Annotated in this window: 106 protein-coding genes and 1 tRNA gene (1 of these 107 running past the window's edge); 49 read left to right on the forward strand and 58 right to left on the reverse strand. The window is 60.7% G+C overall.

Going from position 1 to position 113351, the window contains the following annotated elements:
* Window positions 1–46 precede the first annotated feature (46 nt).
* The 8 genes from ACR0JN_RS00005 to ACR0JN_RS00040 all read right to left on the reverse strand — a co-directional run bounded on the left by ACR0JN_RS00005 (window position 47) and on the right by ACR0JN_RS00040 (window position 9008).
* The gene (locus ACR0JN_RS00005) at window positions 47–1258 is read right to left on the reverse strand and encodes a saccharopine dehydrogenase family protein (protein ID WP_480883257.1); all 1212 of its coding nucleotides are present in this window, start codon (window positions 1256–1258) and stop codon (window positions 47–49) included.
* A 14-nt stretch (window positions 1259–1272) separates the two neighbouring features.
* The gene (gene speA / locus ACR0JN_RS00010) at window positions 1273–3162 is read right to left on the reverse strand and encodes a biosynthetic arginine decarboxylase (RefSeq protein ID WP_480883259.1); all 1890 of its coding nucleotides are present in this window, start codon (window positions 3160–3162) and stop codon (window positions 1273–1275) included.
* Window positions 3163–3263: 101 nt separating this feature from the next.
* Window positions 3264–4349 (reverse strand): DUF1513 domain-containing protein, encoded by a 1086-nt coding sequence (locus ACR0JN_RS00015; protein WP_480883261.1) that lies wholly within the window; start codon window positions 4347–4349, stop codon window positions 3264–3266.
* Between the two features lie 3 nt (window positions 4350–4352).
* Window positions 4353–5363 carry an imelysin family protein gene (locus ACR0JN_RS00020; protein ID WP_480883263.1) on the reverse strand — a complete coding sequence of 337 codons (1011 nt, stop codon included), beginning with the start codon at window positions 5361–5363 and terminating at the stop codon, window positions 4353–4355.
* Window positions 5364–5366: 3 nt separating this feature from the next.
* Window positions 5367–6902: a di-heme oxidoreductase family protein gene (locus ACR0JN_RS00025; RefSeq protein ID WP_480883265.1), complete on the reverse strand. Its 1536-nt coding sequence runs from the start codon at window positions 6900–6902 to the stop codon at window positions 5367–5369.
* On the reverse strand, window positions 6874–7359 hold the full coding sequence (gene bfr / locus ACR0JN_RS00030; RefSeq protein WP_480818659.1) for a bacterioferritin: 486 nt from the start codon (window positions 7357–7359) through the stop codon (window positions 6874–6876). The genes ACR0JN_RS00025 and bfr overlap by 29 nt, the downstream gene beginning before the upstream one ends.
* Window positions 7307–7600, reverse strand: coding sequence for a (2Fe-2S)-binding protein (locus tag ACR0JN_RS00035; protein WP_480883267.1), 294 nt, complete (start codon window positions 7598–7600; stop codon window positions 7307–7309). Before ACR0JN_RS00035 ends, bfr begins: the two co-directional genes overlap by 53 nt.
* 136 nt (window positions 7601–7736) lie before the next feature.
* Complete coding sequence (locus ACR0JN_RS00040) at window positions 7737–9008, reverse strand: imelysin family protein (RefSeq protein WP_480883269.1); 1272 nt, start codon at window positions 9006–9008, stop codon at window positions 7737–7739.
* A 239-nt stretch (window positions 9009–9247) separates the two neighbouring features.
* On the opposite strand from ACR0JN_RS00040, the gene ACR0JN_RS00045 reads away from it, so the two are divergent.
* The 3 genes from ACR0JN_RS00045 (at window position 9248) to ACR0JN_RS00055 (ending at window position 12219) form a co-directional block, all read left to right on the forward strand.
* The gene (locus tag ACR0JN_RS00045; protein ID WP_480883271.1) at window positions 9248–9805 is read left to right on the forward strand and encodes a ZrgA family zinc uptake protein; all 558 of its coding nucleotides are present in this window, start codon (window positions 9248–9250) and stop codon (window positions 9803–9805) included.
* A 174-nt stretch (window positions 9806–9979) separates the two neighbouring features.
* Window positions 9980–11728 carry a tetratricopeptide repeat protein gene (locus ACR0JN_RS00050; protein ID WP_480818655.1) on the forward strand — a complete coding sequence of 583 codons (1749 nt, stop codon included), beginning with the start codon at window positions 9980–9982 and terminating at the stop codon, window positions 11726–11728.
* On the forward strand, window positions 11725–12219 hold the full coding sequence (locus ACR0JN_RS00055) for a GNAT family N-acetyltransferase (protein WP_480818654.1): 495 nt from the start codon (window positions 11725–11727) through the stop codon (window positions 12217–12219). Before ACR0JN_RS00050 ends, ACR0JN_RS00055 begins: the two co-directional genes overlap by 4 nt.
* Before the next feature lie 29 nt (window positions 12220–12248).
* On the opposite strand, the gene ACR0JN_RS00060 is transcribed toward ACR0JN_RS00055, so the two are convergent.
* The 11 genes from ACR0JN_RS00060 to ACR0JN_RS00110 form a co-directional block, all read right to left on the reverse strand.
* Window positions 12249–12773 carry a hypothetical protein gene (locus ACR0JN_RS00060; protein ID WP_480818653.1) on the reverse strand — a complete coding sequence of 175 codons (525 nt, stop codon included), beginning with the start codon at window positions 12771–12773 and terminating at the stop codon, window positions 12249–12251.
* 50 nt (window positions 12774–12823) lie between these two features.
* Window positions 12824–13483, reverse strand: a complete 660-nt coding sequence (locus tag ACR0JN_RS00065; protein WP_480818652.1) for a hypothetical protein — start codon at window positions 13481–13483, stop codon at window positions 12824–12826.
* A gap of 110 nt (window positions 13484–13593) precedes the next feature.
* Window positions 13594–14931, reverse strand: coding sequence for a gluzincin family metallopeptidase (locus ACR0JN_RS00070; protein ID WP_480883273.1), 1338 nt, complete (start codon window positions 14929–14931; stop codon window positions 13594–13596).
* A gap of 28 nt (window positions 14932–14959) precedes the next feature.
* Window positions 14960–16282, reverse strand: coding sequence for a TfuA-like protein (locus ACR0JN_RS00075; RefSeq protein WP_480883275.1), 1323 nt, complete (start codon window positions 16280–16282; stop codon window positions 14960–14962).
* A complete protein-coding gene (locus ACR0JN_RS00080; protein WP_480883277.1) occupies window positions 16279–17532 on the reverse strand; it encodes a YcaO-like family protein in 1254 nt (417 codons plus the stop codon). The genes ACR0JN_RS00075 and ACR0JN_RS00080 overlap by 4 nt, the downstream gene beginning before the upstream one ends.
* 87 nt (window positions 17533–17619) lie before the next feature.
* Complete coding sequence (locus ACR0JN_RS00085; RefSeq protein ID WP_480883279.1) at window positions 17620–18306, reverse strand: hypothetical protein; 687 nt, start codon at window positions 18304–18306, stop codon at window positions 17620–17622.
* Between the two features lie 541 nt (window positions 18307–18847).
* Window positions 18848–20218: an HlyD family type I secretion periplasmic adaptor subunit gene (locus ACR0JN_RS00090; protein ID WP_480883281.1), complete on the reverse strand. Its 1371-nt coding sequence runs from the start codon at window positions 20216–20218 to the stop codon at window positions 18848–18850.
* The gene (locus tag ACR0JN_RS00095; protein ID WP_480883283.1) at window positions 20215–21960 is read right to left on the reverse strand and encodes a type I secretion system permease/ATPase; all 1746 of its coding nucleotides are present in this window, start codon (window positions 21958–21960) and stop codon (window positions 20215–20217) included. The genes ACR0JN_RS00090 and ACR0JN_RS00095 overlap by 4 nt, the downstream gene beginning before the upstream one ends.
* Window positions 21961–22023: 63 nt before the next feature.
* The gene (locus ACR0JN_RS00100; RefSeq protein ID WP_480883285.1) at window positions 22024–25647 is read right to left on the reverse strand and encodes a beta strand repeat-containing protein; all 3624 of its coding nucleotides are present in this window, start codon (window positions 25645–25647) and stop codon (window positions 22024–22026) included.
* Between the two features lie 349 nt (window positions 25648–25996).
* Entirely contained in the window at window positions 25997–26971 is a 975-nt protein-coding gene (locus ACR0JN_RS00105; protein ID WP_480883287.1) for a LysR family transcriptional regulator, read from the reverse strand.
* Between the two features lie 124 nt (window positions 26972–27095).
* Window positions 27096–27170, reverse strand: a tRNA-Gln gene (locus tag ACR0JN_RS00110).
* A gap of 413 nt (window positions 27171–27583) precedes the next feature.
* Between ACR0JN_RS00110 and ACR0JN_RS00115 the strand changes: the two genes are divergently transcribed.
* Window positions 27584–28096 (forward strand): ferritin, encoded by a 513-nt coding sequence (locus tag ACR0JN_RS00115; RefSeq protein WP_480883288.1) that lies wholly within the window; start codon window positions 27584–27586, stop codon window positions 28094–28096.
* Window positions 28097–28109: 13 nt separating this feature from the next.
* On the opposite strand, the gene ACR0JN_RS00120 is transcribed toward ACR0JN_RS00115, so the two are convergent.
* Window positions 28110–28691 (reverse strand): SH3 domain-containing protein, encoded by a 582-nt coding sequence (locus ACR0JN_RS00120; RefSeq protein WP_480883290.1) that lies wholly within the window; start codon window positions 28689–28691, stop codon window positions 28110–28112.
* A 78-nt stretch (window positions 28692–28769) separates the two neighbouring features.
* On the opposite strand from ACR0JN_RS00120, the gene ACR0JN_RS00125 reads away from it, so the two are divergent.
* The 5 genes from ACR0JN_RS00125 (at window position 28770) to ACR0JN_RS00145 (ending at window position 35399) form a co-directional block, all read left to right on the forward strand.
* On the forward strand, window positions 28770–29756 hold the full coding sequence (locus tag ACR0JN_RS00125) for a 2-hydroxyacid dehydrogenase (RefSeq protein WP_480884342.1): 987 nt from the start codon (window positions 28770–28772) through the stop codon (window positions 29754–29756).
* Between the two features lie 35 nt (window positions 29757–29791).
* Entirely contained in the window at window positions 29792–30175 is a 384-nt protein-coding gene (locus tag ACR0JN_RS00130; protein WP_480883292.1) for a GFA family protein, read from the forward strand.
* 103 nt (window positions 30176–30278) lie between these two features.
* Window positions 30279–31676, forward strand: a complete 1398-nt coding sequence (locus ACR0JN_RS00135) for an FAD-binding oxidoreductase (protein WP_480883294.1) — start codon at window positions 30279–30281, stop codon at window positions 31674–31676.
* A gap of 87 nt (window positions 31677–31763) precedes the next feature.
* Window positions 31764–32747 carry a hypothetical protein gene (locus ACR0JN_RS00140; RefSeq protein WP_480883296.1) on the forward strand — a complete coding sequence of 328 codons (984 nt, stop codon included), beginning with the start codon at window positions 31764–31766 and terminating at the stop codon, window positions 32745–32747.
* A gap of 144 nt (window positions 32748–32891) precedes the next feature.
* Window positions 32892–35399, forward strand: a complete 2508-nt coding sequence (locus tag ACR0JN_RS00145; RefSeq protein ID WP_480883298.1) for a GcvT family protein — start codon at window positions 32892–32894, stop codon at window positions 35397–35399.
* 273 nt (window positions 35400–35672) lie between these two features.
* Here the strand turns inward: ACR0JN_RS00145 and ACR0JN_RS00150 are convergent, their stop codons facing one another.
* The 3 genes from ACR0JN_RS00150 to ACR0JN_RS00160 all read right to left on the reverse strand — a co-directional run bounded on the left by ACR0JN_RS00150 (window position 35673) and on the right by ACR0JN_RS00160 (window position 37804).
* Window positions 35673–36008: a carboxymuconolactone decarboxylase family protein gene (locus tag ACR0JN_RS00150; protein WP_480818636.1), complete on the reverse strand. Its 336-nt coding sequence runs from the start codon at window positions 36006–36008 to the stop codon at window positions 35673–35675.
* 72 nt (window positions 36009–36080) lie between these two features.
* A complete protein-coding gene (locus tag ACR0JN_RS00155; RefSeq protein WP_480883300.1) occupies window positions 36081–36734 on the reverse strand; it encodes a DUF938 domain-containing protein in 654 nt (217 codons plus the stop codon).
* Complete coding sequence (locus tag ACR0JN_RS00160; protein ID WP_480883302.1) at window positions 36731–37804, reverse strand: NAD(P)/FAD-dependent oxidoreductase; 1074 nt, start codon at window positions 37802–37804, stop codon at window positions 36731–36733. The genes ACR0JN_RS00155 and ACR0JN_RS00160 overlap by 4 nt, the downstream gene beginning before the upstream one ends.
* A gap of 199 nt (window positions 37805–38003) precedes the next feature.
* Between ACR0JN_RS00160 and ACR0JN_RS00165 the strand changes: the two genes are divergently transcribed.
* Together ACR0JN_RS00165 and ACR0JN_RS00170 are read left to right on the forward strand one after the other, a co-directional pair.
* On the forward strand, window positions 38004–38387 hold the full coding sequence (locus ACR0JN_RS00165; protein ID WP_480818665.1) for a hypothetical protein: 384 nt from the start codon (window positions 38004–38006) through the stop codon (window positions 38385–38387).
* A gap of 3 nt (window positions 38388–38390) precedes the next feature.
* Window positions 38391–39623, forward strand: a complete 1233-nt coding sequence (locus ACR0JN_RS00170) for an HlyD family secretion protein (protein ID WP_480883304.1) — start codon at window positions 38391–38393, stop codon at window positions 39621–39623.
* Window positions 39624–39885: 262 nt separating this feature from the next.
* On the opposite strand, the gene ACR0JN_RS00175 is transcribed toward ACR0JN_RS00170, so the two are convergent.
* The 8 genes from ACR0JN_RS00175 to xdhA all read right to left on the reverse strand — a co-directional run bounded on the left by ACR0JN_RS00175 (window position 39886) and on the right by xdhA (window position 50338).
* The gene (locus ACR0JN_RS00175; RefSeq protein WP_480883306.1) at window positions 39886–40554 is read right to left on the reverse strand and encodes a hypothetical protein; all 669 of its coding nucleotides are present in this window, start codon (window positions 40552–40554) and stop codon (window positions 39886–39888) included.
* 364 nt (window positions 40555–40918) lie between these two features.
* Window positions 40919–41992: a BMP family ABC transporter substrate-binding protein gene (locus ACR0JN_RS00180; protein ID WP_480818631.1), complete on the reverse strand. Its 1074-nt coding sequence runs from the start codon at window positions 41990–41992 to the stop codon at window positions 40919–40921.
* Between the two features lie 32 nt (window positions 41993–42024).
* The gene (locus ACR0JN_RS00185; protein WP_480883308.1) at window positions 42025–42945 is read right to left on the reverse strand and encodes an ABC transporter permease; all 921 of its coding nucleotides are present in this window, start codon (window positions 42943–42945) and stop codon (window positions 42025–42027) included.
* A gap of 1 nt (window position 42946) precedes the next feature.
* The gene (locus ACR0JN_RS00190) at window positions 42947–44029 is read right to left on the reverse strand and encodes an ABC transporter permease (protein WP_480883310.1); all 1083 of its coding nucleotides are present in this window, start codon (window positions 44027–44029) and stop codon (window positions 42947–42949) included.
* 63 nt (window positions 44030–44092) lie between these two features.
* Window positions 44093–45610, reverse strand: coding sequence for an ABC transporter ATP-binding protein (locus tag ACR0JN_RS00195; RefSeq protein ID WP_480883312.1), 1518 nt, complete (start codon window positions 45608–45610; stop codon window positions 44093–44095).
* Complete coding sequence (xdhC, locus tag ACR0JN_RS00200) at window positions 45607–46542, reverse strand: xanthine dehydrogenase accessory protein XdhC (RefSeq protein WP_480883314.1); 936 nt, start codon at window positions 46540–46542, stop codon at window positions 45607–45609. Before xdhC ends, ACR0JN_RS00195 begins: the two co-directional genes overlap by 4 nt.
* On the reverse strand, window positions 46527–48944 hold the full coding sequence (gene xdhB / locus ACR0JN_RS00205; protein ID WP_480883316.1) for a xanthine dehydrogenase molybdopterin binding subunit: 2418 nt from the start codon (window positions 48942–48944) through the stop codon (window positions 46527–46529). The genes xdhC and xdhB overlap by 16 nt, the downstream gene beginning before the upstream one ends.
* Window positions 48941–50338: a xanthine dehydrogenase small subunit gene (xdhA, locus tag ACR0JN_RS00210; protein WP_480883318.1), complete on the reverse strand. Its 1398-nt coding sequence runs from the start codon at window positions 50336–50338 to the stop codon at window positions 48941–48943. Before xdhA ends, xdhB begins: the two co-directional genes overlap by 4 nt.
* A gap of 342 nt (window positions 50339–50680) precedes the next feature.
* On the opposite strand from xdhA, the gene dnaE reads away from it, so the two are divergent.
* The 3 genes from dnaE (at window position 50681) to ACR0JN_RS00225 (ending at window position 54851) form a co-directional block, all read left to right on the forward strand.
* Window positions 50681–54181, forward strand: a complete 3501-nt coding sequence (gene dnaE, locus ACR0JN_RS00215; RefSeq protein ID WP_480883320.1) for a DNA polymerase III subunit alpha — start codon at window positions 50681–50683, stop codon at window positions 54179–54181.
* 86 nt (window positions 54182–54267) lie between these two features.
* The gene (locus tag ACR0JN_RS00220; RefSeq protein ID WP_480818623.1) at window positions 54268–54480 is read left to right on the forward strand and encodes a YMGG-like glycine zipper-containing protein; all 213 of its coding nucleotides are present in this window, start codon (window positions 54268–54270) and stop codon (window positions 54478–54480) included.
* Between the two features lie 8 nt (window positions 54481–54488).
* Window positions 54489–54851: a hypothetical protein gene (locus tag ACR0JN_RS00225; protein ID WP_480883322.1), complete on the forward strand. Its 363-nt coding sequence runs from the start codon at window positions 54489–54491 to the stop codon at window positions 54849–54851.
* Window positions 54852–54855: 4 nt separating this feature from the next.
* Here the strand turns inward: ACR0JN_RS00225 and ACR0JN_RS00230 are convergent, their stop codons facing one another.
* Window positions 54856–55050, reverse strand: a complete 195-nt coding sequence (locus ACR0JN_RS00230; protein WP_480883324.1) for a SlyX family protein — start codon at window positions 55048–55050, stop codon at window positions 54856–54858.
* Window positions 55051–55174: 124 nt separating this feature from the next.
* Between ACR0JN_RS00230 and hisS the strand changes: the two genes are divergently transcribed.
* Genes hisS through hisG form a run of 3 tightly spaced genes read left to right on the forward strand, consistent with a single transcriptional unit; the run spans window position 55175 to window position 58440 of the window.
* A complete protein-coding gene (hisS, locus tag ACR0JN_RS00235; protein WP_480883326.1) occupies window positions 55175–56662 on the forward strand; it encodes a histidine--tRNA ligase in 1488 nt (495 codons plus the stop codon).
* Window positions 56663–56665: 3 nt separating this feature from the next.
* Window positions 56666–57754, forward strand: a complete 1089-nt coding sequence (locus tag ACR0JN_RS00240) for an ATP phosphoribosyltransferase regulatory subunit (protein WP_480883328.1) — start codon at window positions 56666–56668, stop codon at window positions 57752–57754.
* Entirely contained in the window at window positions 57751–58440 is a 690-nt protein-coding gene (hisG, locus tag ACR0JN_RS00245; RefSeq protein WP_480883330.1) for an ATP phosphoribosyltransferase, read from the forward strand. Before ACR0JN_RS00240 ends, hisG begins: the two co-directional genes overlap by 4 nt.
* Here the strand turns inward: hisG and ACR0JN_RS00250 are convergent.
* Window positions 58437–58868, reverse strand: a complete 432-nt coding sequence (locus tag ACR0JN_RS00250) for a DUF1489 family protein (RefSeq protein ID WP_480883332.1) — start codon at window positions 58866–58868, stop codon at window positions 58437–58439. The genes hisG and ACR0JN_RS00250 overlap by 4 nt on opposite strands.
* 114 nt (window positions 58869–58982) lie before the next feature.
* Here ACR0JN_RS00250 and ACR0JN_RS00255 point away from each other — a divergent pair, with 114 nt between their 5' ends.
* The 6 genes from ACR0JN_RS00255 to ACR0JN_RS00280 all read left to right on the forward strand — a co-directional run bounded on the left by ACR0JN_RS00255 (window position 58983) and on the right by ACR0JN_RS00280 (window position 65828).
* Window positions 58983–61265: an adenosylcobalamin-dependent ribonucleoside-diphosphate reductase gene (locus ACR0JN_RS00255; RefSeq protein WP_480883334.1), complete on the forward strand. Its 2283-nt coding sequence runs from the start codon at window positions 58983–58985 to the stop codon at window positions 61263–61265.
* Window positions 61266–61450: 185 nt separating this feature from the next.
* Entirely contained in the window at window positions 61451–61897 is a 447-nt protein-coding gene (locus ACR0JN_RS00260) for a hypothetical protein (protein WP_480883336.1), read from the forward strand.
* A 255-nt stretch (window positions 61898–62152) separates the two neighbouring features.
* A complete protein-coding gene (rpsD, locus tag ACR0JN_RS00265; RefSeq protein ID WP_480816786.1) occupies window positions 62153–62773 on the forward strand; it encodes a 30S ribosomal protein S4 in 621 nt (206 codons plus the stop codon).
* Window positions 62774–62974: 201 nt separating this feature from the next.
* Window positions 62975–64060 (forward strand): histidinol-phosphate transaminase, encoded by a 1086-nt coding sequence (gene hisC / locus ACR0JN_RS00270; protein WP_480883338.1) that lies wholly within the window; start codon window positions 62975–62977, stop codon window positions 64058–64060.
* A complete protein-coding gene (locus ACR0JN_RS00275) occupies window positions 64057–64974 on the forward strand; it encodes a prephenate/arogenate dehydrogenase family protein (protein WP_480883340.1) in 918 nt (305 codons plus the stop codon). The genes hisC and ACR0JN_RS00275 overlap by 4 nt, the downstream gene beginning before the upstream one ends.
* The gene (locus tag ACR0JN_RS00280) at window positions 64974–65828 is read left to right on the forward strand and encodes an extensin-like domain-containing protein (RefSeq protein ID WP_480883342.1); all 855 of its coding nucleotides are present in this window, start codon (window positions 64974–64976) and stop codon (window positions 65826–65828) included. Before ACR0JN_RS00275 ends, ACR0JN_RS00280 begins: the two co-directional genes overlap by 1 nt.
* Here the strand turns inward: ACR0JN_RS00280 and ACR0JN_RS00285 are convergent.
* Window positions 65825–66826 carry a DUF2125 domain-containing protein gene (locus tag ACR0JN_RS00285; protein ID WP_480883344.1) on the reverse strand — a complete coding sequence of 334 codons (1002 nt, stop codon included), beginning with the start codon at window positions 66824–66826 and terminating at the stop codon, window positions 65825–65827. The two genes, ACR0JN_RS00280 and ACR0JN_RS00285, sit on opposite strands and share 4 nt — an antisense overlap.
* Before the next feature lie 67 nt (window positions 66827–66893).
* Between ACR0JN_RS00285 and ACR0JN_RS00290 the strand changes: the two genes are divergently transcribed.
* The 4 genes from ACR0JN_RS00290 (at window position 66894) to ACR0JN_RS00305 (ending at window position 71028) form a co-directional block, all read left to right on the forward strand.
* Complete coding sequence (locus tag ACR0JN_RS00290) at window positions 66894–67424, forward strand: gamma-glutamylcyclotransferase (RefSeq protein ID WP_480883346.1); 531 nt, start codon at window positions 66894–66896, stop codon at window positions 67422–67424.
* A gap of 69 nt (window positions 67425–67493) precedes the next feature.
* Window positions 67494–68675, forward strand: coding sequence for a biopolymer transporter ExbB (locus tag ACR0JN_RS00295; protein ID WP_480883348.1), 1182 nt, complete (start codon window positions 67494–67496; stop codon window positions 68673–68675).
* 3 nt (window positions 68676–68678) lie between these two features.
* A complete protein-coding gene (locus ACR0JN_RS00300; RefSeq protein WP_480883349.1) occupies window positions 68679–70421 on the forward strand; it encodes a peptidoglycan -binding protein in 1743 nt (580 codons plus the stop codon).
* A 4-nt stretch (window positions 70422–70425) separates the two neighbouring features.
* Window positions 70426–71028, forward strand: coding sequence for a histidine phosphatase family protein (locus ACR0JN_RS00305; RefSeq protein WP_480883351.1), 603 nt, complete (start codon window positions 70426–70428; stop codon window positions 71026–71028).
* 70 nt (window positions 71029–71098) lie between these two features.
* On the opposite strand, the gene clpA is transcribed toward ACR0JN_RS00305, so the two are convergent.
* Window positions 71099–73423: an ATP-dependent Clp protease ATP-binding subunit ClpA gene (gene clpA / locus ACR0JN_RS00310; RefSeq protein WP_480816776.1), complete on the reverse strand. Its 2325-nt coding sequence runs from the start codon at window positions 73421–73423 to the stop codon at window positions 71099–71101.
* A 174-nt stretch (window positions 73424–73597) separates the two neighbouring features.
* Complete coding sequence (gene gloB, locus ACR0JN_RS00315; protein ID WP_480883353.1) at window positions 73598–74365, reverse strand: hydroxyacylglutathione hydrolase; 768 nt, start codon at window positions 74363–74365, stop codon at window positions 73598–73600.
* 61 nt (window positions 74366–74426) lie between these two features.
* On the opposite strand from gloB, the gene ACR0JN_RS00320 reads away from it, so the two are divergent.
* From ACR0JN_RS00320 to ACR0JN_RS00350, 7 genes are all read left to right on the forward strand, one after another.
* Complete coding sequence (locus tag ACR0JN_RS00320) at window positions 74427–75161, forward strand: class I SAM-dependent methyltransferase (protein WP_480816774.1); 735 nt, start codon at window positions 74427–74429, stop codon at window positions 75159–75161.
* A 310-nt stretch (window positions 75162–75471) separates the two neighbouring features.
* A complete protein-coding gene (locus ACR0JN_RS00325) occupies window positions 75472–76032 on the forward strand; it encodes a F0F1 ATP synthase subunit delta (protein ID WP_480883355.1) in 561 nt (186 codons plus the stop codon).
* Complete coding sequence (gene atpA / locus ACR0JN_RS00330) at window positions 76033–77571, forward strand: F0F1 ATP synthase subunit alpha (protein WP_480816772.1); 1539 nt, start codon at window positions 76033–76035, stop codon at window positions 77569–77571.
* 12 nt (window positions 77572–77583) lie between these two features.
* Window positions 77584–78459 carry a F0F1 ATP synthase subunit gamma gene (locus tag ACR0JN_RS00335; protein WP_480883357.1) on the forward strand — a complete coding sequence of 292 codons (876 nt, stop codon included), beginning with the start codon at window positions 77584–77586 and terminating at the stop codon, window positions 78457–78459.
* Window positions 78460–78479: 20 nt separating this feature from the next.
* Complete coding sequence (atpD, locus tag ACR0JN_RS00340) at window positions 78480–79904, forward strand: F0F1 ATP synthase subunit beta (RefSeq protein ID WP_480883359.1); 1425 nt, start codon at window positions 78480–78482, stop codon at window positions 79902–79904.
* Between the two features lie 12 nt (window positions 79905–79916).
* Window positions 79917–80327: a F0F1 ATP synthase subunit epsilon gene (locus tag ACR0JN_RS00345; RefSeq protein ID WP_480883361.1), complete on the forward strand. Its 411-nt coding sequence runs from the start codon at window positions 79917–79919 to the stop codon at window positions 80325–80327.
* Window positions 80328–80442: 115 nt separating this feature from the next.
* Window positions 80443–80793 (forward strand): H-type lectin domain-containing protein, encoded by a 351-nt coding sequence (locus ACR0JN_RS00350; RefSeq protein WP_480883362.1) that lies wholly within the window; start codon window positions 80443–80445, stop codon window positions 80791–80793.
* 45 nt (window positions 80794–80838) lie between these two features.
* Here the strand turns inward: ACR0JN_RS00350 and ACR0JN_RS00355 are convergent, their stop codons facing one another.
* From ACR0JN_RS00355 to ACR0JN_RS00365, 3 genes are all read right to left on the reverse strand, one after another.
* Complete coding sequence (locus ACR0JN_RS00355) at window positions 80839–81528, reverse strand: hypothetical protein (RefSeq protein ID WP_480883364.1); 690 nt, start codon at window positions 81526–81528, stop codon at window positions 80839–80841.
* A gap of 255 nt (window positions 81529–81783) precedes the next feature.
* A complete protein-coding gene (gene rpiB, locus ACR0JN_RS00360) occupies window positions 81784–82233 on the reverse strand; it encodes a ribose 5-phosphate isomerase B (RefSeq protein WP_480883366.1) in 450 nt (149 codons plus the stop codon).
* A 56-nt stretch (window positions 82234–82289) separates the two neighbouring features.
* The gene (locus tag ACR0JN_RS00365; RefSeq protein WP_480816765.1) at window positions 82290–83309 is read right to left on the reverse strand and encodes a ribose-phosphate pyrophosphokinase; all 1020 of its coding nucleotides are present in this window, start codon (window positions 83307–83309) and stop codon (window positions 82290–82292) included.
* Window positions 83310–83417: 108 nt separating this feature from the next.
* Between ACR0JN_RS00365 and ACR0JN_RS00370 the strand changes: the two genes are divergently transcribed.
* Both ACR0JN_RS00370 and ACR0JN_RS00375 read left to right on the forward strand, forming a co-directional pair.
* The gene (locus ACR0JN_RS00370) at window positions 83418–84020 is read left to right on the forward strand and encodes a DsbA family protein (RefSeq protein ID WP_480883368.1); all 603 of its coding nucleotides are present in this window, start codon (window positions 83418–83420) and stop codon (window positions 84018–84020) included.
* Window positions 84017–84865: an alpha/beta fold hydrolase gene (locus tag ACR0JN_RS00375; protein WP_480883370.1), complete on the forward strand. Its 849-nt coding sequence runs from the start codon at window positions 84017–84019 to the stop codon at window positions 84863–84865. The genes ACR0JN_RS00370 and ACR0JN_RS00375 overlap by 4 nt, the downstream gene beginning before the upstream one ends.
* Here ACR0JN_RS00375 and ACR0JN_RS00380 read toward each other — a convergent pair.
* Genes ACR0JN_RS00380 through ACR0JN_RS00390 form a run of 3 tightly spaced genes read right to left on the reverse strand, consistent with a single transcriptional unit; the run spans window position 84822 to window position 87258 of the window.
* Window positions 84822–85856 (reverse strand): threonine aldolase family protein, encoded by a 1035-nt coding sequence (locus tag ACR0JN_RS00380; protein WP_480883372.1) that lies wholly within the window; start codon window positions 85854–85856, stop codon window positions 84822–84824. The genes ACR0JN_RS00375 and ACR0JN_RS00380 overlap by 44 nt on opposite strands.
* Window positions 85856–86329 (reverse strand): YcgN family cysteine cluster protein, encoded by a 474-nt coding sequence (locus ACR0JN_RS00385; protein WP_480883374.1) that lies wholly within the window; start codon window positions 86327–86329, stop codon window positions 85856–85858. The genes ACR0JN_RS00380 and ACR0JN_RS00385 overlap by 1 nt, the downstream gene beginning before the upstream one ends.
* Window positions 86326–87258: a bifunctional riboflavin kinase/FAD synthetase gene (locus tag ACR0JN_RS00390; RefSeq protein WP_480883376.1), complete on the reverse strand. Its 933-nt coding sequence runs from the start codon at window positions 87256–87258 to the stop codon at window positions 86326–86328. The genes ACR0JN_RS00385 and ACR0JN_RS00390 overlap by 4 nt, the downstream gene beginning before the upstream one ends.
* A gap of 115 nt (window positions 87259–87373) precedes the next feature.
* Between ACR0JN_RS00390 and ACR0JN_RS00395 the strand changes: the two genes are divergently transcribed.
* Window positions 87374–87982: a DJ-1/PfpI family protein gene (locus tag ACR0JN_RS00395; protein WP_480883378.1), complete on the forward strand. Its 609-nt coding sequence runs from the start codon at window positions 87374–87376 to the stop codon at window positions 87980–87982.
* Window positions 87983–88007: 25 nt separating this feature from the next.
* Here ACR0JN_RS00395 and ACR0JN_RS00400 read toward each other — a convergent pair whose 3' ends face one another.
* From ACR0JN_RS00400 to ACR0JN_RS00415, 4 genes are all read right to left on the reverse strand, one after another.
* On the reverse strand, window positions 88008–88451 hold the full coding sequence (locus ACR0JN_RS00400; RefSeq protein ID WP_480883380.1) for a MaoC family dehydratase: 444 nt from the start codon (window positions 88449–88451) through the stop codon (window positions 88008–88010).
* A gap of 100 nt (window positions 88452–88551) precedes the next feature.
* Window positions 88552–89427 carry a TIGR01459 family HAD-type hydrolase gene (locus tag ACR0JN_RS00405; protein ID WP_480883382.1) on the reverse strand — a complete coding sequence of 292 codons (876 nt, stop codon included), beginning with the start codon at window positions 89425–89427 and terminating at the stop codon, window positions 88552–88554.
* Window positions 89428–89654: 227 nt separating this feature from the next.
* Window positions 89655–90575: a manganese-dependent inorganic pyrophosphatase gene (locus ACR0JN_RS00410; RefSeq protein WP_480816756.1), complete on the reverse strand. Its 921-nt coding sequence runs from the start codon at window positions 90573–90575 to the stop codon at window positions 89655–89657.
* A gap of 110 nt (window positions 90576–90685) precedes the next feature.
* Window positions 90686–91666 carry a TraB/GumN family protein gene (locus ACR0JN_RS00415; RefSeq protein ID WP_480883384.1) on the reverse strand — a complete coding sequence of 327 codons (981 nt, stop codon included), beginning with the start codon at window positions 91664–91666 and terminating at the stop codon, window positions 90686–90688.
* A 118-nt stretch (window positions 91667–91784) separates the two neighbouring features.
* Between ACR0JN_RS00415 and ACR0JN_RS00420 the strand changes: the two genes are divergently transcribed.
* From ACR0JN_RS00420 to ACR0JN_RS00445, 6 genes are all read left to right on the forward strand, one after another.
* The gene (locus ACR0JN_RS00420) at window positions 91785–92459 is read left to right on the forward strand and encodes a DUF2161 domain-containing phosphodiesterase (RefSeq protein WP_480883386.1); all 675 of its coding nucleotides are present in this window, start codon (window positions 91785–91787) and stop codon (window positions 92457–92459) included.
* A 164-nt stretch (window positions 92460–92623) separates the two neighbouring features.
* A complete protein-coding gene (locus ACR0JN_RS00425; RefSeq protein WP_480612517.1) occupies window positions 92624–92911 on the forward strand; it encodes a co-chaperone GroES in 288 nt (95 codons plus the stop codon).
* A 54-nt stretch (window positions 92912–92965) separates the two neighbouring features.
* Window positions 92966–94609, forward strand: a complete 1644-nt coding sequence (gene groL / locus ACR0JN_RS00430; protein ID WP_480816753.1) for a chaperonin GroEL — start codon at window positions 92966–92968, stop codon at window positions 94607–94609.
* A gap of 243 nt (window positions 94610–94852) precedes the next feature.
* Window positions 94853–95695: a DMT family transporter gene (locus ACR0JN_RS00435; protein ID WP_480883388.1), complete on the forward strand. Its 843-nt coding sequence runs from the start codon at window positions 94853–94855 to the stop codon at window positions 95693–95695.
* Window positions 95696–95734: 39 nt separating this feature from the next.
* Entirely contained in the window at window positions 95735–96508 is a 774-nt protein-coding gene (locus ACR0JN_RS00440; RefSeq protein ID WP_480883390.1) for an alpha/beta fold hydrolase, read from the forward strand.
* Window positions 96505–97656 (forward strand): alpha-D-ribose 1-methylphosphonate 5-triphosphate diphosphatase, encoded by a 1152-nt coding sequence (locus ACR0JN_RS00445; protein WP_480883391.1) that lies wholly within the window; start codon window positions 96505–96507, stop codon window positions 97654–97656. The genes ACR0JN_RS00440 and ACR0JN_RS00445 overlap by 4 nt, the downstream gene beginning before the upstream one ends.
* Before the next feature lie 60 nt (window positions 97657–97716).
* Here the strand turns inward: ACR0JN_RS00445 and ACR0JN_RS00450 are convergent, their stop codons facing one another.
* The 4 genes from ACR0JN_RS00450 to ACR0JN_RS00465 all read right to left on the reverse strand — a co-directional run bounded on the left by ACR0JN_RS00450 (window position 97717) and on the right by ACR0JN_RS00465 (window position 100313).
* Window positions 97717–98784, reverse strand: a complete 1068-nt coding sequence (locus ACR0JN_RS00450; RefSeq protein ID WP_480883393.1) for a 5-(carboxyamino)imidazole ribonucleotide synthase — start codon at window positions 98782–98784, stop codon at window positions 97717–97719.
* A gap of 2 nt (window positions 98785–98786) precedes the next feature.
* Window positions 98787–99542 (reverse strand): NAD(P)-binding domain-containing protein, encoded by a 756-nt coding sequence (locus ACR0JN_RS00455; protein WP_480883395.1) that lies wholly within the window; start codon window positions 99540–99542, stop codon window positions 98787–98789.
* Window positions 99539–100024, reverse strand: a complete 486-nt coding sequence (purE, locus tag ACR0JN_RS00460; RefSeq protein ID WP_480883396.1) for a 5-(carboxyamino)imidazole ribonucleotide mutase — start codon at window positions 100022–100024, stop codon at window positions 99539–99541. Before purE ends, ACR0JN_RS00455 begins: the two co-directional genes overlap by 4 nt.
* 64 nt (window positions 100025–100088) lie before the next feature.
* Window positions 100089–100313, reverse strand: coding sequence for a YdcH family protein (locus ACR0JN_RS00465; RefSeq protein WP_010441787.1), 225 nt, complete (start codon window positions 100311–100313; stop codon window positions 100089–100091).
* A gap of 164 nt (window positions 100314–100477) precedes the next feature.
* Between ACR0JN_RS00465 and ACR0JN_RS00470 the strand changes: the two genes are divergently transcribed.
* The 4 genes from ACR0JN_RS00470 (at window position 100478) to ACR0JN_RS00485 (ending at window position 102971) form a co-directional block, all read left to right on the forward strand.
* A complete protein-coding gene (locus ACR0JN_RS00470; protein ID WP_058275530.1) occupies window positions 100478–100891 on the forward strand; it encodes an Hsp20 family protein in 414 nt (137 codons plus the stop codon).
* 5 nt (window positions 100892–100896) lie between these two features.
* Window positions 100897–101121 carry a DUF1150 family protein gene (locus tag ACR0JN_RS00475; RefSeq protein WP_480816746.1) on the forward strand — a complete coding sequence of 75 codons (225 nt, stop codon included), beginning with the start codon at window positions 100897–100899 and terminating at the stop codon, window positions 101119–101121.
* 105 nt (window positions 101122–101226) lie between these two features.
* Complete coding sequence (locus ACR0JN_RS00480; RefSeq protein WP_480883398.1) at window positions 101227–102114, forward strand: PhzF family phenazine biosynthesis protein; 888 nt, start codon at window positions 101227–101229, stop codon at window positions 102112–102114.
* Window positions 102111–102971 (forward strand): hypothetical protein, encoded by an 861-nt coding sequence (locus tag ACR0JN_RS00485; protein ID WP_480883400.1) that lies wholly within the window; start codon window positions 102111–102113, stop codon window positions 102969–102971. Before ACR0JN_RS00480 ends, ACR0JN_RS00485 begins: the two co-directional genes overlap by 4 nt.
* A gap of 67 nt (window positions 102972–103038) precedes the next feature.
* On the opposite strand, the gene ACR0JN_RS00490 is transcribed toward ACR0JN_RS00485, so the two are convergent.
* The 4 genes from ACR0JN_RS00490 to trxB all read right to left on the reverse strand — a co-directional run bounded on the left by ACR0JN_RS00490 (window position 103039) and on the right by trxB (window position 108118).
* Window positions 103039–104757, reverse strand: coding sequence for a bifunctional sulfate adenylyltransferase/adenylylsulfate kinase (locus tag ACR0JN_RS00490; RefSeq protein ID WP_480883402.1), 1719 nt, complete (start codon window positions 104755–104757; stop codon window positions 103039–103041).
* Window positions 104758–104953: 196 nt separating this feature from the next.
* Complete coding sequence (locus tag ACR0JN_RS00495) at window positions 104954–106645, reverse strand: adenylate/guanylate cyclase domain-containing protein (protein WP_480883403.1); 1692 nt, start codon at window positions 106643–106645, stop codon at window positions 104954–104956.
* A 63-nt stretch (window positions 106646–106708) separates the two neighbouring features.
* Window positions 106709–107173, reverse strand: coding sequence for an RES family NAD+ phosphorylase (locus ACR0JN_RS00500; RefSeq protein ID WP_480883404.1), 465 nt, complete (start codon window positions 107171–107173; stop codon window positions 106709–106711).
* A gap of 3 nt (window positions 107174–107176) precedes the next feature.
* Window positions 107177–108118 (reverse strand): thioredoxin-disulfide reductase, encoded by a 942-nt coding sequence (gene trxB, locus ACR0JN_RS00505; RefSeq protein WP_480816740.1) that lies wholly within the window; start codon window positions 108116–108118, stop codon window positions 107177–107179.
* A gap of 225 nt (window positions 108119–108343) precedes the next feature.
* On the opposite strand from trxB, the gene ACR0JN_RS00510 reads away from it, so the two are divergent.
* The gene (locus ACR0JN_RS00510) at window positions 108344–108844 is read left to right on the forward strand and encodes an Lrp/AsnC family transcriptional regulator (RefSeq protein ID WP_480816739.1); all 501 of its coding nucleotides are present in this window, start codon (window positions 108344–108346) and stop codon (window positions 108842–108844) included.
* Window positions 108845–108961: 117 nt separating this feature from the next.
* Here ACR0JN_RS00510 and ACR0JN_RS00515 read toward each other — a convergent pair whose 3' ends face one another.
* The 4 genes from ACR0JN_RS00515 to lgt all read right to left on the reverse strand — a co-directional run bounded on the left by ACR0JN_RS00515 (window position 108962) and on the right by lgt (window position 113180).
* Entirely contained in the window at window positions 108962–109744 is a 783-nt protein-coding gene (locus ACR0JN_RS00515; RefSeq protein ID WP_480816738.1) for a Hint domain-containing protein, read from the reverse strand.
* A gap of 729 nt (window positions 109745–110473) precedes the next feature.
* Entirely contained in the window at window positions 110474–111232 is a 759-nt protein-coding gene (gene pgeF, locus ACR0JN_RS00520) for a peptidoglycan editing factor PgeF (RefSeq protein ID WP_480883407.1), read from the reverse strand.
* On the reverse strand, window positions 111229–112296 hold the full coding sequence (locus ACR0JN_RS00525) for a class I SAM-dependent methyltransferase (RefSeq protein ID WP_480883408.1): 1068 nt from the start codon (window positions 112294–112296) through the stop codon (window positions 111229–111231). Before ACR0JN_RS00525 ends, pgeF begins: the two co-directional genes overlap by 4 nt.
* Window positions 112293–113180: a prolipoprotein diacylglyceryl transferase gene (gene lgt / locus ACR0JN_RS00530; RefSeq protein WP_480883410.1), complete on the reverse strand. Its 888-nt coding sequence runs from the start codon at window positions 113178–113180 to the stop codon at window positions 112293–112295. Before lgt ends, ACR0JN_RS00525 begins: the two co-directional genes overlap by 4 nt.
* Window positions 113181–113278: 98 nt before the next feature.
* Between lgt and ACR0JN_RS00535 the strand changes: the two genes are divergently transcribed.
* Window positions 113279–113351, forward strand: the start of a protein-coding gene (locus ACR0JN_RS00535) for an accessory factor UbiK family protein (protein ID WP_050604795.1). Its footprint extends 176 nt past the window's final position; only the first 73 of its 249 coding nucleotides appear in the window; the start codon lies at window positions 113279–113281; its stop codon lies beyond the right edge, outside the window.

The following is a 113351-nucleotide window of genomic DNA, read 5'->3' on the forward strand; positions in this document are numbered from 1 at the left end:
TGCCCCCGGACCCCCGGGATACTTTTAGCCAGATGAAGTTCTGGATCTAGAATTCTACGGGGCCGTCGAGTTCGTGGACCTGCCATGGCAGGCCATGGGTGTTCAGCATGTCCATGAAGTCGTCCGGGTCCAGCTGTTCCATGTTCCATACGCCCGGCTCGCGCCAGTTGCCTTTCAGGACCTGCGCGGCGCCGATCATGGCGGGGACGCCGGTGGTGTAGCTGACGGCCTGGCTGCCGACCTCGGCGTAGCAGTCTTCGTGGTCGCAGATGTTGTAGATGTAGTAGGTTTTTTCGCCCGAGCCGTCTTTGGCTTGCCCTGTGGCGATGTCGCCGATGCAGGCCTTGCCCTTGGTTTCTGCGCCCAGATCGCCGGGGTCGGGCAGCAGGGTTTTCAGGAATTGGATCGGGATGATCTCTTTGCCGTCATGCATCACCGGGTCGATGCGGGTCATGCCGACGTTTTCCAGCACCTTGGCGTGAGTGATGTAGGCATCGCCGAAGGTCATCCAGAAGCGGGCGCGCTCGATCTCGGGGAAGTGGGTGCTGAGGCTCTCCAGTTCCTCGTGATACATCAGGTACATATTCTTGGGTCCGATGGCGGGGAAGTCGAATTCGACCTTGTGGGTCATGGCCGGGCTGTGCTGCCATGCGCCGTTTTCCCAGTGACGGACCTCGGCCAGAACTTCGCGCAGGTTGATCTCGGGGTTGAAATTGGTGGCGAACTCCTGATCGTTGCTGCCGCCATTGGCGTCCAGCACGTCGATCTGGCGGATCGTGTCCAGCTTGTGTTTCTTGAGCCATTTGGCAAACACGCTGGTCACGCCCGGATCGAAGCCCGAGCCGAGGATGGCGGTCAGGCCGGCGGCCTTGAACCGCTCCTGATAGGCCCATTGCCAGCGGTATTCGAACTTGGCTTCGTCCTCGGGCTCATAATTCGCAGTGTCGAGGTAGTGAATACCGGCCTCGAGGCAGGCGTCCATCAGGACCAGATCCTGATAGGGCAGGGCGAGGTTGACGAGGATTTCAGCGCCGGTTTCCTTGATCAGCTTGACCGTGTCTTCGACCTTGTAGGCGTCCAGTTCGGCGGTCTTGATCTCGACACCGACGCGGTCCTTCACAGCGGCGGCGATGGCGTCGCATTTCGATTTCGTGCGGCTGGCCAGAGTGATCTCGGTGAAGATGTCCGAGTTCATCGCCATCTTGTGCACGGCTGCGTGGGATACGCCGCCAGCGCCGACAACCAGTGTTTTGCCCATGGTCTGTCTCCTTCTTATTCGTAATAGGTGTAGCCGTTGATGCTGTCGCGATAGGCGCTCATCAGGGTTTTGCGGTCCTTGGCTTGCAGAGTACCGGTCGAAATCGCCTCGTCCACCATCTTGCGGAAGGCGGCGACGCAGTCGGCGGGGTCAAACTCGACATAAGACAGGACTTGACTGATCGTGTCGCCCTCTTGCTCGTCCAGCAGGTCAAAGCCGCCATCGGCGCGCAGGTCGATGGTGACCACATTGGTGTCGCCAAACAGGTTGTGCAGATCGCCCAGCGTTTCCTGATAGGCACCGACGAAGAAGACGCCCATGAAATACTCGCCCTCGTCGGGCAGGGAGTGCACCGGCAGGCTGGGCGAGACGCCGTCGGCCAGAATGAACCGGTCGATCTTGCCGTCGCTGTCGCAGGTGATGTCGGACAGGACCGCGCGGCGGTCGGGCCGATCGTTCAGGCCCTGCAGGGGCACGATCGGGTGCAGCTGGTCGATGGCCCAGACATCAGGCAGCGACTGGAACAGCGAGAAATTGCAGTGGTAGATATCGGCCACTTTCTCAAGCTGATCGTCCACATCCGTGTCAAGATCGTCACTGGCCGCCAGCGCCTTCAGGCGGGCCATCAGCGACAGGTAGATGCGCTCGGCGCGGGCCATCTGGCGCAAATCGACATAGCCGCGGCGGAACAAGGCGCGGAGTTCGTTGCGATAGAAGGTGGCGTCGTTCCAGCATTCCTGCAGGCGGTCTTTGCTAAGGTAGCCGTGTACGGCGGCGAGGTCCGAGACCAGATGGTTGTCGTCAGGTTCCACATCCGGCGCGGTGGGCGCATCGTAGAGCGTGGTTTCCAGCACGTTGAACACCAGCATGGATGAGGTCGCCACTACGGCGCGGCCGCTTTCGGTGACCAATGTTGGGTGCGCAATCTCGGCCTCGTCCATGGCATAGGCGACAGTTTCCACGACGTTGGCGCAGTATTCTTCGACCGTGTAGTTGATCGAATTTTCAGCCGCCTTCTTTTCACCCGTATAGTCCACGCCCATACCGCCGCCGAGGTCAAGATGGGTCAGCGGCACGCCTTCACGCGTGAGTTCGGTGTAGTAGCGGCAGGCCTCACCAACGGCGCGGCGGACGTCGTTCACGTCCTGCACCTGGCTGCCCAGATGCGAGTGCTGCAGCTTGAGGCAATGCAACAGACCCGCCTCGCGCAGTTTGTCCACGGTGGCGACCAACTGATCGGTGTTCATGCCAAAGGCGGAGCGGTCGCCCGAGCTTTCTTCCCACTTACCGCTGATCTGGTTGGTCAGTTTCACTCGCACGCCGATCAGAGGTTCGATGTCGAGTTCCTTGTAGACCTCGATCACCGTATCCGCCTCTTTCGGGCTTTCCAGAACGATGACGGTATTGAACCCGATCTTGCGGGACAGGATCGCCAGTTGGATGAACTCGGCATCCTTGACGCCGTTGCAGACGATCAGAGCCTCAGGGGCCAGCCGGTGGGCCAGAGCCACGACCAGTTCGGGCTTTGATCCGGCCTCGAGGCCATAATTGTATTTCTTGCCGAACTCGACGATGCGGTCGACCACCTGCGCCTGCTGGTTCACCTTGATCGGAAACACACCGCGATAGGGGCCTTTGTAGCCCACCCGCGCGATGGCGTCGGCAAAGCTCTCGTTCAGATGCGCGATCTCATGTTCCAGATACGAACTGACGCGCAGCAACATCGGCGCCTTGATCCCACGGTCATCCAGATCGCTGAGGATACCGGGCAGGCTGATCGCGTCCGCCTCGGGCGCCATCGGATTGCGCAGACCGATCTCGCCTTGCTCCGTCACCTCGATGAGGCCTTTGCCCCATTTCTCAACCCCGTAGATGGAATGCGGTGCGTCGGGCGTCTGTTTCAATCAAGTCAGTCCTTAACCAAGGGGTGCCGGTTTCGCGCCCGCCAATACGGCAGCAGTTTGATTCTTCCAAGTGTAAACTATGTGACAGTGAAATCCGAGTTTTACGCAGGTTGGCGGATCGGGATCAGGTGGTTGTCCCACTGACACTTTGCGTGGGCCTGGATCGCGGGGCGCGTGTTCGTCACGGTGCCAAACAGTCCGGTTCCCGTGGTGAAGACCAACCCGTTTGCCCCGGAACCGAGGCCGCAGACATCCTGCAACGCGTACGCCGTTTGGAATGCGCGGCTGGCCACATCGAACGCGTGCAACGCATTGCCGCGTGGGCAGGTGATGGCGATTGTTTCGCCATCTTGGGAAAATGCGATGCTGCCCGCATAGCCTTGAAGCCCGCTCTGGTCCGCTTCGGGCGCGGCCAGCAAGACCGGGCTTTCGCTGCGACGATGCAGTCCCAGAAGCGGCGGGTGTTCTGCCGTACTGCCCTGCCATTGCATTGCGAACCCGACCAGCCCGTCGGGGCGCACCGCCAGATGGCGGATCGAGTTCTTGTGCAGCGAGCGTGGCAGCTCCACCTGTTCCAGAACGGTCCCGGACAGATCGACATAACTGAGGTTTGGGCGCATCGTTGGCAGGTTCAGCTTGGTTCGACCGCTGTCGGGGTGGGTCTCGATCCCGCCATTGGCGACCACCAGCGTCTGGCCATCGGGCATCAGGCAGACGTCATGGGGACCGATGCCGCCCGAGGAGACTTCGCCCAAACGTTCGAAATTGCCCGCGTCCCAGATGCTGATCAGGCCTTGCCCGGCTTCGTAGTCGTTTTCCGTTGCATAGAACCGGGACCCGTCCGCCGAGAAGGTGCCGTGGCCGTAGAAGTGCCGCCCTTTGGGGGCCTGAAGGCGGGCCAGTTCCGTGCCGTCGGCGCAGTCGATCACGACGGCATAAGTGCCGGGGCGGCGGGCGAAGGCGATGGCTAGGGCTCGGAAGGGGTGAGCGGCGGCGGCATGTCCGCGCGCGGGTAAGGGCAGGGCGAACAGGATATCCCCATGCTGGTCCAACCCCGCCAACCGGTATGTCCCGTCGGGGAACAGGGCCGCGGCCAAAAACGCGGGCGCACCAACGGAGGCCCAGCCCGATAAGGGCGTCAGGGTTGAGGCGGCGAGACCGGCCAGAAAGCTGCGGCGACTGGTCATAGGTCAGTCCCCGTCCAGCGAGTTGAAGCCCGCGCTGATCCCCAAGGCCGGGCCCAGCTCGGTTGCTGTAATCTCGCGGATATCGTTGATCGCCTGTTGCAGCGCTTCGATGCGAAAGCGACTTTGGGGCGAGGCGACCCCGGCCAAGGCAGGATCATCAATAGACCGGGCGCTGTCGATGGCGCGGGCAAACCCCGCATCCAGATCGGCTGCGATCTCTGGGTGGTCCACAGACAGTCGCGTGGCCAGATCGCGCAGCGCAATCAGGGACAACTCCACATGCCGCAGGGATCGTTCGGACCGTCGCGCTTCAGCCCGGTTGGGACGGGGGCGGTCGAAGGTTCCAAGCGGGCGGCCCAGACGTGTATCGGCGGTGAACTCAAGACCGGTGGACAGGGCCCGGAACAGTTCCTGCATCGCCTCGTCCTGTGTGCGATAGGGGCCGTCCTCGCCAGGTTGCATCAGGGTGGGCGCGTAGGATTGCCAATCCACGTGGATGTTACCTGCGTTGCGGTCGATATCAGTGGCAATGGCCTGGATCAGCGCGCAGCGATAGTCGGCGTCGCCCTGATCCGCAAAAGCCAGGTCGAACAGCATCCGTTCCAGTGCAAAGAATCCGCGCCCGGCGATGGAGGTCTGGGCGAACGCCTCGGGGTCTTCGACCGCCGTATCTTCGGCGGCGATAAGTTGAGACAGGGCTTTCGGCGTGAACCCCTTGGTGTCTGGCCAGAAGGCCAGTGCAAAGGCGCGGTCCTCGGCTTCGGTCGGGCCGAACCTGAGATGGCTGGCGGAAATCCAGGCATCAAAAGCGGTGCCGTAGGCGGCAAGGAGGGTGTCTGACCCGGCTGTGCAATCAGACTGCGACGCTGTCATCAGGGTTTCGGTCGCCTGCGCCAGATCGTCAAAGCGGGGCAGGATATGGGCCCCGGTCACGTCCTCAAGAACAGCCGCGCGATCCTGCGCCTGTGCCGCCAGCGGCAGGAACAGAGCAATGAGAAAGGTAGACAGACGCATAGTTTACAGGCTTTCCAGAAATCGGATCAGGGCATCCCGGTCGGCTTTGGGCATGGAGACGACCGTATCACGGGCAGGCTGGGCCTCACCCCCGTGCCACAGGATCGCTTCGAGCAGAGTGCGCGCCCTTCCGTCATGCAGAAACTGAGTGTGCCCCGAGACGCGTTCGGTCAGGCCAACACCCCAGAGCGGCGGCGTGCGCCATTCCTGGCCGGTTGCGCGGGCCTCGGGGCGGTTGTCGGCCAGACCCTCACCCATGTCATGCAGCAGCAGATCGGTATAGGGCCAGATCAGTTGGAAACTGTGCTCGGGCCGATCCTCCATGCGGTGGGTGACATGGGAGGGCGTGTGACACGCGGCGCAGCCGGTTGTGTGAAAGACTTCTTTGCCCCGCAGCACCTGCGGGTCGCCTACATCGCGGCGACCGGGGACGCCCAGATTGCGGCTGTAGAAGGCGACAAGGTCCATGCCGGTCTGATCGATCTCGAACGCGCGCACGTCGTTGTCCCCATGGGGGGCTTGCAGGCAATTGACCTGCGCATCGGTGCAATCCCCATGCGGTGCCGGGTAGAGCGGGCTGGAGATGCCGATATCCCCGGCAAAAGCCGCCGACGATTGCTCCATGATGGTCGGCATACCCGCCTTGTGGCCGAACCGGCCCATCATCGGCGCGCCGTGTTCAATCGACCATACGATATTGGCCCGCCCCGAGATGCCATCGCCGTCCGCATCATCGGGGTCGGCTCGGGCCAGCAGGTCCTGGACCGGGATCGCCTCTAGCAGACCAAGCCCGATCATCTGCGGTGCAACACGCGGGCTGAGCATCGCGTCCGGGTGCAGCGGCCCGTAGCCCAGGTCAGCCGCTTCGTAAGTCGGGCGACGCAGGGATGCGGTTTCGCCGTCGGAGAGTGCGACCAGTATTTCTTCGTAGGTGATGTCCAGCCGGTATTCCGCCGGGTGCCCGGCCAGCGCGAAATCCTGCATCTGGCCGCCATAGTTTGGCTCGGGCAGGGTGGCGATATAATCCGCGATGTCGGCGTAGCCATCCTCGGGCGCGCCAGGGATGGACACCCTTAAAAACATTGAAACCGCGTTATCGTCCGGCCCGTTCGGGGTGTGGCCGCGCCCGTCTTTGATGTGGCATCGCTGGCAGGACCGCGCATTGTACAAAGGGCCCAACCCGTCCGAGGCCAATGTCGAGGACGGGGACGACACCCAGATTTTCTTGAACAACCCGTTGCCGACTTTGAAATCCAGTTCCTGCTCGAAACTCAGAATGCCCGAGGGCTGCGAGAATGCATCTGCATCATTGCGCACGCGGACGGTTGCGGCCCCGGCGGACAGCTCTTCGAATGGTTGCGGTGCATAGAAGTCCTGCGGTGGCGCGGTCACAGCGGCGATGCGGGCGCGTTCGTCTTCGGTGCGGGGAAGAGGGTTCAGGTGCAGGTCCTGCAGCTCGGCTGACAGGGTGGGGGTGGCCACAAACGCGGCCACCGTCAGGGCGAAGAACCTATTCTTCCCCGTCCATTTTCGATGCATTGAGTTGCGCATAATTGGCTTCGCCAATCCTTTCATACAGGTCGAGCTGCGTTTCGAGGAAGTCGATATGGTCCTCTTCATCGGACATCAACTGTTCAAACAGGCCCATCGAGACGAAATCACCCGCCTCGCGGCAATACTCGCGGGCTTCCTTGTACAGCGCGCGGGCGTCGATCTCGGCGGCCAGATCGCATTCCAGTGTTTCTTTTGGGGTTTGGCCGATGCGCAGCGGATCCAGTTTCTGCAGGTTGGGATGGCCTTCCAGAAAGATGATCCGTTCGATCAGCTTGTCCGCGTGCTCCATCTCTTCGATGGATTCCTCGCGGCTTTTCTTTGCCATGTGGCCGAGGCCCCAATCCTCTTGCAGGCGGTAGTGCAGCCAGTACTGGCTGACCGCAGTCAGTTCATGCCGCAGAGATTTGTTGAGGTATTCGATGACCTTCGGATCGCCCTTCATCTGACTTCTCCTGTGTTACTCCGGCACGTAAGGCCCGGAGTTGCATTGGGACTTCCAGATTATCGGAAGACCGCATTGTGTCTAGAAAAAGAGGCATGCACCCGCCGCAATCCGCTGATTTTCCAAGGGCATGGTATATCTTGCCGGGGGTGATCACCGCATGCGGGTCCGCAGCCCGCATCCAGTCGATCGCCGCGCGAATTTCGTGGTCCGAGATGTGTGTGCAGTGGCAGACAATCATGGTTTTGACTGGTGTTTTTGTTTTCTTAGTTATTTTGTAGGGTATCTATCCCGGATGCGGTTTGCGATGCAACTTCTCAGGGTTAGTAAAGCCAGAGGCATGTTGTCGCGCACGCCTCTGGCCCGGGGGTCAGAGCCTACTGGAAGACCGCGTTCGGGTTGTCCAGGCTGTCAGAGCCTTCGAATTCGAGCTGATCCAGTTCCAGTGCCGTCACAATCCGCTCGATGGTCTTGGTCTGGTCAATCAGGCCGTTGACGCCGCCCATGATCAGCAACTCGCCGCCCTCGTTGCCGCGTTCCAGCATCTGGTCATAGGCAAACCCGGCTTCGGCAGTGGATTTGATACGGCCCAGAGCCTGCATCGTGTTGGCCAGCTTGACCTTCATTTCCGCGTCCAGCGCCGGGTCCGTTGAGATGACCAGATCGGCCAGCGATGCGCCGGAAACCGGGGTTCCGTCGATGCGGGTATAGCTGCCCAGATACACGTTCTGGATGCCCAACCCGTCGTAGTAATGGCTGTTATGGGTGTTGTCCGAGAAGCAGTCATGCTCTTCCTCGGGGTCGTTTAGCATCAGGCCAAGACGCATCCGCTCACCGGCCTGTTCGCCATAGGACAAAGATCCCATGCCGGTCAGGATGGCGCTGACCCCTGCATCCTCGTTCTCGGTCAGGGCCGCGCGGGCTGCGCCGCCTTGTATCCACTGGTCGGCCATCCATTCCAGATCGCTGACCAGCAGGTCGGTGGCGGCGCTCAGATACTGCGCGCGGCGGTCGCAATTGCCGCCAGTGCAGGCATCACCCGACGCATAGTCGCTGGCCGGGCGGTTGCCCGCACCCGCGCCGTGGCCGTTCATGTCCTGACCCCACAGCAGGAATTCGATAGCGTGGTAGCCGGTGGCGACATTGGCCTCGATCCCGTCGGCCTCGTGCAGGGTGTCGCTCAGCAGTTCGGGGGTGATTTCGCTGGCGTCGATAGTATTGCCCGATAGCTCAAAGCTGGGGTTGGCAATGACGTTCAAAACAGCGAACTCGTTTTCGTCGGTCGCACCGCCATAGGCCGCATCGACATAGTCGATCAGGCCTTCATCCAGCGGCCATGCGTTCACCTTGCCTTCCCAGTCATCGACGATGGCGTTGCCAAAACGGTAAACCTCGGTCTGCTGATAGGGTACACGCGCAGCAACCCAGGCGGCGCGGGCGGTGTTGAGCGTGGCGTCCGACGGGTCGGCGATCAGGGCGTTGACAGCGGCCTGCAGGGATTGGGCGGCGATCAGGCTGTCTTCGAACTTGGCTTCGGCGATATTGGCATAAGTCTCAAGCACATCGGACTTCGCTGGGGCATCGGCGGCGAGGGCCGAGTTGGCAATGCACATGGTCAGCGTACTGGCGGCGGTAAAGAGCTTGGTCATGGAACGCAGGTCTTTCTTGTCAGGATGGGGGCTTAGCCCAGGATTTTGATTTGACAGATAACTGAGTGATTTACTCACCTATGTCAACCTGAGTTTTATTGTCGGAAATTCCGATGTTCTCAGACCCGCGAGATTTGGCTAGGCAAATTCTGCCGATACCGGGCAGATGGGTAAAGTTGCATGACTGCCGAATCGGCATAGACTGATAACGATGATTCGTCTTTTGTGGTGACTGGTTAATGAGGAAAGTGTTTCTTGCTTTGGCCCTGTGCGCTTCGGCGCATGCCGTTCAGGCCACGCAAACGGAACCCCAGCATCGACACGGGACCGGCACGCTTCATATCGCCTTTTCCGGGGCTGAATATGCATTGTCGCTGGTTGCTCCGGGATTTGATGTCGTTGGATTTGAACATGCCGCCGCCAATGATGACGACCGCGCGTCGGTTGCAGTTGCCATCTCGGACCTTTCGAAACCGCTTGAGCTGTTCCTTGCCCCTGCCGAGGCCGGGTGCTTTGCCATGTCCGCGAATGTGACCTTGGTCGCTGACAGCGTGGCCAGCGATGAGGTATCACCCACCCAACAGAGTGATCCGGAAGCTGCGGCTCATTCGGAATTTCAGGCAGACTACGTGATTCAATGTCAGGATATCGGCGCGCTGGACACTATTGAGTTTGCTTATTTTGATCGATTTGAACGTGCGGAAAAACTGGATGTTAGGGTGGAACTGGCTGGCGATGAACAAAGCTTCGAAATGACACGGGAACGGCGGCTATTGGACGTAGAAGCACTGCGCTGAACATGCTTAGACGGCTGACCTTTTGGGTTGTAAACTAAGCAAAAAAACCCTGTTTCGAACCAAAGCGTAACGTCGGCTCGATCCGCTAAAGTAAATAGTTCGCAAGCCCGGCCAGACATGTTAGCGTCTGGGCCGACGGCAAAACCCGGTCTTAATTTGAGACGAGACGGCGATATGGTTGGTGAAGGTACAAAAACGGTAACGGCGTTGTTCGCGGATATTTGTGGTTATACGACCATTATCGAACGCGACGAAGCCAGGGCCGTCCGGCGCACCCAGCGCGCGATCGAACTGATCTCATCCCTGATTGTGGATTACGGTGGGTCGGTCGAACATATCGCCGGCGACGGTGTGCTGGCCTTTTTCGAAAGCGCCGATGACGCTTTGAATCTGGCGGTGTCGGTTCAGCGGGAAATGAGCAATGACAGCGTCTGGAACTGCGGAGAGTCCCCGATTGCCTTTCGCATCGGTTTGAGTTTCGGCGATCTTCTGCAGACCCGCAACGGATTGCTGGGCCATCAGTTGAACATCGCGGCGCGCCTGCAAAGTCTAGCACCGCCGGGCGGCATTCTGATCAGTGAAGATGTGAAGGCGCAGATCAACGACAGTTCGGATGTTCGGTTGCGCCCGCTGGGTAAAAAGAAGCTGAAGAACCTCAAGCAATTCGTGAATGTTTTCGAGGTCGCGCTGGACGTTCCTGCCACGTCCTCAGGCATTCAGTTGCGGGAATGGGAAAGAAACTCACCGCCGCCCTCGCCGAACTCGGTTGCCGTTCTGGATCTTCAAAACACCTCGGGTGACACCGCGAATATCCATCTCTGTTCGGGTATTACGGCAGATATCATCTCGAACCTGACGCGGTTTCATGACCTGCACGTCATTGCGCATCGGTCTTCGTCTATGTTCGACCAGTCCGCCCAGACCACATCCGAAATCGCCGAAAGCCTGGGCGTCACCTATCTGATCGCTGGCAGCCTGTTGCGCAGTGACCGGCGGATCATGGTGCATGTCGAACTTTTGGACGCCACCACGGGCCAGTCGCTGTGGGGTGAGCGGTTCGATGGTGTGATCGAAGACGTGTTCTCGATCCGCACGGAACTGACCTCGCTTATCGCCGCGCGCCTGTCGCAGGAGGTCACAAGCGCCGAGATACGTCGCTCGGTCAGTGCGGGTGAGGATCAGTTGCAGGCCTATGGTCTGTTGCTGCGTGGCCGGTCGGTCTATGGCCGACCGTCGCGTTTGAACAACGTGCATGCGCGCGGGCTGTTCGAACAGGCGCGCAAGGCCGACCCGACCTTTTCCCGCAGCTATGTCGGTATTTCCCGAACCTTGAACGACGCGTGGCGTTTTCATTGGATTGATCCGCCTGACGCCGCCCTTCGGGACGCGCTGGCTCAGGCGGAGCGCGCCGTGAAGCTGGACCAGACTGATGCAAGGGGGCACGCCGCCGTGGGCAGTGCGCTGATCTACCTGCGCGAATACGACCAGTCCCTTGGAGCCTACGAGCGCGCCATCAAGTTGAACCCGAACGATGCCGATGTGCTTGCGGAAATGGGGCATTCGGTCTGCGTCTGCGGCAATCCGGACCGAGCGATTGAACTGATCAAAAAGGCAATGTCGCTGAACCCGCATTACCCGGACTGGTATCTGTGGCATTTGGGCGAAGCGCATTTCGACAAATCCGACTATGCCGAGGCGATCCGTATCCTCAGCCAAATGAGCGACCGGACCGAGGCACATCGGATGCTGACCGCAAGCTATGCCTTGATGGGCGAGAACCAGCTTGCGATACGCTCGGCCCGCGAATTGCTGGCCAGTCACCCCGAATTCTCACTCGATCACTGGAGCAAGGTCCCGCCGGACAAAAATCCCGAACCCAGAGAACGTCTTATGGCCGGGCTGAAATTGGCGGGGCTGAAATGAAAACACCTTTTCAAGCCGAGCCCTTTTCGGTGGCGCTCAACAGCCGCGCGGCCTGCGTTGATCTGCGCCCGGGCGCTTTGGCCGACCGCGCCTTTTGTCATCAGTTGTATCTGGCCTGCATGAAGCCGCTGCTGACCGAGTTGGGGGCGTGGGATGCCAAACGGGTCGATGCGACGTTCGACCGTTATTTCGACGCCGAGGAAATCAGCGTCGCCCGTCTGGATTGCAAGGATATCGGGTATTTGCAGGTCACGATTGCAGACGGCGCGATGCATCTGGATCAATTCCACCTGTTGGCACAGTATCACCGCCGCGGCATCGGCACCCGTCTGCTGCGCAATGTAATCGCCGAAGCCCGGACGCGTGCGCTACCGCTTCGACTGGATTTGATCCGTGGAAACCCTGCGCGCAGTCTTTACACGCGCGAAGGGTTTAAGATCACCCATTCGGATGAGACGAAGCATTATATGACTTTGAGTCACGACCTGTGAGGGTGACTAAAGAGAACCGACCGCGCCCGTCAGAAGGGCGGTCTATTCGAGATTTTGAAGAAAACCGCTTTCTTTGAATCTGGCTTGCCGTTAACGGTCTGCGTGATCTCAAGCTTTAGTTCGCTGTTATCGGTTGCGCCGGTGTCGCTTTTGACCGCTTGTATGTTGCCAATCGTCTCAACCGTGACAATCAGTTGTCCGTCGTCAATCAGTTTGGGATCAATAGTGACCGTGGCCCCGGAGAAATCGGAGTTGTCTTTTCTCAGAATCTTTCCGGTGGTGGTGGAGTCCTCCCTTTGAAAGGCACCTTTGACTGTGTAGTCCCGCACGGTTGCAATTTTCTGGGGGTCGGGTTCGTTTGGGTCGATTATGGAAACCAGACGTTCCAGATTGGGTGGCCGCCGCCGTTTGACTGTCACCGGTTGCAGATTGCGTGAAATCTGCCTGAGGAACATTTCAATGTTTTGAAAAACCTTAACATCCTGAGAGCTTTCCGCTTCCGACGCTGTTTCAGTTGCGCCAGAATCAGGGGTCGGTACGTCAGTATCGGTCATAATAAATCCAACCTGTTTAGGAAGTTGAAAAATCTAGCTGGTCATCAAGTTCAGTCGCTGTTTCCGCCGTAGGCCTTGCCGCCGCTATAAGCTTTGCCGCCGCTATAGGCTTTACCGCCGCTATACGCTTTGCCGCCGCTATAGGCCTTACCACCGCTATATGCTTTGCCGCCGCTATAGGCCTTGCCGCCGCTATACGCCGAGGCCGGATCGTTTACTTCCGCAGCGAGCAGAATATCTTCAAGCGGGCCCGCGCTTGGATCAAGGCGGATAGAATAGTCGCCTTTGTCGAAAGCCCAAGCTCTCATGTCATCCGCGAAGGTCCAGCCTCGGGCATCGACACCGGTTCGGTCCACAGGGCCCGAGGTGCGTGCAAAACGGGTTGCTGCGTCGCCTTCGGGGCCTTCGACAAGCGTTCCCTTGCCGTGCACCAGGAAAATCTGGGGACGCGCAAGCTCATAAAGGTGCGACTCGTAGCTGTAGCAGTAAATCCGCGCAAATCGCGCAAGCCGCTTGTCCTGCCCGTGATAGCGGAACAACTGTTGGGCCAGAAAACTGTTCCCGCCCAGAAGTGGCGGCTTGCCCTCTTCGTCCAGATCGTCAGGGTGTTGATCGTCATCCAGAGGCTGCTCGGCTATCTTGAACTCAAGGTCCGTAACAACCCGGCCGAACAGGACGACTTTGGAAAGACTAAGTAAGCTCTCGGTCATTGTGATAACCCCCCATTATCAATTTGAAAAAATGTTAACCTTGGTAACAGTGGCGACAGCCTGAGGCAGTTTCGATTCAGAAACAAGGTTTTTCCTGCATTTTCGCCCCTTTAGCCACCGCGCGCCAGCATGTAACGGGTTCGGTAGGGTGTGCATTTATGTGGGCGAAATGACGTATTTTCAGGGACATAGGTTCGGTCGGAAAAGGCGTGGCTTTCTTCGTCGGGCGGCGTCTGCCTTGGGCCAGCAGAAACGATACCGATTCCGCGTCGGGCCATGTTCACTTCGATGATTCGGCCAAAACGCCCCCCCGTCAGCGTTTCATCCGCCCCGGTCATGACGTGCCGGAAATCCGCATAAGTCGGGACGCCAGGCAGGCGTACCCATGTCAGGGCCAGAACGTGCCCCAGATAGTCCCGCGCGCGGTCCAGAGCCTCGGCAAACCCCTCGGGCGATTTGGCATAGCTGGCGTCGAACATCGGCTGCAGGATCTCGTGGTAGTTGGGATCATCCTCAAGCCGGTCCGACAGATCTTCAAGCTCTTCGGCCATCAGACCGGCGGCCAGCAATTCCTCGTGAAACACATCGACGAGAATGTCGAAGAACGCTGCCGTCAAGGGTTGGGACAGGTCATGTTCGCTGGTCCAGCCCTGCTCGAACTGCCACATGTTGGAATCGTTCGACACCAGACGCAGTTGTTCGAAATCCGAAACCTCGGCAAAGCGATTGAGTTGGTTGAAGGAGTAGAGGTTGCCTTTGCTCTTCTCCAAAAGATCGTCTCGCGCGGATTCGAAATGCATCAGCGCGATCAGAGACACCATGTCTGCCGCAGATTCGTGGAACCCGAACTGTTCGCCATCCATATCCGAGGTGTCGGGCATACCCACGGCGCTGTAGACGATCAGGTGCCCAAGCTCATGCGCGATCACATCGAAGCTGAGCGCGAAATCCATAAAGTCGCCATTCTCGCGCGTGTAGGACCCAAGCTCGATCGAGCCGTACCCGGCATAGGCATTGTCGAGCCCCTTGAGGAGAACGATTTCCAACTGGTCGTATTCCGCGCGGAAATGAAACGGGATTTGGCCACCGAAATACTCTTCCCAGATGTCCAGTGTGAAGCGGACGCTGCCAAAGGCATGGGCCTGTTCGAATTCGCGTGTTTGAAAGTCAATGTGATCGAAATGCCCCTGCGCGTCCGGCAGGGCGGGCGGATGTGATTGGCCGTCCCATGGGGGTTTGTAATGATCCGGCAGCCCGTTGGGGCCGGGGTAGAAGCCATAGGGCAGTTGCTTGTCGATCGGATAAACGGCGTAGAGCCGGTCATCCGTCGGGCCCGGCCCAACGGAACCCGCGGGCGAGGACACCCAGACCGTTTCAGCAAACCGCCCCTCTTGCGTGGTGGGCAGTTGCGGGAACAGCAGGAAACGCGTGCCGGGATGGTGATCCATTCAATTCAGCCCTTCAATAAAACGCGTGCTAAAAATCCTTTGGCGCGGATGTGCTGTCGTCAGTATCTCCGGTTTTGCGCAATTTACGAAACAGAAATTCATCGGCGATCAGTCGGTGCAGTGTTTCAACATCCGGCAGGGCCAGTGCTTTTGCCAGTATTTGAGGCTGTTCCGGGTCGAACGCCGCGCGGGTTTCACGGATGAACCAGTCCAGCAGCATGGCGGGGCCGGGCGCGCTCGCGTGCGTCGATTGATCGGATGCCAAAACCTCGCGTTTTGCCTCAGCGCGCTTTGACAACGCCGCAAATTGGCCTGCGCGTTTTAATTCGTCGATCAGCGCGTCGTCCAGCGCGGTGCCTGCGGCCTCTTCTGCCGCATCCAGTGCGCTGTCGGTGGCCAGCAGCCGTTCCAGCCCGTCCGAGGTTAGCGCGTTGTCCGCCATCCAGCTTTCCAACGCTGAGAGCGAAAACAACCCCTGTTCCCGGCGCAGTTTGGTGAGCATAGCGGACATATCGCCGCCCGACGTGGACACGGCAGTCGTCCCGTCCGAGGCCAGCACCCGCGCCAGCGCCCGACGGCGCATGTTTGCGAACCTGTCCGGGGATAGGCGCAGTTCATCCAGAACGCCGGTGTGATCAGTGTGGGTTTCTTCGCGCCATTGCAGCGCTTTGTCCCACATCACGGTCCATTGCATGTGACAATTGGGCTCGCTGACCGCGTCGGCCTGTGTCATCGCCCGCAACATCTCGAACGCGTCGCGTTTCTTTTGGTCGATCTTGTTGTCGGCCAGCCATGTGGACAGGCGCTCGGCTTGGCCGTTTTGGGCGGCGCGGTCCAGCAGGTTTGCCCAGGTCCGGTTCGGAAAATGCAGGGCTTTGCAGTCATCGGTCAGCATCCTACCGACCTCGGGCGACAGAACACCATCTTCGACGGCCTTGGCGAGTGTCAGCCGGATGTTTACCATCGGCTCGGACAAAGGCTGGTATCCAAGTTCGGCTGGGCCGTGAACAAGGGCGACCTCGTCATCGTCTTCCAACTCGCCCTCGGCATAGGCCGAGAATATCTCACCCACGCCGATCATGCCGAACTGATACAGCTCGGCGGCGCGCAACGCGCCGATACTGGCCGCGCCGAAAACGGTGACGCCCTGATCAATCGCCCAGAGGACCTCTTTGTGCCAGACCGAGGGCTGGCCCTCGAAATAGCCGTCGATGATGCCGATCCGGGTGAAGCCACGCTTGACCGCCGCGATCACGTCGCCCATCGCGGCGGGTGGCAGGACCTCGGCATCAGACACCGCTTTGATCTCATTGGCGGACAGGGTGGGGCCAGAGAACACACAGGCGGTCATGCCGATTGCCCCCGTTGGGCCAACGACCGGCGGCCCGGCGTGTAATCGGGGTGGTCATCGGGGCCTTCGAGCCCAGGCATCACGATACGCACCACGCCCAGGCCAAACTCGGGTTTGCTTAGGTCCACGCAGGCGACGCGGTCCAAACCGGCGCCCGAGAGTTGGGCCAGCATGGTCTCAAGGTCCGCGTCCAGCGTGTTGTTCTGCCAGCTTGCAACGGAGCCCAGATCGCGTGGCGCTCTGGTCGGCAGGCTTATCAGCCATTCGGCCCTGTCCCGCTTGGCCTGCTGACTGTCCTGGCCGTATTCGTCAGGCAGTAGATCGTCGCGCGCCCCGGCAATGTAGTTGCAGCGCACCTGAACCGCCTCGGTGATTGCGCGCGCCATTGCGACATCGGCAGAGGTATGGCATCCCGCGCCCGCACCCGAATGCCCGTTGCGGCGCTCAGCATCCACGATCAGGCAGTAAAAGGCCGGAAGCCCTACATCGCTGGTGATGTCCCAGACCGCGACTTTGAAGTTTGCGTCGTGCAGCTTGGCAAGTAGAACACGACAGGCCAGGTTCTCAACGCTGTTCAGATCCACCCGCGTTGACGCAATGTCGGCATCGGACAACTGGTTCCACAGCGTCATCGCGTCCCGTTCGACAACTTCCGCGATGCCGTGAATGATGGCCTCGGCCGTGCTGTTGCCCGAGGCGAGGCCATTGGACGAGGCCACAAGGCATCCGGTCGCCGCCTTGGTCGGGACGGTGTAATTGGTGTGCACAACCTCGAAAGGCATCCAGACTGGGGTTTGGCGGAACAGGTCCGTGCCCTCGATCCAGAGCACCTGTTTTTCCGGGTCATGCCGCGTGTCCCGCAGTTGCGGCAGGGTTGAGGGTGAAACGACCTGAAATTGCGCCTGCATCTCGCGCTCGGATGCAAGGCGCAGGGGGTGGTCGATGTTTTCGGCATGGTGGCTTTCGATGGCCTCCATGATCCCCGAGGCTTTTGCGGCATCAAGATCAAGGCCCTTTCCCTGCGAGACCGACAGCGACCGGGCATTGGGGCGGCTGACGGAGACGACCGGGATTCCGATGCGATCAAGGCCGGTGATATTGGCAACCCGCGTGATCCCGGCCTGCGCCAGAAGCGGCATCAGGCCGGCCACCGTCTGCGCTGGCGGGCGAATTCTGTGCGTCCCCACCGAATAGCCCTTGCGCTGCTCCGGTTCGCGGGTCGTACTGCCGTCGGTCTTTGCGTGGTCCATTCTTTGCCCTGAAATGACTGGAATAAAAGTCGTAGCCCGAAACCGGATTTGCGTCACATGACTGAATTTCTGCGATAAAACCCAGGACTAATCAATGAATTCTATCCGCTCGAAGCACGGGTTTGGGGCTGGGTCATCTGGCGAACGCAACTCTTCATGATGCGCGCTCCATAGCGGGAAATCGCCGTATTTGGACACGGTCCATTCACACATATTGGCCAGAAACATGTAGTCGGTCGAACCAATTGACCACCCTTCATCCACTTCGGCCTCAAAATCAGGCCAAAGGAATTCCCGCATGAAATAGATCGCCTGAAGAGTGATTTCGGGAAACCGGTTGTATACCTCTTCGGGATAGCATTGTTCGCGCTCAACGCAGTTTGCAATCGTTGTAATTCTGGGCAGCACAACCAGCATCTCGCGATCGACATCGGCCTCGCGCCAGAACTTGACGTAGCGCTCGTCCGCGCTGAGGTAGGCGTTCTCGGGGTCTTCGTAGAATTCATAAACCGCCTCGAGCACGGTTGTCAGCGCGTCCGAGAATTTCGGATCGTAGACCCGGTCCACCTCGGTGACGCTGCGTTCGAATTTCTCGTCCCATTCCTCGACGATGTAAATAAATACGCCAAGGCCGAAGGACAGCGTGACAGACACTGCCGAAAGGATCATCGAGTACAGCGACATCCTGCGTTCGCCCCGTTTCCACTCGGCCTCCGCCCTGTTTGCGTCAGGTGGATTGGCCATGGCATTGCTGCCGTTTTCAGTCACGCTCATCTCAAAACCCCCATAGCTGCTGCAAATAAGGGTCGATCATACACGCAGAACCGGGTTTTCGTCGCGGTCTGTGTCGATTTTCCCGAAGAACGGCGTTTGGGTCGGGGTCTCATGAACGTTCTGGCCCCTCGGGTTTGCGCAATTGTTCACCTGCTGTTCTTTGTTGAGCGTGCTGCCTGTCCTGCAGTTACTTTTGATGCCGGATGATCGCACGGATCGGTTGATCACCATTCAAAGACGGTTTTTCTACTGCTTCGGTCATCCGGGGCCCCTTGGCGTCTTAGTCTGATCCGTCAGCGGGACAATGCGGTCGAGGCGTATGACGGGCTGGTGCCGCTGCTGCCCGATGACTGGGGCAGAGCGGATATTGATGGCCATCATCCGCTTGGCAAAAGGCTGTGCCATCCGACCGAGCCGCTCTGTTCTTTGTGCCCGTTGCGCGATCTCTGCGCGTATGGTCAAGCCAAGCCCGACCAGCCCGCTTGTACCGAAAATGCGGCCGGAGAGCGTTTGATAAAGCCCGCGCTCCGGCCACGTAACGCTATTCAATGAACGTGCGGGCGATCCGGTCGCGTAGGGGCTGCGCCAGATAGCTCAGCGCCGTGCGCTCGCCAGTGTTCACGAACAGATCCGCAGGCATGCCGGGCACCAGCTCCAGCGTATCGACGCGGTCTGACTGGCTTTGATCCAGCTTCACCTGTGCCAGATAATAGGGCTGCCCGGTGCGGTCGTCCTCAAGACTGTCGGCTGAGATATCGGTGATCTTGCCGGTGGCCTCGGGCACCTCGCCTTGGTCGAAGGCGGACAGGCGCACGCGGGTGGACTGGCCGACATAGAGCTTTTCGATATCGGCAGTGTTCACCCGCGCCTCAACGATCAGAGGCTGATCGGCAGGTACGATGTCCAGAATGGGCTCGCCGGGCCGGACGACCCCGCCCGAGGTGAAGACCGTCAGGCCTACGACCCGCCCGCTGACCGGAGCCGTGACCGCAACGCGCTTGCGCCGTTCGGCGGCACCGACATATTGCGGCTCGAGCGTGGCCAGCAGCGCCTCGACCTGCGCCAGTTCGGTCGAAACCGCCTCAGCTCGCTGGGTCCGCTGGCCGATGCTGGCCAGTTGCAATTCGCTGATCTGGTTGCGGGCCTGCGCCTCTTGCGTGGTGAGCGACGCATCGACGCCGATCAGACGTTCGATCTCGACCCGGCGGCTGTTGACGCGGTTGGCGGCGACTAGCCCCTTGGCCTGCAGGGTTTCGAGATTGCCAAGCTCTTCGCGGGTGATATCCATCTGGCGCGAATTGGCCTGCCGCTGGGCCTGCAGCCCGCTGATCTGGTCCCGCAGGTTGGCGATCTGCTGATCCAGCAGGTTTTGTTCCGCCGCGCGCGTCCGGATTTCGGCGTCGAATAGCAGCTTCTGCGTCAGGTACGCATCGGTCCAGTCGCGGCTGTCCATATCGACGCGCATCATCCCGGCGACATCCGCATGCTCGAACCGATCTTGCTCGCGAATTTGCGCGACAAGTCGGGCGCGGCGGACGGTCAACTCGCCCAACTGGCTTTTGATCACGTCCAGATTGACATCCAGATCGGTGCTGTCGAGTTCGACCAGGGTCTGCCCGGCCTCGACCAGATCGCCGTCTGCAACCAGTATGCTCCGCACGATGCCACCATCCAGATGCTCGACCGTCTTGCGATTACCCTCGACCACGAAAGAGGCGGGGGCAACGACGGCCCCGTCCAGCTTTGAGGTGGCGGCCCAGTAGACCGAGCCTCCGACAAAGCCGGTCACGATCAGTAGGCCGAGGATTACGAAACCCCTGATGCCCGAACCGGGGACTTTCTGTTCAACTCGGTTGAAATCCTCCAGACGCAGAACGCTCTGATCGGGTGCGTTGTAAACTGCAGGTGTCATTGGGCTGCTCCTTTCTGAGCGGGCGGCTGCGCATCGCGCGCCGCGATCTGAGGGTTCTTCTGCGGCGGCAGACCGGTCTGCCGGGGGCGCAGCATGTCTTCTTTCTTGCCAAAGCCGGTCTGCATGCCCTTGTTCAGCGTCAGGACCTTGTTCACGGCCTCAAGCGTGCTGGGGCGATGGGTCATGACAAAGGTGATCGCCCCGCGCTTACTGGCACCATGGATGGCGTTGCGCAGCGCCAGTTCGCCTTGCGCATCGAGGTCCGAGTTCGGCTCGTCCAGCACCAGAATGAAGGGATCCTTGTACAGCGCACGGGCCAGAGCGATACGTTGGCGCTGACCGCCGGACAGGTGAAACCCGTCGCCCAGCTGGGTGTCATAGCCATCGGGCAGGTTGCTGATCAGGCCGTGCACATCGGCGGCCACGGCGGCCTCGAACACCTTGGCGTCGTCGACCGAGGTCGAAAAGCGGGCGATGTTTTCGCGGATGGTGCCGTCGAACAGTTGCACGTCCTGCGGCAGATAGCCGATCATATGGCCCAGATCCTGCGGGTCCCATTTGGCCATGGGCGTGCCGTCCAGACGGATTGCCCCGCGCTGCGGCGTCCAAATACCGGCCAGCATCTTGGCCAGCGTGGTTTTGCCCGAGCCGCTATGGCCGATGACGGCAACCACATCACCGGCAGACAGGGCAAACTCGATCCCGCCAATGGTCGCGTTGCGCGCCAGCGGTGGCCCGGCCTGCGTGATCACCGTGTTGATCGAGAATTGCGGACGCGGCAGCGCCAGACGTTTGGGCTGCACCGGGAACGCCTCATCCAGCGCCCGCAGGTTCTTGTAAGACCCGCGCGCTGCCAGAAAACCGCGCCATTGGCCGATCAGCTGATCAATCGGGGCCAGCGCGCGGGCCAGCACGATGGTGGCCGCGATCATCACCCCCGCGGTGGCCTGACCGGTGATGGCCAGCGCCGCGCCCAGACCCAGCATACCTGACTGCAGCGCCATGCGGATCGTCTTGGACAAAACCGAGAAACTGGCGATGCGGTCGGCCACGCGGGTTTTCAGCGTATGGGCATCCTGTTGCAGAGCTGTCCAGCGACGGGCGAGATCACCATTCATCCCCATGGCGTGGACAAGCTCTGCATTTTGCTCACTTGCGGTGAACAAAGCGTCGGACCTGCTGCGCGCGCGGGATGCGTCCTGCATCACCTCAGCCGAGCGCGAATTGTTAATCAGGGCCAGAATTGTAAGGGTCAGCGCTCCGGCAAGGCCAAGCGCGCCCAGATAGGGGTGCAGCATGTAAAGGACCGCCAGATAGATCGGAATCCACGGCGCATCGAAGAACGCGATCAGCGTGGGTCCCGAGATGAAGTCGCGCAGACCGGTGATATCTGCGGCCGGGTTGTCTGTTGCCGTCGATTTGCCCTGTACCCGACGACGGATCGAGGCCTGCAGCAGCGGCGCGCCGATCTTCAGCTCGAACCGCGCGCCCAGCCGGTTCAGGATGCGCACCCGCATCAGGTCCAACAGGCCGGTGACGATGAACACACCCCCCAGCAGCAGGGTCAGGGCGATCAGGGTGTCCATGTTCTGGCTGGTCAGCACACGGTCATAGACCTGCAGCATGTAAAGCGGACCGGCGAGCATAAGAAGGTTGAGAACAAGGCTGAAAAAGCCGATTGCGAAAAAGCCGCCCCGCAGCGAGGCCCAGGCTGTTTTGACGGATGATTTTTTCTGAAACATGACGGTGATCTCTTTTCAGGTTGAATGGGTGGCGACCTGTGCCGCCACCCTTTGGCTTTTTGATCAGGCGACGAAGTCGTCGTCTGTCAGGTCGCTGGCGTTGACGCCTTCCAGCCGGACCGAGTTGTCCGAGGCGAAAGACAGAACCACGTCACCGCCGTCCTGTGCGACATTCAGCGGACCTTCGAAGTCGCCAAAGTCCAGCTGGTCGAACCCGGCCTGGAAGTCCTGAATGACGTCGTTGCCAAAATCGCCCTCGAACACGAAGGTGTCGTTGCCTGCGCCACCGATCAGGATGTCATCGCCACCCTCACCGTTCAGCACATCGTCACCCGCCTGACCGTTCAGGGTGTTCGACCCCGAGTTGCCCGACAGAATGTCGTTGCCACCATTCGGGCTGCCTGCGTTGTTCGAGCCATTGATGTTCTCGAACCCGAAGACCTGATCCAGCGTGGCCCCATCCGGCGCGTTGACCTGTGCAACACCGTTGCCGTCCTCATCGAGGTCCAGCACAACGCCCGGCCCCGCGGTGAACAGCGCGGTATCGATGCCTTCGCCACCGATGATGATGTCGGCCCCGCCGAACGAGTGGATCGCATCGTTACCGGCACCGCCGTCGAGGATATTGAACTCGTTGTTACCAAGCAGCAGGTCATTGCCGCTGGTGCCGATGACATTCTCGAAGTCGTCGATTTCAGCAACGATCACACCGTTCTGGATGATGGCACCGTCCTGCGGACCTTCGTCCCCATTGCCAGCCGGGTTCGGGGCAGGACCGCTGAGGTCCAGATCAACGGTGACACCGTTGAAGCCCGACACGTCGATGGTGTCGCTGTCATCCGAGCCCACAACCCGCTCGATCGAGCTGAGGATGTCGGTCTCGATCTGGTTGTCGATGACGTCCGCTCCGACAACACCCGTGCCGCCTGTGGCATCGGTGTCCAGCGTCGCACCGGCATCGACCAGCGTGTCCTGAACCACCGGGCCGTTCTGACCGGCAGGTGCGTTATGCAGGTGGATGGCCGAGACAACACCCGGGATCGGGGTCAGCAGATCGGCTTCGTTCAGGCCAGTGACGCTGAGTTCACTGGAATAGGTGACCTCACCGGTCTCCAGGTTCTGAACAACAACCGCCGTCGCAAAACCGGTCGCTTCGCTGTCGGATAGGGGCCCGGGTTCCTGCGCCGCATCCAGCGGGCCGCTCAGGGTGATGGTGCGAATGCCATCCACGGTTTCGTCGCTGTCGACCAGCAACTGACCGCGAATTTCACCACCCGGGAAGTCGGCTGTGTGGATGTTGAAGTACAGGTTCTCGGCAGCAGCCTGTTCGACAAACGCCGCACCGTCTGCAATGGCCGATCCGAACTGACCGGGCGCGGTCACCGCCTGATTGACGACGCTGACGTTGAACCCGGTATCGCGGGTTGCGGTACCGTTGCCATTGGCATCCAGATTGACGGTGACCGCTACATCCAGATCCGAGAAATCGGCGGTGTCGAACCCTTCACCCCCTTCGATGAAATCATTACCAAGTCCACCGACGATCACGTTGTCACCGTCGCCAGTGATCAGAACGTCATCCCCTGCTCCGCCGTTGACGACACCGTTGATCTGACCGAGGTCCACAACGATGTCGTCTCCGGCACCCAGCAACACGTTACCATTTACCACACCTTCGTTATCGTTAACGAATGTCACTGAGCCTGCCTCGGTCGCGTCAATCGCGTTGACCTGACCCGAGATTTCACCTTCGTTGATGATGGCACCCAGCAGGTTCAGACCACCATCGATGCGGATACCCGCTGCGGCATCGCTGTCTTCCGACCCGGCGATCACACCGCTGTTCTGGACCAGACCGGCAAAGCTGGCGTCTTCGACATTGCTGAACAGGCGCAGGCCGTCGCCAACCTGATTGCCTTCGGTCGCATCGCCTTGGCCCTGGAAGGTGCCTTCGTTGAAGATCGCAGCCGAAACCACATCTCCGTCCACATCACCGGTTTGCAGCGAGACAGCCGAGCCATTGAACCCTTCGCCCGCATCCACCAGACCGGTGTTGGTGAAGGTATAGTTGTCGGCAGTGCCGTCGGCATAAACCGTGCCGTTGCGCTGATTGCCGGTGCCCAGAATGTCGCCTTCGTTGCGCACCTCCAGACCGTCACCATCGATGTTCAGCGCGCGGCTGTCCGAGAGAATGGTGCCGGTGTTCAGGAACGACCCGCCCGAGTGGTCACCGGTTCCGAAATAGACACCGTTCTGAATGCCCTCGATCAGGCCCGCATTGGTCAGCGTTCCCTGGAAGTTCACACCGTTGACGACACGCAGACCGGCAACCGTGCCATTGGCCCCTTCAGACGAAATGGTACCCGTGTTGGTGATCGTGGCGTCAGTCGTGCCCGAGTTGCCCACGTTGCCGATGCGCACGCCGTCACCAGCCAGACCCAGCGCAGCGCCCGCGTTGCCGCGACCCTGAATGATGCCGTCATTGTCCAGCGTGAAGGTGTTCGCACCGTCCTCGGCTCCACCGATTTCAACGCCGAAACCCGAGCCCTGATTGTGCTCGCCCGCGTCGATCAGACCGTTGGACAGATTGCTGACCGAGAAGTCATCCGCAGTGCCATCGGCGTAGACCGTGCCATTGCGCTGATCGCCAGTGCCCAGAACGTCGCCCCCGTTGACCAGGTTCACGCCGGTGCCGTCGATATTCACCGCGCGGCTGTCGGACTGGATGGTGCCAAAGTTCAGCACGTCCAGATCATGCTCGGCCTCACCAATATACAGGCCATTGCGCACCCCCTCGATCACACCGGTCGAGGTGTTCAGGATACGACCCTCAGCCGCAGCACCGTCAGCGATACGGATACCGCCTGCGGTGCCCTGATCGCTTTCGGATGAAATCAACCCGCTGTTGACGATATCGGTTTCTGAGATCGTACCCTCGGCCCCGTTGTTGATGCGGATGCCGTCACCGGCACCCGGCGTGTTCGAGGCCTCTTGCCCGCGGCCCTGAATGGTCGCGCCGAAGCCGTTGAACAGGGTGTTGGATACCCGGTCGCCGACCTCATCCCCGACCTGAAGCGAAATACCGGCTCCGTTGTTGCCTTCGCCTGCGTCGATGGTGCCGCCCGAGAAGTTCGAGATGCTGACATCTTCGGCGGTCGAGTTGGTGTAGATCGTGCCGTTGCGCTGATCGCCGGTGCCGACGATGTCACCAAAGTTGCGAACGCTGACACCTTCGCCCTGAATATCCACCGCTCGGCTGTCAGACGAAATGACGCCGCCCCGGAAGTTGTCCAGCGTGCCCGAGCTGCCCGCGCCCGCAAACTGAACGCCGTTAAACTCGCCCGCGATCTCGCCAAAGTTGCGGATATCGGCGCTGCCGGAAACCTGAATGCCGGCGGCCAGCGCGTCGGGGCCCGAATTCGCCTCGATGCTGCCCGAGCGGAAGTTGAAGACCTGTGCATTCTCACCTTCGACGGCCACGGCAGCGGCGGCGTTGTTGGTGGTGATCTGACCAAAATTCAGAAGGCGAGCAAAGTCATTGTCCAGCACAAAGGCCGGGGTATTGTCGACCACGGTGTTTTGAAAAAAACCGTTGGACAGTGTTTGTCCATCGCGGACGGTTTCCTGCGCCAGTGACGATGTCGTCAGCAATCTGGAGCGTAAACTTGCGAGAAATTCGGATAGCATCGGGTGTCTCCCTGCTTGAGTTAATTTCAGGCGGAGGTCGAACCGGCTGGCCGTCTTTCCGCTGTCTCAACAGGTGAGGAGGGCGCGGGTTATTGGAAATTTTTCCTTTGAATGGGGGGCATAACCAACGCAAATACTCACGTAATTCGCGAGGTTATGAGGGGTAATTTTATTGCGATTATAATAACTTAGGATTTTGGGCTTGTGGTGCCGGATCTATTCACTGACGCGTCTTCACAAAAAAGTATGGAATTTCGACCGTATTCAGCCCCTCGGGGATCGGCCAAATTCGGGTCGCTGTCGGAAAGGGAACGAAGCCACGCGGGCAGAGGTTGCCTGAGGCTGTTTCTCAGCCGTCCGTCGAAACGGGTGTCTTCACAAGGCGTGTATTGCGCGACGCAACGGTGCCTCGCGGGGGCGTGGCGCAGATATGATTGCTCATCGCCTCGATGATTTCGGGATTGGGATATTGCGGTCGGGTGATCGCCCCAAGTTCCCGCATATTGCCCTTGTCATCGAAGGGAATAAAGCACAGCCCGAACCCGTCGCGCTTGAACTGTTCCGCCGCGATGGCATTCACCATGGTGCAGGCATCGCTTTCCGCCACGTATCTGCACACGGTTTCGAACCGTGCGGTCGTAACGTCAATGCCGGTTTCCTCGGCCCCTGTGCTGGGCGGTTCGGGCAGGTCGCGCTCCAGATCGTAACCGAAGGATATCGGGAACCGGATCAACTGCGCCGCCGGGACCTCATGCGCCCAGATGCTGGATTTCCGGCTCAGCGGATGATCGGCGCGGACACCCAGAAACAGCGGTTCCAACCACAAAGAGGTAAAATCCAGCGGCTGCTTGGACCCGCCATAGATACTGTCAAAGCTCTTGCGCGCGATAAAGGCCATATCGACCGCGCGATCCTCGACCATCTTGGCCAACGCGACGGGATATTCCTCGACAATGATGATCTTGCGGTCGGCAACCACCTTGGTGAACAGCTCGCGAAAGTACGAGGACAGATAGGCAGCCAGAGTCGGCGTCATACCCAACCGGATCGGAGGCAGTTCGGTGGTCTGATGACGCTGCGCGAGATCGCCAATCGTATCGACAATCTCAACGATTTGCGCGGCGTGGGTGATCAGTTCCTGCCCGAAAGCGGTCAGGGAAACACCGTCTTTCCCGCGTTCAAAAATCGAAACCCCCAGTTCCGCTTCAAGCTTTTTGATCTGGTTCGAGAGGGCGGGTTGACTGACGGCAACATCCTGAGATGCGCGCGTGAAGTTCCGGTGGGCAGCGACAGCAAGGACGTATTGAAGGTCTCTTAGGTTCATTTTCAGGCTATGTTCGAATGGTGACGTGCCAAACGTGCGCCCTTGCCGAGCATTAGGCAATGCGCGGCGTCCCATGTCTCGCGTTCGTGAAACATCGTGTGTTTGCGGCGATATCGGGAAAAGATGGCTGGGGTGGTAGGATTCGAACCTACGATACACGGTACCAAAAACCGCTGCCTTACCACTTGGCTACACCCCAACGGTGAGCGGCTGTCTACGATTGTTGTTGGCAGGGTTCAAGGGCTTTTTGGGGAAAAATCTCAGGCTGCTTCGGATTTGTTTTGGTCGTCAGCCTGATGGAGACATAAGGGCCGTGCGACGGCGAAGCTGACGCCGGCTGTTGTAGGATTTTTCCTTGTAAGCGCAGTGCGCGCTGCGGACGCATTCCAAGCGTCAAAGGCGGGAACCAACACTGCGACCGAAATTTCCGTAGCAGGGACCAGCCCGGCGAATTGTCAGGGGGCGGACCAATGCCATGCTGGTCATGCGTTGCCTTTCGCATGCACTAAGCGGTTATCAACATATTGAAAAATAGAACGCTTTCATTGCACCTATCCGCCAAAGCCCTTAGATTTCCGCCAACGAAACCAAATGTTGCTTTGGGAGCTGCCGATGAAACTCAACCCCGAACTGGCCGAGGCCCTGAATCGTCAGATCAATAGTGAGCTTTCAGCCTCTCACGCGTATTTGGCAATGGCGGCCTATTTTGAAACCCAGGATTTGCCCGGCTTTGGCCAATGGTTCCGTGCCCAGTCGGCCGAGGAGGTGACGCACGCGATGCGTCTGTTCGACTTTATGGCAAAGCGCGGGGGGCGAATCGAAATGGCGGGAATCGATCAGCCAAAGTCTGACTTTGCCTCTCCGGCGGATGCGTTGGAAACCGCGCTGAGTAATGAGGAAGCGGTGACTGCCCAGATCAACGCGCTGTTCGCATTGGCCCACGAGGTCAAGGATTACGGCACGCAGAATATGCTCAACTGGTTCGTGGAAGAACAGACCGAGGAAGAGGATTTGTTTGGCCAGATCCTCGACCGGACCAAGGCCGCAAACGATGATCGCTGGAACCTGCTGCTGTTGGATCAGGAAATGGGCGCGCGGGGCGCTGAACCCCCCGCTGAGGCCTAGCTTGAAACCCCGGCTACTCGCGGATTTCCGATGGATCGACGCCCCAAAGGTTCGATTTCAGCGTCCAGCCGCGATAGCCGCCCGCTGATATTTTGCACCAGTCCAACGAGCAGGTGCCCAGACGCGCCACCACTCCGGTTTCGAAATGCGCATTGACGGGCGAGGCCGGATCGGGCCGGGCGTAGACCGGCAGCATCTCGGATTCGATCAACACTGTGCGAACGCCTGACAGAAGGGCGTAGTGTACCCACCCTCCGGCACCGTCGCGGTCCTGAACCTTGCGCCAGTTGCCATATTCCGCCGTGATCTGCAGTGGCATACCGCGCCGCTTGAACACCCAGTCGATTCGATGTGTCAGCGACGGGCCCCGGCGCACGTTTCCTTCAGCCGCTTTCATCGAGACATAGCGGGGCAGCGGCAGGTTGGTCACCGGGCCGCGCTTGTCCTGTGCCGCGACCGCAACCGGCCCCTGCGCGAACAGGAACGCGGTTAGGATCGCCAAACAAAGGCGCTTTACCGGTAAAAGACCACTCACTGACTGTCTGCTCTTGTGCCTGTTGATCTGCTTGCGAAAAAAGGTCGTCTCAATGCCCATGGGGTTCTTGTGCCCCGCCTTATCCTGCGCCACGATGCCATGGCGCGCGAAGGTTTGCAAAGCAGTGGGAGGGCAGAGGTGCCAAGAGAACGTCTGAGTGTTGTCGTTACGCGACGGTTGCCCGAGGCGGTGGAAACCCGGTTGAGCGAGCTGTTCGATGTTCGTTTGCGCACGGATGATACCCCGATGACCCGCGATGAACTGGTCGCTGCGGTCAAGGAAGCCGACGTGCTGGTGCCCACAGTCACGGATACGATTGATGGTGGTCTGCTGGGGCAGGCAGGCGAAAAGCTGCGGCTGATCGCCAACTATGGCGCAGGTGTTGACAATATTGATGTGGCGACCGCGCGGCAGCGCGGTGTGCTGGTGTCCAACACGCCGGGTGTTCTGACCGACGACACCGCCGATATGACGATGGCGCTGATCCTGGCCGTCACCCGCCGCATCCCCGAGGGGCTGGGCGTAATGCAAAAGGGGGACTGGGCTGGCTGGGCCCCCACCGCCTATTTGGGCGGCCGGATCGGCGGTCGCCGGTTGGGCATTCTTGGCATGGGTCGCATCGGGCAGGCGGTTGCACGCCGGGCTGCGGCGTTCGGGATGCAGGTGCATTACCACAACCGCCGCAGACTGCGTCCCGAGACCGAGCAGGAGCTGGAAGCGACCTATTGGGAAAGCCTAGACCAGATGGTGGCGCGGATGGATGTGATCTCGGTCAATTGCCCGTCGACGCCGTCGACTTTCCATCTGATGAATGCCCGGCGGCTGAAGCTGATGAAGCCGTCGGCGGTGATCGTGAATACCTCGCGCGGGGAAGTGGTGGATGAAAACGCGCTGACGCGGCTGATCCGGTCCGGTGACATCGCCGGGGCGGGGCTGGATGTCTATGAGAACGGCATCAACGTCAATCCGCGCCTGCGGAACCTGCCGAATGTAGTGCTGCTGCCCCATATGGGCTCGGCGACTTTGGAGGGGCGGATCGAGATGGGCGAGAAGGTGATCATCAACATCAAGACCTTCGAGGATGGCCACAGGCCGCCCGATCAAGTTGTTCCTGCGATGTTGTAGGCCGATCGCCACTGCCTTGGCTACAAGGGGGCGCTATGGCGAGCTATGAGGGTGGATGCCGCTGCGGTGCCGTGCGACTGTCAGCCGCCGGGCTGCCCCTGCGGGTTGGGATGTGCCATTGCCTCGACTGCCGCAAGCATCATGGCGCTTTGTTTTACGCCGCCGCCGTTTTTCCGAAGGATAAGGTGACCGTCTTGGGTGAGACGCGCAGCTACGCCGGGCGGTTCTTTTGCCCCACATGTGGGTCGCCTGTGTTCGCGCGCTCGGGGGATGAGGTCGAGGTGCATCTTGGCACATTAGACAAGCCAAACCAGTTGCAGCCGACCTACGAAAGCTGGGTAATCCGGCGTGAGGCGTGGTTACCGGAATTTAGTGGATTGAAGCGGTATCAAACGGACCGCGACGCGGAAGATGATTAGAGCACATGGGCGCAGGGAAGCGGCTTTCATGTTGCTCTGATCCGGCGCGCCTTATAGCCATGTAGGAAACGACCCGCCAACCGAGTGGGCCGGGGAGGAGACGATGGTCAAGGCAACCGACTTGCCGCGCAACGACGCCGGGATTGAAACCGCGATCGGCATTCTTAAGCAACGGTTCGGCGACCGGCTGCAAACCGGCGAAGCGATCCGCGAGCAGCATAGCCATACCACCACCTGGATTCCCAACCAAAGCCCGGACGCCGTGGTGTTTCCGCATTCGACGGAAGAGGTCGCCGAGATCGTCAAAACCTGCGCCGCGCATAAAGTGCCGGTGATCCCGTTCGGGACCGGCACCTCGCTGGAGGGGCATGTGAATGCGCCTGCGGGTGGGGTCTCGGTGGACCTGACGCAGATGAACCGGGTGCTGGCGGTGCATGCCGAAGACCTGGATTGTGTGGTGCAACCGGGTGTGACGCGGCAGGACCTGAATACCCATCTGCGCGATCAGGGTCTGTTCTTTCCGATTGATCCGGGGGCCAATGCCTCGCTGGGCGGCATGGCGGCCACGCGCGCCTCGGGGACCAACGCGGTGCGATACGGCACGATGAAGGACAATGTGCTGAGCCTTGAGGCCGTCATGCCCGACGGGCAGATCATCCGTACCGGCAACCGCGCGCGCAAATCCTCGGCGGGGTACGATCTGGCGCGCCTGCTGATCGGGGCCGAGGGCACGCTGGGGATCATCACCGAACTGACCCTGCGCCTGCATGGAATCCCCGAGGCGATCAGTTCCGCCCGCTGTTCCTTCCCGACCGTCGATGCCGCTTGCCGGGCGGTGATGATGACGATCCAGTACGGCATTCCGGTGGCGCGGATCGAATTGCTGGACCAGCTCTCGGTTCAGGCTGCCAACGCCTATTCCGGCCTGACCCTGCCCGAAACGCCCCTGTTGTTGCTTGAATTCCATGGCTCGGACGCCGGTGCGGCAGAACAGGCGGAAACCTTCGGGCGGATCGCAGGCGAGTTCGGCGGCACCGATTTCGCGGCGACCTCGACCACCGAAGAACGCAACAAGCTTTGGCAGGCGCGCCACGATATGTACTGGGCCTGCCTGCAGTTGCGCCCCGGTACGCAGGGGGTCTCGACCGATGTCTGCGTCCCGATCTCACGTCTGGCCGAGGCGGTGGGGGCCGCACAGGACAAGGCCGCCGCGCTGGGCCTGATCGCCCCGATGGTGGGGCATGTGGGGGATGGCAACTTTCACACCCTGCCTCTGATCGATATGGAGAACGCGGATGAGATCGCGCGGGCCGACGAATTTGTCGGATGGCTCAACGATCTGGCCATCTCGATGGAGGGCACCTGCACGGGCGAGCACGGGATCGGGCAGGGCAAACGCCCCTATCTGATCATGGAGCTCGGGGCCGCCACGCACTACATGGCCGCAATCAAAGCAGCGCTGGACCCGGACAACATCATGAATCCGGGCAAGATTCTTTAGCGGACCCTTCCAACACAAGTCAGCATTTGGCCCTGAAATCGTCCAGTTTTTCTGGTGAATCCAACCGGAACTGGAAGGGATGATGTCATGAGCGCCAAGTATCTTGCTGGATTCGCCGTTGTCTGCGGCCTTGTCGTGGGCGGGCTGGATTACATGCAGCAGGTCAAAAAGGTCGAAGGCGGGTTGAGTGTGCAAGACTATGTCGCATCGGTCCCTTCCCGCATCGGGTTCTCCGGTCCAGTCGCGGCGGCTGAGACTCTGGCATTTCTGCCCGAAGCCCCCGAAGGCTGGTCGCGCAGCGCTCCATCGGCAGGGGCTGGTGCCTCGGTCTGGGGCGACCTCGACCGTCAGCAGGACGCGGTCGGATGGGTCTACAACAACGGCACGGATGTCATCTGGCTGGAGGCCGCACGCCCCGAGTTGCAGAAAACCAAAGGTGTCATGGCCGGAATGGCCGAGATTTCGGAAGGCAAGGTTGCACGCCAGCCGGACTATCTGGGCTACGCGGTCGTGGGCGGAATTGGTTTTGGCCAGTTGCAGGAGCCCACCCAGACGGCCTTCCGCACATTCGACGGCTGGGTCGGATTCGACGACGAAATCCGGGTGCGCGTCCGCGCCGCCGCGTCGGATGAGGCTATTTTTGCCCTTCTCGAAGGCCTCGATTTCGACGGGCTGAACAACGCGCTTGAACACCCCGTCCCGACCATCGGGCAGGCGGTGCAGATCGCACCAGCGCAGCAACCGGACGTCGCCTCGCAGATGATCGCCTTGCGCCGGGCGATGATTCAGGCCCGCGCCGATCTGGCGATCAAACAGACCCTGAACTCGGAAGACCATATCGCGCTGATCAACAGCTTCGTCGAAGGTATAGCGCCCGGTGCCACGCTTGACGCAACCGGGGGAGAGGTGCCGGATTACGAGACCATCCTGCAGACGACGTATCGCAACGCACTGGCCCTGATCATCACGCAGTCGAGCGCGGAAACGGCCACCGATGCGGGTGCGTCAGGCCCATCCAAACTGACCTGCGCCAAGACCGGGATCAGCACGCGCTGCCGCTCGGGCGGCTGAACCAGCCACAGAAACCGGCGGATTCGCGACCTGCATCCCGCGTGCGGGTCGTTTTTTTCATATCACTGGTCGGATGAATGTCGCGTTTGCGCCCCGAAGTGCGCCATATGGTGTCAACTTAATTCAAGGGGGAGACACCCGGCTATGAAAACCCAAGTCAAAGCACTGGTCGTTGGCGGCGGCGCCGTTGGGACCTCGATTGCCTATCACCTGGCCAAGGCGGGCTGGGACGATGTGATGCTGATCGAACGGGATGAGCTGACCTCGGGCTCCACCTGGCATGCAGCGGGCCTGTTGCCGCTGTTCAACATGTCCTACGCGACGACCCACATCCACAAGTATTCGGTCGACTTCTACAAGACGCTTGAGGAAGAAACCGGCCTGAATGCGGGCTTCGCCGTCGTTGGCAATCTGCGCATGGCGCAGACGCAAGAGCGTATGGATGAATACATGCTCTATGCCTCGACCGCCGAGACCTGTGACGTTGCCTACGAATGGCTGACCCCCGAGCAGATCAAGGAACGCTGGCCGCTGATCGAAACCTCGGACCTGAAAGGCGCGATCTACCATACTGAGGATGGCTACATTAACCCGGCCGATGTGACCCAGGCGATGGCCAAAGGGGCCCGCCAGCGCGGTGTCGAGATCGTCCGCAAGATGCAGGCCGATGCTTTCCATTGGACCGGGACCCATTGGGAAGTGACCTGCACCAAGATGGTCGAAAAGGGCGGGAACCTTGTCGAGAGCGACGAACAGGTGGTGATCACCGCCGAGCATGTTGTGACCGCATCAGGCAACCACGCACAGCGCACCGCCAAGATGCTGGGCATCAAGATGCCCGCGATCCCAGTCGAACACACATTCATCGTGATGGACAAGGACCCAGAGCTGGTCAAATGGCGCGAAGCGGGCAACCCCGAGCACCCGGTTGTTAGGGATGCGGACAATGAATCCTATGCGCGCGAAGAACGCGGCGGCTGGATTCTGGGTATTTATGAACACGGTGCGCCTGCGCGGTTCGAACATGGCGTGCCGGACAGCTTCCGCGCCGACCTGTTTCCGCTGGATCTGGACCGCATTGCAGATCAGTACATGGCGATGGCCGAGCGCGTGCCCTCCTGCGCCGAATCCGGCCTTAAGGACGATTTCAACGGACCGATCTGCTATACGCCTGATGGCAACCCGCTGGTTGGCCCGGCTCCGGGCCTGCGCAATATGTGGCTGGCCGAAGGGTTTTCGTTCGGGATCACCGCTGCGGGCGGCACCGGTTATTATCTGGCGCAGATGATGGTCGATGGCGAAGCCGAGATCGATATGGCCTCGCTGGATCCCAAGCGGTATTCGTCGAACTGGATGACCACCGAGTTCGCGGCGCGCAAGAACGAAGAATGCTATGAGCATGTCTACATCCTGCACCACCCCGACGAAGAACGTGAAGCCTGCCGTCCGCTGCGCACCGTTCCGGCCTATGACCGTCAGAAAGCGCGCGGGGCTCAGTTCGGCTGGGTCAATGGCTGGGAACGTCCCAACTACTTTGGTCCGGTCGATGCACCCGCAAACTTCGACCGCGACGCCCGCTCGTTCCGCCGTGGCGGCTGGTGGCAGTACGCCGTCGAAGAAGCCAAGGCGATCCGCGAAGGCGTTGGTCTGATCGACGCGTCGGCCTTTACCAAGCATGTCGTCAAAGGCCCCGGTGCCACCCAGTTCCTGGATTGGTTCACCTGCAACAAGCTGCCCAAGATCGGTCGTATCAACCTGACCTACGCACTGACCTCGCATGGCACCACCCGCACCGAATACACCATCGTCCGCAACGGCGAGAACAACTATTACATCGTCTCCGCCGGTGCCTGGACCGAGTACGACGCGGATTACCTGCGCAAGGCGGCCGAGGACAAGATGGAGGAGTTCGGTTATATCGAGATCCAGGACGTAACCACGCAGTGGGGCGTCTTCGCCATCGCCGGACCCAAGTCGCGCGACGTTCTGAAAGAGGTCATCAAGGACGCCGACCCGGACACCGCGCTGTCCAACAAGCGCTTCCCGTGGCTCTCGGCCCGTCAGATCGAGCTGGGCATGTGCCCGGTCAACGCGATCCGCGTGGCCTATACCGGAGAGCTGGGCTGGGAACTGCATCACCCGATCGAGATGCAGAACTACCTGTTCGACCTGCTGGAAAAAGCCGGTGAGAAACACGGTATGAAGCTCGTCGGCGCGCGGGCTCAGAACTGGCTGCGTCAGGAGAAATCATATCGCGCCTTCGGCACTGAATTAGGTCGCGATGCGACCCCGCTTGAGGCTGACCTGCCGCGCTTTGTCGACCTCTCCAAGGATTTCCATGGCAAGGCCAAGCTGGAAGAGACTGGCGTTCGTGTCAAATGTTGCACCCTGCTGATCGACGGCCCGGATGATGCCGATCCGTGGGGCCGCGAGGCGCTGTATACACCCGAAGGCGAGCGCGTGGGTCGTCTGACTTCGGGCGGGTACTCGGTGGCGTTCGAGAAATCCATTGGTATGGGCTATGTGAAACCCGAACTGGCGGTCGAAGGCACCAAGCTGCAGGTCAAGATTCAGGATAAGCTGTGGGATGCGGTTGTGACCTGCGACAGCCCCTACGATCCGAAGAACGAGGTCATCCGCAAGGACGGTTAACTTCGATCAGGCCGGGGCGGCGCGCCAGGCATGCGCCGCCTATGGCGGCACATGCCTCCGGAGGAGGTATTTATAAACAGAAGAAGCGGGGGCTGGGGATATGATCCAGCCCCCCTGCTTTTGGCAAGGGGGGCCTTCTCCTGTTACGGCCATCGGCGCCTCCGCCTGTACCGCATGGGCATCGTGCTACGAAGAAGGTTAAGAAACTGTTTCTTCTTCTGTTCAAAAATACCTCCGCCGGAGGCAAGCCTGCGTGAGCAGGCTTTCAAGGGTTCAGGCGCTGAACTCGTCGAAACACTCCAGTGCCTTGGCGGCATACATCATCGAGGGACCCCCGCCCATCTGGATGGCCATGGCCAGCACATCCGAGACCTCGTCCCGGGTGGCTCCGGCCTTGACCAGCGCTTCGGTGTGCAGCGTGATGCAGGGCTCGCACCGGATGGCGATGGACATGCCTAGGGCGATGTATTCTTTTGTCTTGTAGTCCAGCGTCCCGCCTTCTTTGACCGACTTTCCCAGCGCGCCAAAGGCGCGGGTGGTATCGGGAAGCGCGCCGTTGAGGTTGCGCAGCCCCTTGCGGGTATTCTTCAGAGCGTCCTGCCAGGTCATGGTCCTGTCCCTTTCAATACATATCGTTAATTGCATATGATGGAGGGGGCGCTGAATCGGCTTTGATCTCGATCAGGTGCCGGGTCGTTTCGCGATAAAGGCCAGATTATTCGCGGGCATCTCGGCGATTTCGACAAGCTCAAGGCCGCTATCTCGCAGCAGCGCATGCATGTAGGTGTCGTCCTTGTAGCCGATCTCAGGGTCCTGCTGGATCAGGGCTTCGTGAAAGCGCTGATCACCGTCACTGGTCAGGCGCCCCGCGCGTTTGAACGGGCCGTACAGAACCAGCCGCCCGTCCGGGTTCAGGGCCTGTGCGGCTTCGTGGACCAGAACCTCTGCTTCGGGCCATGAAATCAGGTGGAGCAGGTTGATTAGGACGATCAGGTCCTGCCTTTCGAACAGGGCGGACCAGCCGGTGGATACAGCGTTCAGTTTCACCGCCTTGGCGACGTTGGGCAGCCCCGACGAATAGGCATCAATGCTGGCTCGGCGTTCGGGGTCAATCTCAGTCGGCTGCCAGGAGAGACCCGGCAATCGCCGGGCAAAGGCGGCGACGTGTTGGCCGGTTCCGCTGGCGATTTCGAGCGCCTTGCTGGCGGTGGGAGCGGTCCTTTCCAACAAGTCGCAGAGCGCGTCACAGTTCCGCGTGGCGGCGGGCGCGATCAGACGCGCGCCTTCTGCCTGAACGGTGCTGCTGGAGCGGGAAGGCAGGGGTCGCCTTTTCATGCCCGCAACCTGTCCGGGCGCAACGCGGAAACCACGTTGGGGGCCAGCCCCGTCGTACGCCCGGTAACCAGTGCGGCCACCAACGCCGAGGCTGCCGGGGCAGTCTGAAACCCGTACCCGCCTTGTCCTGCCGACCAGATGAATGTGGGCTCAGCCGGGTCGGGCCCGAGCACCAGCGTCCCATCCGGGGCAAAGCTGCGCAGACCGGCCCAGTTCGCCTCAACGCGCGTTACCGGTTCGGTAACGATGTCTTCGTATCGGGCCAGACCCTCGGCCAGAACCATATCGTCGGCATAAGCGTCGTGGGGTGGCACGGGATGCGCCTCGGACGGGGACACCAGCAGCTTTCCAGCGTCCGGTTTCGCATACCATGCCTCGCCCGCGCCCAGCATCATCGGCCATTTGGTCGTGTCGTGCCCGCCCGGAGCCGGGATGCGTGCCATGGACCGGCGGCGCGGTGTGATCCCGATGGGTTGGATGCCCGCCATTGTGGCGATCTCGTCGACCCACGCTCCGGCGGCGTTGATCAGGTATCGGGCCTCATAGGTCTCATCCGCTTCGATCAGCCACTGCGCGGTCTTGCTTATCGCGCCGACCTTGCGCTTGGTCAGAACCTGACCACCGTTGCGGCGGATGGTGCGGGCGAAATCCTGCAGCAGCCGGTCGGTGTCGATGTCAAAGGCCGCCTCACTGACGGCGGCATATCCAAGCCGTTCAGGGTGCAGGATCGGAACCCGATCAATAGCGTGATCGGTCGGGATATCTTGCAGGTTCAGGTCGGCGCAGTCTTTCGCGAAGACCTCGGCCTGTTCTTTAAAGCCTACCAGCATCAGCCCGCGCGGACTGAGATAGCCGCCGTTTTCTGACCTCAGATATTCCGCACCCGCCTTGCTCAGTTCTACCACCGATGCCGGACCATAGTTTTTCTCAAACAGCGCCGCAGACCGGCCCGAGGCGTGATAGCCAAGCGCGTTTTCCGCCTCGAGCACGGCCACGTGGCCATGATCCGACAGGCGCGCACCTGCGCTTAGCCCCGCGATGCCGCCGCCAATGACAAGAAAATCAATCATGGCGTTCCGTGCCGTTGGTGGGTTGTGCCCCGGCAAAAACGGATGAGAAATGGAAAAACATCGGGACCGCGTAACGTTATTGAAGGTTCTGACAAGCCTGCGCCAAACTATAAGCAGGCTTGAATTTGTCTATCAACCCATCCAAACATGGACGCATCATAAGCAGGAGGGCAGGGTGAGCACCGCAGATTTACACCCGATGGCCACAGGACATATTCCGTCCTATGTGACCCAGGCGGACGGAAGTGATTTTCTTTTTACATTCATGCTCATATTCACGGTCATCGTGATCGTGCTGATCGGGGTGGGGTACTTCACCCTGCATTCGATCCCGGAAAAGATCGCGCATGAATCCAACCACCCTCAGTTCCAACTGGTCGGGATATTGGCGCTTTTGGCCCTGTTCACCCATAATGGCCTGTTCTGGGTTGCGGCCATTCTGGTGGCCGGGTTCCAGTTTCCTGACTTTGCCGCCCCATTGCGGGGCATAGCCGACGCGATCCGATCTTTGGGACCGCAACGAGAGGCACAGCCGCCTGCGGATTTGCCCGACCCCGAACCCACCGCGCCGCAGGAGCACTAAGACATGCTTGAAACACTGATGTGCGCGCTGGTTACCGTGCTGCCAGACTACCTGTTCCGCCGCTTCGTTCAGGGCAAGCGGATCGGGCATGAAATCACCTTGTTTACAATGTGGTACGAACTGCGGTGGGGTCTGACGACCTGTGCCATTCTGGCGCTGACCGTGATCACCACGCTGTTCTATTTCCACCCCTCCAGCAGCACGGCTGCCTCCTATTTCCGGACCGTGACGATTCTGCCCCAACTGGGCGGACGGGTGTCCGAGGTGTATGTCCGCAACAACGAACTGGTCACCGCAGGCCAGCCGATTTTCCGGATCGAGGACTTCAGCCAGACCGCTCAGGTCGAGGCCGCGCATGCCCAGATTGCACAGGTTCAGGCCTCGCTAAAAGTGGCTGAGACCGATTTGGCCGAGGCCGATGCCGGGATCGCCGGGGCCCGTGCGGCGCTGGATCAGTCGCTTGAGGACCTTGAACGCAACACCACTCTGCGCGACGAAGGGTCCAGCGCGGTGCGTCTGGCCGAGATCGAGCGGCTGGAAAACCTTGTTGAAGAGCGCGAGGCGCAGGTGGTTGCGGCCCAATCGCAGCGGGCCGCCGTTGTCCAGCAGATCGAGGAGTTGATCCCCGCCCAACTGGCCAGCGCGAACGCGCAACTGGACGCCGCCCTGACCGAGTTGGACAAGACCGTGATCAATGCCGGTGTGACGGGCCGGGTCGAACAGTTCGGCCTGCAGGTGGGCGACTATGTCAGCCCGCTGCTGCGCCCGGCGGGTATTCTGGTGCCCTCGAACCTGGGCCGCGACCGGTTCCAGGCGGCGTTCAACCAACTGTCCGCGCAGGTCATCAAACCCGGCATGATCGGAGAGCTGGGGTGCATGACCAAGCCCTTCACCGTGATCCCGATGGTCGTGGTCGAGGTGCAGGACGTGATCCCCTCGGGCCAGTTCCGGCCCTCGGACGAATTGCGCGATGTGCAGAACAACACGGTTCCGGGCTCGATCCTTGTCTATATGGAGCCGCTCTATAAAGGCATGGCCGACAAGGTCCCGCCGGGCAGCAACTGTCTGGCGAATGTCTACACCGACAACCACGAACGGCTCGAGCACGAAGACCTGGGCTTCTGGGAAAGCACGTTCCTGCACGTGGTCGATACCATCGGCGTGGTCCACGCGGCGGGCCTGCGCCTGCGCCTGATCCTGATGCCGGTGAATACGCTGGTGCTGAGCGGGCATTGAGGCTGCAATACGCCATCAAGCGGTGGGTCGTGCCCACGGCTTGATGGCTACCCACCCCATACCCCTTAGAGAGGAGCCTGCCGTCGCGTGTTAGGCTCGGGCGCGGGTCGTCTCGTTCGGACCTTGACGGTTCGTGCGCGGCGCGGCGGCAAAAGGCCGGATCGCGCGGCGTGCTGTTGAGCTCACAAACCTGACGCAGGGACTGTGTTTCAGGCGCTGCCAGAATTTGCCCATCCGGGCGGTTTGGTTGTGGAGGTCTAGATTATTGCGCCAGTTTGAATTCCACAAGATCATCCAGCTTGCATCCATGGTTCAACAGTGCCTCCGTCAGAAGAAACGGAAGTTGACGCAGTGCCGGAAAATGCTCGCACATGTCATCCAGCGCGTTACTTTGCGCGATTGTCCTGAGTTGTTGCAGGTCAACTTGCTTTACCTTGAAGCCCAAAAAGTTGTGCAGGTGCCAAGCGGCCAGACGATCAGTAGCAAGCGGTTCGCCGTCCGCCCCTCTTTCTTTCCCTGAAAAAGGTGCTCGCGTCGTTTCTGCGACCACAACGAATTGATCTCTGCCTTGTTGGTGGACCGAGATCCGGCATGCCGTGACTTGGCACTGCTGAGGAACCTTGGATCGCTGAAATCTCTCGCGCAGGATCAGTTTACCTTCAACGAGAATAAACTGCCTCGGTTCCTGCGATGTTGAGGCAGTTTGATACAGTTTGAATGGGACGCGGCGCAGCAAGTCACCGTAGAGTTCAAGTAGCGGCTTTATCTGGTTCTTTTTGGCCAGTCTTTCACCGTTTTTCCATTTGCTGACCTGACTTTGACTTGTGCGGCACAGGCGGCGGATCTGGTCCTGCGTCATGCCGTCGTTCAGCGCAATTCGGATCAAGTCCTTGGTCTGAGGAAATAGTTCTTGTTCTTTTTTGGTGCTCATCACTCAACCTTAAATGGGCCGGGCGCACAAAAGCGCCCGCCGGTGCTTCATGATTTCTTGGAATTGGTCGATTTGCGGTTTGGATTCATCTGCGCACCCCGGTTCCCCTGATTTTTTGCATGCGTTTTGTTTTGCCCCGGATTGCCCTTGTTCGCGTTCTTCATGTCAGCGTTGTGGTTTGGTTTTTTCATGTCATTCTCCTTTTGATCTGACATGAACTTTTTAGGTTCGGCAATATCGTCTCTGTAAGGGTTGCAAATGGAATAGTTCGGAATATCCCGGAATATCTGACATTTCGCAGTTTTTGGGGACAAGAAAAAAGCCCGCCGATGTGGCGGGCTTTCCTTCAGGACAATGGCGCAACTTACTGCGGAATCTCGCCTTCCAGCCCTTCGACATAGAAGTTCATGCCTGCAAGTGTGCCGTCATCAGCGGTTTCACCTTCACCCAGCCAGTCGCTGCCGTCCTGCTTTTTCAGCGGACCGGTGAAGGGGTGGTACTCGCCCGCAGCCATGGCCGCCTTCATGGCCAGGGCCTCTTCTTTCACGTCCGCCGGAACGCGGTCGGAAATCTCACCGATTTCAACCATGCCTTCGCGAATACCGTCCCAGGTGTTCACGGTCTCCCAAGAGCCATCCATGACCGCCTGAGTGCGCGCGATGTAGTAGGGGGCCCAGTTGTCGATGATCGATGACACACGCGGGAAGGGGGCGTATTCGCTCATGTCCGAGGCCTGACCGAAGGTGACAACGTTGCCCGCCTCCTGCGCGGCCGCCTGCGGCGCGGTCGAGTCGGTGTGCTGCAGGATCACGTCCGCGCCCTGTTCGATCAGAACGGTCGCGGCGTCGGCTTCTTTCGCCGGATCGAACCAGGTGTAGGCCCAGACGATCTTGAACTCGACATCCGGGTTCACCTTCTTGGCGTGGATATAGGCCGAGTTGATGCCACGGATCACTTCGGGGATCGGGTAGGACCCGATATAGCCGATGATGTTCGATTCCGTCATCTTACCGGCGATGTGGCCCTGAACGGCGCGACCTTCGTAGAAACGGGCCGAATAGACCGACACGTTCGGCGCGGTCTTATACCCGGTTGCGTGTTCGAACTTCACGTTCGGGAACTTCTTGGCCACGTTGATGGTCGGGTCCATGTATCCGAACGAGGTGGTGAAGATCAGATCAGCCCCTTCCAGCGCCATCTGAGTCATGACACGCTCAGCATCCGGGCCTTCGGGCACGGATTCGACAAAGACGGTTTCGACCTTGTCGCCGAACTCTTCCTCGACGGCCAGACGGCCCTTGTTGTGCTCATAGGTCCAGCCGCCGTCGCCCACCGGGCCGACATAGACGAAACCGACCTTGGTCTTGTCCTCGGCCATGGCCCCCGAGGCCAGCCCCAGCGCCATTGCAGCGCTCGTCAATAGAGTGGTGAATTTCATGTAGTTACTCCCCAAGTTGGTTCAGTTGGCCCCTAGTGCGAGGCATGGAAGGTCCGGCCCAATGCGGCAGGTGCGCTGCTCTTGTCGGCCGAAAGGATCACGAGCACAAGGATCGTGATGATGTAGGGCGACATTGCCAGATACTCGACTGGAATGGCAACGCCCGCCGCCTGCAAATTAAGCTGCAATACGGTGATGCCGCCGAACAAATAGGCACCCAGCAAGGCCCGCCATGGTTTCCAGCTGGCGAACACCACCAGCGCCAGCGCGATCCAGCCCACACCGGCGGTCATGCCCTCGGTCCATTGGGGCACGCGGATCAGGCTGATATACGCGCCGCCCATACCCGCGCTGGCCCCGCCAAACAGGATCGCCATGATGCGGATTTTGATCACTTTGTAGCCCAACGCATGCGCCGCATCGTGGTTTTCGCCAACCGCGCGCAGGATCAGGCCGACGCGGGTGTATTTCAGCGTGGCCCAGACCGCCGCCGTCAGCGCGATCCCGACATATAGGATCGGGTCATGCTGAAACAGGATCGGGCCGATCACCGGAATGTCGCTGATCACGGGGATGTGGATTTCACCCATATCGGGCGGTTTTACCCCCACATAGCTCTGCCCCATCAGCGCGCTGAACCCCAGACCAAACAGCGTCAGGGCGAGACCACTGGCGACCTGATTGGCCAGCGCCACCTGCGTCAGCAGCACGAACAACAGCGACAGCACCGCGCCGCCAACGGCCGCCGCGATAAAGCCCAGCCAGGGGGAGCCGGTCTCAACCGAGATCGCAAAGCCGCTGATTGCGCCCACGATCATCATCCCCTCGACGCCGAGGTTCAGAACGCCTGCTTTCTCGACGACCAGTTCTCCGATCGCGGCCAGCAGCAGGGGGGTTGCGGCCACCATCAGCGAGGCGACCAGAAGGACGGGGTTAATTTCACCAAGGTCCATGTCACGCTACCTCGCTACGGGCCGCACGGATGCGGTAGTTTGTCAGAAGATCGAAGGCCAGCAGGAAGAACAAAAGCATCCCCTGGAACACCTGAATGGCGGCGGCAGGCAAGCCCAGTTGCGACTGGGCGATTTCCCCGCCAATGTAGGTCAACGCCATCAGGCCACCGGCCAGCAGGATGCCCACGGGATGCAGGCGGCCCAGAAAGGCCACGATAATCGCGGTAAAGCCGTAGCCCACGTTAAAATCGATGCTGACCACGCCCGAGGGGCCAGACACTTCGAACATCCCCGCAAGCCCGGCCAGCGCGCCAGACAGGCCCAGACAGAACAGGATCAGCCGCGCCGGGTTCACACCGGCAAACTTGGCGGCACGCGGCGCTTCACCCGTCAGGCGGATATGAAAGCCCAGCATATGCCGGTTCAGCAGGACATAGGCAAAGATCACAGCGATCAGAGCCGTCACGACGCCCCAATGCATCCCAGACCCAGCAATCAGCTCGGCATTATGCGCGCTGTCATAGGATTGCAGGTTGCGCGAGCCGGGAAAACCAAAGCCCTCGGGGTTTTTCAATAACCCCAGCGACACCGAGGCCAGCATCTGCTCGGCCACATAGACCAGCATCAGCGATACAAGGATTTCATTGGTCCCAAACCGCACCTTCAGGAAGGCGGGGATCATCGCCCACAGCCAACCGCCAAAGGCTCCGGCAATCACCATGATCGGAAAGATGTACCACGCGTCCAGCGGGTAGAAGGCCAGACCCGCACCGGCACCAAAAATGGCACCCATGATGTACTGTCCCTCGGCTCCGATGTTCCAGATACCGGCGCGAAAACCCAGCGACAAACCAATGGCGATCAACACCAGCGGCGCGCCTTTCACCAGCAATTGCGGGCGGTAGTAAAAGGAAAACTCACCGAACAGAGGTTCCCAGAAAATCGTGCCAATGGCCTCGACCGGGTTCTTGCCCAGAACGGCGAACAAAATGCCGCCAAACACCATCGTCGCGATCACCGCGACCAGAGGGGTGGCATAAGACCACGCCTTGGACGGCTGAGGCCGCTTCTCCAACACAATCATCTGCTCACATCCCTCATGTCTTCTTCTCGTTCAAAATACGGCCGCCGGAGGCGGTTCAACGCGTCACACATGCGCCACCTCCATCCCATGGGCACCACCCATCATCAGACCGATCTCATCCACGGTCAGACCCGTGGTGTCGCGTGGCGCGCTCAACCGCCCTTCGTTGAGGGCCGCAAAGCTGTCCGAGATTTCCATCAACTCATCGAGGTCCTGCGAAATACAGATCACCGCAGTTCCCTTGGCAGCCAGGTCCAAAATGGCCTGCCGGATTGAGGCCGCAGCCGCCGCGTCCACGCCCCAGGTTGGCTGGTTCACCACCAGCACATCTGGGTTCTGCAGCACTTCGCGACCGATCACGAATTTCTGCAGGTTCCCGCCCGACAGCGAGCGCGCTGCGTTCTCAGGCCCCGGCGTCCGGACGTCAAAAGCGCTGATGATCTTCTCAGCAAAACTCTTGGTTTCGGCCCATTTCAGGAATCCGTTGCTTTCCAGCCCTTCGCGAACCGATCCGGTCAGCAGGGCGTTTTCGGTCAGGCTCATATCCGGCGCGGCAGCGTGGCCCAGCCGTTCCTCAGGTGCGGTCAACACGCCCAGCTTGCGGCGCGAAGTGGGTCCGAGTTTCCCGATCGGCTGGCCGTTGAACTTGATCGCATCGGCAGCCGTCGTGATTTCTCCGGACAACACGCCCAACAATTCGTCCTGCCCGTTCCCGGCGACGCCACCGATGCCCAGAACCTCTCCTTTCCGGACCGTCATGTGGACGTTCTTGAGGGCCGTCCCGAATTCGGATGGTGAGGGCACCGACAATCCGCTGACATCCAGCGCGATCTCACCGAATTCACGGCCCGAGCGTTCAGGCGTCTGCAGGGTCGATCCCACCATCATCTCGGCCATATCTCGCGCCGAGGTCTCGGCCGGAACACATTCGCCCACATTCTTGCCCAGACGCAGGATCGTGGCGTGATCGCACAGCGTCCGAATCTCTTCCAGCTTGTGCGAAATATAGAGGATCGAGGTGCCTTCGGATCGCAATTTGTTCAGCGTCTCGAACAGGATATCAACCTCCTGAGGTGTCAGAACGCTGGTTGGTTCATCCATGATCAACAGCTTCGGGTCCTGCAGCAGGCAGCGAATGATCTCGACTCGCTGGCGCTCGCCCGCAGACAGATCGCCAACCGTGCGATAGGGGTCCAGCGGCAGGCCATAGGTTTCCGACACTTCCCGGATACGCGAGGCCAGATCACCCATCGGGGGCGGGTTTTCCATTCCCAAAGCGATGTTCTCGGCGACGTTCAACGCGTCAAACAGCGAGAAATGCTGAAAAACCATCGCAATCCCGTCACCACGCGCAGCGCGCGGTTCAGGCGGGGCAAAAGGCTGGCCGCGCAGCAGCATCGTGCCGCTGTCGGGTTTGACCAGCCCATAGATCATCTTCACCAGCGTGGATTTACCCGCGCCGTTTTCGCCCAGCAGGGCGTGTACCTCGCCTTCACCGATGTCGAAAGACACCTGATCATTGGCCACGACGCCGGGATAGGCCTTGGTCAGCCCTTGAAGGCTCAAAAGTGGAGTGGTCACGCGCTCAGGTCCTTCTTCAACTCGGTCTGCCGGGCCGGGCGCAGAAGCTGCGCGGCGACGCCGACGGCGATCATTTGTGGGTGCTTGCCCAGACCGGGATCGCCGATCGGGCAGGTGATCCGGCTGATCCGCTCAGGCGAGTGCCCAAGGGCCGCCAGCCGCGACCGGAATCGCGCCCATTTCGTAGCCGAGCCAATCAGCCCCGCAAAGCGGAAATCATGCGAAAGCAGCCGGTTACACAGCTCAAGGTCCAGATTGTGCGAATAGGTCAGCACCAGATGCTCGGCATCATGCGGGGCGTGGCGGACCAGTTCCGCCGGTTTTGCCGCCGGAAGGACTGTTACATCTACCGGAACATCCTTCGGAAACCGCTCGGGGCTCGTATCCACCCATGTGATGGCCAGATCGGGCAGGGGTGACAGAACATCGACCAGCCCCCGGCCCACATGCCCCGCGCCCCAGATCCAGAGGTTGCGCGCAGGCTTGTGCACCGGTTCCACCATCCAGCCATCGACCAACTGCGGTTCAGGCGCGATTCCCTGACCGCGCGCTGCCGCCAGCAGGCGTTTGACCGACAGGGGCATATCCCCATCTGTCGCCGAACGCGCAATCATCGTGTCGTCCAGTGCATTCAGGGTATCGAGGTCATAGACCTCGCTCAGCAAAGACACCGCCCCGCCGCAGCATTGCCCCATTTCGGGGCCAAGTGCGTGATGAGTCAGGCGGGCGGGGTCGGTCTGTGACCGCGCTGTCTGCGCCGCCCGAAATTCCAGTGTACCGCCGCCGATAGTGCCGCTTTGGCCATCTTTCCAAACCAGCATCGCAGCGCCAACTTCGCGGGGGGACGATCCCTTGATTCCGGCGATAACCACCCGGACTACGCGCCCGTGGGTCTTGACCGCCTCCCTCAAAGCCTCTAGGTCAAATCCCATGAGATGCCTCCCTTCATCCTTTGGACGCCGCGCCAGACCTCTTCAGCCGTGGCAGGAGCATCCAGCGCCGGGTAGGCAGTGCCGCAGGTGGCGATCGCATTCGACAAAGCCAACCACGCCGATATGCCCAGCATGAAGGGCGGCTCGCCCACTGCTTTCGAGCGATAGATCGTATCCTCGCGGTTCTCGCCGTCCCAGAGCGCGACGTTGAAGATGTCGGGCCGGTCCGAGCAGGCGGGGATCTTGTAGGTCGAAGGCGCGTGCGTGCGCAGGTTGCCCTTGTCGTCCCAGACCAGCTCCTCGGTTGTCAGCCAGCCCGCGCCTTGCACGTAACCGCCTTCGACCTGCCCGATATCCAGCGCCGGGTTCAGCGATGCGCCTGCGTCATGCAGGATGTCGGTGCGCAGGATGCGGTTTTCACCCGTCAGCGTGTCCACGGCGACCTCGGTGACCGAGGCACCATAGGCGAAGTAGAAGAAAGGGCGGCCCCGACCTGCGATGCGGTCCCATTCGATCTTGGGGGTCTTGTAGAAGCCTGTCGCTGACAGGCTAATGCGGCCCTGATAGGCCAGTGCTGCGGCCTCTGCGAAGCTGTAACGTTCCGCGCCTACCGAAACATGGCCATCGGAGAAGGTGATCGTAGACGGATTGGCCTGATGGCGCTCGGCCAGATAGTCCGCCATTCGATCGCGGATCGTATCGCAGGCCGCCTTTACGGCCATGCCGTTCAGGTCACTTCCGGATGACGCAGCCGTGGCCGAGGTGTTCGGCACCTTGGCCGTATCCGTTGCGGTGATCTTCACCATCTCCAGCGGGATGCCAAAACGCGACGCGGCCACCTGCGCGACTTTCTGGAACAGGCCTTGTCCCATCTCGGTGCCGCCATGGTTCAGGTGGACCGAGCCGTCCTGATAGACATGCACCAGAGCGCCCGCCTGATTGAGGTGGGTCAGCGTAAAGGAAATCCCGAATTTGACGGGGGAGAAAGCGATGCCCTTCTTGATCACGCTGTTCTCGGCATTCCACTTCGCGATGGCGGCTTTCCGTGCGGCATAGTCGCTGGATGTCAGCAGCGCTTGGGTCATGCCGTGCAGCTCGAAATCGCTGACCTCCATACCGTAAGGCGTCGTGTTGCCGCCTTGGGGTAGAGGGCGCACGGGCGCGTCGCCCATCTCAACTGCGCCGCGGCTTGTCAGGTCTTCATGTGGGTCGGGATGACCTAGTGGTTCCTCGTGCAGCGGCTGATCAGCCACTTTATGCGCGGGCTCGTAGTAATTGCGGCGGCGCAGTTCGACGGGGTCCAGCCCAAGCGCGTGCGCGGCGTGGTCCATCACGCGTTCGATGCCGACCATGCCCTGAGGGCCGCCGAACCCGCGATAGGCGGTGGCGGATTGGGTGTTGGTCTTCAGCCGGTGGCTCTCGATCCGCGCGTTGGGCAGCAGATAGGCGTTGTCCGAATGCAGCATCGCGCGGTCGGCGACGGGTAGGGACAGGTCCTGCGCCCAGCCGCAGATCGCGTAGTGCAGGAAGGAAACACCCCGAATATGTCCATGTTCATCAAACCCGGCCTTGTAGGCGATGCGGAAAGCATGGCGCTTGCCGGTAATGATCATGTCGTCATCGCGGTCATAGCGCATCTTGCAGGCTTTGCCGGTGGCGCGGGCAGCAATGGCGCAGGCAACGGCCAAAGCGTTGCCCTGACTTTCTTTGCCGCCAAAACCGCCACCCATGCGGCGGGTTTCGACGCGCACGGCGTGCATGGGAACGCCCAACGCATCGGCCACTTTGTGCTGTATCTCGGTCGGGTGCTGCGTCGAGCTGTGCACCAGCATATCCGCGCCTTCGTTCGGCACGGCCAGAGCGGCCTGACCTTCCAGATAGAAATGTTCCTGCCCACCCAGTTCGAACGAGCCTTCGATCACGTGGGGCGCGCTGGCGATGGCCGCTTCGGCATCGCCCTTGGCATAGATGCGGGGGCCGTCTTCGAACCGGCTGTCGGCGGCCAAAGCGTCTTCGACCGTCAGGATCGGTGTCTCTTCGGCATAGTCGATTCTACCCAGCCGCGCGGCCTTGCGGGCGGCCAGATGGCTGGTGGCGATGACCAGAAACACGGGCTGGCCGATGTAATGAACGGTTCCGTCCGACAGCAGCGGTTCATCATGGATGGACGGGGAGACGTCATTGGCAAAGGGCAGGTCGTCTGCCGTCATCACCATCACCACGCCATCGGCGGCTTTGACCGCTGACAAGTCCATCGCGCTGATCTTGCCCTTGGCAATCGGGCTGAGGCCGAATGCGAGATGCAGAGACCCCTTTGGCGTCGGGATGTCATCCACATAACGCGCCGTGCCGGACACATGCAGCGGAGCGGCATCGTGGGGGAGGGGTTTGGACACGCTCATGCCGACACCTCCAATACGTTGGTGACTTCGCCCTGATCTTCGAGGAAATAGCGTTCCAACATCGCTTTGGCCGTTTCCAGACGATAGGTGGCCGAGGCGCGCATGTCCGTGAGTGGAGTGTAGTCGTCGGCAAAGGCGGGTAGCGCGGCGTCGATTGTCTCGCGCGTCCAGGGTTTGCCGATCAGTGCGGCCTCGACGTTGGTTGCCCGTTTCGGAATGCCCGCCATGCCGCCAAACGCGATGCGCGCCTGTGTGACGGTGCCGTCCGAGACGGTGATGTTGAAGCAGCCGCAGACGGCTGAGATGTCCTGATCAAACCGCTTGCTGAGCTTGTAGACCTTGAGCCGGTCGGGCTGGCGGGGGAAGCTGACGGCCTCGACGAATTCACCGGGCGTGCGGTCCTGTTTGCCGTAGCCGATGAAGAAGTCTTGCAACGGGATCGCCCGGCGGGCATCGCCCTTGCGCAGATGCAGGGTTGCACCTAGCGCGATCAGCGCGGGCGGGTTGTCCCCGATGGGTGAGCCGTTGGCGATGTTGCCGCCCACGGTGGCCGCGTGGCGCACCTGAACGCTGGCATAACGGCGGATCATCTCGGCGTAAGAAGGATGCAGGTCCGCCAGCGCTGCGCCCATGCGGTTCATGTCGACCATTGCGCCAAAGCGGATTTCGGTGTCGGTGATGGTGATGTCCTTGAGGTCGTCGCAGCGGCTGAGGAAGATCACCGGGTCGAGGTCGCGCAGTTGCTTGGTGACCCAGAGGCCGACATCCGTCGCTCCGGCGATCAGGGTGGCGTCGGGGTGTTCGGCATAAAGTGCGGCAAGTTCGTCGACGGTTTCGGGCAGGAAGGGGGGCTCTGCCCCCCGGCCTGCGGCCTCCCCCCGAGGTATTTTTGAACAAGAGAAGGATTGGTCGTTGGTGACCCATTTCGGGATGGGGTGGGGTTCGGCAGCTTTGGCGGCGCGGGTGATGGGGGCGTAGCCGGTGCAGCGACACAGGTTGCCGGCAAGCTGGGTGTCGTGATCGGTTGCGCCATTGGCGTGGCCTGCGACCATCGACATCACGAAGCCGGGGGTGCAGAAGCCGCATTGCGAGCCGTGCAGGTCGACCATCGCCTGTTGCACCGGGTGTGGTTCCTGATCGGGGCCGCTTGCGCCCTCGACCGTGCGGACCGCTTTGCCGTGCAGTTGAGGCAAGAACAGGATGCAGGAATTCAGCGCTTTGGCCGTGCCGTCTTCGGTGACCATGATCGTGCAGGCCCCGCAATCGCCTTCGTTGCAGCCTTCCTTGGTACCGGTCAGGCCGCGATCTTCGCGCAGCCAGTCCAGCAGGGTGGCCGTCGGATCGACATCCGCCAGCTCCACTGTCTCTCCGTTCAGAAGAAACGTGATATTCATTCGAGAAACCCGTCGCGTTACCCTGTTGCGCCCGTTGGGCCCTCCTTCGATGCGACGTAGAAAGAGTGGCGGGCGGAGTGCTTGCCGGTTGATGTTAGAAACAGCGCGGCTGATCTGGCAAGAAAAACTGCCTGCGCGATGTATCATTAGACCTTGTTGGGGGTGATGTTCTGTGTGTGTGGAACTTTTAGCGGCTTGAAACTAAAGCGCTTTTTTATCTACGCGCTCAGTGTCCCCCGAAGCACCTTCTGAAAAAGCCGAATAATCATAGGTGATTTTTTAGGCATCCCAAGGCATCGGTTCCCGCTTTTGCAGCGCCGCTGGCTGGGATAGCGTGGGGGTATGAGCAGTACTCCTCGATTCATTCACCTCCGCGTTCACACCGAATTTTCATTGCTGGAAGGCGCTGTGCGGCTGAAAAAGCTGCCGGGGCTTTGCGAGAAGGCAGAGATGCCCGCAGTTGCAGTGACGGACACCAATTCGATGTTCTCGGCGCTGGAATTTTCGGTGACCGCCAGCGGGGCCGGTATCCAGCCGATCATGGGCTGTCAGGTTGATTTGGCGTTTGTGCAGGCGCAGCCGGGGGAAAAGCCCAAAGTGCCCGCTCCGTTGGTGCTGCTGGCGCAGTCCGAGGTTGGGTATGAGAACCTGATGAAGCTGAGCACCTGTCTGTACGTGGACAAGGACGGGCAGTTGCCGCAGGTCACGTTGGACGAGTTGGCTGAGCGGTCGGACGGTTTGATCTGCCTGACCGGTGGGCCGGACGGGCCGGTGGGGATGTTGCTGCAACAAGGACAGCGTCCGGCGGCGGAGGCTTTGGTGGATCGTCTGGCGGGGATGTTCCCGGATCGTCTGTATATCGAGTTGCAGCGTCACCCCGGCGAGGACGGGCAGCCCGAGGCCGAACGTCTGACCGAGCGCGGGCATGTTGAATTGGCTTATGCCAAGAACCTGCCTCTGGTTGCCACAAACGATGTCTACTTCCCGACCTCGGATATGTATGAGGCACATGACGCGCTGATCTGCATCGCCGAGGGGGCTTATGTGGATCAGCAGGACGACCGTCGCCGTCTGACCGCGCAACACTATTTCAAGTCGCAGCAAGAGATGGTGACGCTGTTCGCTGATCTGCCCGAGGCCGTCGAAAATACGGTTGAGATCGCGCGCCGATGCGCCTTTATGGCGTATCGCCGCGATCCGATCCTGCCGAAATTCGCCGACGATGAAGTCGCCGAGCTGCGCCGCATCGCCAATGACGGCCTACAGAAGCGTCTGGCTGTGATCCCCCATGCGGTGACACCCGAGGAATATCAGGAACGGCTGGATTTCGAGCTGGGTATCATCGAGGGCATGGGGTTTCCCGGCTACTTCCTGATCGTTGCGGATTTTATCCAATGGGCCAAGGATCACGACATTCCGGTGGGGCCGGGGCGGGGCTCGGGTGCGGGCTCGCTGGTGGCTTATGCGCTGACGATCACCGACCTTGACCCGCTGCGCTATTCGCTGCTGTTCGAACGGTTTCTGAACCCCGAGCGGGTCTCGATGCCCGATTTCGATATCGACTTCTGCATGGATCGCCGCGAAGAGGTGATCCGCTATGTTCAGCAGAAATATGGGCGCGATAAGGTGGGGCAGATCATCACCTTCGGTGCGTTGCTGTCAAAAGCCGCCGTGCGCGATATCGGGCGGGTTTTGCAGATGCCATACGGGCAGGTGGATCGTCTGTCCAAGATGATCCCGGTTGAGGGGGTCAAACCTGTCTCCATCGAAAAGGCGCTGAAAGACGAGCCGCGCCTGCGCGAAGAGGCGCGGAACGAAGAGGTTGTGGACCGGTTGCTGAACTATGGCCAGCAGGTCGAAGGATTGTTGCGAAACGCATCGACCCATGCGGCGGGGGTTGTGATTGGCGACCGGCCTCTGGACGCGCTCGTCCCAATCTATCAGGATCCGCGCTCGGATATGCCTGCGACCCAGTTCAATATGAAATGGGTCGAACAGGCCGGGTTGGTGAAATTCGACTTTCTGGGCCTGAAGACGCTGACCGTGATTCAGAACGCGATGGACCTGATCTTCAAATCCGGTCGGTCCTTGCACGTGGCCGCTGACGGTACCGAACTTTATGAACCCGCCGACGGGGCCGAGAACCAGATCAACGCCATCCCGCTGGATGACGAGGCGACGTACAAACTCTATTCAGCCGCCAAGACAGTGGCGGTGTTTCAGGTGGAATCCTCGGGCATGATGGATGCGCTCAAGCGGATGAAGCCGGACTGTATCGAAGATATCATCGCTCTTGTGGCCCTCTATCGTCCCGGCCCGATGGAGAACATCCCCAAGTTCTGCGAGGTCAAGAACAAGCTGAGCCAACGCGACACACTGCACCCGTCCATCGACCATATTCTGGACGAAACCCAAGGCATCATCGTTTATCAGGAACAGGTGATGCAGATCGCGCAGGAAATGGCGGGTTACAGCCTTGGCGGCGCGGACCTGCTGCGCCGCGCGATGGGTAAGAAAATTCAAGAGGCGATGGATGCCGAGCGGCCCAAATTCCTCAAAGGTGCTGCCGAGAACGATGTGGACGAGGCCAAGGCGACCGAGGTCTGGAACCTGCTGGATAAGTTCGCCAACTACGGCTTCAACAAATCCCACGCGGCGGCCTACGCGGTGGTCAGCTATCAGACCGGCTGGTTGAAGGCGAACCATCCGGTCGAGTTCATGGCCGGCGTGATGAACTGCGATATCCACCTGACCGACAAGCTGGCGGTCTATTTCGAAGAGGTCCGCAAGGGGTTGGAGTTGCCCTACGTCCCGCCTTGCGTAAACCGGTCTCAGGCGACCTTCGACGTGGTAGATCAGCATCTGGTCTACGCGCTGGGCGCGTTGAAAAACGTGGGCGTCGAGGCGATGAACCTTGTGGTCGCAGGCCGCGCGGATAAGCCTTTTGTTAACCTGTTCGATTTCGCCCGCCGGGTCGATCTGAAGAAAGTTGGCAAGCGCCCGTTGGAGATGCTGGCGCGGGCCGGGGCCTTTGACGAGCTCGACAAGAACCGCCGTCGGGTGTTCGAAAGCCTCGACCCGCTGGTGCAGTATTCGGCGGCGATTCATGACCAGAAGAACTCGAACCAGGTGTCTCTGTTTGGCGAGGCGGGTGATGACCTGCCCGAACCGCGCCTGTCGCCCTCGCCCGACTGGCTGCCTGCGGAACGGCTGAGCGAAGAGTTCAAGGCCATCGGCTTTTATCTCTCCGGCCACCCGCTGGACGACTACATGCCCGCGCTGAAACGCAAGCAGGTGCTGACGCTGGATGAGGTGACGGAAAAGGCCCGCTCGGGCCCGCTGATTGCCAAGATGGCGGGCGTTGTCGCCGGTCGGCAGGAGCGGAAATCGGCGCGCGGCAACCGCTTTGCCTTTGCGCAACTGTCGGACCCGACAGGGGCCTATGAGGTTACGCTGTTCTCGGAAACGCTCGAGAAAAGCCGTGAATTTCTGGAAACCGGTGCGCAAGTGGTGTTGACTGCCGAGGCAACAATGGAGGCGGATCAGCTCAAGCTGCTGGGCCGATCTGTCGGGCCAGTGGATTCGGTCGTGGCCGAGGCCGGAGCGACTGGCTTACGCATCTTTCTGGACGAAGCGCAGGCGCTGCCCACCGTTGCCAAGGTTCTGGCAGATGCGGCGGAGGCGGCCAAGAACGCCTCGCGCGGGCCGATTCAGTTGCTGCTGATTGCACCGGGCCTGCCCGGTGAGGTCGAGATGGATCTGGGCCACGACTTCCCGATCAACCCGCAGATCAAGGGGGCGATCAAATCTCTGGAAGGTGTGATCTCGGTCGAGGAAATCTGACGCCGGGCTTTGTTGCCAGACGGTTAGCACCCCGCTAGGCTGGGTGCAGACGGATTGATTGGGCATAGCCACGGGAGGGTGTTCACATGACGATTTCAGGTCTCGGGTTCAGAACGGTTGCGATGGCGGCTGTCGCGTCGCTTGCTTTGGCATCGGCCGGTTTGGCGGATGACAAAAAGAAGAAAAACACCATCGAAGGCGCTTTGATCGGCGCTGGTGTCGGTGCCCTGATCGGCGACGGCAAGGGCGCGGCCATCGGCGGCGTGGCCGGGGCGATTATCGGACATAACTGGAAGTGAGCGCGATGATGAATGCACTACGACCCGTATTCGCTGCCCTGTGCGTATCCCTGCCGGGTTCGGTCCTGGCCGACGAGGCCGCCGAACAAATGGTTCAGGACGCTTTGCCCGTGATGCACTACACATGCGCCTCGATTGCAGAAGAGGCGGATGGGGATGAGGCCTTTGTGGTGGAGGTTGTCGGAAAGATGACCGCACTGTCGCTGTATAACCGACAGATCAATATCGAAGATCACGCGACCACGGACGAGGAAAAAGCCCAACTCCGCGAAGCCTTCATCGCCGCTTTGTCCGAGGGCTGCGCGGCGGACAAGGATGCCCTTTTGGGTGGCGTGGTCGATGACGCGGTGAAATCGACGCTGGGGTTGTAAGCGCTCAGTAATGCGGCGGGCGTTCGTCGCCGTAGACGATCCCGCCTGATCCTTCCTGTGACCGTTCGGCCTCACGCTGAAACAGCATCTCGACCCGGCGGGTCAGGCGGTCGATCTCGTTCTGTTGCCGGGTGACGATCGTGTTCAGGTCCTCGACGGTGCGGGTCAGGTGGGCGATCTGTTCTTCCAGATGCTGCATGGGGCACTCCTTTGCGGGTGGTCATACCGGCGCGCGCCGGGCAAGGCCAGTGAAACCCTGCCTTGCCCCGATGCAGGCCATGGGATAGACCGCGCGCGGAAGATGACCGCGAAGGACGCCCCACATGGCCAAGCCCAAGAAACAGCCCCGCCCCAAGGCCGTCACGCCGAAAGGCTTCCGCGACTATTTCGGTCAGGAAGTATCGCAGCGCACCGAGATGCTGCGGACAATTGCGGGCGTCTATCATCGCTATGGGTTCGACGCTTTGGAGAGCAGCGCGGTCGAGACGGTCGAGGCGCTGGGCAAGTTCCTGCCCGATGTGGATCGCCCCAACGAGGGCGTCTTTGCGTGGCAGGAGTTTGACGAGGGTGGCAACGGCGATTGGATGGCTTTGCGCTATGACCTGACCGCGCCGCTGGCCCGCGTCTATGCGCAGCACCGCAACGACCTGCCAACGCCCTATCGCCGCTATGCGATGGGTCCGGTCTGGCGCAACGAAAAGCCCGGGCCGGGGCGGTATCGTCAGTTTTATCAGTGTGATGCGGATACGGTCGGCACGGCCTCGATGGCTGCGGATGCCGAGATCTGCGCGATGCTGTCGGACACGCTTGAGACCGTGGGCATCCCGCGCGGCGATTATCTGGTGCGGGTCAATAACCGCAAGGTTCTGAATGGCGTGCTTGAGGCGATGGGGCTGGGCGAAGACGCCGCCGCCCGCGACAATGTCCTGCGCACCATCGACAAGTTCGACAAGGTGGGCGAGGCCGGGGTGCGAGAGTTGCTGACCAAGGGCCGTCTGGACGCCTCGGGCGCGTTCATTGACGGTGTGGGCCTCAGCGACGATCAGGCCGAGCCGGTGATTGCTTTCCTGACCTCCAAGGCTGCGGATACCGCTGGAACGCTGTCCAACCTGCGTGCTGCGGTGGGCGACAGCAAGATCGGCGCGGATGGCATTGCCGAGCTGGAACAGATCGGTGCTCTGCTGGATGCTGGCGGCTATGGCGCGGATCGGATCGAGATTGACCCCTCGGTCGTGCGTGGCCTCGGCTACTACACCGGGCCGGTTTATGAGGCCGAGCTGACCTTTGAGATTTTCGACGAAAAAGGCCGCAAGCGGCAGTTCGGATCGGTCTCGGGCGGCGGGCGCTATGACGATCTGGTCAAGCGGTTCACCGGGCAGGAAGTCCCCGCGACCGGCATCTCAATTGGCGTCGACCGCCTGCTGGCCGCCTTGCGTGAGAAGGGCCGGATAACCTCGCAAGCGACAGGCCCCGTCGTTGTGACCGTCATGGACCGAGACCGGATGGCCGACTATCAGGCCATGGTTGCCGAACTGCGCAACGCGGGTATCCGGGCCGAGGTCTATCTGGGCAACCCGAAGAACTTCGGCAATCAGCTGAAATACGCGGACAAGCGGAATTCTCCGATTGCGGTGATCGAAGGCGGCGACGAAAAAGCCAATGGGATCGTGCAGATCAAGGACCTGATCCTTGGCGCCAAGATCGCCGAAAGCGCGACGCTGGAGGAATGGAAAGAGCGCCCCAGCCAGTTCGAAGTGCCGCGCGGTGACCTGGTCGCCAAGGTGCGTGAAATTCTGGACAGTCAGGACTGACCTATGCCCAACCGTTCCCAGATACAGGCTCGCGCCGCGATGATGCGTGTCCGGTTCGAGGCGGCGGGGGCGCAGGTGGTCGACACGCCTCTGCTGCAACCTGCAGGCACCCTGCTGGACCTCTACGGCGAGGATATCCGTGCCCGCGCCTACGTGACCTCGGACGCGCTGCGGGGCGAGCAGATGTTGCGCCCCGACTTCACCCTGCCCGTGGTGCAGATGCACATGCGCGAGGGGGCCGAGCCCGCGCGCTACACCTATTCGGGTGAAGTGTTCCGGCGGCAGGAGCATGATCCGGATCGCTCGAACGAGTACATTCAGGTCGGATACGAGGTCTTTGACCGCGACGATCCCGCCGGGGCGGATGCCGAGGTCTTCTCGCTTTTCGCGCTGCAACTGCGTGGCCTGCCACTGCGGGCCGCGACCGGCGATATTGGCATTCTGACGGCGGCGGTGGCGGGCCTGAACACGACCGAACGCCGCAAGGCCGCGCTGATGCGGCACCTGTGGCGTCCGCGCCGGTTCCGGCTGCTGCTGGATCGTTTCGCGGGGCGCAAAACGGCCCCGGAGGGGCGCGATGCCCTGCTGGACGCCGCCGACCCGATGGCCTTCGATTTCCCAATGATCGGCAAACGTCGCACGCCCGAGATCGCAGCGCGGATCGAGGCGTTGCGCGAAGACCGCGACACGCCAGCGATTTCCGACAACGAACTGGCGGGGCTCGAAACGCTGCTGAACGTGCGCGAAACTATGCCCTTCGCGCTGGAGCACCTGCGGGACGTGGCCGTGGACCTGCCCCAGATCACCCCGGCGCTGGACCGGCTCGAGGCACGGATTGCCGCTTTGCAGGCGCGCGGTGTCGATGTGGACCGTCTGGATTTCGAAGCCTCTTACGGCCGCACCTCGATGGAATATTATGATGGCTTCGTGTTTGGTTTTTACGCCGAGCGCCGCCCCGATCTGCCGCCCATTGCCACCGGCGGGCGCTATGACGCGCTGACCCGGCAGTTGGGCGAGGGCGCCGAGATTCCCGCTATCGGTGGTGTGATCCGCCCGGATCTGATGCTCGAGATCGAGGAGGACGCGCTATGAGCCTGAAACTGGGCGTGCCCTCAAAAGGCCGATTGATGGAGAAGACTTTCGCCTGGTTCGAAAAGCGCGGCATCACCCTGTCGCGCAGCGGATCGGACCGGGAATATTCGGGCCGGGTCGAGGGAATCGACGGCGTTTCGCTGATCCTGCTGTCCGCCGGGGAAATCCCGCGCGAACTGGCAGCGGGGCGTATTCATCTGGGCGTGACCGGCATTGATCTGGTGCACGAAAAACTGCCGCGCTGGGAGCAGCAGGTCGAAGAAATCTCGCAGCTTGGGTTTGGCAAGGCCGACCTAATCATCGCTGCGCCCGCCTGCTGGGTCGATGTGGATACGCTGGACGATCTGGATGCGGCGGCAGCAGCCTTTCGCAAAACCCACGGTCACCGCTTGCGGATCGCCACCAAATATCACCGGCTGGTGCGCGAGTTCCTGGCCGATGCGGGCGTCGCCGATTACACTCTGGTCGACAGTCAGGGCGCGACTGAAGGCACCGTGATGAACGAAACCGCCGAGGCGATTGCCGACATCACCTCGACCGGAGAAACCCTGCGCGCGAACCACCTGAAAATATTGTCGGACGGGCTGATCCTGCAATCGCAGGCAACGCTGTGGCGCAGTAGGGTGGCGAAATGTGATCCGGCTGATAAAGCGGTTCTGAACCAGTTGCTGGATCGGTTGAGTTAAAGCACCCCGATCTCGGCCAGCGCGCGGTTGAGATCGTCGGGCAGGGCGTCGTCCTGTTCGCGGGTTTTCGGTAGGTCGGCAGGCGTATCCTCGGGCTTTAGATAGCGCCAACCCTGAAACGGGCGTTTCAGGGCGTTCTGGGTCCGGTGAACTTCGGGGTCCAGCACGATGGCGCAGCGGCGGATGCCGTCCTCGCCGCGTACTTCGTCCAGCCGCAGGATGCGCTGGCGGCATTGTACGACACCCTTGATGACCCAGTAGATCGACCCGCCGTTCAGAATCTCGGCCTCGCGCTTGGGCCACATGCGGGTGACGTGGCGCGGGCAGCCGTCCTCGTACAGCGGCTTGCGGCTGTCCTGCCACGCGATCAGCGTCTCGACGCTTTCTGAACCGACCGACAGTTTGATGAGGTTTATGTACTTATCCACAGCTTTCCCACAGAGTCGTCCATCGACTATCTAGTCATTGTAGCTCATGCGAGATTGTCATCAAGGTATTGTGGGTGTTAGCCTGTATCCCTTCGTCAGCACAGGGAATCACCAATGAGCCGCTTTGCCGCCCCCATCGCCGAGCAGATCTGGGACATGAAATACCGTTTCAAACAGGCGGATGGCACGCCCATCGACCAGACGGTCGAGGATAGCTGGCGGCGCATTGCCCGCGATCTGGCGCGGGTTGAGGATGATCCGGCCCATTGGGAAGAAAAGTTCTATGCGGCGCTGGAAGATTTCAAATACCTGCCAGCCGGGCGCATCACCGCAGGCGCAGGCACCGCGCGTCAGGTGACCCTGTTCAACTGTTTCGTCATGGGCACCGTGCCCGACAGCATGGGCGGCATCTTCGACATGCTGAAAGAGGCCGCTTTGACGATGCAGCAGGGCGGCGGGATCGGCTATGATTTCTCGACCATCCGACCGCGGGGCGCGGATGTGAAAGGTGTGGCGGCGGATGCCTCGGGGCCGTTGTCGTTCATGGATGTATGGGACGCGATGTGCCGCACGATCATGTCCGCGGGCTCGCGCCGGGGGGCGATGATGGCGACCATGCGGTGCGATCACCCGGATATCGAACAGTTCATCACCGCCAAATCCGACCCGGCCCGCTTGCGCATGTTCAACATGTCGGTGCTGGTGACCGATCCGTTCATGGAGGCCGTCAAGGCCGATGGCCCGTGGGATTTGGTGTTTGGCGACAAGGTCTATCACACCGTTCAGGCTCGGGATCTGTGGAACAAGATCATGCAGGCCACCTATGACTATGCCGAACCGGGCGTGATCTTCATCGACAGGATCAATGCGGCCAACAACCTGAGCTATGTCGAGACCATCGCGGCCACGAACCCCTGTGGCGAGCAGCCTCTGCCGCCTTACGGTGCCTGCTTGCTGGGCTCGATCAACCTGGCGCGTCTGGTGGCCGAACCGTTCGAGGACGCCGCGCATCTGGATGAGGCAGCGCTGCAGGAATTGGTCGCAACCTCGGTGCGGATGATGGACAACGTGGTGGACGCGTCGAAATTCCCGCTGGCCGAGCAGGAAGCCGAAGCGCAGGACAAGCGTCGCATCGGGCTGGGCGTGACCGGCTTGGCGGATGCGCTGCTGATGCTGGGCCTGCGCTATGGGTCCGACGAGGCGGCGCGTCAGACCGAGCGCTGGTTGCACAGTATCGCCCGCGCCGCCTATCTGGCCTCGGTGCAATTGGCGAAGGAGAAGGGGGCGTTTCCCTTGTTCGACGCCGAGAAATATCTGGCCAGTGGCACCATGCAGCAGATGGATGACGATGTGCGCGATGCGATCCGCGAACATGGTATCCGCAACGCGCTGCTGACCTCGATTGCGCCGACGGGGACGATTTCCCTGTATGCAGGCAACGTGTCTTCGGGGATCGAGCCGGTCTTTGCCTATGCCTATACGCGCAAGGTTTTGCAAAAGGATGGCTCGCGCACCGAGGAAGAGGTCGTGGATTATGCCGTGCAGATGTGGCGCGACAAGTTCGGCGACACAGAGTTGCCGGACTATTTCGTCAATGCGCAAACGCTGTCCCCCTCTGACCATGTGAAGATGCAGGCGGCGGCGCAGAAATGGATCGACAGCTCGATTTCCAAGACGATCAACTGCCCCGAGGATATCAGCTTTGACGCCTTCAAGGATGTCTACATGCAGGCCTGGGATCAGGGCTGCAAGGGCTGCACCACATACCGTCCCAACGATGTAACCGGCTCGGTCCTGACAGTCTCGGAAAGCGACGATAAGGCACCGGGCGAAAGCGCTGATGCCCCGCATCAGGTCGATGGCGGTGAGGTTGTCTACATGTCCGAGCCGCTGGACCGCCCGCAGGCGCTTGAGGGCTCGACCTACAAGCTGAAATGGCCCGACAGCGAGCACGCCATCTATCTGACGATCAACGATATCGTCCACGGAGGTCGCCGTCGCCCGTTCGAGGTGTTCATCAACTCAAAAAACATGGAGCACTACGCGTGGACTCTGGCGCTGACCCGGATGATCTCGGCCGTGTTCCGTCGGGGCGGGGATGTTTCTTTCGTCGTGGAAGAACTGAAAGCCGTGTTCGATCCGCGCGGCGGGGCCTGGGTGAAGGGCAAGTATATCCCCTCGATCCTGGCCGCGATTGGCGGCGTGATCGAGCAGCATATGATCAGCATCGGCTTTCTGGAAGGTGAGGGCATGGGCCTGAAATCCGACCCGCAGGCGCAGGTGGTCAACATGGACGCCCCGCGCGGCAAGGCGTGCCCGTCCTGCGGCCAGTTTGACATGGTGATGATTGAGGGCTGCATGACCTGCCGCAGTTGTGGGCATTCGAAATGCGGCTAGGGCGGTAGCTCAAAAAACAGGCGAAGGACCAGTTTTCAACGCGTTAGTCTTAGACCGGTCCAGCCTTCTGATTCACTTCTGCAACATTCATCTGATTGCTGCATTTCGGTCTCTTTTCCGCCGGAATCGGGACTGATAGTAGAATGTGAGTAAGTGGTGGGCAGTCAAAAGGTGCGAGCAGGCAAATGAGAACCGGATCAAACGGTCGTATAGCCATTTCTTGGAAACAAACGGAACTTGACGGGCTCGAGGCTGCGCCTCTGGCCTTTATGGCCGTTGGTGCTGCGTGGTCGTGGCGAGGGCAGGCGGTGGCGTTGGCTGCTGCTTGTAGCCAGAACCTTGAGCAGGCGGGGACAGCCGGCGGCGTTGTGGCCCGGACCAGCGGCGAAGTGCTGGGGGGCCGTGAACCCTCGGGACAGATTGTCGGGACCGTTACCCTGTCAAACGGGGCGCAGCGATTCAGCGCGGATCTGATTGCGGACGCGGACGGCGGCGATCCGGTTTTGGTTTTCGAAGGAACCTGCCCGCCGCGGCATCAGGATTTCTGGATTAGCGAGATCACCGAAATTGCGGCCGGGCAAAACCCCGCTATGGAAAGCCGGTCTACAGTCATCGCCTTTCCGGCTCAGTAACGACCACTTAGGCGGGATGTGAATAGGGGGCGCTGGCCGCGCCGCTTGTTTCTCATAAAAATATGCCGTTGTCCGGCGCGGCCTGTTGACTCTGCACAATCGGCGGATATAAGCGCGGCTTCATTGGTGTTGGTGGCCCCCGCAAGGGGATGCCTGTCATGGGGGAAACCTCAAGAGGACAACGCCCTTCATAGTAGGCGCTAACCTACTCCCTTAGCAGGGGAGCGCCTTCGACCACAACGAAGGAGATCAGCCGTGACCAAACGCACGTCTGCCAAGTACAAAATTGACCGCCGGATGGGCGAAAACATCTGGGGTCGTCCGAAATCCCCGATCAACCGTCGTGAATATGGCCCCGGCCAGCACGGCCAGCGCCGCAAGGGCAAATTGTCGGACTTTGGTCTGCAGTTGCGCGCCAAGCAGAAGCTGAAAGGCTACTATGGCGATCTGACCGAGAAGCAGTTCCGCCGCATCTATGCCGAAGCCGAGCGTGTCAAAGGCGACACCGGTGAAAACCTGATCGGTCTGCTGGAGCGCCGTCTGGACGCCGTCGTTTACCGCGCCAAGTTCGTGCCGACCGTCTTTGCAGCACGTCAATTCGTGAACCACGGCCACGTCAAAGTGAACGGCAAGCGGGTCAACATCCCCAGCTACCGCGTCAAAGAAGGCGACGTGATCGAAGTGCGTGACAAGTCCAAGCAACTGGCCGTTGTTCTGGAAGCTGTTGGCCTGGCCGAGCGTGATGTGCCGGATTACATCGACGCCGATCACTCCAAAATGACTGCCACTTTCGTGCGCGCACCGGGCTTGGGCGATGTGCCTTACCCGGTGATGATGGAGCCGAACCTGGTCGTCGAATTCTACGCGAAGAACTAATCTTCGCCGACGTTTCGAATTTGGAAAGGCCGCGCCATTCGGGTGCGGCCTTTTCCTTTTGCGGTGCGGGTCAGGCCGCGGGCGATGCCCGGGAAACCATTCCGAACCCGGCAACGTCCTGCTTCAAAACGGCATGACGGAATTGCCGCTTTTCTCAAGGCGTTGAGGCGGGTATGAGGGGCGCAATCAACGGAGCCTTTCATGACCAAGATCACCCCACAACCCGGCATTATGGATATCGCGCTGTATCAGGGCGGCCAGTCGAAGGTGGCGGGGGTGGAGCATGTGATCAAGCTCAGCTCGAACGAAAACCCGTTTGGTCCCAGCCCCAAGGCGATTGAGGCGGCGCGTGAAAGCGCGGCCACCCTGCATCGCTATCCCGGCACTGACCATGCCAGCCTGCGCGCGGCGATTGGGGCGCGGCACGGGCTTGATCCCGCACGGATCGTCTGCGGCGTCGGCAGTGACGAGGTGCTGCAATTCATTGCTCAGGCTTATGCCGGGCCGGGGGATGAGGTCATCTACACCGAGCACGGATTTTCCATGTACCCGATCATCGCGCGGATGGCCGGGGCTACGCCGGTCATGGTGGCCGAACGCGACCGCAAGGTCGATGTGGACGCCATCCTGAACGCGGTGACAGGCAAGACACGGATCGTGTTTGTCACCAACCCGGGCAACCCGACCTCGACAATGATCTCGGATGCGGAATTGGAGCGTTTGGCTCAAGGCTTGCCGGACACAACCCTGATGGTTCTAGACGGTGCTTACGCCGAATTCGTGGATGGGTTCGATGGCGGCGCGGCTCTGGTCGACCGGCATGAGAACGTCATCATGACCCGGACATTCTCGAAAGTGTACGGTCTGGGCGGCATGCGGGTTGGCTGGGGCTATGCCCAACAGCCGATCATCGACGTGCTGAACCGCGTGCGCCAGCCGTTCAACTTGTCGCTGACCGCTCTGGCAGCGGCTGAAGCAGCGGTGAACGATGTCGAGTTTCTGTCCTTTTGCCAGTCCGAGAACGCCCGCCTGCGGGCTTGGCTGGCCGAGGAACTGGCGAAAATCGGCGTACCCTCGGATGCGTCCTGCACCAATTTCATCCTCGCGCGGTTTGCCGATCAGGCCGAGGCCGAGGCCTGCGATGATTACCTGAAAACCCAGGGTTTGATTGTGCGCCGGGTTGCGGGCTACAACCTGCCGAATGCCCTGCGGATCACCGTGGGCGATGAAGAGGCCTGCCGCCGAGTGGTTGCGGCCATAACCACGTTCAAAGGGGGCGCTGCATGAGCCAGATTTACGACCGCGTGGCGCTGATCGGGCTGGGCCTGATCGCCTCGTCCATGTTCTGGGCCATCAAACGCGCCGGTCTGGCGGGCGAGGTCACCGGCTATGCCCGGTCTCAGGCCACACGCGACACCGCCCGCCGCATCGGGTTGTGCGACAGGGTCTGCGATACGGTTCAAGAGGCGGTCGACGGGGCCGATCTGGTTGTGCTGTGTGTTCCGGTCGGCGCGATGGGCGCGGTCGCCAGCCAGATTTCGGCGGCGCTGAAGCCCGGCGCGACGGTCACGGATGTGGGTTCGGTCAAGCGGCATGTTATTCAGGACGTCTCTCCACATATTCCCGAGGGTGTGCATTTCATCCCCGCGCACCCGCTGGCGGGGACCGAGCATTCGGGGCCGGAGTCCGGTTTTGCCGAACTGTTCGACAACCGCTGGTGCCTGCTGGTCCCGGTCGAAGGCTCGGACCCCGAGGCCGTTTCTCGCCTGCGCGCGCTGTGGGAAGGGATGGGGTCTTATGTCGATGAGATGGACGCGGATCACCACGATCTGGTTCTGGCCGTGACCTCTCATGCGCCGCACCTGATCGCTTATACGATGGTTGGCGTGGCCGATGATCTGCGCCGGGTGACGGATACCGAGGTGATCAAATATTCGGCCGCCGGTTTTCGTGATTTCACCCGGATCGCTGCATCTGACCCGACCATGTGGCGCGACGTGTTTCTGACCAACAAAGACGCGACGCTGGAAATCCTCGGGCGCTTTACTGAGGAACTTTTTGCCCTGCAGCGCGCCATTCGAACAGGTGACGGCGACCATCTTTTCGACTATTTCACCCGTACTCGCGCCATCCGGCGCGGCATCATCGACGCGGGGCAGGATACGGATGCCCCCGATTTCGGACGGGGGAAATCAAGCTGATGACAGGGCTTTGGGGGCGGTTTCTGATCGGTTTGGCGGTGTTTTACGCCGCAACGGGTCAGGCCGCGCCTCTGGAAGAGTCTTTGATCCCCGCTGCGCGTCCAGTTGATTATTCGGATTTGGCGCTGGCTTCGGCAGCGCTTCCCACGGCAGAACCGCCGGCGATCACCGCAAAGATCAGACCAGAAACGCGCCCGGATTCACCGCAAATCCAGGCCGTTGCCGCGCGCCCGGCAGATTTGCCGTTGCTCGGCCCTGATACCTCTTTGATGCCTTACATGCGGCCCAAATCGCTGGAGCAGCAGGTGCTGTTCAAGAAACGCAAACTGCGCAAGGGGTCGGTTTGCGGGGATATTGATATTCAGGGCAAGCCGGTCGGCAAAGTGCCGGGGCGGATCAAGGCGTGCGGGGTCAAGGATGCGGTGCAGATCACCTCGGTCTCAGGCGTTCAACTCAGCCGCCCTTCGACGATGGATTGCGGCACCGCCATTGCGCTAAACAAATGGGTCGACAAAACGGTCAAACCGACCTTCAAACGGCGTGGGCCAGTGGTACAGCTACAGGTGGCGGCGCACTACGCCTGCCGGACCCGCAACAACCGCAAGGGCGCGCGGGTGTCGGAACATGGCAAGGGCCGCGCCATCGATATCTCGGGCTTCGTGATGGCGGACGGAGAGGTTGTCACCGTCTATGACGGCTGGCGCAAGAACCCTTCGCAAAAGCAACTCAAGAAGATCTGGCGCGGGGCCTGCGGGCCGTTCGGCACGGTGCTGGGCCCCAATTCGGATCGGTATCACCGCGACCATTTCCATCTGGATACGGCGCGCTACCGCACCGGACCTTACTGCCGCTAACGCAGGATCAGGCGCGGGGCAGGGCCCAAGGGGATCGGACCCAAAGCCACGAATCCATCGCGGAAATTCAGCTGCACGTCCAATGCGTTCGGGTTGCCGCCAAGACCTGCCAGAAAGTTCAGCGCCGTTGTCACAGGGTCTACCGCCTGATCCGGCAAAGCGCCCGCCGCGTTGGCCATTGCGATCATGTCCCGCCAGTTTTCGGCCTTTACCGCGATCTCGCCGGTCGGGATGCCCTGTGCATCAACGTCCAGATGGCCCGTCGCAAACAGGCGCAACTCGCCCCATTTGACCTCGGCCAGTTTCAGGTCGATGGCGACCGGCTGCGGGCGACCCTGTTCCAGCGCGCTGCGGTCCCAGGGCTTGTCGAAGGTTGCGAGCATATCCAGTTCCAGCGCCTCGAACGCCTGCGGCAGGGTCGTGGCCGAGCGCATCAGCCTGCGCAAATCCTCGCCGGGCGCGAAGCCGTCCATTTCGGCGGTGATGGCATAGGCCTCGGGCTGGGCCGTCTGCTCCATCACCAGGCCAAAGGTTTCACCGGCTGCGACGGGGCCGGTTTCTTCGGTGACGGACCAAGGGCCAGCGGTTAGGGCCAATTTCTCCACAACCAGCGCGACACCGGGCTGCAGTTGCAACTCGGCGGTCAGGTCGTTCGCCGTAATCGTCGCGGTTTGGTCGAAGTACGACAGCCGCTGGGGCGTGTCGGCAAAGCGTAACACCTGCCGCCCGGGCCAGATGGCGGGGCTTTGGAACTCGATCCAGTCTGCGCTCCACGCGGTGCCGGTGACCGGGTCCGCAAGAGCCGGGTTGTTCAGGCGAGTCGTGTGATGCGTGGGATACCCGGCGGTGGCGACGTCTGAGAAATCGGCCTGCCAGCCCTGCGCCTGCTGCTGGTCGAACCATCCGGTGATGGCATTGCGCAGCCCGTATCCGGCGATGAACCAGTAAGCGCTCCATGCGACGGCTGCAAAAATGAACACGCGTATCAGTCGGCGCATGAGGAATGGCCCTTTTTCCTGCCCTGAAATTGATGTTTATAGGCCCAAACGGGCAAGGACCAGTGCAATGACGATGTGGGTTTTCGGATATGGATCGCTGCTGTGGAATCCGGGTTTCCCGGTGGCGCGCAGCGAACACGCGACACTGCACGGATACGCGCGGTCCTTCTGCATGAGTTCCATCCACCATCGCGGGACCGAGGAAAATCCGGGCCTCGTGCTGGCGCTGGACGAGCAGGCAGATGCCCATTGCACCGGCCTGGCGCTGGCGGTCGAGGCCGGGCATGAGGACCGGACCCTGCAGGAACTGCGCGAGCGCGAACTGATCTCGTCGGCCTATGTCGAGAAGATGCTGGATGTGGAGTTGACCAACGGTGAGGTGGTGAATGCGGTGACCTATGTCATCGACGCGGACCATGTGCAGTATTGCGGTGGTATACCGCTGGAAGAGCAGGCCCAGATCATCGCCCATGCGGTGGGCGGGCGCGGGCCGAACACCGAATATCTGTACAATACCGCCGAACATCTGGCCGAGATCGGGCTGCGCGATCCCGATCTTGAGTGGTTGTCGCAACGGGTGCGGACCCTTACCGCATAAACCCTTGGCGTCACCGGCGGAACTTCGCTAGATTCGGGCCAGAGCAGGCAAGTACCGGGAACCACGCGCATGGCGCAGGCACGACAGGGCGTAAGACCCCATTTCTCGCATCCCATTCGTCAGATTGTGATGATGTTGGTCGCAATTGGCCTTGCAGGGCTTGGGGTGTTCATGGCGCTTCCCTACGTGCTGCCGGTATTCTATGCCAACCCGTATCTGAACGGTTTCATCCTGCTGGTCTTCGTCATTGGCGTGTTCGCCTGTTTCTATCAGGTCGGGCAACTGATCGGCTCGGTCCGCTGGATCGAGGCCTTCGTCGGCGGAGTGGTGCGCGAAGACGCCCGCACGCCGCAGCTATTGGCGCCCTTGGCCTCGCTGCTGCGCGAACGGGGCGCGCGGTCGCAGATCAGCAGCACCTCGACGCGGTCCATTCTGGATTCTGTCGCGGAACGGGTCGAGGAAGAGCGTGAGATCACGCGCTACATCACCAATGTCCTGATTTATCTGGGCCTTTTGGGTACATTCTTCGGTCTGGCCACCACGGTCCCGGCCATTGTCGACACGATCCGCAGCCTGAACCCGCAGGAGGGCGAGGAAGGTCTGGCCGTCTTCAACCGCCTGATGACGGGGCTTGAGGCGCAGTTGCAGGGCATGGGCGTTGCGTTCGGCTCGTCTCTGCTCGGGCTTGCGGGCTCGCTGATCGTGGGCCTGTTGGAGCTGTTCGCCGGGCATGGCCAGAACCGCTTCTACCGCGAGCTTGAGGAATGGCTGTCCTCGATCACCCGCGTCGGCTTTGCCGGTGTTGAGGATGGCGCAGGGCCCGAACTTGAGGTTCTGACCCCGGTTCTTGACGCGATGTCGGAACAGATGAATGCGTTGCAGGACTTGTTTTCGGCGCAGGAACTGGACCGGGCCGAGGTCTCGGCCAAGCTGGGTCAGTTGGTTGATGTGATCGGCCAGATGAACACACGGCAGTCGGAGACCGAAGATGTTACCGCTGCGCTGGAGCGGGTGGCCTTGGGACAGGACGCTCTGCTGGATCACATGCGCGATCACGGCGCAGGCGAAGGGATTGATGCCGAAAGCCGCATGCGCCTGCGCTCGATGGACGTGCAACTGCTGCGCATCCTCGAAGAAATCTCGGCCGGTCGGCAGGAGAGCATGAACGAATTCCGCAAGGATATCGAATTGCTGGTCAAGGCGCTGACGCTGCCGCGTGGCGCCGTGCGCAGTACGCCGGACGGAGAATAACTCATGGCCCTGTCCCGCCGCACAGGTCAACGGTTCCAGGGCTCGGTCTGGCCCGGATTCGTGGATGCGATGACTGGGCTGCTGATGGTGCTGACCTTCGTGCTGACCATCTTCATGGTGATCCAGTTTGTGCTGCGCGAAACCATCTCGGGGCAGGAGGATGAACTGACCACCCTTGCCGATGAGATTACCGCCCTTGCCGGGGCGCTGGGGCTGGAAGAACGGGAAAACAGCCGGTTGCAGGCGCGGCTTGGCGCGCTGAACACCACCCTGTCGCAGGCCGAAGACGATCTGGCACAGGCGCAGGCGCTGATTTCTTCGTTGACGGTCGAACGGGACCGTCAGGCCGCCGCGTTGGATCAGGCCCAAACCCGCATCACCGATTTCGAAGCGCAAGTGGCCGCTTTGTTGGCCGATCAGGAACGGGCTTTGGGTGACATTGCCGCTTTGGAGACCCAGCGGGAACAGCTACTGACCGAGCAGGAAGCGCTGAACTTGGCCCTTGCGCAAAGTCGCGATGAAATTGATGCACAAGCCGAGGCTGCCCGTCTGGCCGCCGCCCGCCGCGAGGCGCTGGAAGCCTTGGTGGCCGATCTGGAACAAAGCGGTGAAGATCGCGCCGCGCAGATCGCCGATTTGGAACAACAGCTAACGGATGAAGAGGCCGCACGGCTGGCCGAAGCCGCCGCCGCCGAAAACCTGCGCAACCGCCTGCAGGACGCGGATGCGGAACTGACCGCGATGACGCTGGCCTTGGAAGCGCAGCGGCAAGAGGCTGAAGATACGTTAACCCTGCTGGCCGCTGCGCAGGCCGCGAAGGCCGAGTTGGAACGGCAGTTCGGGGAGTTGAACGCCGAAGAATTGAAGGCGCAACTGCAGGCCGCGCTAGAAGCTCAGTCGCAGGCTCAGGCCGAGGCGGACGCGCAAACGGCGCTGGCCGCGCAACGCGATGCACTGCTGGCTGTTGCGCGCGACACGTTGTCCGATGAGAAAGCGATTTCAGAGGAAGCGCAGCGTGAGGCCGCGCTTTTGAACCAACAGGTCGCGGCCCTGCGCGGTCAGTTGGGATCGTTGCAAGCGCTTCTGGATGATTTCGAAGAACGCAATGCCGCCGCCGAGGTGCAGATCCAGACCTTGGGTCAGGACCTGAATGCCGCGCTGGCCCGTGCCGCCTCGGAAGAGCGCCGCCGCCGCCTGCTGGAAGAGGCCGAGCGCAAGCGGCTGGAGGCCGAGGCCGAAGCGCTGGTCGGTCAAAATCAGGAACTGACGGCGCAGGCCGAGGATCTGCAGCGCTACCGGTCGGAATTCTTCGGCAGGCTCCGCGATGTTCTGGGCGATCAGGAGGGCGTGCGGATCGAAGGCGACCGGTTCGTGTTTTCGTCCGAGGTGCTGTTTGCCACCGGCTCGGCGATCCTGTCCCCCGAGGGCCGGCAGGAGGTCGCCAAGGTCGCCGATATCCTCCGCACCGTGGCGGCAGAAATTCCGCCCGGCCTGAACTGGGTTATCCGGGTCGACGGGCATACCGACAACGTGCCGCTGGCCGGATCGGGGCGCTACAGGGACAACTGGGAACTCAGCCAAGGCCGCGCCCTGTCGGTGGTACGCTACATGGTCGATGCGCTGGGCATTCCTCCAAACCGCCTTGCGGCGAACGGGTTCGGAGAATTCCAGCCGGTCAATCCCGCAGACACGCCCGAGGCGCGGGCGCAGAATCGACGGATTGAGTTGAAACTGACGGAAAGATAGGGTTGTGGCGGCGGATCAGCGCGTCGTTCGGTATCTCAGCCATCCGCAGGTGCGGATTGATCAGTCCGTTGACATACCGAACTGGTCGCTGAACGAAACCGGCAGGTCTCGTGTTGCATTTCTCTCGCAAAACCTGGGCGCGCTAGAAGGGACAACGCGGATCATCAGCAGCGCCGAGACAAAGGCCGTCGAAACAGCTGCTCCGCTGGCTGATGCATTGGGGGTAGAGTTCGAAATCCGCCTGGACATGCATGAAAATGACCGCAGCGCGACGGGCTTTCTGCCGCCGGATGAGTTGGAAACTGTGGCCGATCAGTTCTTTGCCAATCCCGATGACAGCATACGCGGCTGGGAAACGGCCTCCGACGCGCAGGCGCGCATCGTGCGGGCGGTGTCAGAGTGCCTGTCGCAGCCGGGGCAGGGGGACGTTTTGTTTGTGGGCCATGGCGGCGTTGGGACGTTGCTGTTCTGCGCTTTGGCCGGTGTGCCGATTGACAGGAAACATGATCAGGGTCCCGGAGGCGGCGGTAACTGGTTTCAGTTCAGAGCGCAGGACAGGAAGCCATTACACGGCTGGCGGCCAATGGAGGACTTGGCAGCACGCTAACCGTCAGCATCCTGAAAAAAAAAGCCCGCTGGTTACACAGCGGGCTTTCAATGTCAGTACCGGGGTAACCCTAGTCCGCGGTCAGAAGCGGAGGTTTGTCACCCGGAATACGCCGCTGGTCCGGGCCCAGAATCTCCAGATTCAACTCGCCTTTCTTGACCGAGACACGCACCACACCGCCCTTGGCCAGTTTGCCAAACAGCAACTCTTCGGCCAGCGGCTTTTTGATGTGTTCCTGAATGACGCGGCCCAGCGGACGGGCACCCATCTTGTCGTCATAGCCCTTGTCCGCCAGCCATTCGGCGGCTTTCGGGGTCAGATCGATGGTCACACCGCGATCCAGCAGTTGCGCCTCAAGCTGCAGGACGAATTTCTCGACCACTTGCAGGATGACCTCTTTCGGCAGCGGCGCGAACGAGATCACCGCGTCCAGACGGTTGCGGAATTCCGGCGTGAACATGCGTTCAATCGCGGCGGTATCCTCGCCCTCGCGACGGTCGCGACCGAAGCCGATGGCGGCCTTGGCCTGTTCCTGCGCGCCTGCGTTCGAGGTCATGATCAGCACAACGTTGCGGAAGTTCACCGTGCGACCGTTGTGATCGGTCAGCTCACCATGGTCCATCACCTGCAGCAGGATGTTGAACACGTCCGGGTGGGCTTTCTCGATCTCGTCCAGCAGCAGCACACAATGCGGGTGCTGGTCGACACCGTCGGTTAACAAACCGCCCTGATCGAACCCGACATAGCCCGGAGGCGCGCCGATCAGACGCGAAACCGCATGCTTCTCCATGTACTCTGACATATCGAAGCGCAGCAGTTCCACACCCAGGGTATCGGCCAGTTGCTTTGCCACTTCGGTCTTGCCCACACCGGTGGGGCCGGCGAACAAGTAGTTGCCGATGGGCTTTTCGGGCTCACGCAGACCAGCCCGCGCCAGCTTGATTGCGCTCGACAGCGCCTCGATCGCCAGATCCTGACCGAACACCACCCGTTTCAGCGAGGCTTCGAGGTCTTTCAGAACCTCGGCATCGTCCTTGGTGACGTTCTTGGGTGGAATGCGGGCGATCTTAGCGACCACGGCCTCAATCTCTTTCACGCCGATGGTCTTGCGGCGTTTACTTTCCGCGACCAGATGTTGAGCCGCACCAGCCTCATCAATCACGTCGATGGCCTTGTCAGGCAGCTTGCGGTCGTTGATGTAGCGGGCCGACAGTTCCACGGCGGTTTTGATCGCGTCTGCGGTATACTTGATCTCGTGATGCTCTTCGAAATAGGGCTTGAGGCCGCGCAGAATCTTCACGCTGTCCTCGACCGAAGGCTCGTTCACGTCGATCTTCTGGAACCGGCGGCTCAGCGCGCGGTCTTTTTCAAAGTGCTGGCGGAATTCCTTATATGTGGTCGAGCCCATCGTGCGCAGCTTGCCACCCTGCAGGGCAGGTTTCAGCAGGTTCGATGCGTCCATGGCCCCGCCGGATGTCGCGCCAGCACCGATCACAGTGTGAATCTCGTCAATGAACAGCACTGCGTCGGGGTGATCTTCCAACTCGGTCACGACGGCTTTCAGGCGTTCTTCGAAATCGCCGCGATAGCGGGTTCCGGCCAGAAGCGCGCCCATATCCAGTGAGTAAATCGTCGTATGGGCCAGTACATCCGGGGCCTCACCGGCCACGATCTTATGGGCCAGACCTTCGGCAATGGCGGTTTTGCCCACGCCCGGATCGCCCACCAGCAGCGGGTTGTTCTTGCGGCGGCGGCACAGGACCTGAATGCAACGCTCAACCTCATCGGCGCGGCCGATCAGCGGGTCAACGTCGCCCGCGCGGGATTTTGCGTTCAGGTCGATGCAGTACTTGCCGAGCGCGCTTTCCTTTTGCTCGCCTTCGCCCGTGCTGGCCTGAACCTCTTCTTCCACCTGATCGGCACCCGAGACCGAGCGATTTTCGCCATAAGCCGGGTCCTTGGCCACGCCATGGGCGATGAAATTCACTGCGTCATAGCGGGTCATGTCCTGTTCCTGCAGGAAATAAGCGGCATTGCTTTCGCGTTCGGCGAAGATGGCAACCAGCACGTTTGCCCCGGTCACTTCGGTCCGGCCCGAGCTTTGCACATGGATCGCGGCGCGTTGAATGACCCGCTGGAAGGCGGCTGTGGGCACCGCTTCGGAGCCGTCGATATCGGTGACCAGATTTGACAGGTCTTCGTCAATGAACTCGACAAGCGTGCTGCGCAATTCGTCCAGATCGACACTGCAGGCTTTCATGACCCGGATCGCGTCGGGTTCTTCCAGCAGCGCCAGCAGCAGATGTTCCAGCGTCGCGAATTCATGTCGCCGTTCATTCGCAGCCGCCAGGGCCGCGTGGATGGCTTGTTCCAGTGTGCTCGAGAATGAAGGCACGCGGGTGCTCCTCTGTCTTGGGTCAGAAGGGGGCGGGTTTTTGGCCGGAACCCCATCCCAACCATGTCCTCATACTATTAGAGTTTGGTTGATCGTGGCGCGGCTTCAAGGGTTTTCTTCCTCTTGACAGTCTAATTTCCTGTGACCGTGACCGTGAAGAGGGGCATTTGTGCATTAAAACCGGTCCTTTCGCGCTCGAATTTCCGCAAAAACTGACGCAGGGTCAGAATTTTCCATCCCCAGATGCGCCTGAATCGCCAAGTCTTTTGCGCGCAAAAACGGGTTCGTGGCCTTTTCCAACGCCAGAGAGGACGGAACCGTGGGCTCTCCGGCTGCACGGGCGCGCGCAATATCATCAATGCGTTTCTGCAGCGCGGCGTTGTCGGGGTCGACTGTGATGGCAAATTTGCCGTTGGATTGTGTGTATTCGTGACCAGAACACACGATTGTTTCGTCTGGCAGGGCAGCGAGCTTGCCGAGCGAGGCCCACATTTGCGGCGCGGTACCCTCGAACAAGCGGCCGCAACCCAAGGCCATCAGGCTATCAGCGGTGAAAACGGCAGCGCTTTTGGGCATGTAATATGCCACGTGACCGACCGTGTGGCCCGAAACATCCAGCACCCCGACCGGCTCGCCCCCGATTTCGAATGTATCGCCCTCACTCACCTGCTGATCCAGCGGCGGCAGGCGGTGGGCATCAGCGGCGGCACCGATCACCTTGGCCGATTGCTTTTCCAAAATCCCTGCAAGACCGTCCACGTGATCCCAATGGTGATGAGTCAAAAGCATGTGCGACAGCCTCCAGCCGCGCCTGTCCAGTTCGGCCAGAATCGGCCCCGCCTCGGGCGCGTCGATCAGTGCGGTGTCGCCGCTGGCGGCATCATGCGCCAGAAAGGCGTAATTATCGCTGAGACAGGGGATAGTGACGATCTCAAGAGGCATGGCCTTTTGCCCTTTCGTTGCTAGACTGCGCCCAGCTAAGCCGATTGACCGGGTGTCCGCAATGCATCTTGATGTGCAGGATCTGAGGAATTTTTACTACCGCAGCACATTGGGTCGTGCGGCGCAGGCGGCGATCCGCGGTCGGCTGGTCAAGCTGTGGCCCGAGGCCAAGGGCCAGACCGTTGCGGGCTTTGGCTTTGCTGTGCCGTTGCTGCGGCCCTATCTGGCAGATGCACGGCGGGTCATTGGGCTGATGCCGGGGCCACAGGGTGTGATGCCGTGGCCCGCAGGCATGCCCAACGTATCTGTGCTGACCGAGGAGACGCGCTGGCCCATTGAAACCGGCCATGTGGACAAGCTGGTGGTGATGCATGGGCTGGAAACCTCGGGGCGGCCCAGCCAGTTGCTGGACGAATGCTGGCGCGTGCTGGGGCCGGGGGGCAGGGCGCTGTTTGTGGTGCCAAACCGTGCGGGCCTGTGGTCGCGGACAGACCGGACGCCGTTTGGCTTCGGTCGCCCCTATTCCGCGTCTCAGTTGGAAAACCAGCTTAGGGCGCATCACTTCCTGCCCGAAACCCATTGTTCCGCCCTGTACCTGCCGCCATCCTTCCGCCGTTTCTGGCTGAAATCCAGTGGTCTGATCGAGAAAACGGGACAGAAGTTGCCAACGATCATGGCGGGCGGCGTGCTAATGGTCGAGGTCAGCAAACACATCCGCCCGCCCAGCGGCAGTGTTACAAAAGATACCCAGCGTCGCCCGATCAAGGCACTAGATGGGGTGCTGAAGCCCGCGTGAAGCTTTCGTAGATTTTCACCGCCTTTGACGGAAAAAATGCGGGAAAACGGTCGCAGGAATCGCAAAAACCTACACTTCGGTAACATTTTTCGCGCCCGCCAAGCGGATAAAAGGGTCGCACCCTTGCTAACCATCTGAAATCAAACATTTTGTGGATAACGTTTCCACCGTGATAATATATTGCTAGCTGGGTTCGGCTCTGCTACATCCCCGGTGATTTTGATCCCCGCCCTTTCAGGACGGGGTTTCCTCACGCCCCGGGTAGCGGCCGCTACACACTTTCGGGGCCTCAAATATCGGAAGGGTGGACGTGTCCGAACCAGCTTCGATTTCCACTGGCATTGCGGAACGCTATGCCACAGCGATCTTCGAGATCGCCAAAGAGAATAAAGACCTTGCAGGTCTGGAATCCGGCATCAACGATCTTGCGGCAGCCCTGGGTGACAGCGCCGAACTGCGCGACCTGATCGCCTCGCCTTTGGTTTCGCGCGCCGAACAGGAAGGCGCGATCACCGCAATTGCTGACTCGATGGGCCTGAACCCGATCCTGCGCAACACGCTGGGGCTGATGGCACAGAAGCGCCGTCTGTTTGTGGTTCCGCAACTGGTGCAGGTTCTGCGCGACATGCTGGCCGAAGAGCGTGGCGAAGTGACCGCCGATGTCGCCTCGGCCAAGGCGCTGACCAAGACTCAACTGGATAAACTGTCCAAAACGCTGTCCGAGCGTGTGGGCAAGACCGTGACAATCAATGCGACCGTTGATGAAAGCCTCATCGGCGGTCTTGTCGTTAAAGTGGGCTCGAAAATGATCGATAGCTCGATCCGTTCGAAGCTGAACTCCCTACAGAATGCAATGAAAGAGGTCGGATAAATGGGAATCCAAGCTGCAGAGATTTCTGCAATCCTGAAGGACCAGATCAAGAATTTTGGTCAGGAAGCCGAAGTGGCCGAAATCGGCCGCGTGCTGAGCGTCGGTGACGGGATTGCCCGTGTATACGGCCTGGACAACGTGCAAGCCGGTGAGATGGTCGAATTCCCCGGCGGCATCATGGGCATGGCGCTGAACCTGGAAAGCGACAACGTCGGTGTCGTTATCTTCGGCTCCGACCGTGACATCAAAGAAGGTGACACCGTCAAGCGCACCAACTCCATCGTGGACGTTCCGATCGGGGATGAGCTGCTGGGCCGCGTTGTTGACGGTCTGGGCAACCCGCTGGACGGCAAAGGCCCGATCAATGCGTCCAAGCGTGGCGTTGCAGATGTCAAAGCGCCGGGTATCATCCCGCGTAAATCGGTGCACGAGCCGATGGCAACCGGCCTGAAATCGGTTGACGCGATGATCCCGATTGGCCGTGGCCAGCGGGAACTGATCATTGGTGACCGTCAGACCGGCAAGACCGCCGTTGCTCTGGACACTATCCTGAACCAGAAAGTCTATAACGACGCAGCAGGCGACGACGAGTCGAAGAAACTGTACTGCGTTTACGTCGCGATTGGTCAGAAACGTTCGACCGTTGCGCAGCTGGTGAAAAAGCTGGAAGAGTCCGGCGCGATTGATTACTCGATCGTTGTGGCCGCAACCGCGTCCGACCCGGCGCCGATGCAGTTCCTGGCACCATATGCCGCAACCGCCATGGCCGAATACTTCCGCGACAATGGCCGCCACGCGCTGATCATCTATGATGACCTGTCGAAACAGGCCGTGTCCTATCGTCAGATGTCGCTGCTGCTGCGCCGTCCGCCCGGACGTGAAGCCTATCCGGGCGACGTTTTCTACCTCCACTCGCGCCTGCTGGAACGTTCGGCGAAGCTGAACGAAGATTTCGGTGCAGGCTCGCTGACCGCTCTGCCGGTTATCGAAACCCAAGGTGGTGATGTTTCGGCCTTTATTCCGACCAACGTGATCTCGATCACCGACGGTCAGATCTTCCTTGAAACCGAACTGTTCTATCAGGGCATCCGTCCTGCTGTGAACACCGGTCTGTCGGTTTCGCGTGTGGGCTCTTCGGCTCAGACCGATGCGATGAAATCGGTTGCTGGTCCGGTGAAACTGGAGCTGGCTCAGTACCGCGAAATGGCGGCCTTTGCGCAGTTCGGTTCCGACCTCGACGCCGCGACCCAGCAGTTGCTGAACCGTGGTGCGCGCCTGACCGAACTGATGAAACAGCCGCAGTATTCGCCGCTGACCAACGCGGAAATCGTCTGCGTCATCTTTGCGGGCACCAACGGTTACCTCGACAAGATCGACGTATCTGACGTTGGCCGCTATGAGGCCGGCCTGCTGGCGCATCTGCGCGGCAAACATGCCGACCTGCTTCAGTGGATCACCGACGAAGACCCGAAGGTCAAAGGTGACGCGTCCGACAAGATCAAGGCAGCGATCGACGAATACGCCGCGACCTTCGCTTGATAGGGGGTTCCGATGCCTAGTCTGAAGGACCTTAAAAACAGGATCGAGTCGGTCAAATCGACCCGCAAGATCACCAAGGCCATGCAGATGGTCGCGGCTGCAAAACTGCGCCGTGCCCAGGAATCTGCCGAAGCCTCGCGCCCCTATGCCGAGCGGTTCAATGCCGTGATGGCGGGGCTGGCGGCATCGGTCGGGGGCAGCGACAGCGCCCCCAAACTGCTCCGGGGTACGGGCAGTGATGATGTCCATCTGCTGGTTGTCATGACAGCTGAGCGCGGCCTGTGCGGCGGCTTCAACGCGAACATCGCCAAGCTTGCCCGCGCCAAAGCGGAAGAGCTGCGCGGCAAAGGCAAGACGGTCAAGGTTCTGACCGTTGGTAAAAAGGGTCGCGACGCCCTGAAGCGCGACTTTGCCGATCTGTTCGTTGGGCATATTGACCTGAGCGAGGTCAAGCGTCTGGGCTATTCCAACGCGCAAGACATCGCCAAGGACGTCCTGTCGCGCTTTGACGGGGGTGAGTTCGACGTTGCTACGATCTTCTATTCGAAGTTCGTCAACGTCGTGACCCAGATCCCGACGGCACAGCAGGTTATCCCCGCCTCGTTCGAGGAAACCGAGGGTGACGACAGCGGTGCCATTTTCGACTACGAGCCCAGCGAAGAGGCCATTCTGGCCGACCTGCTGCCCAAGGGGGTTGCGACTGCGATCTTCTCGGCTCTGCTCGAAAACGGAGCGTCTGAACAGGGTGCACGGATGTCTGCAATGGACAACGCGACACGCAACGCGGGTGAAATGATCGACAAGCTGACGATCCAGTTCAACCGCTCGCGTCAGGCCGTGATCACCAACGAGCTGATTGAAATTATTTCCGGCGCCGAAGCGCTGTAGAGACATACCGGAGACGAAACATGGCGAATGCAAAAGGCAAAGTCACACAGATCATCGGGGCCGTCGTCGACGTGCACTTCGAAGATCAGCTGCCTGAAATTCTGAACGCGCTGGAAACCACCAACAACGGCAAGCGCCTGGTGTTGGAAGTTGCTCAGCACCTGGGTGAAAACACCGTCCGTACCATCGCGATGGACGCGACCGAAGGTCTGGTCCGCGGCGAAGCCGTGACCGACACCGGCGCACCGATCTCGGTTCCGGTTGGCAACGCCACCTTGGGCCGCATCCTGAACGTTGTGGGTGAGCCGATCGACGAAAAGGGCCCGGTTGAAGCAACCGAGACCCGCGCCATCCACCAGCCCGCGCCCGAGTTCGACGAACAGTCGACCGAGTCGGAAATTCTGGTGACCGGCATCAAGGTTGTTGACCTGCTGGCCCCCTACGCCAAAGGCGGTAAGATTGGCCTGTTCGGCGGTGCCGGCGTTGGCAAAACCGTTCTCATCATGGAACTGATCAACAACATCGCAAAAGTGCACTCGGGCTTCTCGGTGTTCGCGGGTGTTGGTGAACGGACCCGTGAAGGCAACGACCTGTACTGGGAAATGATCGAATCGAACGTGATCAAGCCCGACAACCTGTCGGACTCGCAGGTTGCACTGGTTTACGGTCAGATGAACGAACCTCCGGGAGCGCGTGCGCGTGTTGCTCTGACAGGTCTGACCCTGGCCGAGCAGTTCCGCGACCAGTCCGGTACCGACGTTCTGTTCTTCGTCGACAACATCTTCCGCTTCACGCAGGCGGGTTCCGAGGTTTCGGCTCTGCTGGGTCGTATTCCTTCTGCTGTGGGCTACCAGCCGACGCTGGCCACCGACATGGGCGCGCTGCAGGAACGCATCACCTCGACCAAAGCCGGTTCGATCACCTCGGTGCAGGCGATTTATGTTCCTGCGGACGACCTGACCGACCCTGCGCCTGCGACCTCGTTTGCGCACCTCGATGCGACCACCGTTCTGAACCGTGCGATCTCGGAAAAGGGTATCTACCCCGCCGTGGACCCGCTCGACTCGACCTCGCGTCTGCTTGACCCGGCGATTGTTGGCGAAGAGCACTACAAGGTTGCGACCGATGTTCAGCAGATCCTCCAGCGCTACAAGTCGCTGCAGGACATCATCGCCATCCTCGGCATGGACGAACTGTCGGAAGAAGACAAACTGACCGTGGCCCGTGCCCGTAAGATCGAACGCTTCCTGTCGCAGCCGTTCGACGTGGCCGAGGTCTTCACCGGTAGCCCTGGCGTTCAGGTTCCTCTGGATGTCACCATCTCGTCGTTCAAGGCCGTTGTGGCTGGCGAATACGACCACCTGCCCGAGGCGGCCTTCCTGATGGTTGGCGGCATCGAAGAAGTGATCGCCAAAGCCGAGAAGATGGCCGCAGAAGCCGCCTAAGGAGTATCCCTGATGGCAAACACGATGCAATTCGACCTCGTCAGCCCCGAGCGGAGCCTTGCTTCGCTTGAGGCCACCGCGGTCCAGATTCCCGGCGCGGACGGGGACATGACGGCAATGCCCGACCATGCCCCCACCATCACCACGCTGCGCCCCGGTCTGCTGAAGGTTGAGGCACCCGAAGGGTCCAGCGAATACCTGGTCACCGGCGGGTTTGCGCAGATCAACGGCGACAGCCTGTCGGTTCTGGCCGAAAAGGCCATTCCGGTTGGTGAAGTGACCCGGTCGCATCTGGATGACATGATCGCCGAAGCCCGCGCCTCGCACGAGGCCGCAAAGGCCGGTGACGATCAGACGATTGTCGACGACGCCGCCAAGCTGCTGGCCGATATGGAAGCCCTTGGAACGCATATGAGCCTGTAAGGTTCTGAAAGCGTTGAAAATATGAGCGGCCTCGCGATTGCGGGGCCGTTTTTTTGTCGTGCTTTTGCCGGGGGTTCGCGGTAAGTTTCGGGAATTCAATAATAATGATCGCGAAATGAAGAAGTTTCAGACCCATCCCATCGGTATTGATCAGGGCGAAGAAGTGTTGTTTTCCGAGTTTGCCGATGGTGGCGAGATGTGGACCGGAGACGGCCCCCGAGAACGCCGCACCGCGATCCGCTTCTCCGAGCCGTTCCGCTCGGCCCCCGTGGTCCAGATCGGCGTGTCGCTATGGGATGTGGACACATCCTCGGCCCTGCGCGCCGAAGTTCAGGCCGAAGATATCACCCCCAAAGGCTTCAACGCCGTGTTCCGAACCTGGTCCGACACCCGCATCGCCCGCATCCGCGTCACCTGGATGGCAATCGGAGAGGTGGCGCATGCGGATGACTGGGATATTTCGTAGAGCGCACCTGTTCCCGACCTTTGCCCCCTTGCTTCAATGACGAGCTTATTGAAGAGCAGGCAGGAAAGGTTCCAGTTCGCTGAGGCCGACGCCTGAAATACGTAAGGCGGAAAAGGCAATCAAGGCACCAAACAGGAAGTAAAGCGGCACGCGACCAAGCGCATATCCGCGGAGAAATATTCCGACGAAACCTATGAGCGTTGTGACAAAAATCAGAAGAAGCAATATCAGAGAGGCATTGCGAAAAAAGTGACGCGCGACTTCCGTATCGATGGGTGCGACCATCGCCGAAAGGAACAGGGCAACGCAGGCTCCAACTCCAAATGTGAAACCAAGCGATGAGGCGACGAACCGCGCTTTTCCCGATGCCTTTCGACGTGCTTGTTCAGCGGAAGTTGCGCCAGGAGCCCCAAAGCTTTTGCGCCGTCGGCGTGACGCGAACAATCCGCGCACAACTACAATAATCCCGATGCAAAAAACCGCCAGCCCGGCAAGGCTGTATCCGACAGCCGTTTCTATCCCGCTTCCGTCTCGGATGGCTTCGTAGTTTTCATTTGTATTCTTCAGAACCTTTCCGCCAACGCTCAGAAAGAGGGCTCCGATAATCAGCTTTGGCAAACCCGATTTGGAAGTTCGGGTCGGACCCGCATTGGGGCCGCTTGAGTGGGCAGGCTGCAGTTGCGGAGATTTGGCATTAAGACGCCGAATGCGATCTTCAAAACTTGCGTTGGACATAGGGTGAAAATTCCTGATTTCGAATTTGCTTTCCGCTGTCACAGTGAACCGGGATTGTGGTGACAATTGGTCGGATCACGACGCCGTCGGCAACAATCCGTGATCCGGACCGACAGCCGACTATCCGCGCTGAGATCACAGGTATGAAACGGACTAAAGGCCATTTAGGCGCGCGCAGAAAACCACCTAAGGAACGGGCGTTATCCGTGTCTGCAGGCGCAAAGACGCGCCACGACTGGCGTCATTTCGGGGGGGCTAGCCGTCCAACCCCTCAATCATACCCACCCGCGTGGCGTGGCGACCGCCTTCAAACTCGGAGCTCAGAAATGCGTCGACGATGTCCAGTGCCTGTCCTTCGCCGACGACCCGTGCGCCGATGGACAGCATGTTGGCGTCGTTATGTGCGCGGATCATGCGGGCCGAGAAAGCGTCCGAACAGACGCCGCAGCGGATGCCAGGCACTTTGTTTGCGGCCATCATGATGCCTTGCCCGGTGCCGCACAGCACGATGCCCAGCTGACAATCGCCCGAGGCGACGGCCTGCGCTGCGGCCTTGCCGTGCTTGGGGTAATGCGTACTTTCGGGGGTTGTAGGGCCGATATCCACGACCTCCCAGCCTTTGGCGGCGACGTGGTCGGCGACCGCCTGCCGCAACGCGATGGCGGCGTGGTCACTGGAAAGAACGATGCGGTTTGCGGCAGTCATAGCGGCGTCATCCTGTCGTTGAATGTGTCCGGGGCAATAGGCGCACCGTCCAGACCTCAGTCCATATGATAGAGGGACTCGTAAATCGGTTTCAGGGTTTCGTCCTCGAACAGGGACGACACACTGGTTCCGTTCCAGATGTTCAGGATCGCCTGCGTAAACATCGGTGCGGTGGGTACGATGCGGATATTGGCGGCGCTTGCGACCTCGGGGGTGGGCTGGATCGTATCTGACAAAACCAGAGATTTCATGACAGAACCGGTGACGCGTTCAACTGCAGGGCCGCTCATGACGCCGTGCGTGATATAGGAATGCACCTCTTTTGCGCCGTTATCCATCAGGACTTGTGCTGCTTTGCAGAGCGTTCCGGCGGTGTCGCAGATGTCGTCGATGATCAGGCAGATTTTGTCTTTTACGTCGCCAATAACCGTCATCTCGGCCACTTCACCGGCTTTCTCACGGCGCTTGTCCACGATCGAGAGCGGGGCGTTGATACGCTTGGCCAGTTCGCGCGCGCGGGCCACACCGCCCACATCCGGCGAGACGACCATGATCTCATCCATCCGGCCTTTGAACTGGTTCTGCACGTCCAGCGCAAAGATCGGCGACGCATAGAGGTTGTCGACCGGCATATCGAAGAAGCCCTGAATCTGCGCCGCGTGCAGGTCCATGGTCAGGATACGCTCGATCCCCGCTCCGGTCAGCATGTTGGCGACCAGCTTGGCCGAAATCGGCGTGCGGGCCTTGGTGCGACGGTCCTGACGGGCATAGCCGAAATAGGGAATGACAGCGGTGATCCGCTGGGCCGACGACCGGCGCAGCGCGTCGGCGATGATCAGCAGCTCCATCAGGTTGTCATTGGCCGGGTTCGAGGTCGGCTGGATGATGAACATATCCTCGCCGCGGACATTCTCGAAAACCTCGACGAAAATCTCGCCATCATTGAAGCGTTCGACGCGGGCATCGACCAGACCCTGGTTGACGCCGCGATGCAGGCTCATGCGGCGGGCGATGGTTTCGGCAAGCGGAAGATTGGCGTTCCCAGCGATCAGCTTGGGTTCGTGAAGTGTCGGCATCGGCTGAAGGTCCCCGGGCAGCAATGGCAATGTGACAGATTCGTGATGTTGACACCGCTTAGCATGGCCTTACCGTTCCGCAAAGATAACGCAGCGGAGAAAGTGAAGATGGCCCAGATTGACTACTATTTTGCGACAATTTCGCCGTACACCTACCTGGCGGGCACACGGCTTGAGGAAGTAGCGGCGAAGCACGGGGCCACGATCAAATACAAGCCGCTGGATATTATCGCCCTGTTTGGGCGGACCGGCGGCACTGCGCCGAAGGACCGGCACATCTCGCGCGTCGAATACCGCGCGCAGGAGTTGCTGCGGCAGTCGCGCGGTTTGGGCATGGCGTTCAACCTGCAGCCCGCGCATTGGCCGACCAATGCGGCCCCGTCCTCTTACGCGATCATAGCCGCGACCAAGGATGGATCGGGTGACATCGGTAAGCTGTGCTATTCGATCCTGCGCGCCTGCTGGGCCGAGGAAAAAGACGTGGCGCAGGATGATGTGATCCGCGATTGCCTGTCGCAGGCTGGGTTTGATCCGGCGCTTGCAAACAGCGGCCTGTTGGTCGGGGCCGAGACTTATGCCGCCAATCTGGAGGAGGCGGTCGAGCGCGGCGTGTTCGGCGCGCCCTTCTACATCACGCCCGACGATCAGCGATTCTGGGGGCAGGACAGGCTGGATGAACTGGACCGGCATCTGGCTGAGATGAAGGGGTGACGACCGACCCGGCGACCCCGTCCGTATATGTAAGGAAGATGGGAGAGGGCGCGCGACATGCCCTCGCCCTACATTGCACTCTGGCGCATTCCGGCGCGTGGTCGGGCATGTCACAGGCGCTTGGCGATGCCACACTGGTCGCCCCGGATATGCTCTCGCATGGCCGCAGCCCGGATTGGGACGGTCACAGCGATTACTTCGACGCGGTTACGGCCCATGCCAAGGACCAGCTGATCGCACCGATGGACATCATCGGTCATTCCTTCGGCGCGATGATCGCTCTGCGCCTGTGCATCGAATGCCCTGAACGGGTGCGCAGCGCGGTGTTGATAGAGCCGGTGTTCTTTGCGGTCGCCCGGCATGACGCCCCCGAGTTGTTCGCCCGACACGAACGGGACGCGCAGCCGGTAGACGACGCGTTCGCGGCCGGAGATACCGCCATGGCCGCCCGGCTGTTCAACCGGATGTGGGGGGCATCCTCGGGTCCGAAATGGCCGGACCTGCCGGACCGCACCCGCGCGGCGATGATCCGGGGGATCGATGTGGTTCCGGCAGTCCACGGCGCATTGTTTGACGATGCTGCGCAGTTGCTTGACACGGCCAGACTTGGTCGCGCCTCGATGCCGGTTCTGTTGTTGGCGGGCACGGACACGCACCCGGTTCTTCCGGCTATCTGCGAAGGTCTGAGAACGCGGCTGCCCTCAGCCACCAGCGCGATTGTCGACGGGGCGGGGCATATGCTGCCGATCACGCACCCCCGCGAAACTGCCGCGCTGGTTCAGGACTTCTGGCGCAGCCTCCCTACAGAAGGGCCAGAAACCGGTCGATCTGATCCGCTTCAATAGACCAGTCGCAGACCAGCCTGCAGGCGAGGTCTTCTGCCTCGTCTTCGCCCTCCAACTCATCGCCCCACAGGTGATAGACCGCCCCCGCCTCGTGCAATTGCCGGTGCTTGGCGCGCGGGAAAGAGGCGAAGACCATATTGGCCTGCGGCTCATGCAGGAACGAGGCCCCTTTGGCGCGCAGCCCATCCGCCAGACGGGCGCAGCTGTCATTGGCCTGACGTGCCAGTTTCAGCCATAGGTCGTCCTGCAGATAGGCCGCCATCTGAGCCGACAAATAGCGGTGCTTGGAAAACAGATGCGCCCCGCGTTTGCGGCGCAGCTCGAACTCCCACGCCTTGCTTTCATCAAAGAAAACAACCGCCTCGACCCCCATGAGCCCGTTCTTGGTGCCGCCGAAACTGACCGCATCCACACCCGATTTCCACGTCATCTCGGCGGGCGAGCAATTCAGTGCGACCAGGGCGTTGGTAAACCGTGCGCCATCCATATGCACCGGCAGGTCAAACTCTTTGGCCACTGCGCAGAGCGCCTGCATTTCCTCTAGCGAATAAACCGATCCTCGCTCGGTCACTTGCGTGATCGAAACAGGGCCGCGTTGCGGGCCGTGCACGCCGCGGGTTTCTTCCTTCAGGATCGTCTCGCGTAGGGCCTCGGCGGTCATCTTGTCGCCGCCGGGCACAAGAGTCAGCTTGGCCCCGGTGTAAAACTCGGGCGCGTTGCATTCGTCTTCGTGGATATGCGCGACCGGAGAGCAGAACACCGTCTCCCACGGCTGGGAAAGCGTCGCCAAAGCCAGCGAATTCGCCGCCGTACCCGTCGCCACCAGATAAACCGCCGCGTCCGGAGCCTCGAAGATACTGCGGATGCGATCCCGTACCTCGTTCATCAGGGTGTCCGCGCCATAGGCCATCTGATAGCCCTGATTGGCCTCGGCCAGTTTTGCCATGACCTGCGGATGAACGGGGCCGGAATTGTCAGAGGCGAAGTACATCAGCTGGGCTCCTCGATGATATAGTCTTCCCATTCTTCCATGGGTGTTTCGAACTCGGACACCGTACGTCCCTGAACCGACACGCCTGCGCGGTGTACGCTGTCCGGCGTACCAGATAGCAACGGGTGCCAGTCGTAAAGCGGTTTGCCTTCCCACAGCAACCGATAGGCGCAGGTCTGCGGCAGCCAATAGGCGTGGCTGTCGATATTGTCGGGGGTCATCACGATGCATTCGGGCACGAATTGATGCCGGATGTCGTATTGGGTGCAGCGGCAGCTTTCATCGTCCAGCAGGCGGCAGGCAACACAGGTCAGTGCGACCTCGCCCGAATCCTCGTCTTCCAGCTTGTTCAGGCAGCACTTGCCGCAGCCGTCACACAGCGCCTCCCACTCGCGCTGGTTCATTTTGCGCAGGGGTTTGCGTTCCCAGAACCTGTGGGCCAGACCAGAGCGATCAATGGGATCGTCGCTCATAGCACCGCCAGAAGGCCGCGCGCCTGTTCGCAATCCGCATCCATTTGGGCGATCAGCCTGCCCAGCCCGTCAAAGGTCATTTCGGGGCGCAGGAAGTCGACCAGACCGACGGACAGGGTCGCGCCGTACAGGTCGCCCGAGAAGTCAAACAGGAAGGTTTCGATATTGGGCAATTCGCCCTGAAACATGGGCCGGACCCCGACCGAGGCCGCGCCGTGATAGCTGCCCTTATGCGGGCCATCCAGCACGTCGACAAGCACCGCGTAGACACCGAACTTCGGCGGGTGCAGCCCTTCGATCGACATATTGGCGGTGGGAAAGCCCAGTTCGCGCCCTCGCTGTTCGCCCCCGATCACCGTGCCTTCGATCCGGTGCCAATGCCCCAGCATCGCCGCCGCATCGCGGGGGCGACCTTCGCTGAGTGCAGTTCGGATCGCGGTCGAAGACACAACGCTGTCGGTTTTTTCCATCAGCGGAGCGATTGTCACGCCAAACCCCATCTCTTCCCCAAACTGCGCCATATCCTGCGCCGTGCCGCTGCGGCCTTTGCCAAAGCAGAAATCGGCGCCCACGACCACATGTGACAGACCCAGCCCGTCGCAGACGACGTTGCGGGCGAACTCATCGGGGGACAGCCCGGCAAGTGCTGCATTGAACGGCAGTTCATACAGTTTCTGCACACCCAGCTTTTGCAACCGGTGTGCTCGCGCATTGCCCCGCATCAACCGGAAAGGCGGCGCATCGGGTGCAAAATACTCGCGCGGGTGCGGCTCGAATGTCAGCACGCCCAATGGGGCATCGGGCGCAGCGTTGCGGGCCAGTTCAATGACTGAGCGATGCCCGACATGCACCCCGTCAAAATTGCCGATGGCCACACTGGCGCCTCGGTCCTCAGGGTCGACAAACTGGAAATCCCGGATGATCTGCATGCAGCTTGCCTAGCGGGACTGGGGGACGGGTTCAAGCACCTGATTGCCCTGACCTTTGGGCTTAACGCGCATCTCCGGCGCGCCTACCATCGGGAAACCAAAAGGGAGTGCCGGGATGAGAAAGATCGCAGCCCTTATTTTTCCGGGCTTTGAATTGCTGGATGTTTTCGGCCCGATGGAAATGTTCGGTTTGCTGCAAGATAAGTTCGACCTGACGCTGGTGGCCGAAGAAACCGGCGCGGTTGCCAGCAATCAGAAACTGGCGGCCCAGGCCACCCGGTCCACCCGCGATAGCACTGACTACGACATCGTGTTCGTGCCGGGCGGCGCAGGCACACGGCGCGAGGTTGAAAACACAGACCTTCTTCAATGGATCACGAGGGTTTCTGAAACCGCCGAATTCACCCTGAGTGTCTGCACCGGCAGCGCCCTGCTTGCGCGGGCTGGCCTGCTGGATGGGCGTCGCGCCACCACCAACAAGGCCGCCTTTGACTGGGTCGCCACGCAAGGCCCCAATGTCGACTGGGTCCGTCAGGCGCGCTGGGTCGAGGACGGGCCGTTCTTCACCTCGTCCGGCGTGTCAGCCGGGATGGACATGACGCTGGGGGCCATTGCCGCGATGCACGGGGTCGAGATGGCCGAGTCAGTTGCGAAATGGTGCGAATACAGCTGGCACCGCGACAAAGACCGGGATCCGTTCGCGAAACTGTACGGTTTGGTCTGAGAAAAGCCGTTTCTTAGCCTGCGCGTCAGTCGAATTTCCGCGAGGGGGCCAGAACCATCGCCTCGCCCACCAGCACCTTTTTGCCCTCGACCGCGCAATGGCAATCCAGCTTGACCCGGCGCTTGGCGAAGTCGATGTCGATCACCTTGACCTCGGCATGGACCATGTCGCCGGGCCGCACCGGAGCGAGGAATTTCAGCGACTGCCCCATATAGACCGTGCCGTGGCCGGGCAGTTGCTCGCCGATCACGGCCGAGATCAGACCGGCCGTCAGCATCCCATGCGCAATGCGCCCTTCGAAGATCGTGTCGCGCGCATAATCATCGTCCAGATGCACCGGATTCCGGTCGGTCGAGACCTGAGCGAACATCTCGATATCTTCATCCGTCACCACTTTGCGCAGGTGCCGGGTCATACCCATTTCGATGTCTTCGATACAGATCGTTCCGCGCGGAAGATTGTCCAACATGTTACCCTCGCTCGCATTCAAAGGGTAACAAAGAAACTAAAGTCACCCCAGATCGGTAACTTTATTACTTCGCAAGCGCAGAAAATCAAGCCTTTTCTGGCTACCGCAGGCGGCCGATCGTGTAGGTGGGATTGATATTTTCCCTTTGGATATAGTCCTTTAGAGACTCATGGTGCGGGTGGTGCGACGTTTTGGTCTCCGCCGCCGCCAGCCCGCCGGAAATAAAGAGCGTGTCGATTCCCTCGCCCATGCCGCCCAGGATGTCCGTATGGGGGCCGTCGCCGATGGCGAGGCTGTCGCTGTCGGACACATCAACACCCAGTTCCTGCAGCCTGCGGCGGGCCAGATCGTAGATCGGAGGATGGGGTTTGCCGAAATACAGGCTCTCACCGCCCATTTCGGTATAGAGCTTGGCCAGCGCCCCGGCGCACCACTCGCGCACCTCACCCCGGTCCACCACGATATCGGGATTGGCGCAGAGCAGCTTCAGGCCCATCTGCTTGGCATAGAGGAAATCGGGGCGGTTAACGTCGGGGTCGGCCATCGGATCGAACGGGCCGCAGCAGACGATGCCCTCGGCCTGATCGAGTGGGACGCGCTCAATGTGGATTGGGTGATGCAACAGTTTCAGCGGCTCGAAAAAGCCCGCGTCGCGCCCCCACTCGCCCATGAAGTAAACCTTGTGGCCAACGGCCCCGCGGAACATCGCGGACCGCGCTGAATCTCCGCTGGTGGCGATGGTGTCATAGGCATCCGCAGGCACGTTGAATTGGGTCAATTGCGTAGCCACCCCGGCGCGCGGTTTGGGGGAGTTTGTCACCAACACCACGGTCCCGCCTTTCTGCCGGTACGCCTGAAGGGCGGCGACGGCCTCGGGATAGGCGGTGATGCCGTTGTGGACGCAGCCCCAAAGATCGACGAACAGCGCCTTGTAGCGGTCAGAGATTTCGGCAAGCGTGTGGACGATCTGAGTCATGACAGGCCCTTGTTGGTACAGCAGGATGGCTGCCCAAGCCTATGGCAGAGCCTGACCCGTTTGGCCAGTAGGGGGCTTTGCCCCCGCCGCCCTTCGGGCGACTCCCCCAGGATATTTTTGGCCAGATGAAGCAGGGGATCCTTTATTCATCTGGCTCTAAATATCCCGGAGCGCGAGGCAGAGCCTCGCAAGAAAAAAGCGCCCCGAAGGGCGCTGATTGGTGGGTCTCAGACCTTGAGATTGGGGATGATCTGCTTTTTCCGGCTCATAATGCCGGGCAGCACAACCGCGTCTCCATCGACCGATGCGCCAAAGCTCTTTTCGGCCACGCCTTTGACCAGATCGTTGGGCACCAGCAGGGTTGCTTCTTCGTTCAGAATGTCCACGACGAACAGCAGAACCTGATCGACGCCATCTTCCTTGGCGACATCCACCATCGAGTCCGCCAGGCTCGCTTTGCGGTCCAGTACGACGCCCGGTGCGGTGGTTTCCAGAACCGAGACGCGGAATTTGGTGCCGTCGACCTCGTATTCCTTGCTGTCCATGCGTAGCAACTCGGCGTCCGAGAAGGAGGAGACATCCGATTTCGCCGCGAACATGTCGGCGGCATAGGCCGAGATGTCTAGCTCGAGCTCAGCTGCCAGTTTTTCGGCAACGGCGCGGTCATGGGCGGTGGTGGTGGGCGAGCGGAACTCGAGCGTGTCGGACAGGATGCAGGTCAGGGCCGCGCCTTTGATGGCGTCGGGCATCTTGGCCGCGTCATCGCCCATCAGATCGACCATGATGGTCGCGGTGCAAGCCAGCGGGCGCACGGTGATGTCGATGGGGCCTTTGGTTTCCAGACCGCCGACCAGCTTGTGGTGGTCGATGATGGCGCGGATATCTGCGTCGTTGATCGAGGCGGGCAGTTCTGCCGGGTTGTTGGTGTCGACGATCACAACGGGCGTGTCCGCGGCCAAGTCTTCGATGATGCGCGGCTTGGGCAGGTCCCAATTGTCCAGCATGAAAGCTGCTTCGGTGTTGGGTTCTCCCAGCAGTACCGGTTCGGTCGTCTCACCTTTGACTTCGTTCAGGTACCAGGACCACAGGATCGGAGAGCCTGTGGAATCGGTGTCGGGGGATTTGTGGCCAAATACGAGCGTTGTCATGTCAGGGTCCTGAGGATGATAAATTTGCGCGCCTTATAGGGCCGTCGGGGCGGGTTGTCACCCGGCAGCATTGCCTCTGCGGCGGTTGGTCTTGAAATCGCCGGTTTCGGTCAGAATGGCGCGCGGGTCAAGGTGTAGCCTGCCTGCTGCAACTGGTGCAGAAGGCCGTGTTCGCCGCTTAAGTGTCCTGCCCCCACCGCGATGACGACGGTTTGGTCCGTGATCGCCAGAATGTGCCGCATCCAGTTGGCGTTCCGGTCGACCAGCATCTGCTGTTCGAAGCCGCTCCATTCGGCGTTGAACACCTCTGGCTCAAGGCCTGAAACCTCCAGCCCGTGAATGCGCGCCAGTTGCATGATCTCGGCGTGTTTCTCTTCGATATAGGCGTTGGCCAGCGTGGTCAGTTGATCTTCGCTGCCTTGAATGGCACCGGACAGGCGCAAGAGGGACTGCACCTGTTCCTCGATCGTGTGGCTGTCGAACATCGCCACAAGGTCTGCGATCTGTTCCAGCGAATGCTGCGGGATGTTTTTCGCTTCGGCCAGTTCGGTCAGGCGGGCATCCATTCCGTGGTTCGCATCCGGGTTTTGCAGCAGGCACGGCGGCACGCCCAGCATCATGCTCAGAAACCAGGGCCGCATCTTGGCGGCCATCCAGCTAGGAATGCCGCGCTCGGCTAGCGTTGCGGATAGCGTGGCCCAATCCTCTTCGGGTATTAGGTCAATCAGGGTCGGGCCAGAGGTGATCATCACCGGGCTGAGGTCTTTGGCCAAACCCTGTTCGAACGCCTCCATTTCGCTCTGCGTAACCTCGAAGTAAAACGCATCCGCCTGGCTGAGCGTAGGGGTCAGACGATCGACAACCGCCTCCATGCGCGGGTCGGTTGTGTGCAGGGTGCCGATCAGATGCAGAACCGTATCGCCTTTCCGCGCAATCCAGTGGTTGCCTTCCGGAAACGGGATGTCGGCCATGGCAAGCTGCAACTCTTGCCGTTGCTCGGGCGTCAGGTCGAGCCGGAGGTCGCGCCCCTCACACGCCGCATGGGCAGACGCGGGTAGCAACAGGAAGGCAATGAACATCATCAGGCGCATAGGTCGATCCATTCGGACGAAGGGGTTGCGCCCAGACATAGCCGTGCCCGCGCATTTCATGCAAGCGGCCCGGTGCCGCAACTCTGGCATTCCTGAGCATTTCGAATAGCATGCAGGCATGGACCGCGAGCAGGATTTGTACCCTCCGATCAAGGCGCTGCTGGAGCATCAGGGCTACACCGTCAAGGGTGAGGTCGGTGCTGCCGATGTGGTGGCCATGCGCGATGGCGAAGACCCGGTCATTGTTGAGTTGAAACTGCGGTTCTCGCTTGCCTTGTTCCATCAGGCGATTGCCCGGCTCAGGATCACCGATCAGGTCTATATCGCGGTCTGCAAGCCCAAAGGGCGGTCTGCGCGGCGGGCGTTGAAGGACAACCTTGCCCTGTGCCGCAGGCTGGGGTTGGGTCTGATCACGGTTCGGGCTGACGGGCGGGTCGAGGTGCAGTGCGATCCCGGCCCATATGCGCCCCGTAAGGACAAGGCAAGAACCGCGCGCCTGCTGCGCGAGTTTGACCGGTTGGAGGGCGATCCGAATTCCGGCGGCGCAACGCGCCACGGGATCGTGACAGCCTATCGACAAGACGCTTTGAAATGCGCTGCGCATCTGGCCGAACACGGCCCGACCAAAGGGTCCGAGGTGGCCAAATCAGTCGGCGTACCGGTGGCTACACGGCTGATGCGGGAAAACCACTACGGGTGGTTTGAGAAGATTGAAAAGGGTATCTACGGGCTTACATCCGAGGGGGCCGAGGGGCTTAAACACTGGGCTTACAGTTGGGAAGAGGCCGACTGATCCGCCGATAAGCCCCCAATGCCAAAAAATCTTTCACGTCTTGTTGACTCGGGGTTTTCGACCCCCTAGCTATGCGTCGTTATCACTCAGCAAGCATGAGTGCTAACGCCTCGTCATCCGGCGAGGGGAGGATAGATAAACTTTGAGCCCAAGGAGCTGCAAAGATGGCATTGAAACCGCTTCACGACCGTGTGCTGGTCCGTCGCGTTGAAAGCGAAGAGAAAACCGCAGGCGGCCTGATCATTCCTGACAGTGCAAAAGAAAAGCCCAGCGAAGGCGAGGTTGTCTCGACCGGCGAAGGCGCACGTAAGGACAGCGGCGAGCTGATCGCGATGGCCGTAAAGGCCGGTGACAAAATCCTGTTCGGCAAATGGTCGGGCACCGAGGTCACCATCGACGGCGAAGAGCTGCTGATGATGAAAGAAAGCGACATCATGGGGATCATCGAGTAAGCGGCACGCTTTCTCTGATCTTTATTCCAAACATATTTCTCAAGGAGAAACGACATGGCTGCTAAGGACGTCAAGTTCGAAACAGACGCGCGCAACCGTATGCTGGCAGGTGTGAACATCCTGGCCGATGCGGTTAAAGTGACCCTGGGCCCCAAGGGCCGCAACGTGGTTCTGGACAAATCCTTCGGCGCACCGCGCATCACCAAAGACGGTGTATCGGTTGCCAAGGAAATCGAACTGGAAGACAAGTTCGAAAACATGGGCGCGCAGATGGTAAAAGAAGTCGCCAGCCGCACCAATGACGAAGCCGGTGACGGCACCACCACCGCAACCGTTCTGGCTCAGTCCATCGTTCGCGAAGGCCTGAAGCAGGTTGCAGCGGGCCTGAACCCGATGGACCTGAAGCGCGGCATCGACCTGGCAACCGCCAAGGTTGTTGAAGGCATCAAGTCGGCTTCGCGTGAAGTTAAAGACTCGGCAGAAGTTGCTCAGGTTGGCACCATTTCGGCCAACGGCGAAGCCGAAATCGGCCAGCAGATCGCGGACGCGATGCAAAAGGTTGGCAACGAAGGCGTCATCACCGTCGAAGAAAACAAAGGTCTGGAAACCGAGACCGATGTTGTCGAGGGTATGCAGTTCGACCGTGGCTACCTGTCGCCTTACTTCGTCACCAACGCAGACAAGATGATCGCAGAGCTCGACGACTGCATGATCCTGCTGCACGAAAAGAAACTGTCCTCGCTGCAGCCGATGGTTCCGCTGCTGGAGCAGGTGATCCAGTCGCAAAAGCCGCTGCTGATCATCGCGGAAGACGTTGAAGGCGAAGCGCTGGCGACCCTCGTGGTCAACAAACTGCGCGGCGGCCTGAAAATTGCTGCTGTCAAAGCACCGGGCTTCGGCGATCGCCGCAAAGCCATGCTGCAGGACATCGCAATCCTGACCGGCGGTCAGGTCATCAGCGAAGATCTGGGCATGAAGCTCGAGTCCGTCACCATGGACATGCTGGGCACCGCCAAGAAGATCGAGATCACCAAAGACGAAACCACCATCGTCGACGGTGCTGGTGAGAAAGCCGAGATCGAAGCACGTGTTGCTCAGATTCGCACTCAGATCGAAGAAACTTCGTCGGACTACGACCGTGAGAAGCTGCAAGAGCGCGTTGCCAAACTGGCAGGCGGTGTTGCCGTTATCCGTGTCGGCGGCATGACCGAAGTGGAAGTGAAAGAGCGTAAAGACCGCGTTGACGATGCTCTGAACGCGACCCGTGCTGCCGTTCAGGAAGGCGTTGTTGTTGGCGGCGGTGTCGCTCTGGTTCAGGCCGGTAAAGCGCTGAACGATCTGGAAGGTGCAAACGCTGATCAGGATGCAGGCATCAACATCGTGCGCAAGGCCATCGAATCGCCGCTGCGCCAGATCGCTGAAAACGCAGGCGTTGACGGTGCAGTTGTTGCTGGCAAAGTCCGTGAATCGGCTGACGCAGCATTCGGCTTCAACGCTCAGACCGAAGAATATGGCGACATGTTCTCGTTCGGTGTGATCGACCCGGCCAAGGTTGTGCGTACTGCTCTGGAAGATGCGGCATCGGTTGCTGGTCTGCTGGTCACCACTGAAGCGATGGTTGCTGACAAGCCCGCCAAAGAAGGCGCGGCACCTGCCGGTGGCATGCCCGACATGGGCGGCATGGGCGGCATGATGTAAGCACGTCGAATTCGCCTTGGCGAATTCTGACGACCCCGACAGGCGCTTGGCCAAATGGCCAAGCTGCCAAAAAGGGGCGCAGCACAAGATTGACGGGGTCGCCTTTGGGCGGCCCCGTTTCGTTTGGAATGCCCGCTGGGCGGGCATGCCTCCGGCGGAGGTATTTTTGAACAGAAGAAGGGCGGGTTGCTGGTTGCGCGAAAGTGAGTGTGCAAACCCTGCTGAACCCGCTATGCGGTTGATATGCGACTGTTTCTGCTTACCGCTTTGACCATGTGCGCCTTTGCGGCGAATTCCATTCTAAACCGTCTGGCCATATACAGCGGCGCGAGCGACCCGGCGGGTTTTGCAGTGGTGCGAGTTCTGTCCGGCGCGGTTGTTCTAACCGTTCTGGTGTTCTTGAGGCGAGGGCATCTGCCCCTGCGCAACCGGCGCAGGATTGCGGGTGCGGGCGCGCTGTCGCTTTATATGGTCGGGTTTTCAATTGCTTATCTAACGCTGGACGCAGGCCTTGGCGCGTTGATCCTGTTCGGAGTCGTTCAGATCACGATGTTTGCCGTCAGTTCTGCCACCGGTGGCGCGCCAACGGGTCGGCAGATTTCCGGGGCGGTGATTGCGCTGGTTGGGTTGACCTATGTGCTGTGGCCGTCCGGGGCCGTTCAGGTCGATCCCTTGGGCGCTGGGCTAATGACCGCTGCGGGAATCGGCTGGGCGATCTATTCGCTGGTCGGGCGGACTGAACCGGATGCGCTGGCTGGAACAGCAGCAAATTTCATCGTGGCGCTGCCCATTACGGGTTTGGCTTTGCTCGCGACGGGCGGAGGCTGGCATATGACCGGAGCGGGCTATCTGCTGGCGGCTCTGTCCGGAGGGGTGACGTCGGGGATGGGCTATGCGCTCTGGTACAGGGTTCTGCCGCAACTTGCTCCTACAACGGCGGCTGTTGTGCAACTGAGCGTTCCGATCATCGCCATAGTCGCGGGTGTTGTGCTTTTGGGCGAGGTCGCCAGCCTGCGTCTGATCCTTGGGGCGGCGCTGGTTCTGGGCGGCATTGCGCTGGCGGTGCTGCAACGGAAGCCGCGTTAGGGGTTTAATCCGCCCCTGTTAGGCTTTATCTGGCGGCTTATGAGATACCTGCTCGCCCTGTTTCTGTTCCTTGTTCCGGCTGCGGCTCAGGCCAAATGCGTCGTGCTGCTGCACGGTCTTGCACGGACCGAGGCGTCTTTCACGGTCATGGAGCAGTTGTTTAAAGCACACGGCTATACCGTGGTGCGCCCGGGGTATCCGTCGACCGACCTGCCCATTCCCGATCTTGCCGACCAGACGCTACCAGATGCGTTTGCCGCCTGTGGTGACGACACGATCAATGTTGTGGCGCATTCCATGGGCGGTATCCTGTTGCGCTATTGGCTGCAGGACAATCACCCGGACAATCTGGGCCGCGTCGTCATGCTTGGCCCGCCCAATCAGGGCAGCCAGCTTGTGGATGAGCTTGGCGCGTGGGAGGTGTTCGGCATGCTGAACGGTCCCGCCGGTCTGGCGCTCGGCACCGGCCCCGAGGGGATCCCGCGAAAGCTGCCGCCTGTTGATTTCGAACTGGGCGTGATTGCGGGCGAAAACTCCCTGAACCCGCTGTTTTCATCGATGATTGACGGCAAGGATGACGGCAAGGTCTCGATCGAGACCACCAAGGTCGAGGGGATGGCGGATCACATTGTTCTGCCCGTGACCCATACCTTCATGATGAACAATCCGCGTGTGATGGCGCAAGCACTGCATTTTATCGAGTTCGGCCAGTTTGACCCGCAGATCACCTGGCTGGACGGGGTGCTGGATGCGATTGACGAGATTTGCATCGGGCTGGATTGCTCGGAACCCGACTCGGAGCCCAGCGAATGACTGCGTTAGACCTAACGCTGACCGGCGCAGAGGTTCTGTTGCCGGAACATGGACTGACGCGCACCGATCTGGCGATTGCGGAGGGTCTGGTCAGCAACAGCGCGACAGGTCGCCGGATCGACTTGACCGGATATCTGGTTCTGCCGGGGATCGTGGATCTGCATGGCGACGGGTTCGAACGCCACATCGCGCCGCGCCGAGGTGCGATGAAACAGATGGATCAGGGCATCCTGTCGGTCGAGGCCGAACTGGCGGCCAACGGAATAACAACCGCCGTTCTGGCCCAGTTCTACAGTTGGGAAGGCGGGGTGCGCGGCCCGGACTTCGCCGCGCAAGTCTTCGGAGCCATTGCTTCGGTCGAAGAAAGCACCGTCACCGATCTGATCCCGCAATTGCGGTTCGAGACGCACATGCTGGACGACTACGATGGTCTGCCACAGCGCATTGCCGACTGGCAGGTGCCTTACGTGGTGTTCAACGATCACCTGCCGCACGACCGTCTGGCGCAGGGCCGCACGCCGCCCCGCCTGACCGGGCAGGCCCTGAAAGCCGGACGCAGCCCCGAGGCGCATCTGGAGATGTTGCAAACCATGCATGCCCGCAGGGACGAAGTTCCATCCGCGCTCACGGCACTTTGCGCCGACCTGAACCGGCTAGGCGTTCGGATGGGCAGTCATGACGACGCAACTTCTGAGACCCGCGCGTGGTGGCGGCAGGTCGGCGCGACGATCTCGGAATTCCCCGAAACACTCGAGGCCGCCGAGGCCGCTCGCGCCGCCGGGGATCACATCATCCTCGGCTCCCCCAACGTGGTGCGCGGCGGGTCGCACAAGGGCAATGCCAGCGCGCTGGACCTGATCACGATGGGGCTGTGCGATGCGCTGGCCTCGGACTACCACTATCCCAGCCCGCGCCGCGCCGCGCTGATGCTGGCCAAATCCGGCCTGCTGGATATGGCCGAAGCCTGGGCACTGGTTTCCTCTGGCCCCGCCCGCGTGCTGGGCCTGACGGACCGGGGCACGCTGACCGCAGGAAAACGCGCGGACCTGACCATTCTGGAGGCGCAGACCCACCGCGTGGCCGCCACCTTTGCGGCGGGGCGGGTCAGCTACATGGCCGGGGATATCGCGGCCCGGTTCGTCACCTGATCCGCGCTTCATCTGGCCAAAAATATCCCCGCCGGAGGCATCGCGCGTCAGCGCGATTTCTCAGCGCAAGATCCGGTTGAAGTGCCCCATCTTCCGGCCCGGCTTGACCTCGGCCTTGCCATACAGATGCAACGCCACATCCCGCTCGCGCGCCAGTTCGGGCACCCGATCCATGTCGTGACCAATCAGGTTCTCCATCACCACATCCGAATGCCGCTGCCCGTCACCCAAAGGCCAACCCGCCACAGAACGGATATGCTGTTCGAACTGGTCAACGGCGCAGCCATTCTGCGTCCAATGGCCCGAGTTATGCACCCGCGGCGCAATCTCGTTCACGATCAGACCGCCCGGCGTCACAAACAGCTCGACCCCCATGACCCCGACATAGTCCAGAGCGTTCAGGATGTTGGCGGCCAGTAGAACCGCATCGGTGCGCCGGGCCGGGGGCAGGCGTGCGGGAACGGTGGTGGTGCGCAGGATGCCCTCCCGGTGCACGTTCTCACCCGGATCGAAACAGGCGACCTGACCGTCCAGACCGCGCGCAGCGATGATCGAGACCTCGTGGCTGAAATCAACAAACCCCTCAAGGATCGAAGGCGCCCCGGCCATTTCCGCTAACGCGCTTTCCGCATCCTCGGGCGCGCGCAGCCGGGCCTGGCCCTTGCCGTCATAACCGAACCGGCGGGTTTTCAGAATGGCAGGCGTTCCGATCTCGTCAATCGCCGCACTCAGGCTGTCCAGATCGGTGATATCGGCGAAGGGGGCGGTGTGCAGGCCCAGACCCTGAAGAAAGGTCTTTTCGGTCAGCCGGTCCTGACTGACCCGCAGCGCCTCGCGCCCCGGTCGGATCGGACGGTGTGCCTCCAGCAGGTCCAGCGCCTGCGTTGGGATGTTTTCGAATTCATAGGTGATCACATCGACCGAGTCGGCAAAGGCCTTTAGCGCCTCGGCGTCCTCATAGGCGGCGGTCGTGATGCGGTCTGCCACCTGTCCGGCGGGTGGGTTTGCGCCGGGTTCAAAGATATGGGTCAGAAACCCCAGCCGCGCCGCTGCGACCGACAGCATCCGGCCCAGTTGACCACCGCCCAGAATTCCAATCGTTGCGCCGGGGGCGAGCATGTCTGTCATCGTCAGGTCTCCAACCGTTTCCCAATGGCGGTCAACGCCGTGTGTAACGCCTCATGCGCTTTGCCCGCGCGCAGGGTTTCCGTCATCTGCAGGCTCAGAGTGCCATCTTTTGCCAGCGCGTCGCGTTCCTGCGCCAGCAGCCCCGCTTTGCCCTTTTCCATGACGGAAAGAAAGCCCGCAACCAATTGGGTTGTATAAAATTCCGCCCCGTCCGCATCGCCGGTTTCCCCGGCCAGCCAGTCCGCGCCAGTGGCCAACAGATCCAGCAGGCCCGGCACCATGGCGCAAACCGCGAAATGGGCGTTCAGCGCCGCCTCATCCGCCACTTTGACCACGGGGTTTTCAGGTTCGAAAAGATAGGCCAGAAGGCGGTCATTGCCAAAGGCTGCCAAGGGGCAACCGCCCGCTTCCAAAAAGCCCAACGGAATGGTCTGCACAAAATCAGACGCAGGGGCGCAGAGCACCGCCAGTTGTGCCGCAGGCACTGCGGCCATGACCGATACGATCTGTTGATCCGCGCGGAAGGTGAGCGGCGTCAGGACCTCTTGCGCCAGATGCGGGCGCAGGCAGAGGAACACGATCTCTGACGCGTCGATCACGGCCTGAGGTGCACCGATGGTGACACCCAGTTTGGCTTTCAATCGCGCCGAGACCTGCGCGTTGCGCTCCGTCACCGAAATCTCATGGCCTTTGGCCGCCAGAAACCGCACCATCGGGGCCGCAATATGCCCGGTGCCGACAAAGCCGATACGGCTCATCCCTCGGGTTCTTCGGCGATAGAAGCGGACAGCGCGGCGCGCCACGCATCAAGCCGTGCGGCCAGAGCCTCATCCTGCAGAGCAAGAATTCCCGCAGCCATCAGGCCTGCATTGGCCCCTCCCGCGGCCCCGATAGCCATCGTGGCAACCGGGAACCCCTTGGGCATCTGCACAATCGAGTAGAGAGAGTCGACCCCTGACAAAGCCCGCGTCTGGATCGGCACCCCAACCACCGGAACGCGTGTTTTTGAAGCCATCATGCCCGGCAAATGCGCCGCCCCGCCTGCGCCTGCAATAATCACCTGCAGCCCACGGTCGACAGCGGTTTTGCCATAGTCCCACAACCGGTCCGGGGTGCGATGTGCCGAGACGATGCGTTTTTCGTAAGCAACGCCCAACTCGTCCAGAATATCAGCGGCCTCCTTCATCGTGGGCCAGTCCGACTGGCTGCCCATAATGATGCCTACTTTGATCTCACCCATCCGCACTGTCCCCGGCTTTTCAAAGAGCGCGAACTATAGCCAAATCCGCCTTCGTGGCAATGCGTCAGGCGATGATGTCGGGGGTCAGGCGATCTTCGATCAGGCGGATGATGTCTTTCAGCCTCAGTTTCTGCTTTTTCAGCCGTTTGATCGTCAACTGGTCCGAGGTTCCCTTGGCCTGCAGCGCCTCAATCGCCTCATCCAGATCGCGGTGCTGGCGTCGAAAAACCTCAAGCTCAACGCGCAGAACTTCATCTGTTTTCATGGAAAGATCGGTGGGCGCGTTCATGGGCGACTCGGTGGTTGTGGTGGTGCTTGCCACACAAGATAGTGTGTCCGGGTTTATCCCGCCAGACCTTGTGGACATCCCTGTATCTTCCCATATTCTATCATACGCGGTTGCCGGAACGGGGCCGCACCATACGTCGCTTTGACATAAAAGGACGAGACACCGTGTCAAAACTTACCTTGGGCTCATACCCGCATCTTTTGGGGTTCGAGCAACTGGAACGCCTTCTGGAACGGTCTGCAAAGGCCGGAAACGAAGGATATCCGCCCTATAATATCGAACAGACCTCGGACTTTTCGTACCGTATCACCCTGGCGGTGGCCGGGTTCGCGGAGGAGGATCTGTCGATCACCATCGAGGATCGCCAACTGGTGATCCGGGGCCGTCAACGTGACGACAGCGAGGGGCGCATATTCCTGCATCGTGGCATCGCCGCGCGTCAGTTTCAGCGCATGTTCGTGCTGGCCGACGGCGTCGAGGTCGGCGAGGCGATCATGGAGAACGGTCTGCTGCATGTGGACCTGACCCGCGCCGTGCCGGAAACCGTGGTGCAGACAATCAACATAAGAAAGGGGTAAGAGCTATGAATACACCGATTGAAATCAACACCGAAGGTGATCGGATCGTTTACGTGAAAACCGTCGAAGTGGCGGACCTGCCGCGCGATCTGCGCGATCAGGCGGGCGATCTGGATCAGCTTTATGCGGTGCACGATTCCGACGGGCAGCAGCTGGCGCTTGTGGCCGACCGCAAACTGGCCTTTGTGCTGGCCCGCGAACACGACCTGTCGCCGGTGGCCGTTCACTGAACGGCCCCCTCCACGCCGTTTTGGGGCGTGACATTTCCCGCAACACGCGCGACACATACGAACCGGCGGGACCTGCCGCTTGCACTGCATCAGGGATTTATCTGCATGAGCTGGTTCGATTTCGATTGGGTAGACGCATTTAGCGATCGCGCGTTCGGCGGCAACGGATGTGCCGTTGTCCATGGCGGGGCCCATCTGCCCGAAGACGTTTGCACCGCCTACGTCCGCGAAACCTCTCTGGTCGAATGTACGTTTACCGGGCCGTCCGATGTAGCGGATGTAAAAGTACGCTATTTCCTTGCCAGCCGCGAAATTCCATTTGCCGGGCATCCCACTATTGCAACTGTGGCCGCCATGCGCTCGCGGGGGCTTTTTTCGGGGGATGAACTGACGCTGGAAACCGGGGCCGGGATTGTGTCCATCCGCCTTGCGGGCGATGAGATCGAGATGACCCAGGTCGCGCCCGACTTCGGCGCGCATGTCCCTGCTGACCTTGTGGCCTCGGCGATCAGCTTGCCCGAGGACGCCATCATATCGCCACCGCAGATGGTCTCGACCGGGCTGACCTTTTGCATCACCGTTTTGAAGGATCATGAGGCCCTGCGCGCCGCCAAGCTGGCCGAAGGTCCGCTGCGCGAAGTGGCTGCTAGGGCAGGGTTTTCAGGCTCAGACATGGCCGAGCCGTTTCTGGTGACACTCAAGGGTGCGACGGAGATGGGCGACACATTCTCGCGCCTGCTGATGGCCCCGCCCAGCCCGCCCGAGGACCCGTTTACCGGGTCAGCAACCGGTGCGATGGCGGCCTATTTGTGGAAATACGGCCTGATGAGCAAAGACACATTCACTGCCGAACAAGGCCACGACATGGGCCGTCCGGGGCAGGCCACCGTGACGCGCGTTGGTCCGGTTGAGGCGATGACCGGGATCAAGGTCGCCGGACGCGGCCATGTTCTGATGCGGGGGCAGGTGGATTTGCCGGACAGGCCGCAATGACCGAGCCTGCGATTGCGATATTGCCCTATGGCCACCGGCTTGGGCCTGATCTGGCCAAGGTGCCTTTGGATGAATTGATCTGGCCCGAAGGCTTCCCCGAACGGCTGGAGGGGAAGACAATCGGAGACCTTGAGCCGACCGATCACCTGATCATGTATCCGAATTCAACCGTGCATCTGCGATGGCGCAGGGGCACCCGCGCGCAGATTTCGCTGATGATGGGCGAGCCTTCGGCGATCCATGCCAAACACGACCGGATGCTGCGCTTCACCTGGCGGCGCTTTTTCCGCGTGCTGACCTTTCACGATGTTCTGCTGCAAGGCATCCCAAATGCGGTGTTCCTGCCCTACGGCCCGACGATGGTGCCCAACTGGCGTGATCTGGACGTGACGAAAACCAAATCCTGCTCGCTGATCGCCTCGGCCAAGCGCGATCTTGTGGGGCATCAGTTACGCCATTCTTTGATCGACTGGGTGCGCGAAACCGGGGTGGACGTGGACATCATGGGCCGGGGCTACATGCCGTTCGACGAGAAATCGGACGGGCTTGCGCCCTATCGCTATTCAATCGTGATCGAGAATGTGCGCGAGCGGAATTATTTCTCTGAAAAGCTGACCGATGCGATCCTGTGCACGACCGTACCGATCTATTGGGGCTGCCCCAATATCGGCGATTTCATGGATACATCGGGGATGGTCCTGTGCGAAACGCAGGCCGATATCCAGCGCGCGGTCGATTCTATGTCGCCCGAGGATTACGCTGAACGCCTACCGCATCTGCAAGCCATTCAGCCCAAGGCCGCAGAGTTCGGTGATTTCGAGGGCCGCGCCGTGGCGGCGATCCGGGACGAGTTGTAATAAACCTTCGTCACAACGAAAAAGCCCCCGGCGGGACCGGAGGCTTTTCAGTGGGTTTTGACTTCGCTTACGACCCGGCGATCAGGCCCATGCTTTCCAGTTTCAGCAGCACTTGATGGGCGCAGTTGTCGACCTCGACATTCTCGGTCTCAACGCTGAGTTCGGGGTTCGTGGGAACGTCGTAAGGATCTGAAATCCCGGTGAATTCCTTGATCTTGCCCTCACGCGCCAGCTTGTACAGACCCTTGCGGTCGCGGCGTTCGCATTCTTCGATCGACGTTGCGACGTGGACTTCACAGAAGGCACCGAATTGTTCGATCTCTTCCCGTACCGCACGGCGGGTCGTCGCATAAGGCGCAATCGGCGCGCAGATGGCGATGCCGCCGTTCTTGGTGATCTCGGATGCCACGTACCCGATGCGGCGGATGTTCAGGTCGCGGTGCTCTTTCGAGAATCCCAGTTCGGATGACAGGTTCTTACGAACAATGTCACCATCCAGCAGAGTGACGGGACGGCCCCCCATCTCCATCAGCTTAACCATAAGCGCGTTGGCGATGGTGGATTTGCCCGAGCCAGAGAAACCAGTGAAGAACACGGTAAAGCCCTGCTGGCTGCGCGGGGGTTTGGTCTTGCGCAGCTCGGCCACAACTTCGGGAAAACTGAACCATTCGGGAATTTCCAGACCTTCGGCCAGACGGCGGCGCAGTTCAGTGCCAGAGATGTTCAGAATCGTGACGTTGTCCTTGTCGGCAATCTCGTCATTTGGCTCGTACTGGGCGCGTTCCTGCACATAAACCATGTGCTTGAAGTCGACCATTTCGACGCCAATTTCGTCCTGGAACTGACGGAACAGATCCTGCGCGTCGTAGGGGCCATAGAAATCCTCACCCGCCGAGTTTTTGCCCGGCCCGGCGTGATCGCGGCCCACGATGAAATGGGTGCAACCGTGATTGGCGCGGATCAGGCCGTGCCAGACTGCCTCGCGCGGGCCGGCCATACGCATCGCCAGGTTCAGCAGGCTCATCGAGGTGGTCGAGGCCGGATACTTGTCCAGCACCGCCTCATAGCAGCGCACGCGTGTGAAGTGATCGACATCGCCTGGTTTGGTCATTCCGACAACCGGGTGGATCAGCAGGTTGGCCTGCGCTTCCTTGGCGGCGCGGAAGGTCAGTTCTTGATGCGCGCGGTGCAACGGGTTGCGGGTCTGAAAGGCGACGATGCGACGCCAGCCCAGTTTGCGGAAATAGGCGCGCAGCTCGTTCGGAGTGTCGCGGCGGGCGCGGAAATCATAGTGAACCGGCTGCTGGATGCCGACCACCGGACCGCCCAGATAAACCTTGCCCGCAACGTTGTGCAGGTAGTTGACGGCAGGGTGGGCATCGTCATCCGCGCCAAACACCTTTTCGGCCTCGCGCGCCTTGTCCGGGGTCCAGCGGTCGGTGACGGTCATGGTGCCGAGGATCACGCCCTCTTGGTCGCGCAGGGCAATGTCCTGACCCAGTTCGATGCTATCCGCGAAATCTTCGCTGACATCCAGCGTGATCGGCATCGGCCATAGGGTGCCATCGGCCAGGCGCATGTTTTCGACGACGTTGTCGTAATCCGCCTCGCTTAGGAACCCTTTCAGGGGATTGAAGCCCCCGTTCATCAGCAGTTCCAGATCGCAAATCTGGCGCGGGCTCAGATCCCAGCTTGTCAGATCGGCGGCTTCGACCTTCAATTTCTGGGCCGAGTCATAAGACACGTAAAGTTCGGGGATCGGGGCCAGATTGCTTAACATCGTCATCGGAATACTCTTATCGCAGTGGTTTATGACCAGTGATTCTTGGGTGTTTGAGGGGCATTTGCCCCGACTGCCCAATGAAGTCCACAGCCATGCGGAAAACAAAGGAGGATATGCGTCGATTTTATCCGGATTGGAAGGATTTTCCGATTCAGTCAGGAAAACCCGACCAGGGTCCCGCAAAATGGCAACAATTCCGTCACTCAGAGGGTTTGTGTTCCTGCCTGTAAACGGAAGGATCAAAGTCAAACGCCCGAGAGACAGGCAAGGCCGGAACCGGGTGTTGAACACCGCGCAAGTCAAAGCGCTGCAGATCGCCCGATGGGATGGTCAGGCCCGCCGCTTTCAGTAGTGCGCCCGAGGCCAACAGTTCTACGCCCAGCGCCTTGGTTTCGCCTTCCAGACGGCTGGCGACGTTGACGGCGTCGCCGATGATCGTGCGGGGGGCGTGGCCTTCGGCACCGATCTCACCCAGAACCAGATCGCCCAGATGCAGGCCCATACCGATGCGTATTCTGGGGCTGCCTTCGGCTTCGAGTTTTTCGTTAAACCGTTCCAGAGCCTTGCTGATGTCGATGGCCGCTTCCAACCCGGCCCGGGCCGAGGCGGCGGCATCGGGCTGTTCGAACACGGCCAGCAGCCCGTCACCCATATATTTGTCGACAACCCCGCCATCTGCGGTGATTGCCGGAACGATGGCATCGAAAAAGCGGTTCAGCAGGAACACGATGTCGTACGGCAGCTGCCCCGTGGTGCGCGCCGTAAAGCCGCGCATATCCAGAAACAGGACGGCCAGCTTGCGTTCCTGCCCCTGACTGGCGTGACCCCGGTTGCGCCCACCATCCGGGCGATACACGCGATAGATCGAAATCGGGTCGGTTGGGCGGATTTGGCAGGCGAGCCGGGTTTGCGCCGAGGCTCCGACGGCGGCCAAGCTTCGGGCCTCGACCTCGCTGGGCGGGGGCAGGCTATCCGAGCCGTCTTCGATGATCACTCGACAAGTGGTGCAGCGCCCCTTGCCACCACAGAGCGCGATATGCGGGATGCCGTTGGCCTGCGAGATTTCGAGCAGGGTCATTCCCTTTTCCGCGACAACCTCGGGGCCGCGCGTATAGGTCACCCGGACAGAATGCCTGCGCCGCCACAGCTTGCGCCCGATATAAATGATCGCGGTCACGGCCAGCGCCGCGAGGAAGGCCGCCACCGCGTTGTCCTTGACGCTGAACATGGTCTGAAAGGCTTCGGGCGAGGGCCAATTATAATGCTCGATATACTGTTCGCGCAGAAACTCATCCGCGAAATCGGCCCAGATACGCCGCCCTTCGGTCAGCAGCCCCGCCAGCGCGAACGAAGGGATGAAGACCGCGACCCCGATCAGATAGGGCACGGCCTGTCGCCACCATCCTGTCAGGCGCAGCCACATGTGAAGTCCGATGCAGCCATGTACCCAGACCAGCAACAGTAGCAGGCTTTGCATCCAGATGGCCGAGTTGGGCCACATCAGCGCGATAATGTAACCCATCTCGTCATTGACGTCGAAAACCTCATGCGCGACGCGGGTTTGCACGATGTGAGAGATCAGTTGCAGCGGGATCAGAAGCCCCAGAATGATCTGCAGCGCCATGCTGACCGGCATGCGCAGGGTCCTGCGCTGGGCGATCGACGTCAGCGCCAGCCCCGCATGCAGAAGCAGCGCGACGTAGAGAAACACGGTCATGATATCATGGCGGGTGACGGCTTTGCGGCCGTCCTGCATGCCATGCAGGTAGTCGGTGTGAAACAGGCCCAAGCCGATGTTTATGAAGTGAAAAAAGGCAAAGGTGAACAGGACCAGACCGCTGCCGATCCTGAGCCGGGTCGACCAGCCACCACGCCAAAGAACGCTATTCAATCAGATCACCCGCATTCGCTTTGCTTATGCCCGAGTCTGATACGGGCGCGCGAACGGGTCAAGCTAGGGTTGAGAATAAGGCGGGGTCCATGTGGTTGCCGGGGCGTCGACATGGATCAGGGCAGCGGAGATGTTGAACAGCACGATATGGCTCAGGTCCGGGCGTGAGCGTGAACTGTACAGCACCCCGTCGGCCCCTTGGGAACGCGCTTCGTCCGAGAACTGCCATGTCGGGGAACAACCGGTATCGGCGTGAATATCCTGCCAGACAACTGACGCTTCGCTCTTTCCACGCAGGTCCACCAGCCGAGCCCCGGTGACACGCGCCCGCTGCAGAACCCGTGGCGGATCACCCGCTGAGACATAGCGTCGGATCGCAACCCCGGCCCCCTCGGCGCTGAGCGAGGCGTAAAGTGCGATTTGCCCTGCGGAATGAAAACGCCCCTCGGGCGCCTTTGCGGCGGCCAGAGGTGCGTCGATTTGTGAAAGGAACAGAATTCTCCAGACCGGGCCCGAGAAGTCCAGCACCTGTTACTCCTGCTCCGCCAGGAAGCGCTCTGCGTCCAACGCGGCCATACACCCCATGCCCGCGCTGGTGACGGCCTGACGGTAGACGTGGTCCGTCAGATCGCCTGCTGCAAAAACGCCCGGAATCGAGGTTTGGGTGGTTCCGGGCTTGGTCACGACATAGCCGCCCATGTGGGTTTCCAGCGTGTCCTTGACCAACTCGTTGGCAGGCGCGTGGCCGATGGCGACGAACACGCCTTTACACGGAATCTCGGTGATCTCGCCGGTTTTGACGTTCTTGACCCGGACCCCTTCGACCCCCAACGGGGCATCGGTGCCGATCACCTCGTCCAGCTCGTGGAACCACAGCGGTTCGATCTTTTCGTTCTTCATCAGACGGTCCTGCAGGATCTTCTCGGCCCGCAATTCGTCGCGACGGTGGATCAGAGTAACCTTGCTGGCGAAGTTGGTCAGGAACAGCGCTTCTTCCACCGCGGTGTTGCCGCCGCCGATCACCACGATTTCCTGCCCGCGATAGAAGAACCCGTCACAGGTGGCGCAGGCCGAGACGCCGAAGCCCTTGAATTTCTCTTCCGACGGCAGGCCCAGCCATTTTGCGCGGGCACCGGTGGCCAGAATGACGGCGTCGGCGGTGTACGTGGTGCCGCTGTCGCCCTTAGCGGTGAAGGGCCGCTGGCTCAGGTCCAAATCGCTGATGATGTCGCCGATCACCTCTGCTCCCATCGCCTTGGCGTGGTCCTGCATCCGGACCATCAGATCAGGGCCCTGAACTTCGGTGTCGCCGGGCCAGTTCTCGACCTCGGTGGTGGTGGTCAGCTGGCCGCCGGGTTCGATCCCCTGCACCAGAATGGGGTTTAGCATCGCGCGACTGGCATAAACGCCGGCCGTGTATCCTGCGGGCCCCGATCCGATGATCAGAACCTTGGTGTGACGTGTCTCGGTCATGGTATCCCCGCTCGAACTGCCTGAACCGGGCCGTTTGCCCGTCGCACCGATATAGCGAGGGGCGGGCAGGGCTTAAAGCCCCCTCTTGCCCGGGAACCGCTATGCACCCAGGGCAGGGCAGCGCCGGACCAGAGAATTACAAGATCAACAATGTTGCGCAGATGCGAAACATTATTGCGCATGAGCGGGGTGCTGATATAACAACCGAAAAATCAGGAGCATTCGATGGTCACGACTCGGCTGGATGAAATCGACCGCAAGATTCTGGCGGAATTGCAGGCGGACGGTCGTATGACCAATGTCGAACTGGCCAAACGTGTCGGAATCTCGGCCCCGCCCTGCCTGCGGCGGGTACGCACGCTGGAAGAATCCGGCTACATCACGGGCTACCATGCCGATGTGAATGCCCGCGAACTGGGATTCGAGGTGCAAGTCTTTGTGATGGTCGGTCTGGACAGTCAGGCCGAATCAGAACTCAGCGCGTTCGAGGAACGCTGCCGCGACTGGCCACTGGTTCGCGAATGCCACATGCTGAACGGCGAGGTGGATTTCATGCTGAAATGCGTCGCACCGGACCTAAGCAGTTTTCAGCAGTTTCTGACCGGCGATCTGCTGACCACGCCGAACGTGGCCAGCGTCAAGACATCGCTTGTTATCCGAGGCGCAAAAGACGAGCCAGGCGTGCCGTTCGACGTTTTGGAAGAACGAATGAACCGGACGGCGTAAGCTGCGCGTTTCGTGTAGCCGGTGCGATTGGCGGCAACATGGCCGCAATCGCCAACGAAAGTATCCAACTTAGTAATATCTGCATAATGCCCCCACACTGCAGCAATCATTAACGTCTCAGGCCGATATCGCGTCCACCTCTCCGTCTCCGGCGCGCGGCATCAGCAGCGGGCCAAAATCGTTCAGCGATTCGATATGCGCGAACAGGTTCAGATAGATTGACCTTAGCGAATGGCTGATCATCCGGACCGCGTTCACACCTGGGTGATATGTTTCAAATTGTAAACCATCCACGCGAATAACGGAATGCCGTTTTAGGCAAATGTGAAACAATTCCACGGGCGTAGGTGGCATTGTCTCAATCACGCCCATCCCGTCCTGAAATTCGGAAACCGGTGTCAGAATCGGTTCACCGCCATTCAGGTGGCGCAGATGCGCAGGTGTGCTCAGAATGCGGGCCGACGGGCCGGCAATGACGCCTGACATCGGTTTTTGCATCCCGAATGTATCGGCCATGATCCGCGTCAGCGGGCGCGTGCGCCCCCGTGCGTCTTCGCGGCCGGGGATCAGAGTGACAGACCCCTTCCACACTACCGTTTCCGATGCGCCATCCTGCGTCAGAACCGTATCGCCGGGCATCAGATCCTCGATCGCCATCGGGCCCAGTTCGGTTTCTACCAGCGAGCCACGGGTAAAGGCGCAAAACGCGTCTTCGAACATGGGCAAAGCGGGCGCGATATGGCGGGTCTGTGCGACCTCGCCGTTCTTCAGCAACGTGCTGACTTCGTAGCGGCGCAGTTGCGCTTTTCTTTTGGTGGCCGGGCGCGGTGCGTTTTTCAGCAATGCCGTCGTTTCAACAGCGTTTCTGGCCGCGCGGGCCAATGAATTAGGAATAGTCATTAATATTCCTTCCCCTCTAAATGTCCGACCAGCCGAGAGAAATCCCCGTACACTCCCGCCTGACGGTTTGGTTCTTTGCCTTGAAATAAATGGACAACCTCAGGGTGCCGGTCTGTAATCCAGCACACAGCGAATAAATTCCGCATCCCATTGGTCAACACATTGACCCCCCAGACAAACTCGTACTCTGCGGGTGGCAAATTCCCGCAAACACGCTCCGAACACCTGTCGCGGTCAGGGCCGCGACCCGAAACGCATCAGACCGGAGCCGTACCCGATGCGCCTTAAACCCGTTGGGACCGGCAGCTGGCCCCTTGGGTATCCTGTTTCAGCGGCGCGCTGCCAAACGGCGCGCGACCCTGAGGGAGTTGCTTGAAACCCGCTTCCACGGCATTTCCAGCTTCTGGTCTCGAGCCGCCGCAACCACGGCGCTGAGAAACCGAGATTTTGTCTTCATTCTCTGATCCTGCTCTGCTTGGGGTCTGATGCCCCGTTTCCCTTGTGAACCTTGTGTGACGCCCGTTTGCGGCGCGGATAAGGCTGAACCGGGATCAATTGCGGATAAAAAATGAAGTTTGATATTTACCTTTTCCATGAAGGCCAGACATCAACGGTCTGTAAGTCAGATAACCACCTGAGGACTGGCACAAATTCCACACGATTCTTGAAACCGGTAAACACAATAAATGTGGCGGAAAGGTGGCGTATTTGCCTTAATTGTGGCGAAGTCTACAATCTGATGGCCGAGATCAGGCGGCCATAGTCGGCCTCTTTCGCGTGGGTCGCGCGGCGATAGGAATAGAAGCGGTCCGGGTCGGAATAGGTGCAATGCCGGGTCCATTCGACCTGATCCAGACCCGCCTGCCGCAGCCGGTGCAGGCCAAAGGCGGGCAGGTCGAACAGCAGCCTATCCCCCTGACCATTGGCGAAGAAACGAGTGTTATCCTGCGAATCGGCGGTGAAATCGTCCAGAAACTCGGGCCCGACCTCATAGGCGCGCTGCGATATCGTCGGGCCGATCACCGCGCGGGTGTTTTCGCGCGTGGCCCCCAACTCCTCCATCGCGTCCAGCGTGGATTCCAGTACGCCGCCTAGCGCGCCGCGCCAGCCTGCATGGGCGGCGCCGATCACTTTGGCGTTGGGGTCGGCGAACAGAACCGGCTGGCAGTCAGCGGTCAGGATGGATAACGCCAATCCGGGGGTCGCTGTGACGACAGCATCCGCCTTGGGCTTTGCGCCGTTCACCGGGCCATCGACCGTGATCACGGTCGGGGAATGCACCTGATGCACGCCGATCAGGGCGTCTGGTTCAACCTCCATCGCATCGGCCACGCGGCGGCGGTTCAGGGCCACGACCTCGGACAGGTCCGACGATCCGTGGCCGCAGTTCAGCCCCGAGAATATCCCGGACGAGGCACCGCCCCGTCGGCTGAAGAACCCGTGCCGAACAGGGGACAGCATGTCCGAGGTCAGAATTTCCAGTGTCATGGTTCCAGTCCCGGTGGTGGCGCAGAGTGAAGCGGATAGAGACCCAGTACTTTGAACAGGTTTCCCATTTCATCCGGGTGCGTCAACCGGCGATGTGCGGCAATCATGTTTTCCAGCTTCGAACCGCTTTCAGATTGGGCCAGCGCCTGCGCCCGGGCGGTGATGCCGAGCCGTTCCAGAAACACGCCCTGAGGCGTCAGCCGCGTATGGGCGCACCCCGCGGCCTGCGCCGCAATGGCCAAGGGCTCAAAATCCACATGCGCGGTCAGATCGGCCTGACCCGGTGCGTCCAGCGGATCGGTTCTTTCATGCGCCCTGAGCGCCTGCAGAGTGTCCCCCAGCGAATGCCAATCGCCGTAATCCACGATCAGTGCGGCCCCACCATGCCTCGCAATCCGTCCGGCGATTTCCGTCAAAATAGGAATCGCCCCGGCGCAGAGTTCGACCAAATCGCCGTCTTGTGCGTCCTCGAGCCGGTCGCTCAGCGCCGCTTGTGGCGCCTCCGGACCCAGCCCGAAGGTCAAAGAGCCGTCCGCTACTCCGATCAGACGTTCCCGCCAGCCTTGGCCGTCCCTTTGAAATTGACGGATGGGCAAGGCATCGAAGAACTCGTTCGCCACCAGAAACAGCGGCAGGTCCGGCAAGTCAGTCGCGCGGTTGATCCAGCGCGGTTCGTACTCTTTTAGCGTCTCGGCCTGCATGGTTTTCAACGCAGGCGAGGCCTCTAGCAGAACAACCTGCACCGCCGCGTTAAACCCCGGCACCCCGCGCGTGGCGCGCAGGGTATCGGCCATCAGGGTCCCGCGACCCGGTCCAAGCTCGGCCAGCGCCACTTGCGAAGGCTGCCCCTGATCGAGCCAGCTTTGCGCAAGGCTCAGGCCGATCAGTTCCCCGAACATCTGGCTGATTTCTGGTGCGGTGATGAAATCTCCACCCGCGCCCAGCGGGTCGCGCGTGCTGTAATATCCCAGGGTGGGGTGTAGCAGGCATTCGGCCATGTAGTCGGCCACGCTCATCGGGCCATCCTGACGGATGCGCGCAATCAGGTGATCGCGTAGGCTCATGCCGCCGAACGCGCGCGCAGCGCAAACCAAAGGCCGAGCGCGATCATCGGCAGGGACAAGAGCTGCCCCATCGTCAGGCCGTAGCCGCCCAGATGTAAAGCCAGCCCCAGCGGGTTGCCCTCGGACACGAATTGCGCGTCCGGCTGGCGGAAGAATTCGACAATAAAGCGCGAGGCTCCATAGCCTGCCAGAAACACGCCCATGACAAGACCCGGTTTGCGAAAAGCGCCGCGGCTATAGGCCAGCCAGATCAGCAACGCGCCGAGCAAAAGCCCCTCGAGCGCGGCTTCATAGAGTTGGGAGGGGTGGCGCGCGCACAGGCCAGCCACAACGCCGGGGCAATCCTGCGCTGCACCGCCGGGGAAGATCACCGCCCAGGGCAGTTCGCTGGGGCGGCCCCAAAGCTCGGCATTGGTGAAGTTCGCCAGACGGCCCAGCAGCAGGCCGGGGGGCACTGTGTAGCCAATCAGGTCGCCCAGCGACAAAGCCGGGATCTGATGGCGGCGGGCAAACAGAAAGGATGCGATCACGACGCCCAAAAGGCCTCCGTGAAAGGCCATCCCGCCCTGCCAGACCTTCAGGATGTCCGCCGGATGCGACAGGTAATAGGCGGGCTGATAAAAAAGCACAAAGCCCAGCCGTCCGCCCAGAATAACGCCGAGGATGATCCATGTGACCAGATCTTCAAGCTGATCGGCGCGCATCGGGGGTGTCTCATCGCGCCACAGGGCCGGGCGGCGCAGCGCCATCGCGGCCATCCGCCACGCGATCAAAATGCCCGCGATATAGGCCAGCGCGTACCACCTGAGCGCGAATTCGAACCCGAACAGCGAGATCGAGAACAATTCGGGTGACAGATCGGGGAAATTCAGAACAGCCTGCATGTGCGTCTCATTGCCCGGGGTTTGCAGGGCAAGTCAACCTTGAGCCCGGGCCATTCTTTACCCATATAGAGGACAACCGCGATTTCGGAGTTAAAGCCATGCAAACCCGCAACAAGATCCTCGACGATGTTTCCCAACTGATGACCAACGCCATGGGTGTGGCGCAGGGCG

This window comes from Ruegeria sp. G12, assembly GCF_056533565.1.

Excerpts from the sequence above, each read along its gene's own strand:
- ACR0JN_RS00005 (WP_480883257.1), bottom strand. The coding sequence starts at position 1,258 with ATGGGCAAAACACTGGTTGTCGGCGCTGGCGGCGTATCCCACGCAGCC.
- ACR0JN_RS00015 (WP_480883261.1), bottom strand. The coding sequence starts at position 4,349 with ATGACCAGTCGCCGCAGCTTTCTGGCCGGTCTCGCCGCCTCAACCCTG.
- ACR0JN_RS00020 (WP_480883263.1), bottom strand. The coding sequence starts at position 5,363 with ATGCGTCTGTCTACCTTTCTCATTGCTCTGTTCCTGCCGCTGGCGGCA.
- ACR0JN_RS00025 (WP_480883265.1), bottom strand. The coding sequence starts at position 6,902 with ATGCATCGAAAATGGACGGGGAAGAATAGGTTCTTCGCCCTGACGGTG.
- bfr (WP_480818659.1), bottom strand. The coding sequence starts at position 7,359 with ATGAAGGGCGATCCGAAGGTCATCGAATACCTCAACAAATCTCTGCGG.
- ACR0JN_RS00035 (WP_480883267.1), bottom strand. The coding sequence starts at position 7,600 with ATGATTGTCTGCCACTGCACACACATCTCGGACCACGAAATTCGCGCG.
- ACR0JN_RS00040 (WP_480883269.1), bottom strand. The coding sequence starts at position 9,008 with ATGACCAAGCTCTTTACCGCCGCCAGTACGCTGACCATGTGCATTGCC.
- ACR0JN_RS00045 (WP_480883271.1), top strand. The coding sequence starts at position 9,248 with ATGAGGAAAGTGTTTCTTGCTTTGGCCCTGTGCGCTTCGGCGCATGCC.
- ACR0JN_RS00050 (WP_480818655.1), top strand. The coding sequence starts at position 9,980 with ATGGTTGGTGAAGGTACAAAAACGGTAACGGCGTTGTTCGCGGATATT.
- ACR0JN_RS00055 (WP_480818654.1), top strand. The coding sequence starts at position 11,725 with ATGAAAACACCTTTTCAAGCCGAGCCCTTTTCGGTGGCGCTCAACAGC.
- ACR0JN_RS00060 (WP_480818653.1), bottom strand. The coding sequence starts at position 12,773 with ATGACCGATACTGACGTACCGACCCCTGATTCTGGCGCAACTGAAACA.
- ACR0JN_RS00065 (WP_480818652.1), bottom strand. The coding sequence starts at position 13,483 with ATGACCGAGAGCTTACTTAGTCTTTCCAAAGTCGTCCTGTTCGGCCGG.
- ACR0JN_RS00070 (WP_480883273.1), bottom strand. The coding sequence starts at position 14,931 with ATGGATCACCATCCCGGCACGCGTTTCCTGCTGTTCCCGCAACTGCCC.
- ACR0JN_RS00075 (WP_480883275.1), bottom strand. The coding sequence starts at position 16,282 with ATGACCGCCTGTGTGTTCTCTGGCCCCACCCTGTCCGCCAATGAGATC.
- ACR0JN_RS00080 (WP_480883277.1), bottom strand. The coding sequence starts at position 17,532 with ATGGACCACGCAAAGACCGACGGCAGTACGACCCGCGAACCGGAGCAG.
- ACR0JN_RS00085 (WP_480883279.1), bottom strand. The coding sequence starts at position 18,306 with ATGAGCGTGACTGAAAACGGCAGCAATGCCATGGCCAATCCACCTGAC.
- ACR0JN_RS00090 (WP_480883281.1), bottom strand. The coding sequence starts at position 20,218 with ATGACACCTGCAGTTTACAACGCACCCGATCAGAGCGTTCTGCGTCTG.
- ACR0JN_RS00095 (WP_480883283.1), bottom strand. The coding sequence starts at position 21,960 with ATGTTTCAGAAAAAATCATCCGTCAAAACAGCCTGGGCCTCGCTGCGG.
- ACR0JN_RS00100 (WP_480883285.1), bottom strand. The coding sequence starts at position 25,647 with ATGCTATCCGAATTTCTCGCAAGTTTACGCTCCAGATTGCTGACGACA.
- ACR0JN_RS00105 (WP_480883287.1), bottom strand. The coding sequence starts at position 26,971 with ATGAACCTAAGAGACCTTCAATACGTCCTTGCTGTCGCTGCCCACCGG.
- ACR0JN_RS00115 (WP_480883288.1), top strand. The coding sequence starts at position 27,584 with ATGAAACTCAACCCCGAACTGGCCGAGGCCCTGAATCGTCAGATCAAT.
- ACR0JN_RS00120 (WP_480883290.1), bottom strand. The coding sequence starts at position 28,691 with ATGGGCATTGAGACGACCTTTTTTCGCAAGCAGATCAACAGGCACAAG.
- ACR0JN_RS00130 (WP_480883292.1), top strand. The coding sequence starts at position 29,792 with ATGGCGAGCTATGAGGGTGGATGCCGCTGCGGTGCCGTGCGACTGTCA.
- ACR0JN_RS00135 (WP_480883294.1), top strand. The coding sequence starts at position 30,279 with ATGGTCAAGGCAACCGACTTGCCGCGCAACGACGCCGGGATTGAAACC.
- ACR0JN_RS00140 (WP_480883296.1), top strand. The coding sequence starts at position 31,764 with ATGAGCGCCAAGTATCTTGCTGGATTCGCCGTTGTCTGCGGCCTTGTC.
- ACR0JN_RS00145 (WP_480883298.1), top strand. The coding sequence starts at position 32,892 with ATGAAAACCCAAGTCAAAGCACTGGTCGTTGGCGGCGGCGCCGTTGGG.
- ACR0JN_RS00150 (WP_480818636.1), bottom strand. The coding sequence starts at position 36,008 with ATGACCTGGCAGGACGCTCTGAAGAATACCCGCAAGGGGCTGCGCAAC.
- ACR0JN_RS00155 (WP_480883300.1), bottom strand. The coding sequence starts at position 36,734 with ATGAAAAGGCGACCCCTGCCTTCCCGCTCCAGCAGCACCGTTCAGGCA.
- ACR0JN_RS00160 (WP_480883302.1), bottom strand. The coding sequence starts at position 37,804 with ATGATTGATTTTCTTGTCATTGGCGGCGGCATCGCGGGGCTAAGCGCA.
- ACR0JN_RS00165 (WP_480818665.1), top strand. The coding sequence starts at position 38,004 with ATGGCCACAGGACATATTCCGTCCTATGTGACCCAGGCGGACGGAAGT.
- ACR0JN_RS00170 (WP_480883304.1), top strand. The coding sequence starts at position 38,391 with ATGCTTGAAACACTGATGTGCGCGCTGGTTACCGTGCTGCCAGACTAC.
- ACR0JN_RS00175 (WP_480883306.1), bottom strand. The coding sequence starts at position 40,554 with ATGAGCACCAAAAAAGAACAAGAACTATTTCCTCAGACCAAGGACTTG.
- ACR0JN_RS00180 (WP_480818631.1), bottom strand. The coding sequence starts at position 41,992 with ATGAAATTCACCACTCTATTGACGAGCGCTGCAATGGCGCTGGGGCTG.
- ACR0JN_RS00185 (WP_480883308.1), bottom strand. The coding sequence starts at position 42,945 with ATGGACCTTGGTGAAATTAACCCCGTCCTTCTGGTCGCCTCGCTGATG.
- ACR0JN_RS00190 (WP_480883310.1), bottom strand. The coding sequence starts at position 44,029 with ATGATTGTGTTGGAGAAGCGGCCTCAGCCGTCCAAGGCGTGGTCTTAT.
- xdhC (WP_480883314.1), bottom strand. The coding sequence starts at position 46,542 with ATGGGATTTGACCTAGAGGCTTTGAGGGAGGCGGTCAAGACCCACGGG.
- xdhB (WP_480883316.1), bottom strand. The coding sequence starts at position 48,944 with ATGAGCGTGTCCAAACCCCTCCCCCACGATGCCGCTCCGCTGCATGTG.
- xdhA (WP_480883318.1), bottom strand. The coding sequence starts at position 50,338 with ATGAATATCACGTTTCTTCTGAACGGAGAGACAGTGGAGCTGGCGGAT.
- dnaE (WP_480883320.1), top strand. The coding sequence starts at position 50,681 with ATGAGCAGTACTCCTCGATTCATTCACCTCCGCGTTCACACCGAATTT.
- ACR0JN_RS00220 (WP_480818623.1), top strand. The coding sequence starts at position 54,268 with ATGACGATTTCAGGTCTCGGGTTCAGAACGGTTGCGATGGCGGCTGTC.
- ACR0JN_RS00225 (WP_480883322.1), top strand. The coding sequence starts at position 54,489 with ATGAATGCACTACGACCCGTATTCGCTGCCCTGTGCGTATCCCTGCCG.
- ACR0JN_RS00230 (WP_480883324.1), bottom strand. The coding sequence starts at position 55,050 with ATGCAGCATCTGGAAGAACAGATCGCCCACCTGACCCGCACCGTCGAG.
- hisS (WP_480883326.1), top strand. The coding sequence starts at position 55,175 with ATGGCCAAGCCCAAGAAACAGCCCCGCCCCAAGGCCGTCACGCCGAAA.
- ACR0JN_RS00240 (WP_480883328.1), top strand. The coding sequence starts at position 56,666 with ATGCCCAACCGTTCCCAGATACAGGCTCGCGCCGCGATGATGCGTGTC.
- hisG (WP_480883330.1), top strand. The coding sequence starts at position 57,751 with ATGAGCCTGAAACTGGGCGTGCCCTCAAAAGGCCGATTGATGGAGAAG.
- ACR0JN_RS00255 (WP_480883334.1), top strand. The coding sequence starts at position 58,983 with ATGAGCCGCTTTGCCGCCCCCATCGCCGAGCAGATCTGGGACATGAAA.
- ACR0JN_RS00260 (WP_480883336.1), top strand. The coding sequence starts at position 61,451 with ATGAGAACCGGATCAAACGGTCGTATAGCCATTTCTTGGAAACAAACG.
- hisC (WP_480883338.1), top strand. The coding sequence starts at position 62,975 with ATGACCAAGATCACCCCACAACCCGGCATTATGGATATCGCGCTGTAT.
- ACR0JN_RS00275 (WP_480883340.1), top strand. The coding sequence starts at position 64,057 with ATGAGCCAGATTTACGACCGCGTGGCGCTGATCGGGCTGGGCCTGATC.
- ACR0JN_RS00280 (WP_480883342.1), top strand. The coding sequence starts at position 64,974 with ATGACAGGGCTTTGGGGGCGGTTTCTGATCGGTTTGGCGGTGTTTTAC.
- ACR0JN_RS00285 (WP_480883344.1), bottom strand. The coding sequence starts at position 66,826 with ATGCGCCGACTGATACGCGTGTTCATTTTTGCAGCCGTCGCATGGAGC.
- ACR0JN_RS00290 (WP_480883346.1), top strand. The coding sequence starts at position 66,894 with ATGACGATGTGGGTTTTCGGATATGGATCGCTGCTGTGGAATCCGGGT.
- ACR0JN_RS00295 (WP_480883348.1), top strand. The coding sequence starts at position 67,494 with ATGGCGCAGGCACGACAGGGCGTAAGACCCCATTTCTCGCATCCCATT.
- ACR0JN_RS00300 (WP_480883349.1), top strand. The coding sequence starts at position 68,679 with ATGGCCCTGTCCCGCCGCACAGGTCAACGGTTCCAGGGCTCGGTCTGG.
- gloB (WP_480883353.1), bottom strand. The coding sequence starts at position 74,365 with ATGCCTCTTGAGATCGTCACTATCCCCTGTCTCAGCGATAATTACGCC.
- ACR0JN_RS00320 (WP_480816774.1), top strand. The coding sequence starts at position 74,427 with ATGCATCTTGATGTGCAGGATCTGAGGAATTTTTACTACCGCAGCACA.
- atpA (WP_480816772.1), top strand. The coding sequence starts at position 76,033 with ATGGGAATCCAAGCTGCAGAGATTTCTGCAATCCTGAAGGACCAGATC.
- ACR0JN_RS00335 (WP_480883357.1), top strand. The coding sequence starts at position 77,584 with ATGCCTAGTCTGAAGGACCTTAAAAACAGGATCGAGTCGGTCAAATCG.
- atpD (WP_480883359.1), top strand. The coding sequence starts at position 78,480 with ATGGCGAATGCAAAAGGCAAAGTCACACAGATCATCGGGGCCGTCGTC.
- ACR0JN_RS00345 (WP_480883361.1), top strand. The coding sequence starts at position 79,917 with ATGGCAAACACGATGCAATTCGACCTCGTCAGCCCCGAGCGGAGCCTT.
- ACR0JN_RS00350 (WP_480883362.1), top strand. The coding sequence starts at position 80,443 with ATGAAGAAGTTTCAGACCCATCCCATCGGTATTGATCAGGGCGAAGAA.
- ACR0JN_RS00355 (WP_480883364.1), bottom strand. The coding sequence starts at position 81,528 with ATGTCCAACGCAAGTTTTGAAGATCGCATTCGGCGTCTTAATGCCAAA.
- rpiB (WP_480883366.1), bottom strand. The coding sequence starts at position 82,233 with ATGACTGCCGCAAACCGCATCGTTCTTTCCAGTGACCACGCCGCCATC.
- ACR0JN_RS00365 (WP_480816765.1), bottom strand. The coding sequence starts at position 83,309 with ATGCCGACACTTCACGAACCCAAGCTGATCGCTGGGAACGCCAATCTT.
- ACR0JN_RS00370 (WP_480883368.1), top strand. The coding sequence starts at position 83,418 with ATGGCCCAGATTGACTACTATTTTGCGACAATTTCGCCGTACACCTAC.
- ACR0JN_RS00380 (WP_480883372.1), bottom strand. The coding sequence starts at position 85,856 with ATGTACTTCGCCTCTGACAATTCCGGCCCCGTTCATCCGCAGGTCATG.
- ACR0JN_RS00385 (WP_480883374.1), bottom strand. The coding sequence starts at position 86,329 with ATGAGCGACGATCCCATTGATCGCTCTGGTCTGGCCCACAGGTTCTGG.
- ACR0JN_RS00390 (WP_480883376.1), bottom strand. The coding sequence starts at position 87,258 with ATGCAGATCATCCGGGATTTCCAGTTTGTCGACCCTGAGGACCGAGGC.
- ACR0JN_RS00395 (WP_480883378.1), top strand. The coding sequence starts at position 87,374 with ATGAGAAAGATCGCAGCCCTTATTTTTCCGGGCTTTGAATTGCTGGAT.
- ACR0JN_RS00400 (WP_480883380.1), bottom strand. The coding sequence starts at position 88,451 with ATGTTGGACAATCTTCCGCGCGGAACGATCTGTATCGAAGACATCGAA.
- ACR0JN_RS00405 (WP_480883382.1), bottom strand. The coding sequence starts at position 89,427 with ATGACTCAGATCGTCCACACGCTTGCCGAAATCTCTGACCGCTACAAG.
- ACR0JN_RS00410 (WP_480816756.1), bottom strand. The coding sequence starts at position 90,575 with ATGACAACGCTCGTATTTGGCCACAAATCCCCCGACACCGATTCCACA.
- ACR0JN_RS00415 (WP_480883384.1), bottom strand. The coding sequence starts at position 91,666 with ATGCGCCTGATGATGTTCATTGCCTTCCTGTTGCTACCCGCGTCTGCC.
- ACR0JN_RS00420 (WP_480883386.1), top strand. The coding sequence starts at position 91,785 with ATGGACCGCGAGCAGGATTTGTACCCTCCGATCAAGGCGCTGCTGGAG.
- ACR0JN_RS00425 (WP_480612517.1), top strand. The coding sequence starts at position 92,624 with ATGGCATTGAAACCGCTTCACGACCGTGTGCTGGTCCGTCGCGTTGAA.
- groL (WP_480816753.1), top strand. The coding sequence starts at position 92,966 with ATGGCTGCTAAGGACGTCAAGTTCGAAACAGACGCGCGCAACCGTATG.
- ACR0JN_RS00435 (WP_480883388.1), top strand. The coding sequence starts at position 94,853 with ATGCGACTGTTTCTGCTTACCGCTTTGACCATGTGCGCCTTTGCGGCG.
- ACR0JN_RS00440 (WP_480883390.1), top strand. The coding sequence starts at position 95,735 with ATGAGATACCTGCTCGCCCTGTTTCTGTTCCTTGTTCCGGCTGCGGCT.
- ACR0JN_RS00445 (WP_480883391.1), top strand. The coding sequence starts at position 96,505 with ATGACTGCGTTAGACCTAACGCTGACCGGCGCAGAGGTTCTGTTGCCG.
- ACR0JN_RS00450 (WP_480883393.1), bottom strand. The coding sequence starts at position 98,784 with ATGACAGACATGCTCGCCCCCGGCGCAACGATTGGAATTCTGGGCGGT.
- ACR0JN_RS00455 (WP_480883395.1), bottom strand. The coding sequence starts at position 99,542 with ATGAGCCGTATCGGCTTTGTCGGCACCGGGCATATTGCGGCCCCGATG.
- purE (WP_480883396.1), bottom strand. The coding sequence starts at position 100,024 with ATGGGTGAGATCAAAGTAGGCATCATTATGGGCAGCCAGTCGGACTGG.
- ACR0JN_RS00465 (WP_010441787.1), bottom strand. The coding sequence starts at position 100,313 with ATGAACGCGCCCACCGATCTTTCCATGAAAACAGATGAAGTTCTGCGC.
- ACR0JN_RS00475 (WP_480816746.1), top strand. The coding sequence starts at position 100,897 with ATGAATACACCGATTGAAATCAACACCGAAGGTGATCGGATCGTTTAC.
- ACR0JN_RS00480 (WP_480883398.1), top strand. The coding sequence starts at position 101,227 with ATGAGCTGGTTCGATTTCGATTGGGTAGACGCATTTAGCGATCGCGCG.
- ACR0JN_RS00485 (WP_480883400.1), top strand. The coding sequence starts at position 102,111 with ATGACCGAGCCTGCGATTGCGATATTGCCCTATGGCCACCGGCTTGGG.
- ACR0JN_RS00490 (WP_480883402.1), bottom strand. The coding sequence starts at position 104,757 with ATGACGATGTTAAGCAATCTGGCCCCGATCCCCGAACTTTACGTGTCT.
- trxB (WP_480816740.1), bottom strand. The coding sequence starts at position 108,118 with ATGACCGAGACACGTCACACCAAGGTTCTGATCATCGGATCGGGGCCC.
- ACR0JN_RS00510 (WP_480816739.1), top strand. The coding sequence starts at position 108,344 with ATGGTCACGACTCGGCTGGATGAAATCGACCGCAAGATTCTGGCGGAA.
- ACR0JN_RS00515 (WP_480816738.1), bottom strand. The coding sequence starts at position 109,744 with ATGACTATTCCTAATTCATTGGCCCGCGCGGCCAGAAACGCTGTTGAA.
- pgeF (WP_480883407.1), bottom strand. The coding sequence starts at position 111,232 with ATGACACTGGAAATTCTGACCTCGGACATGCTGTCCCCTGTTCGGCAC.
- ACR0JN_RS00525 (WP_480883408.1), bottom strand. The coding sequence starts at position 112,296 with ATGAGCCTACGCGATCACCTGATTGCGCGCATCCGTCAGGATGGCCCG.
- lgt (WP_480883410.1), bottom strand. The coding sequence starts at position 113,180 with ATGCAGGCTGTTCTGAATTTCCCCGATCTGTCACCCGAATTGTTCTCG.